The organism is Cupriavidus sp. PET2-C1 (genome assembly GCF_054515855.1).
Window position 1 is genome coordinate 2,265,381 of the sequence record NZ_CM137259.1, and the last position, 112,539, is coordinate 2,377,919.

Below are 112,539 nucleotides of genomic sequence, written 5' to 3' on the forward strand. Positions count from 1 at the left end.
CGAATTCGAGCAAAGCCTCGCCCGAATCCGCGCGCGCAATCTGATGTACTGGTCGGACCCATACCGCCGCCGCCCCGGCGAGGTCAGCACGGACGATGGCTGCCGCAGAATCTATTTCGAGGATCCGAGCAGGCATTTTCTGGAGATCTTCACGAAGGGATAAGAGATGTGCGCATCGAGAGGAAGAGGCACGGCGACTATTGGCAGTGGCCAGCAGTCGACAGCATGATTTTCGGCGCATCGGCCGCGCCTTTTTGCTCACATTCCGCGGCGAATCCCCCAAACGCCGCCATCTTCACTCCCAACGATCCCAGTCCCTCTACGGCGTTGGGAAAATGCCTCATGGCCCTTGCGACGTCGGTCGGCTACCAATTCAAATGCACGTTCCGCTCGCCCATCCGCAATTGGGTGTGCTTTTCCACACCGTTATAGGTTGCCACGACCTGATAAGTCGCCCTTGGCGCTTTGATCAGGCAGCGCGGCCCACTCGAGCGGAAGGATGCAACCTCGACTCCGTTGCGCGAAAGGGTGATTGCCACATCGGATAGATACTCACCGCGTGCGCCCTCGGTGAATAACAGTCCCATATCAAAATCCTTCGACTCCGACTTGATTGCCTGCTGCTCGTCCTCACCAACACCGCCGCAAACGTAGCTGACCGGGCCTATGGTCTGGCGCGCGAGATCGGTTGCGTGTGCGCCAGGGCTCGCCAACAACGCAACAAGTGCGCCGGCCGTAAGCGCGCAGAGGCCGCTCTGTTTGAGCGTAGGACTGCACATAGGGAACATGTGGCGCCATATATGACTAATTGATTGCATGGAGTTTCTCCAACTCTGTCCATGCAAATTCGACGGCTTAATATTGAATTTGTTCTTTATTATTTTAAATTAATTAATTCTATTAAGGACGCTCACTTATAGGCGATAATTATATTCATAAAACGTGCCTTAAAGGCATCAACAAAATAAATAATATTATGAATCTTACGATTAGTTACATCGAATATTCCCACCGAGTGCCGACAACTAGGTAGGACAGCGTCCGATGGCGAATTCTAGCCACCTCTTCTACGCTGTAGTTACGGGCTCCGGAGGCGTTGAAGAGGCATTATGGTTTGTGCCGTGCGAGCATCACGCTACGGTGTGGTGTGAATCTCGTCATCGAAGAATCGCACGGCATGTTGCAGTTCGCTCGCCCGGCTTTGGCGTTGGCGGCCTGACTGAAGTCCTGAAGTCCTGAAGTCCTGTAGGAGCCTTCCCCTCGTGGGCAGGTCCGCATGATCCTGCCACCGATTTCGCCCCGTCGTCTCGATCCTGCGTCGGCGGGGCGCTCTTCCCGCGAGTTGTGTCCCCGCGTGTTGTGCCCTGATGCCAGCGTCGGCTATTTCTGGGCTATTTCTGGCTATTTCTCGACCTCAAGGCCGTCCACCACGGATTGCACGCCCTCCACTGCACGGATAGCGTTCAAAGCTGTCAGCTTCTCCGAATCGTTTTGAACCTTGCCATCGAGATGCACAACACCGTTTTCGGTTCTCACTCGAATCCCCCCGGGTCGGAGTCCCTTCGTAGCAAGGAGCTCGGCTTTGACTTTCGTCGTGATCGCGTTGTCACTGAGCTTCGTCGCTAATTCGGTAGGCGGCGTCATGCTGCCAGATTCGGGACGCCCCGGCATTCCGGGCGGGCTGTTCATGGGCAGAGCACCATCCGTTGCGGCTAGTGTTCCTGCATCCGCCAAACTAGTAGCAGCCGCCGAAGCGGCAAGCAAGCCGACAACACTAGCAAGGCATATCCTTTGAATTGATTTCATCACTGTCTCCTGCTGGTATTCGCGCAGGCCGCGACACATATCCTCCGGGCAACGCGCCCCTGCAATGACTCCTTTACAGAAGGGACCATCCAGAAAAACAGTGAGTTCCGCAGTGACGTGGCTACGTTACACATGGAAATAGGTATTGCCATTCGGCCACAAATGAAGAAGCCACCCGGAGGTGGCTGGCAGACTGTGCCGCTCCGGCTATCTGCCGGTTTCCTCTTGAAACGCTACCTGCTGCACTGCGGCATACCCTAAGATCCTCACGCCATCGTTGTCAAGCTTCCTAGCCTGTTCAGGTAACTCTACCGCTGGCATATCCGGATACATTGCCGAGAGAATTTCATCTGCCTCATCTCTGGACTCAAATGGTCCGAAGTGAACAACTTGATGCCCGGTGATTGCTGCGAACAACCACTCCCCTGCCTCCAGCGGGTAAATTACCGCCAGTGAATGTGCTTGCCGGTACATAAATGACTCCAGATCTTGTTGTGTTCTCCAACACAACTAACGATGCTGACGAGCCCCGTCCTCGACGGAACGGGTGCCTCATGCCCTCTGTATGAGCTATTTTAGTAAACCCATCTGGTCTGACAGGGGTCGAGTCTTACCGTGCCGGATGCAGCCGCATCGCGCCAATGTCGATGCCGTCAATGTCTATGAAACAGCCAGCGCCGTTGCTACAGTCAAGCATCACCTCCGGGAGCGTGTTGCTTGCGCATCCTGTTCGCGCCATGTCTTGCACTGCTGGAAGAGTGTATCGGCCTCCAAGTTCTTCGGACAACACGGCGCGGGCCTTTTGCCACGGGCGGCTAAGATAAGACATAGGAGATATGCCAATGAAAACGCCACAAAACATCGACGTACTCTTCGTCGCCGGTTTTGGCCCGATCGTTAGCGACCCGGCCGCAAGCCGGAAATTCTATTCCGAGGCATTGGGACTGTCGTTCCAAGAAGAGGCCAACGGCTATCTGCATACGGGAGCGCTGGATGGCGTGAAGCATTTTGCCCTGTGGCCGTTGGCGCAGGCGGCCGAGTCCTGTTTTGGCACGGACCAATGGCCTGGCGATCTTCCCGTGCCACAAGCGTGGATCGAATTTGACGTGGCGGATATCGAAAAAGGCACCGCGGAACTGAAGTCGCAGGGCTACAAACTGCTGGTTGCGATGCGAGCGGAACCCTGGGGTCAGACCGTCACGCGGCTGCTGGGACCGGAAGGTCTGCTGGTGGGCATAACCCATACGCCCTCGATGCGGAAGTGAACTCGTGCACCCTCACTCTCCGATTCCATTCCGAAGCAGTCATGCCCGCGGTGCCATGTTGAGCGAACAGCACGCTTTTGGTGCGCTCTCATTGCGATTCCGCACGCTTGCTTCGATCATTGCAAGAGACCGCGCAGCCTGCATCCGGTGAATCGGTAGGCGCTCAAACCTGGGGCAATGCGGGCTCGACAATGACGAATGAGCGAATCCCACTCCCCCCTTGCCGGAGGACAGCAGAGTGGCGCAGAATCCTCCCTGCAATACCCATATCACGGCATGACGGGCTTGTACGAGGTTGATAGTGCCTCAACGGCATGTAACTTCGCGATGCCGGGACCCTGCGGGCTGTGGAAGACGGCTAAGGACTGGTGAACACTATGGAAAGCTTCCTGGTACGGCAGGCCACGCGCAAACAAGCAATGCTCGCCGGTATCACGGCGCTGCTTATCCTGTGCGTCTTCGCGATTGCAGTCCCACGGGCAACCCAGGTGCTACCAGCGGTCCCCCCCTTCATGCCGATGTGCGCGCTGACGGTATTCACCACCGCCTGTATCGCCAGCTTTTTGCTCGGCGCACAATTCACGGTGACCCGGCAGCCTATCCTTGGCGCACTGGGTGGGGCATACGCATTTACCGCATTGGCGGTGGCTTTGCAGCTGCTAACGTTTCCCGGCGTTTTCACCCCTGGGGGCCTCTTTGGCGCCGGTCCAAATAGCGCCACGTGGATGTGGGTCTTCTGGCATGGCGGCTTTCCGTTTTTTGTGATTCTCGCAGTGGCGGCGCGCAGTTTATCCATGAAAGATCTGATCCGCCCCAAGCATGTCAGCCTATGGGCATGGGGGCTGGTCGGTGGGCCCGCCGCGATTGGCGTGGTGCTCTGTGGGTTCGCCATCTACGGTGATCTGCCATCCGCCCTGAACGCTGCGGGAGACTCCGGAGCCTACGAGAAGAATGCAACCGCGCTGGCGATATGGTCGCTCAATGTCGTTGCGATTGCTTTCGTGCTGCTGAGCGGCCGCTTGCGGGCCGTACTTGACATATGGCTATCGATTGCCTTGCTCGCTTGCCTCATCGATACCAGCTTGAACCTGCTGAGTGCCGCCAGGTTCAGCGTGGGCTGGTATCTCGCCAGGATATTCAGCATGTTTGCCCCGGGTGTCCTGGTGTGCGTTCTAGTGTGGGAGGTCACCGTTCTGTACCAGCGCTTATTTGCGGCCCATGCCCGCCTGCTGCAAACATCTGTCCATGACGCGTTGACGGGGATCTATAACCGGAGCTATTTCAAAGAGCACTTCAGCAAGGAATTCGACCGTGCGAAGCGTAAGAATTTGCCACTATCGCTAATCATGATCGATGTCGATCATTTCAAGCTGTACAACGACACCCTGGGCCACCTGAAAGGGGATGCTTGCCTTGTCGCAGTGGCGACTGCGCTGGCCGGGGTCGTTCGCCGGCCGTCGGACCTTGTCTGCCGTTACGGCGGAGAGGAATTTGTGATAGTTCTCCCGGATACAGACCGTCGTGGCGCTTCCGAAGTCGCGGCGCAAGCGCTCCAGATGGTGACGCAGTTAAAGCTCGACGCTCCGACTCCCCTTGGCTATGTCACAGTCAGCGCCGGCTGCGCAACCCTTAAGCAAGAACGCTTCCCCGACGAGCTTGTCGAGGCGGCCGATGCAGCGCTGTACAGAGCGAAAGGCGCTGGGCGAAATTGCGTTTATCTCGCGAAGACGGAATGAAAGTACCTTCGTGCTCTGTCGCGTTGGTCGCTTCACTTTGATGGATGAATGCGTTTAGGCGCAGCCTCTAAATACGCGTCACGCGCGGCATCTGCACAACCCCGCCTCCCCGTTCGGGGGGATTGTTTGCCGACGATAAAACGCTACCATAGGAGGATCACAACAACGCCAACATCATCTTGCATGCCGGCATGACAAGGATTTCTTTCAGATCGCGACGCATTGCACGGTGGGTTGCCGCGAGCATCGCGATTGTTGTCGTGGGCGTTATCAATGACCGAAATGCTGTCGATATTCACGCAGGTACCTCTGACGATGAACAACCAAACTCCATTGGCGACCTCTGGCATCTGACCGTCACGAAGGCAGAGTCGAGTGACCCGGCAGCGCGTAAATATTTTTCCTTTACTAGCCAGCACGAGTGCGAGAAGCTTCGGCGAGAACTGCAGCTAGAGAATGCCGGCATGGTATCGGTATGTCGGATCAGTACCATGCGGAATATTTAGCAGAATTTCTAGCCGGCCACGCTTGTCCAATGAGCGACGACGTGGCCTTGGCGTCTCGTAAGGCTATCGCGCGGCTAACAACCCGCGCAGCAGCAAATCCAGAGCCACCATACCTCGCGCCAGTCGCGCACTGCCGTCCTCGCTGTCCGCGATCCAGAACGCCGCTTCGGCCAAGCTGCCGTATATCAGCGATGCCAGTGCCTGCGGGTCGGCTTCGTCCACGACGCCTTGCCGGATGAGGTTGTCGATCAGCCGTTGCATTGACTCGACGCAATGGCGTTGCGATTCGGACGAAGTGCCGCCCAGCACCGCCCTGGCATCGCGCAGCACGATGCGCTGGATTTCTGGTTCCAGCGCCATTTCCAGATAGGCGCGGCAGCGACTACGGAAGCCTTCCCAAGCATTCTCGGCAGTGTCGGAGATGACTTGCAGGCGCGCATCCATCTCGGCGTCGATCTGCTCCACCACAGCGGCCAGCAATCCCTTCTTGTCGCCGAAGTGGTGATAGAGCGCGCCACGGGTCAAGCCCGCCTGCGCGGTGAGGTCATCCATTGAGGTGTCGGCGTAGCCGTGCTCGCTGAAGACCTTGCGGGCGGTCGCCAACAACGTGGCGCGGGTTTCCTCCATCTCGACGCGAGTGCGACGAACCATCCGCCTTCTCCTTACATACGATCTGCATGATTATTTACATACGCAGTGTATGAATATACGATCTTATTCATACGCTGCGTATGTATTGTCGCCGCACCGTCATACGCTGGCAAGCGGAGGCAACCTGGAGAACGAGATGGACAACCCTTACCGAGAACTTTTCGCTGCGCCCGCCACCAAGGGCTTTGCCTTGGCTGGCCTGTTGGCGCGGATGCCGCTGCCGATGACCGGCATTGGCATCATCACCATGCTGTCGCAACTGCGCGGCAGCTATGCGCTGGCCGGAGCCATATCCGCCACCTTCGTGCTGACCTACGCGCTGCTGTCGCCGCAGATATCTCGCCTGGTGGATCGCCATGGGCAGCGCCGGGTGCTGCCAGCGGCAACGGCCATCAGCGTCATCGGCGTGCTGCTCTTGCTCGCCAGTTCCTGGTGGCTGGCACCCGACTGGACTTTGTTTGCAGGCGCTTTACTGGCCGGCTTCATGCCCAGCATGTCAGCGATGGTGCGCGCGCGCTGGACAGAGATCTACCGGGGCCAGCCATGCTTGCAGACGGCCTATTCGTTGGAAACGGTGCTCGATGAAGTCAGCTTCATCGCTGGACCTCCGCTGTCGGTAGGGCTGTCCGTAGCGGTGTTCCCCCAGGCCGGACCGTTGGCAGCGGCGCTGTTGCTGATGCTGGGTGTGTTCGCCCTGGTCGCGCAGCGCGGTAGCGAACCACCGGTCGAGGCGCAGGACGCTGCCATGGATCGCTCGGGATCGGTGATCCACCTGGCGAACGTGCGCTTGCTGACGCTGCTGATGGTGGCGATGGGCGTCATCGTCGGCACCGTGGATATCGTCAGCGTGGCCTTTGCCGAGCAACTTGGCCGGCCGGCTGCGGCTAGCCTGGTGCTGTCGGCCTATGCCGTGGGCTCCTGCTTAGCCGGACTGCTGTTTGGCGCACTCAAGCTGCAAACCCCCTTGCACCGCTTGCTGTTACTGGGCGGGCTGGCGACGGCCGCTACCACGCTGCCGCTGCTGCTGGTCGAAAGCATTCCCGCGCTGGCGACCGCCGTGCTGGTGGCGGGGCTGTTCTTCGCGCCCACCATGATCGTGGCGATGTCGCTGGTCGAGCGCCTGGTGCCCGAGCGCCGCCTGACGGAAGGCATGACCTGGCTGCTGGCGGGGCTCAATGTCGGCGTGGCGCTGGGCGCAGCGGCATCCGGCCATATAGTGGATGACGGTGGCGCACGGGCCGGATTCACGGTCGCGCTGTGCGCGGGCGTCTTGGTGTCGCTGGTGTCGCTGTGGGGGTATCACCGCCTGCGTGCCCATGGCTCGCCCGTACCCGATGCGGCGTGATAACCACTCAACCTGTTTCTCCATTTCAAGGACTTAAGTGCCCCTCATTTCCACGGGCTTCAGGCTCCAGTTATTGAGTCAGCACCTCGCATACTTGGCGGACCTTCCGACGCGGCCTCCTCTTCGGCTAGCGTACAATTTGCGCTCGCGCGCGTGGCCGTTCAACGACCCAAGAAGCATCCCGATGGCCTTGGCCTACGACAGATAAGTGACGTTAAAGTACCCCAACCTTTTCATGACAGCCAGCGTTGGCCTTGCGATGGCCATCGCCGCCATTGGAGCCGGAGCGCTCGTTGAGATGCGCCAGGACGCTTTTGCGCGCGCGCAGGAAGCATCCTCCAACCTCTCACTCATCCTTGAGCGAGATATTGCCCGCAACCTGGAGATCTTTGAGCTGTCGATGCACTCCGTGATCGACGGCGTCAAGGATCCGGAAATTCTCCGGTTGAATCCCGCCATCCGCCAATTGGTGCTGTTTGACCGCTCCACGAACGCAACCGACTTGGGCTCCCTGTTGGTGACGGACGAGCAAGGCAATCTCGTTCTCGATTCACGCTCCACCCCTCCCCGCCCCGTCAATGTCGCTGACCGCGACTACTTCAAAGTGCATCACGATTCGGCAACGGCTGGGTTGTTTATCAGCCAGCCGTTCCAGCCTCGCTTGACGGAGCAAGCCCAATCGATCGGCCTGAGCCGGCGGTTGTCGCATGCGGACGGTAGCTTTGCCGGCATCGTCGTCGGCACGCTGCGCCTCAACTATTTCAGGAGGCTCTTCGAGGGGACTAAGCTCGGGCCCGGGGGCACCATCACATTGCTGCGTGACGATGGCATCGTGTTGATGCGTCGTCCTTATGACCCGGCCACCGTCGGCCGTAGCATTGCCGCCAGCGCATCCTTCGCGCCGCTTGTGCAGGCACCGGAAGGCTCGTTTGTCGGCATTGCCGCGCTGGACGGTAGCGAACGGTTATACGATTTCCGCCACATTGCCGGTTTCCCCCTCGTGGTTGTTATTGGCCTGTCGACCGACGATATCTACGCGGAATGGCGAAAAAGGGCATGGCTGCTCGGCGGACTGATCCTGACGCTAGACCTCGCGATCCTGATCCTCTCCATCCTGATTTCCCGGCAGTTCAAGCGCAGGCAAGCAATGGAAGAGCACCTTCAGCTGATGGTCAACACGGACGGGCTGACAGGCATCGGAAGCCGGCGTGCACTGGACGAGGCCGCGGACATCGAATGGCGCCGGGCATGGCGCAACCAGCAGCCCTTGTCGTTGCTGATGATCGACGTGGATCATTTCAAGAATTTCAATGACCATTACGGGCACGCGGGCGGAGATGATGCGCTGGCTGCTGTCGCCCGATGCATTGCCAGCAACATCCGCAGGCCCGGCGACTATGCGGCCCGCTACGGTGGCGAGGAGTTTGCTGTGCTGCTGCCCAACACGGGTCTGGACGGAGCCATTGCGGTTGCCGAGAAAATCCGGTCGGCCGTCCAGGATCTGGCTATCCCGAATGCGGGAAGCGTTAACCGGATACTCACGGTCAGTATGGGCGTGGCTTGTGCGGATGGCCGTGCACGTTTCCCTAGCCTGCGGTTTTTCTTCAATGCCAGTGACGAGGCGCTGTACAAGGCAAAATCATCCGGACGCAACCGGGTAGCCGTCGCGGAAACGCGGCCGGAGATTCAAGCCCGCAGCGAGATCCCGGAGCACTAGAGCCACGGGAAACCACGCGGTCCGCTGGGCGGCCTCGGACAACCGAATCAGCGCCTGGTTGTTCTGTTCGGCGCCGTCGGCCTGGGCCTGCATGCTCTCCTTGCTATTTGCACTCCCGGAGCCAGCAACTGCACCTGGCCGATGAGCACGGGCTGCTCGTAGGGGTGCAGGCGGCAGCGCCATCGGCATCATGATGGCGCTGCCCTACCTCGGCGATCCGCGCGATCAGAGCGATCAGAGCGCCGCCGTATCGTATCGGCTCGCGGCGATCATCTCCTCTTCGGACAGCGCGTCCTGGAGCACAAAGTCGAAACGCACGTGCGTAAACGGACCTGTTACGCCAAGCGACGCATACTCCGTCGAGCCCTCCACCTTCGTGAGCGCCACCACCAGGCCGTCGCGGGTGGCGAAGGCGAAGTCGTCATCCAGGAAGGTGTCTCCCGGGATGTTGACCTGCGTGGTCAGCGCGCGCTTGCCGCCACCCGATACCAGGAAGTGAATGTGGGCCGGCCGGTTGCCGTGCCGCCCAAGCAGGTCGAACAGCTCGGAAACCGGGCTGCCCGGCGGAATCGCGTAGCCAGGCGGCAGGAAGCTGCGGAAGCGATAGTTGCCCTCGGCGTCGGTCTCGATCCGGCGGCGCAGATTATAGGCGGGCTGATCAGGATCGAAATGCGAGTAGCGTCCGAGTTCGTTGCAGTGCCACACATCGACACTGGCGTGCGGCACTGGCTTGCCGTCGAGGCCCAGCACGCGGCCTTCCATTACCAGCACTTCGCCTTTTCCTTCGTTGCCTTCGTCCAGGCGGACCTCGCGCATGGCCAGCGGCGCGCCGGCCACGTACAGCGGCCCTTCGATGGCGCGCGGCGTGCCCTTCTCGCGCGCTTCGGCCTGGTCTGCTTCTTCTGCCAGGATATCCAGCAGGCGGTCGAAACCCAGGCCCGCGGTGATCAGGCCGACCATATTGGCTTCGCCCAGGCGGTTCAGCCATTTCATGGCCGACCAGAATTCGTTGGGAGTGACCTTGAATTCCTCAATGGTATGGAACAGATCGGTGACGATACGCGCGGTGACGGCACGCACGCGCTCGTCGCCAGCGCTGACCTGGCTGCCATTGACCAGCGCCAGAAGTTGGGAGGTGGTGTACTCGGCCATGAGGCATGGTCTCCTTAGATTTTAGAGTTTGTGGGGGGGGTGAGAAAGATTGACAATCACGTCAGCGCCGGCAACGTTGCCTTGCTCCGTGGCCACCGACGCCGATCGCGCGTGGTTGATGATCAGCACGGCGGCTGCCGCGACGACGCCTGGCACCGCGATGGACATGAAGTTCTGCTCCAGCGGCAGCCCGAAACCGACCAGCATGCCGATCACGATCGGCGCCAGGATGGCGCCGCCACGGCCGACGCCCAGGGTCCAGCCAATTCCCGTGGCACGGATGGCAATGGGATAGAACTGCCCCGCATAGGCGCAGCCGACAATTTGCGTACCAATGGTCGACGCGCCTGCAAGTCCGACGAGTACGTACAGCAAGCCGACTGGTACCTGGTGGCCCAGCATGGTGATCGATACGGCAGCCAACAGGTACATGCCCATCAGGACGTACTTGATGTGGAACCTGTCGGCCAGCCATCCGCCGCCAATCGCGCCGATCATGCCGCCGAGGTTGAGCACCAGCACGAATGTCAAGGCGGAACCGAGGCTGTAGCCTGCGCTCGCCATCAGCTTGGCCAGCCACGAACTGAGCGCGTAGACCATGAACAGGCACATGAAGCACGACAGCCAGAACATCAGCGTGCTCGAAGCGCGTCCCTCGCTGAAGAGCTGGCGGAAAGGCGCGCCTGCGGCTACGTCCGTGCCGGTAATCACGAAGTGGTCGTCGGTCCGCGGGGCGTAGCCAGGGTCGATCTGCCCGGCCAGCCGCTTCAACTCGTCACCGCGGCCGCGCCGGATCAGGAATGCCACCGATTCCGGCATCGACTTGAGGATCAGCGGGATCAGCAGCACGGGGAGTCCCGCGGCGATGAATACGGATTGCCATCCGTAGGTCTCGATCAGACCCTTGCCTAGCAGGGCCGCGAGCATGCCCCCGATGGAGTAGCCGCTGAACATCAACGTCACCATCGTGCTGCGCACGCGCTGCGGTGCGTACTCGGTCATCTGCGCGATCACGTTTGGCATGACGCCGCCGATGCCAAGCCCGGCCAGCAGGCGCGCCGCGCCGAACGAGAGCGGGTCTGTACAAAGCCCCGCGACGGCGGTGAAGACGCTGAACAGCGCGATGCAGATCGCGATCGCCCAACGCCTGCCGATCCTGTCGGCGATGGTGCCGAGGAAGATGTTGCCGAACATCATGCCGAACAGCGCCGAGCTGACCAGCAGGCCGGCCTGCGTGGGATCGATCGCCATCTGCTTCATGATCGACGGCAAAGCGATGCCGACCACGGCCAGATCATAGCCATCGAACACGATAATCAATGCGCACCAGATCAGCACGCTGTAATGGAAGGTGTTGAGCCTGGCGTCACCCGCCAGTTTTTGTATATCGATTTTCCGCATAGTCTCCTCTCTGTTTTTCTGTTTTTCTATCTTTCTATCTTTCTATCTCTGGATGACTGTCAAAGCTTGGCCAGTGACACGCTTTCGTCAGCCAGGCTTTCCGGACTGACAGGAGTGCGTCTCTCGATCAGGCGGCGCGCAAAGCGCAGGTCGCGGGCGGCGTTGCCGCCCAGTGCGGCTACCACCCGTTCGCCTTCCAGGTAGAAGAAAATGAAGCCACCCGCCGCTGGCAGGTCGCGTACGACCACTTGATGGGATGGCGACGGCACGCCGTAGATCTGCAGGTTCAGGCCGTATTGGTCAGACCAGAACCACGGCAAAGGCTCGTAGTGCACGGCAACGCCGAGCACCGACTTTGCCGCCGCGATCCCCTGCTCCTGAGCGTTCTGCCACGACTCGAGCCGCACGTTGCGCCCGGCCCAGCCGTTGCGCGCGACCGCGAGGTCTCCGGCAGCGAACACGTCGGGATCGCTGGTCCGGCACTGTGCGTCGACCAGCACGCCGCCGTCGCAATGCAGTCCAGCCGCACGGGCCAGCTCGTCGTTGGGAACCAGGCCGATGCCCACCACCGCGACGTCGCAGACGATCTCGCGGCCATCGATCAGCTTGACCATGAGCGCGCCGTCCGCCATGCGCGCGAAGCTGGCGACAGTGGCCTCCAGCAGTACGTTGGTACCGTGTGCCGTGTGCAGGTCAAGCAGCCGCTCCGACAGCGCGGCCGGTACGCTACGCTCGCATAGCCGGCGCATCGCCTCGATCACAGTCGCTTGCGCGCCGCGCTGACGCGCGGTAGCGGCCACCTCCAGGCCGATCCAGCCACCGCCCACGACGGCAACGCGGGCGCCGGGGCGCAGCGCGGGCGCCAGGCGCAGGGCGTCGTCAATCGTGCGCAACACATGCACGCCCGGCAGGCTCGCGCCGGGAACGTCGAGCGCGCGGGCACGGCCTCCGGTACACAGCACAAGCCTGCTGTAGTCGATGGTCTGCCCGTCAGTGAGCATGATCCGCTTTGCCGCGCGCTCCAGCCGGGCAACGCGTGTGCTCGCCAGCCATTCGATCGATAGCGCGGCCATCGTCTCGGCGCTCAGCAGATGCACGCTTTCCGGTATTGCCTCGCCCGAAAGTACCGCCTTGGACAGTGGCGGGCGCTCATAGGGAGGATGCGCCTCGTCACCGATCAGCACGACCCTGCCCTCGAAGCCTTCGTCGCGCAGCGTGCGCGACGCCCAGCTTCCGGCCTGGCCGGCACCGATGACAACGATTGTGGTGAGGTTCGAATTCATGGCACTCCAGGCGCTCAGGTGGCCGCTACGACTTGGGGCAAGACCTGGATCTGCACCCGGCCGTCCGCTACACGCAAAGGAAAGGTCTGGACCGGCTTCACGCACGGCGCCTTGCGCGCTTCGCCGGTACGGAGGTCGAACAAGCCCTGATGAAGCGGGCACTCGACGCAGCCGTCTTCGACAAAGCCTTCCGACAATGGCACACGCTCGTGCGTGCACAGGTCGTGCAGCGCGAAGAGCTCCTCGCCCACCCGGAACACAGCGACGGGCAAGCCCGCCGCCTCGACCGCGCGCGGCTCATCCTCGATGAATTCGTCGGCCGCGCCGACGTCATGCCATGTACTCATGGGACCCGCTCCTAGATCGGCGTAGCCAGAAGGGTCTGGACACGCGAGGTGTCATAGATGACCCGTTTTTCCTTGTAGCGCCACTGGCCGTCCCGCTTGACGACGGTGTCGCGATAGCAGCCCGCCTGGTACACGACGCTCTCGCCGGCCGCGCCGGTATTGACGACGATATAGCTCGAGAGCGTGCGCACTTCCTCGTCACTCATCGACTCGATCACCAGGCCGCCTAGTGCGTGGCGATAGGCGTGTGCTTCAAAAATGTTTGCGTGGCGCAGCGCGACGATGCGGTCTCGCATCATCATCTGGTTGCGGCAGTGGATCACCGGCGCCGGCAGGCCGCGGTCGGCGTTCTCGCGCGAGATGATGGTGTACGTGCCATCCTCCGTGAAGAAGCCTGGCCAAGCCTCGAGCAGGTTGTTGTCGATCGCGTGAACGTAGCGGCTTTGCAGCTCGCTCAACTCACACCAGATCTGCAGGTTCTTTTCCATCTCAGTACCCCATCGCCTGCTGATACCCCGCCCAGAAGCGGCGAATCAGGTTTTCGGTGATATTGCTGTTGGTCTGTTCGGGCGCATCCAGGCCCATGCCCATATAGGAAGTCTTGTCGCCATCCCGGACGGTGCCACGCTGCACCAGTTCGGTGGCCTCGGTATCCTCCATCGAGATAAAGCCCGCCGGCCCGACGAGGTTGGCTTGCAGGAGCCGCAGCTCGCGCAGCTCCGGGGTGTCGTCCTCGTAGCCGAAGAAGTGAAACACCAGCTCGAAGTTGCTCGGACCCTTCGGCAACAACTGGCGCGCAACCAGCGTGTTGTGGATCTGCTGGATGACCAGCTGCGGGAAGAGCGGCTGGATATGGTTGGTGCAGTCTTCTTCGAACTCGGAGATCTGCCCCAGCACGTAGGGATCCTCGAGCGCGAAGCCGTCCTGCATGGAGCGGATCTTCTGGTCGGTGTACGCCGCCGCGGTATTGGTGTCGACCTTCGGCTTGGTCACCGTGATCAGGCTGTGCAGGCCGTGCGTCGCATCCGGAATGGAGCGCGCGCTCATGCCAACACGGAAAATGTTGAACGTGGTGTGGAAGAGATGCAGCAGGCTCGCGTGATACGGATCCTTCACGTTCTCCAGATAGAGCTTCCAGTTCGACTTCGAATACTGGCGCGTACAACCCAGGTACACGATCGGCTTGTGGAAGACGCGATCCACCCAGGGACGCATCTCGGCGCCCAGGTATTCGGGCAGTGGCGACGTCTCGTCGCTAAAGGTGGCGAAGAGCAAGCCCTTGTACTCCTCGACGCGCAGCTTCTGCAGCCCATGTGCCTTAGGGTCGAAGGCCTTCGCCATGCCGACGAGCGTGACCGCGCCTTGCTTCTGGCCGCGGCGGAACGGCACCCCTTGCAGGTCGCCCTCGCACGAGTAGTTCCACTGGTGATAGACACAGGTATGCGATTCCGCATTCCCATATTTCTCGCGACATACCATGGCGCCGCGATGCGCGCAGCGATTGACCCAGCAAGCGAACCCGTTGGCGGTGCGCGTTACCACCACCGGTGTATCGCCGACAAAGGTACTCTTGAAGTCATTGAGGGCGGGAATCTCGCAGGCCAGAGCAACGAAGCTCCAGTACGGCCCGCGATAGATACGTTCCTGCTCCCGGTCGTAGACCTCCTGTGAGCTGAAGACGCTGTAGGGGACGCAAGAGCCGTCCGTCTGTGGGAAGAACACCTGCCGGCTGGCGGCGCTCTGCGCGATCTGTGGAGAATCTGACATCGCTGTCTCCGTGAAGTTATGTGTGTTATCGGATGGAGACAGTGTAGAAATCGGCCATGCCGCGGACTATCCGGAAATGGTGAACTTGTGGCGCGGGCAAGTCCGTTTCTTGCGATTCGCGGCGGGACTATCCGAAAACGGCAGCGACGCTGCCGGCGCCTATCCGATTCCGGCAAAGCTGCGTTGCAGCCTCGCACGGGCACTACTTCCGCTGCGGGCGCTGTGGCAAGATAAGACGCATAAGAGGGGCGACCGACCCCTAGTCAATGAATCTGGGTCTTTATGTAGCGGTTCCAGGATGAAAGGCGCTCCGGTCCTCGCGTACGCGACTTGGCGATACAGCGAATGCGACAAGGCGGCGCCGCGGCGCTAGCGTCTTACGCGTCGCATGGAAGCTGCCATAAAGTCAGAATGGGGACAAAAGATGCCACTCTCGCCGCGGACCCCCGCCCTGTCGGCCTTGTACAGGAATCCACTCTTCCGCTCGGATGTGCACGTCGAGGCGCACGAGCAGGTCGCCCACGAACTCGCAGACCATGTCCTGCGCTGGAAACCTGGCGCGCCGGATGCCGCGATGTTCAAGGGCGAACTCTACCGCCTGAAAACCTACGCGCTACGCTATGGCGCCGAAGTCGAAGTCTCGGCACGCCCGTTCGATGATTTCGTATTGGTCCATACCTCCCTGCACGGCGGCGCCGAGATCCAATGCGACGGGCATCGCCTCTGGGTTGCCGAGGGGCGCACGGCGGTGCTCGCACCGAAGGAACGCATTCGCCTGCGCTGGAGCCCTGGCAACCAGCAGATGATCGTGCGGGTTCCACACAGCCTGCTGCGCGCGGCCATGGGATGCGAAGAAGACGAACGCATTGACCTGGTGCCGGGCTTCCTGCTGCCGCGAGCGTTCGAAACGCACTGGGAACTGCTCGCGCATTCGATGCTGAACCTGCTCCCGCCCGCCAGCGATGAAGCCGCGCATGCCAAGTGGGTAGAGCACTTTGAACGGCACCTGGCATTGTTCCTCCTGCTGCACCAACCGGCGGAAGTCGCCTCGCTGACCGCCTCTCGCAGCCACATCATGCTGCCAAGCGAGACAGTCGATGCTACCGCGAGCCGGGGTACCCGCCAGATGGACGCCGTCATTGCGTACATCGAGTCCCACCTCTGCGCGCCGGTTTCGCTTGAGGATCTGGCCAGCGTTGCCAGAGTGAGTTGCCGCACGCTGAATACCCTATGCCATCGCTACACCGGCATTGCACCGATGGAACTGTTGCGCAACGCACGCCTGGACGCCGTGCGCACGCGCTTGCTACTCGACCCCGGCGCCAGCATCACCGAGACCGCGCTGGCGTATGGGTTCGGGCATCTAGGTCGCTTCGCAGCCTACTACGCGGCCCGCTTCAATGAACTGCCGAGCGACACCCAGAAGCGCCGAGACTAGGACAGCCAAGGGCACCCGGCAGACGCCGTTCCTCACTACGGGTGTCAATATTTTTTCTCTATTTTTCTCCAGTATTTCGTAAGCTCGGTGATGGTCGGTAGATACGAAATTCGAATATGTCCTTGATCGCCTAAGAATAAGAATAAGAACAAGACATCAAAAGATGATCGGATTGGTATCGACGTGGACAACGTCACTTCGCGCCATATCCTCAGACACCTGAGTTCCTGAAGCGATCGCCTGACACGGAATTCGCCCACCTTCCGGCGGTTACGCGATTTTTGCCAATACATTTTAAATATCAAATATTCATATCTAAATCATACAAAAGAACATCCTCGCAAGACCCGGACACGATTCGGGATTCCGGCGAGTACGTCACGGCACCTCGGCCAAATCCATGGCACGGCGCCGTCACCACAAATCATCGAAAACATTAAATCTCGTCTTGGGGAATCAGGGTGAAGAATCACCATCGTCTCGTTAGTACTGCCACACTGCTTGGCTCGATCATTGGCGCTGCGTCATCTTCGGCAGAAGCACAAAGCAAGTACGAAATTACCGGCCTTCTTGACGCCGGAGTCGGCTACGTCAGCAATGTAGGCGGCAATAGCAGCTATCGCGCCAATCCTGGAATCTTTCGACCCAACGCGCTGATCTTCCGGGGTGAAGAAGATCTTGGCGGCGGCAACAAGGCGCTGTTCTATCTCGGCTCTCTGTTCAGCATCCAGAGCGGCAGTGTCTTTGGAGGACCGGGCAGCCTCTTCTCGCGAGAATCCTATGTCGGCCTGTCCAATCAGTATGGCAAGCTGACGATCGGGAATCAGCGAGACTTCATGTTCGACACCCTGACGCTGAACAAGTACCCTGGCAGCTTCGTTGCCGGCTCGTATGCGGCGCACCAGGGCCCGTTCCCGACCTTCGCGGTTCCATATTCGTCACAGCCCGCCTTTGACTTCGACCGTGTGAATGGCGAGGCCATCGCCAACACCATCAAGTTCAAGAGTGCCGACTTCAATGGCTTGACGTTTGGTGCGATGTACGGTTTCGGTGAAACCACTGGCAGCTTTGGAAAATCGAATTCGACCAGCTTCGGCGTCAACTACGACGTCGGACCGGTGGGCATCGGTGCGGCCTATACGATGTCGAAGGCGCCATCCATCAACAACGGCAATGACGGCATCCGAAACATCGGTATCGGCGCGCGCTACGAGTCAGACAAGCTACTGATTTCGGGGCTGACGACGCTATCGCGCAATACGGCGACGGGCGCCCTCATCAATGCCAACGATATCAGCGTGGGATATAGCTTCACGTCGGCCTGGACCCTCTCCACTATCTATACGTACATGCGCGGCAACGAGCGACTTAACAGCGTTCACGCCAATCAGGTGACGTCGATGCTCAGCTACCGCTTCTCCAGGCGAACCATGGCGTACGTGGACGCCGCGTGGCAGTTGGCCTCGGGCCGCGGTGCCTTCGCTCAGGTCAATGCCTCGCCAGGCGCCTCGAATGGCGTACGGCAGTTCATCAGCACCTTCAGCATCCAGCACACGTTCTAACACGCCCCCCTCCGGAAAGGACCGCCGGCGTCGCCCCCCCCCCGGGAAGACATCCTGGCGCGTCTGCATCCGGCGATGCCGGCCCCGTGCCACTGCGTTGGTGCGGGGCGGCTCGACGCGAAACTCAACACCGTCACGCACTCACGCGCCGCCATTTCAAGAAAAGGACTCTACATGCAACACCTGCCCCCTCCCTCACGCCGTACCTTCCTGAAAGCATGCGCGGCGATAGCCGGTTGCGCCTCGGTGCCGGCCGTCTTCGCCAGCCCCGCCAGCGCGCGCACCACTGCCATGGGCGGCCTTCCCGAGCAAGGTGAATACATTTTTCGCGGCGGCTACATCCTGACCATGGATCCCACGCTCGGCGAGTACCCTACTGGCGATGTGCATGTGAAGCATGGCGAAATCGTCGCCGTCGGCGCTTCGGTCGATGCGCCCGGTGCAACGGTCATCGACGCGCGAAACAACATTGTCTTGCCGGGCTTCGTCGATACCCATCAGCACCTTTGGACAAGCCTACTGCGCGGCTCCATCCGTGGAGACGATTCCAGGTTCGGTTACTTTCCGAGCAAGGCACGTGCCGGCGCTGTGATGACGGTCGAAGACATCTATCACTCCGTCCGCCTCGGCGTGGCGGAAAGCCTAGGCTCCGGCATCACGACCATTCACGACTTCTGCCACAACGTGCCATCGCCCGCTCATGCGGCCGCCGACCTGAAGGCGCTGGACGACCTCGGCGTGCGAGCCAGGTTCTCCTATGGAAGGTTTGGCGAACCATCGGCAACGCCCACGGACTGGCAGGACGTCGCGCGGGTAAAGAACGAGGTGCTGCCCAAGAGCCCACGCCTGTCGCTAGGTGTGATCGTGGCGCCAACCCTGGAAAAAGACGGCACAATGCGCGCTGGCGTACTCGACGATCTGCGCACGTCGATCGCGAACGCGCGCGCGCTCGAGCTGCCTTACACACTCCACTATGGCAACCTGACACACGGCCTGATCGACATCATGGCCAGGAACGGATGGCTCACGCGGGAGCTTCTGCTGGTGCATCCGCAAGGCTTCACTGCGCCCGAGCGCCAGTTGCTGGTTGCCAACCAGGTTGGGATCAGCATCGCGCCCGCCATCGAAATCCAATACTCGACGGTCCGCAGCGGCTACACGCAATTCGCCGAAATGGAAGCGCTCGGCGCCCAGATGGGGCTCTCCGTAGATTCTGCCGCGGCATCGGCGAATGCCAACTTCTTCAATGAAATGCGCGCGCTACTCTGGGCCCACCGCACGCGCAGCGACACCAAGGTCAAACTGACGCCGCGTCGACTCGTGGAATTGGCAACCATCGACGGTGCCAAGACACTCGGCCTGGCCGACCGCGTGGGATCGCTGATCCCTGGCAAGCGCGCCGATATCATCCTCGTGCGCACCGGCGACATCAACATTGCCCCGGTGATTGACCCTTTCAATTCGCTTGTCTATTCCGCGCAGCCGAGCAATGTGGATACCGTGATGGTCGACGGCCGCATACTGCGCAGCGGCGGCAAGTTCACGGCGCTGGACATGGAAGGGGTGATCCGCGACGCCACGCGATCCGCGCTGCGCCTGCGCAGTGAGGCCGGACTGGCATAGTGTGGCGCCGCCGCGGACTCCTCGCGGTGGCGCCTACATTCGCATCGGCGGGAACACGCGATGACGCCGCGGCGCTAGGCCACCCGTCTCATTCCGCCGGGTGTACCGCACTGCGGCGGCTAGGAAGCAGGATGCGCACGCAGCTCCGTGATGAAGCCATTCAGTTCAGCTTCGCCGGCATCGGTAATCGCCCAGTAATTCATCCCCGCGGCACTCCAGTGGGCAAGGTGATAGCCCTGCTGCGCGTAGATGCGGGGCGTGGCGCCCGCGTCGTTGCCCGGCCACACATAAAGATTGATCGGGTGCAGCTTGTAGCGATAGACCATCACGGCTACCGCCCGCCCCTTCAGGTAATCCAGGCGCCCGCCGATCAGCGGATACCCCTGCTGCACAAGATCGACCACAGGCGGCGCAAAGTCCAGCTTGCCGTCAAACCACGGCTTGACCGTATGCCGGTCGGTTGAAATCACATCGGAGAGGTGATTGACCTGCAGCGAGCGAATATGGTTATCCACGAGTTCCTGGGTCAGGCGCGTCTCGCTCGATGGCACGGATAGGTACAGCCCCACGCTCCAGGTCAACGCCACCACACTCATCAACATCGCACCAGCCGGCGCCCAGGCCAGCGACCCGCCGCCGCCCCACCGCCCAAATCGCTCACCCAGCCGCTGCCAGAGCGTGCGGCGCACCGGCAGCGCAGCCTTGATGCGTTTCACGAGTTCCTGCGGCGCCGCAACGCGTAAATCCGCCTGGCGCAGCTGCGCACTCACCTCGCGGTGTTGTGCATAGGCCTGTTGGCACTGCTCGCAGTCAGCAAGATGGCGCTCGAATTCGAGCGCTTCGGACAGGCTCAACTCCTGGTCGAGATAGCCCGGCAGTAATGCAAACGCTTGGTTGTGATCCATCACGCCTCCTGATCCGTCGGGGCGAGCAGCGCCGCGAGTTGCTGGCGGCCTCGGCCCAGGCGAGACATCACCGTGCCGATCGGGATGCCCACGATGGTGGCGATTTCCTTGTACGACAAGTCCTCCAGCTCCCGCAGCACGACCACCTCCCGGTATTCCAGCCGCAAGCCCAGCAACGCCTTGTGCACCCGCTTCTGGCTCTGGCTACGTATGAGCATGGCCTCAGGACTGTCGTCATGGTCGGCGACACTCGTCTCAAGGCTATGCATGTCTTCTTCGAACATCATGGTTTGTGCTGCATGTCCCCGGTTCTGCTGATGCCAGGTGTAGAAGGTGTTGCGCACAATGCTCAATAGCCATGCACGGGCATCCTCGCCGCGGAATCCGCCAATGAACCGGAACGCGCGCAGGTACGCCTCCTGCACCACGTCCTGGGCATCCTGGTCGTTATGCGTCAACCATCGCGCAACATTGAAGGCCGAGGTCATATGCGGCATTACAAGTGTCTCGAAGCGCTGTGCGGTGTCTGGATCGGCCATTGTGAAGTGTCTGCTGTAACCGCAATCCGTGACCGGCAGTGAGTTAATAGCAAGACCGCCGGCATGCCCTTTTTATTCCCGGAACCGCCGCCTGAATTGGATCCCGTGTTCGGATCCCGTGTTGATTCGGCATGGTAAGCACCGATAATGTGACAAGTGCGCCACCCATGGTCATCATCTTCACGGGCAACCGTGCGCTGCAGGCAGATGAGTGAGCGTGGGAGCGGGAATATCTGGCAACGTATCGGCGTCTACGCATTGCATATTAGAGAAGATGGCCTGCGTCCGACTGCCGGGTTAGCCGCTCGGCGGCTGCTGTGCCAGAAGTTCTCTCCATGATGAGCATCAAGGGGGAAGGAAAGTGCAACCAGTTATGCGCCGCTTGCAACTCGGATCGGGTGTGGTGCTGCTGATCTACCTCTTTCTCCACCTGGTCAATCATGCACTCGGGATCTGGTCGCTGGATCTTGCCGGGCGCGGTCTTACGCTGGCTCTGCGGCTCTGGCATAGCGTGCCCGGAACGATCTTGCTGTATGGTTCGGCCTCGCTGCATTTCGCACTGGCGCTGCGCACAGTCTACGGGCGCCACCACTGGGTGCTGTCTCCCACCGAATGGATCCGCCTCTGGGCGGGACTCAGCCTCCCTCTATTGCTTATCCGCCATGCGGTGGCGACCCGGCTTGCCGCCTCCCTCTACGGCTTCGAGCCGAACTATGAGCGGATCGTGATCATGCTGATCACGAGCGGCACGCAGGGCCTGCAGGTTGCATTGCTCGCCCCGGGCTGGGTACACGGTTGCCTGGGACTGTGGCTCCGCTTGCGCCACTATGCGATGGTGCGCCGCGCCAAGCCTGCACTGCTTGCTCTGCTCGTGTTCATGCCACTCCTGTCGGCGGCCGGGCTTGTCCGGATGACCCAAGCCGTCGTGGCGAGTCGAGCTAGCCTCCCGGCGCCCGATCCGAAACTGGCTGCGCACCAGCTCGCTCTCGATGCGTGGCGTCACAATCTCCTAATCCTCTACCTGCTGCTGATCATCAGCGCTTTTGTGGCCGGCCAGCTGCGCAATCGGCTTGCGCGTCGAAGGATCGCGCAAAACGTCGCTGAACGCTTGACTCGCAGCCCCGAAGAAAATGCACATACAGCCGAATGATAGGCACTATGCCCCCCCCTAAATCAGCTTCCGTGGGCATTGGTTCACCGATGGGCAGTAAAAGAGAAGACCGATGGGTATGGGTTATCGTGCGATTGCCTGGCTCCTTCCAGGCAATCGCATGCTCAACCGGCAGCCATCTGATCGTTAAACGTGTTGACCCAGGCGTGCTCGTTTGGTCCCGGATTGGCACGCATGTCCACGGCGGGGCCTACCAGTATTTCGTTGGCATCTGTACCCAGTTGCTCGATCGCGCCCGCGATGAATGCTTCGAGAGGCATCGCGCGCTCCTCCTCGCTGCTGTTCATCAGCTCGGTGCGGACCCAGGGTGGCGCGATCTCGATGACCGAGACCTTGCTGTCCCGAAGCAGGTAACGTTGGGAGAGCGTGTAGGAATGCAAGGCCGCCTTGGTCGCGCTGTACACGGCCGCGATGGCCATGGGCACGAAGCCGAGTACCGAAGTGACATTGACCACAACGGCACCCTCTCGCGCCTTCAGGTGCTCGATTAGCGCCGAGGTCATGCGTATCGGCCCCAGCAGATTCGTCTCGACGGTGGAGGTCAGCAGGTCGTCGCCGACCGGGCCGCCAGCGCCATCAGGCAGCATGATGCCGGCGTTGTTGATCAGCACGTTGAGCCCGGGATAGTCGGCAATCAACCTGGCAGCGACCTTTGCGACATCCGCCGGATCGGTGATGTCGAGCGATACCGCCTGCATGCCGGGGTTCGCATCGATCGTCGCTTGCAGACGCTCCGCGCGTCGGCCGGAGATGATGACCTGGTTGCCGAGCTTGTGGAGCGCTTGGGCGAGACCGCGGCCGATGCCCGAACCACCGCCGGTGATGAATATGGTGTTACCTGTGAGTTTCATGATGTCTCCGATGGAGATGACGGTTGGAGTCAGCGCGGAAAGCCGTTCCCGAACATGGGCAGGCCGCTTTTCGACTCGGCCTCGGTTGCCTCGTCCTGCAGCACGTCCCAATGCTCGGCGAGTACGCCATCGGCAATCCGCAGGATGTCGGCGGCAATCCAGGCGACAGGACGGCCAGTGCCGGAAAAGCGCCCATGAATCATCACGTAATCGCCATCCGCCACGATCGCGCCGGGTTCGTGTCGCAATGTTGGCGGCAGGGTCTTGATCAGGTTGAACAGACCGTCGCGGCCCGGTTCGATATGGGCGCTGTGCTGGATATAGTCGGGCGACCAGAATCGTTCGGCGGTGGCGTAGTCGCGTTGATTGAAGAGCGTGTCGAACGCTTCGAGCACGAGGGCCTTGTTGGCGGCTTCGGTGGTAGTGGTCAAGTTGATTCTCCTGAGGGGTGGGTGCCGTGGCGGCGCCATGGCGATGCGGTTTTGCAACTCCGGGTCTCCGAGGCGGATCGGCTTGAGCAAGCGTTGGTGACTTTCGATTTGCATGGCTATCTCCTATGAGATGGACCCGCTCAAACACGATGGTGACTGACATTGAGTTTTGTTGAGCGAGCCAAGAAAGTCAAGGTCAATCACCATTGTCTTTCTCGAGGACGGCTATACTTGAGGCGACAACCGCACAGAGGAGCATTGAGCAATGGGTGTCTCAAAACAGCAGGCGGCAGAGAACCGCAAAACCATCATTGCGGCGTCGGAGAAGCTATTCCGCGAGCACGGAATCGATGGTGTCGGCCTGAGCGCACTGATGAAGGCCGCAGGCTTTACCCAGGGTGGCTTCTACAACCACTTCGAATCGAAGGAGGCGCTAGCGGCCGAAGTCGTGGCGACTGCGATGGACAAAGCCAACCACGATCTGAAGGAAGCCATCGCAGCGCCGATTGCACCGGGCGGCAACCGTTTGAGGCGACAGGTCGACTTCTATCTGTCTGGCACGCATTGCACTGATATCGAGCAGGGTTGCGCGGTAGCCGGCCTCACCGCGGACGTCCGCCGGCTAGGCCACGAGGCGCAAGCGCGCTTTGCGAATGGCTTGCAGGAGATGATCGAAACCTTGACGGGGCTCGTCGCGGAGCAGCGCGCCGAAGGCAGAGACAGCCAGGAAGCGCGCCGGGAGGCCATCGCGTTCTACAGCGAGATGGTAGGCGCGCTCATCCTGTCGCGCGCGGTAGCCGGCGCCGATCCCAGGCTCGGGCAGGAAATACTGAACGCAAGCCGGCAGATGCTTCTCAGGGATTTCGCACTGGAGGTGGCGCAGGGCAAGCGGTAAAGCCAGGGAACGCTCACGGCTGTCCGGCAATGCCTGCGCGCTGATTGGCTCGGCTGTCGTTCCACTTACCTATCGTTCGGGTAACGCTGAAACACAAACGCAGGTGCGTAAGGAGTGGGAAGCTGTGCCAACGGAGTTGGCGCGCATACGATCCGCCCGACGGCATCGGGCGGATCACGGCACGGGTCAGACCAGATGCAGTTCAACGTGGACGTTGCCGCGCGTGGCTTTCGAATACGGACAGATCTGATGCGCCGCTTCAACCACCGCTTGCGCCACCTCCGGGTCGAGGCCCGGCAGGCTGACGTTCAGGCGGGCCTGCAGGAAAAAGGCGCCATCGGTAGTGCCGAGGTCCACCTCGGTATCCAGTGCAAGGTCCGCTGGCAGCTTGATCTTCATCTGGCTGGCGGCGCGGCCCATGGCCCCGATAAAGCAAGCCGACCACCCCGCGGCAAACAGTTGCTCAGGGTTTGTGCCGGCGCCGCTGCTGCCCGGTGAGGACAGCTTCAGATCCAGCCGGCCATCGTTGCTATGGGCTTGGCCATCGCGGCCGCCGGTGACGTGGACCTTGCCTGTGTACAGGACGTTCTCGATGCGGTTCATGATCAATTTCCTTGAGATGGATTTGCGCTGGGCATTGCGCGGCCTGAGATCGCTTCGCAGGTGCTAGGCATCGGGCCACGGAACGTATTAAAGGCGGTCGACGTATCAGGCACGTAGCACGTCGGGCCCTGTTCTGTCTGGATACGTATCCCGGTGGCCGCGTGATACAGACGCATACAAAAACCTGTGAAAAGTGGCCCGGACGCGACACTGGACCGCGATCTGTGATGCGGTATTTGTATCGCTCTGTATCCGGCGGCCTGCCGGATACGCAACGTTTCAAATCGAAGGGTTCGGGAAACAGGCGCGATACGTCGGTCGCCGATGCTTCCCATCAGCATCAGTCCCAATGGAGAGAACCATGTCCGAACCGATCAATCAAAAACGGCGCCGCCTGTTTGGCTCGGCCGCGCTCACGCTGGCCGCCGCGCCATTTGGCTTATCTGACCTGGCGCACGCGGAATCCAGCCAGACGGCAGCACGCCCGCCGGCCGCACGGCCGGGTACGCATGCCCAATTCACGACGATCAAGCAGGTGACTGCCGGCGAACTCAATATCGGCTATGCCGAGGAAGGTCCTGCCGATGGCCCTCCCGTCATCCTCCTGCATGGCTGGCCGTATGACATTCACAGCTTTGTCGACGTCGCACCGGCGCTGGCGGCGGCGGGGTACCGCGTGATCGTGCCGTACGCACGCGGCTACGGCAGCACGCGCTTCATGTCGGCCGAGACGGTTCGCAATGGCGAGCAGGTGGCGCTCGCGCTCGACACCCTCGCCCTGATGGACGCGCTGGGCATCGGCAAGGCGATCCTCGCCGGCTACGATTGGGGCGCGCGGACGGCATGCATCATCGCGGCGCTCTGGCCGGAGCGATGCAAGGCGCTGGTTTCCGTCAGCGGTTACCTGATCGGCAGTGTCGAGGGCAACCGAAAGCCGCTTGCGCCGCAGGCCGAGCTCCAATGGTGGTATCAGTACTATTTCGCCACCGAGCGCGGGCGGGACGGCTATGCGCAGCACCGGCACGCGTTCACGAAGCTGATCTGGCAACTCGCCTCGCCGACATGGCACTTCGACGACCGCACGTTCGATCGCAGCGCGGCGGCTTTCGACAACCCGGACCATGTGAGCATCGTGATCCACAACTACCGCTGGCGGCTCGGCCTTGCCGAGGGCGAAGCCCGATACGCCGATCTGGAACGGCGGCTTGCTGCGTTTCCGAGCATCGGCGTGCCCACCATCACGATGGAAGGCGACGCCAATGGCGCGCCGCACCCGGAACCGAGTGCCTATGCCAGCAAGTTCTCAGGCAAGTATCAGCATCGGCTCATCACGGGCGGCATTGGCCACAACTTGCCGCAGGAAGCGCCGCAGGACTTTGCCAGAGCCGTGATCGACGCAGACCAACTCTGACGGCGGGTTGCCTGGTCAGGCTCGTCGCAGCGAGCGTGACCAGGCTTCGACGTGGACAGCGGCGCATTGAAACCGTGGCCCCGCCGAACAACCAAGCAGGCCTGCCCCCTCCCCTTTGATCAGCCTAGCCTGACGATCGCTGCCAGCCCGCCCCCTTCACGGTTGCGCAGCTTGAGCGAGCCGCCGATGGCCACCGCAAGCTGCTGTGCAATCGCGAGGCCCAGGCCGGAGCCGCCGGTCTCGCGGCTGCGCGAGCCCTCGAGCCGCACGAACGGCTGCAGCACGGCTTCGAGCTTGTCTTCCGGGATGCCCGTGCCGCGATCGAGCACCTCGATGATCACGGTGTCGCGCTCGCGGTCCACGCGCAGTTCCGCCGCGCCGCCGAACTTGATTGCGTTGTCGATCAGGTTGGTCAGGATCCGGCGCAGCGCATGAGGGCGCGTCACGATGGCGCCGCCGACGTTCTGCTCGATGGTCACTGCCTTACCGGTATCCTGATAATCGTAGGCCAGGCTCTCGATGAACGATCCGAGGTCGATTCGCGATGGCTTCTCGCCATCGCCATGCGTGGCGCGCGCGTACGCCAGCCCTTCCTGCACGAGCCTTTCGATCTCGGCCAGGTCCTGCACCATCTTGCGCTTCTCCTCGGAGTCCTCTGCCAGCTCGGCGCGCAGTTTCATGCGCGTGATCGGCGTCTGCAGATCGTGCGAGATGGCCGCCAGGATCTGCACGCGCTCCTCGATGAACTGGGCGATGCGCTCGCGCATGGCATTGAACGCCCGCGCGGCGCGCGTCAGCTCGGTGGGGCCTGTTTCGGCCAGCGGCGGCGTCTTCCTGTTGGGATTGAGCGTATCAGCGGCATCGGCCAGTGCCACCAGCGGCCGGATCGACACGCGTACGGCGTACCAGCAGCACACGACCAGCAACAGCAGTTGGATCACCAGCACATAAGGCAGCCACTGCGCGATCGGGATCATGCGCGGATGCACGTCGATGGTCAGGGGGCTGCCGTCGCTCAGCGTCAGGTGCGCCTGCAACTGCTTGCCGTCGCCCGGGATCGACTCCACCGTGACCGGAAAGCGGCCTTCGCTGGCTTGGGTGATCCGCGCGGCAATATCCTTGCCGCGTGGCGTCATCTCGGGCACGCCCGGCGAGCCCGGCCCCAATATGTATTGATAGTTGCCGCGATTCACGCGCGGCAGCCATTGCGCTCGCTCGGCGGCGGGAACGCGGTCGAGGATGGCGACCGAGGTGGCCACGTCGGTTTCCAGCGTGCCGAGCATGACTTCGCGCGCTGTCATGTAGCGCTCGGAGAACAGCACGCCAAACGACAAGCCATGCGCGATCACCAGCCCGGCAAGCAAGATCAGGAACAGGCGCGAACCCAGCGAGCGCGGCCAGGGCCAGAGGCGCGCGCTCAGTGTGCTCATCGTGCTCGTTGTGCTCGTTGTGCTCGTTGTGCTCATTGGCGGGCCTCCTTGATCTCCACCGGCGTCGCAAGCACGTAGCCCTCGCTACGCACGGTCTTGATGTAGCTGGGTTCGCGTGCGTCGTCTCTCAGGCGCTGGCGCAGGCGGCTGACCAGCAGGTCGATGGAGCGCTCGAACATGTCCGCCTCGCGGCCCTGCGTGAGGTTGAGGAGCTGGTCGCGGTTGAGCACGCGCTGCGGATGGTCGACGAACACGCGCAGCAGCCGGTACTCCGCGCCGCTCAGCGTGACGATGGTGCCTTCGCTGTCGATCAGGTGGCGCGCGGTGGTATCCAATCGCCAGTGGCCAAACGCGAGCATCTGCCCTGCTTCGGTGATCTGCAGATTGGGCGGCAGCATCCTGGTGCGGCGGAGCACGGCCTTGATGCGCGCCAGCAGCTCGCGCGCGGCAAAGGGCTTGGCAAGGTAATCATCCGCGCCCATTTCGAGGCCGATGATGCGATCCGTTTCATCGTCGCGCGCGGTCAGCATCAGCACGGGCGTGGCCTTTTGCTTTCCGGACCGCAATTCGCGGCACAGCACCAGGCCGTCATCGCCGGGCAACATCAGATCGAGCACGATCAGGTCGACGGTATTGGCCTCCAGGAACGACCGCATGTGGCGGCCATCCGGCGCCACCGTCACGCGCAGGCCGTTCTTGGTGAGATAGGTCGAAACGAGTTCACGGATTTCCCGGTCGTCATCGACGATCAGGATATGGTCGACGTGCGCGTCCATCGGGTTCACCTCGGCAGGATTGGAAGGGTTCGGCCAGTCAGCTTCGCCGCCATTGTATGGCGGCCTTCGGCCCCGCGTGTATCGCAATGTATCCCGCCGTCGCACAGCCACAGAGAGGTACATATCCGCTTGTTTGCGACACATCCAGGCGACGTCCGTGGTGCCTGATGGAGGGCAGCCCAGCCGCGCCAACAGACCCGCCCCCCCCCCCCCGCAGCCGGTTGCTTACCTGGGCTGCTTGCGAATCTCGGTGGTCGTCCGGCCCCCGAAACCCCAGTTGTCGGTATCCACCTCTTCGATGGCGATATGCGTCCATTCGGGCGGTTTGTGCAGCACGCGCTCCAGGGTCTCGGTGACTTCCTTGATGACCTGGGCTTTCTGCTCGGCGGTGGTTCCCTCGCGGGTAATGCGAATGCTGACGAAAGGCATGGCGGCCTCCTGCATGGATTGACGTTTCGAGATGAGAGCGATGGATTCCGGGCCGCGGCAGGACACGTGTCCGGCCGCGGCTGCCGGCTTCAACGGCCTGCGCTGAAGCCGCCGTCCACCGGCAGCACGGTGCCGGAGACAAAGTCGGCCTTGGCCAGGTAGAGCACGGCGTCGCTGATCTCGGCGATGTTGGCGATGCGGCCCAGCGGGTGCAGGCTGCCGAGTGCCGCATGGGTTTCGGCGGCATGCATCGGGGTGTCCACGACGCCCGGGGCGACCGCGTTGACCGTCACGCCGTGCGGCGCCAGTTCCAGCGCAAGCGCGCGCGTGGCCTGGTTGATGCCGCCCTTCAGGGCCACGGCCAGCAGCGCAGGCACACCGCCGTGCGGCTGAAGCGCCAGCGACGCGGTGATGTTGATGATCTTGCCGCGCTTGCGTTCGCTCATGTGCCTGGCCGCTTCCTGCGACGGATACAGCACGCCCTTCAGGTTGGTGGAGATCTGCTCCTCCACTTCGTCCGGCGTGAACTGCACGAACGGCTTGGCCGTGAAGATGCCCGCGTTGTTCACCAGCACATCGACCTTGCCGTACTTGGCAATGGCCTGCGCGAAGACCTGGCGCGCCGATTCGGGCTTACCGACGTCGCCCGCCACGCCCAGGAAGCGCTCGCCGGCATTCAGCCGTTCGGCGGTGGCTTGCAGGCGCTCGGTGGAACGGCCGGTGCCGACGACGTTGTAGCCCGCCTTGAGGAAAGCTTCGGCCAAGCCCAGGCCGATGCCGCTGGTGGCGCCGGTGATGACGACGGTGTTGTCGGTGTTGTCGATATTGTCGGTGTTGCGCATGATGGTCCTCCGATGGATCCAGATTCAGATTCAGGGTCCGGTGCCGGACTCCAAAGCCGTCACCGGTGTGGAGGGACTATATTGCTGCTGTCGAGCGCAATAAACGGGGTTTGCTACACTTGTCCTATTACATGGCGTAAAGAATATGCACCGGCAATTCGACGATATCCTGCTCGGCAGCATCGAGCTCTTTTGCCTGGCCGCCGAGGCCGGCAGCTTCACGGCGGCCGCCAATACCGCAGGCGTCACGCCTGCCGCCGTCAGCCGCTCGATCTCGCGCCTGGAAAAGCGCCTCGGCGTGCGCTTGTTCGTGCGCTCCACGCGCAGCATCCGGTTGACTGAAGGTGGCAAGGATTACTTCGAGCAATGCCGCGCCGCGCTCAATCAGCTGGTCGAAGCCGAGCGCAAGGTCACCGGCGAGCAGGTGCAGCCCTCGGGCACGATCCGCATCAGCGCGCCAACCACCTACGGGCACCATCGCCTGTTGCCGCTCCTGCCCGCGTTTCGCGCCAAGTACCCGCAAATCAAGGTGGAAGCCCACATCAGCAACCGCAACGTCGATTTCCATGAGGAAAACTTCGACGTGGCGATCCGCTTCCGTGCGCAGCCGGACTCGATGATGGTCTCCCGGCACCTTGAAGACGCGGCACTGGTGGTGGTCGCGAGCCCCGCCTACCTGAAGCGCGCAGGGGTACCCAGAACGCTGTCGGACCTGGACCAGCACGAGTGCATCCAGTTCGATCTACCGAGCAGCGGGCGGCAGATCTCGTGGCTGTTCAAGGAAGGGGGGCACGAGAAGGAGATCTTCTCGACGGGCAACTACATGTGCGCGGAAGACGTGCTGGCCGGCGTGACGCTGGCCAGAGCGGGCGCGGGACTGTTCCAGACCTACCAATTCGTCGTCGAGCGGGACCTCGCGCAAGGCGAGCTGGTCGAGGTCCTGCAAGCTTTTGCCGGGCGCATGCGCCCCGTCAGCCTGATGTATCCGCACGGCCGCCTGCTGCCATCGCGCGTGCGTGCGTTCGTCGAGTTCATGATGGAACAGGTGCGTCCGCCAGTTGCTGCCTAAGATGGGGTACGACGACGTTGACAATCGTATTGCCCGCACAGACTCGTACTAGCACTTGAAGATAGCAAAGCCTTGGATTGTCAACGGCGCACTGGTGAAATGCCTGCAGGGCCAATGCGCCGGAGGGCGGTAGGTAGTGCGACCACCTTACTGCTTCCCGCACTCCCACCGCGCCACCACCGCAAACGCGGCGTCTTCCACCTCCGGCAGCAACGCCAGCGCTGCCTGCGCGGTCTCGTCGTTGATCATCTTCGCCGCCTCATCATCGGGTTCCGGCAAGGCATCGGCGAGCACGCGCTCCAGTCCGGCCCTCATCGCCTCGGGCAGATCCCCCCCCAAGGCCTCGATGTTCGCTGCCACGCACTGTACCGCCTCGGCGGGGCTGTAATCGTCGTCGAGCAGATGCGAGAAGTCCGCCGCGCTGCGCACCAGGGCCTCATAGACGAAGGCCGCGAATGACGCGGCTTCGATCCGGCTTTTGCCGCGGTCGTGCCAGACCAGCGCCACGCCGATGTCGCCATTGGCTAGCGGCGTCAAGCAGTAGGCGTCGCCCGCCCCGGTCTGTGCGAACGGCAGGAAGCGCCGGCCGTGCTGGAAGGCCGGATTGAGCCATTCGGCGATGAACTCGCCAGCCTGCTTCGCGTCGATCCACTCCAGATCATAGGCGCAGGAAAGCACCGGCTGCGCGGCCAGCGTGCGAGCCTTCCAGTCGGTGCGCCAGGCCTCGATGTCGGCGCCGTAGCCGGTGCGGCCTGCGTCGATCAGTTGCCTCAGCATGGCTGGCAAGGGGATGCCGCTGGCGTCCGCCAGCGCTGAAAAAGCGTCCATCCGTGTTCTCTCCGTGAGATGCTGCCGGTCAGTGCCGATCTGGCCAGATCTGTGCTGGGGGATGCACGGCGTCAGCGCATCCAGCCATGGCTCGTCAACCTAACTGGCAGTAGCCGCCACATTGGCCCGCGCCTTATGCAATTTCTTGTAGCTGTCGATCAGGCGGTGGTGCCTATCGAGACCCTCCAGTTTCATGCTCGTTGGCGCTAACCCGAAGAAGCGCACGCTGCCGTCCACTGACCCCATTACCGCATCCATCCGAGCGTTGCCAAACATCCGACGGAAGTTGACCGCGTAGTCGTCTAGTTCCAGGTCGTCGTCGAGCAGCACCTCCAGCACCACATTCAGGGCCTGGTAAAACAATCCGCGCTCGACCGTGTTGTCGTTGTACTGCAGGAAGGCGCCCACCAGCTCTTGCGCCTCCTCAAATTGCTGCAAGGCGAGGTGAATCTGCAGCTTCAACTCGAGAACGGTCAGCTTCCCCCAGTCCGTATTCTCGTCAAATTCGATGCCGATCAACGTGGCAATATCGGAGTACTCATCCAGCTCACTGTTATCCAACCGCTCAAGCAGAGCTGCCAGGCCGGCATCGTCCAGGCGATGCAAGTTCAAAATATCGGCGCGGAACAACAGCGCCTTGTTTGTGTTATCCCAGATCAAATCCTCTACCGGGTAAACTTCCGAATAACCGGGCACTAAAATCCGGCAGGCTACGGCGCCCAACTGGTCATACACTGCCATGTACACCTCTTTGCCCATGTCTTCGAGAATGCCGAACAACGTTGCGGCTTCTTCGGCATTGGAGTTTTCACCTTGGCCAGAAAAATCCCACTCAACAAACTCGAAATCCGCCTTGGCGCTGAAAAAGCGCCACGACACCACACCGCTGGAATCAATGAAATGCTCAACAAAGTTATTTGATTCAGTCACGGCGTTACTGACGAAGGTGGGCTGAGGCAAATCGTTCAGGCCTTCAAAACTGCGCCCCTGCAGCAATTCCGTCAGACTCCGTTCCAGCGCCACCTCGAAGCTTGGGTGCGCGCCAAACGAGGCAAAGACACCGCCTGTCCGCGGGTTCATCAAGGTGACGCACATCACCGGATAGGTCCCACCCAGCGACGCGTCCTTGACCAGCACCGGAAAGCCCTGCTCTTCCAAGCCCTGAATCCCGGCCAGAATGCCAGGGTATTTCGCCAGCACTTCGTGCGGCACATCAGGCAATGCAAGTTCACCTTCCAGAATTTCGCGCTTTACCGCCCGTTCGAAAATCTCGGACAGGCATTGCACCTGCGCTTCGGCCAGCGTATTACCGGCACTCATGCCATTGCTGACGAACAGGTTTTCGATCAGGTTGGACGGAAAATACACCACCTCGCCGTCCGACTGCCGCACATACGGCAGCGAACAGATACCGCGCTGTACATTGCCGGAGTTAGTGTCGTACAGATGCGAGCCATACAACTCGCCATCGGCATTATAAATTTCCAGGCAGTACGCATCCAGAATTTCGGCCGGCAGCGCATCCTCAGGGCCAGGCTTGAACCAGCGCTCGTTCGGGTAATGAACAAACGCCGCATTGGCGACGTCTTCGCCCCAGAACGTACCGCCATAAAAATGGTTGCAATTCAGGCGCTCGATAAACTCTCCCAACGCCGATGCCAACGCGCTTTCTTTGGTCGCTCCCTTGCCATTGGTAAAACACATCGGCGAGTGCGCATCGCGGATATGCAGCGACCACACATTGGGAACGATATTGCGCCACGAAGCGATTTCAATCTTCATGCCCAAATCTGCCAAAACGCCCGACATATTGGTGATGGTCTGCTCCAACGGCAGATCCTTGCCCACAATATAGGTGCTGGCGTCAGATGCCGGCTTCAACGTCAGCAACGACTGAGCATCGGCATCCAGGTTCTCTACCTCTTCAATGACAAACTCGGGTCCGGCTTGCACCACTTTTTTCACCGTGCAACGCTCGATCGAGCGCAAAATACCTCGGCGGTCTATTTCCGAGATATCCGACGGCAACTCAACCTGAATCTTGAAAATCTGCTGGTAACGGTTTTCCGGATCGACAATGTTATTCTGCGACAGGCGGATATTTTCGGTAGGAATATTTCGGCTTACGCAGTACAACTTCACAAAGTAAGCGGCACACAAGGCCGATGAGGCCAGAAAATAATCGAACGGACCAGGCGCCGAGCCATCGCCCTTATAACGGATGGGCTGGTCGGCCACTACCGTGAAGTCATCGAATTTGGCCTCAAGGCGTAGCTTATCGAGAAAGTTGACTTTAATTTCCATGGGGAATTCTAAAAATGATGCTCAAAATGATGTAGCCACTATTATCCGCCGCCGCGCAGGTGCCGTGCAATGCATCGATGCTTTTCACAAACGCGGCCGCATGCGGATAATTTGACAGGCGAACGCCATGGCGCAGGACATGGCCGGAACCGGACGATCTTCCATGCGCCATGGCATTATCCAAAAATTCGATAACTACCAGGCGATAATCCGAAATATAAAGCCCTGTAAAAACAGGGCTTTAATAATCAATCAACTAGCGAACAATGCTTCCCAACGGGAAACTTACTCCCACTCCATGATTAACAGGCCGCCACAAACCCGCGTGGTTAATGGGATCGGCTGTGATCGACTTGGGGCCTTACCGTCGCTCTTACCGACAAGCGCGCAGAGCATTTTCTCGCGCGGGAGATGGAGCGATTTGCGGGACGACGGCTCTGGCGGCACCATGGTCAAACGGGTTTAAGGATACAGAAAAAGGCCCTTCCGCGAAAGGACGCCGCGGGCCATGTGGTCGCGGCGCCGTTTCTTGCCGTGCACTGCGATCGACGCCGCGCCCTCCCCGTTGCAGCTATGCAGGAAACTGCACACCATCTGGTAGAAGCCTACCGTGAGGACCGGCCTCGATCCAACCGACTGGCCCGAGCTTCCTCGCGGTAGTATGGCAAGCCCCACACAAGGCGCGGTTTCGCGGAGCCTGGATGACGTCGCCCCTGCCCCCCGTTTTCCTGCTGGACGCCCTTCTGCGCGGCATGCTGCTGGCGCTGCTAGGCTTGCTTGCCTGGGCGTTTGGGCGTGACCGGCCGGCCCTGCCGGCCGTGCGGGCGGGCGTGGCGCTGGCCGTTGGACTGGCCGTGCAGACTGCAGGGGCGATGCCGTGGTTCGAGCAGGCGGCGCCACGGCTGCTCCAGGCGCCAATCGTTGCCGTATCGGTGGGCAATGCCGTGCTGTTCTGGATTTTCGTGCAGGCGTTGTTCGACGACGCTTTTAGCTTCAGGCCGATTCACGCGCTGGCGTGGGGTGCGGCCGCCGGGCTCGGCGGGCTGAACTGCGCGGTATTCGCGCACAGCGGCACGGTAATCGCGCCATTCACGATGGGCTTGCAGCGCGCGGTACCGCTGCTGTTCGCCCTGTTGACCGTGCAAGCTGCGGTGGCGGGCTGGCGTGTCGATCTGGTTGAAGGCCGTCGGCGCTTGCGCGGCTTCATCGTGGTCGCCGGCGTTGCCTATACGCTGCTGCAGCTCGCCGCGCGGCTCGCCGCAAGTGGCGGCCGCCTATCGGAGGCGGGCGCCACGCTCGATACAGCGATGCTGCTGTGCATTGTCGCGCCGCTGGCATTCTCGATGCTGCGTATGACCCGCTCGGAGCTGTTCCCTTCACCCCGCCCAACGCCCGCCCGCTCGCCTGCCGGCTCCGATGTGCCTGCCCCGCCCGTTCGTCCCCGGGGTGCAGTGGCCGACGCCGCGCAGCCGTGCGTCGCGGATGAGCCTGAGCAGGCGCTGGTGGACGCCCTGCTGCGCCTGATGTCCGACGAACGCGCCTATCGCCGGGAAAATCTCAGCATCGCAAGCCTGGCTGCCCAGCTTGCCGTTCCCGAATACCGGCTACGGCGCTTGATCAACCAGCGGTTGGGGCACCGCAATTTCAATGCCTTCGTCAACGGCTTCCGGCTGGACGAAGCACGCGCTGCGCTCAGCGATCCAGCATGCCGCACGCTGCCCGTCTTGACGATCGCCCTGGAGGCCGGCTTCCAGTCAATCGGCCCCTTCAATCGCGCCTTCAAGGCGGCCACGGGCTCCACGCCCACCGAATATCGCCGGGAAAAGCTGGCCGATTTCTGAAATCGGCTGGCCGAAGGCCATCGCCGTTCACTTTCGGCGAGACGCCAGGCGCGCCACCGCACATGCTTCGGACACCGGGAGATGGTCTCCTGCCAATGACGAGGGTTCCGATGCGTATGTTTCGTTGGGCCGGCCTGGCGCTGGCATTGCTGTGTGGTGTTGCTCGCGCCTCGATGGGCTTGAGCGAGTTGCCGGCCACCACCGAGGACGGTCCGGTAACCGTGTATTACCCATCGAGCGACGCGAGCCAACCCCAGCGGCGTGGACGATTCCTGCTGGACGTTGCGGCGGAAGGCCGCGCCGTGCCGGGCAACGGGAGGCTGGTTGTCATCTCGCACGGATCGGGCGGCTCACCCTGGGTGCATGCCGACCTGGCACGCGACCTGGTTGAGGCCGGATTCATCATTGCCATGCCGCAGCACCGGGCCGACAACTACCTGGATGACAGCGACCCCGGCCCCGATAGCTGGACGATCCGGCCCGCGGAGGTGTCGCGCGCGATCGACGCGATGGGACGCGATCCGCGTTTCGCCCCCATGCTCCGCCTCGACAAGGTGGGCGTGTTCGGCATGTCCGCGGGTGGCCACACCGTGCTGAGCCTGGCCGGTGGCAGGTGGTCGCCGGCCCGCTTCATGCAGCATTGCGATGAGCATATTGCGGAAGACTTCCAGTCCTGCGTCGGATTGATCACAAGATTGACCGGTGGCCCGCTGGACGGGCCGAAGAAGTGGGTGGCCCTGCGCGTGATCCATCACCGCTTCGATGACGATACCCCGCGCGCCGCGGCCGACCCCCGTATTGCCGCAGCGGTAGCCGGTGTGCCTGCCGCCGCCGATTTCGACATGAGCTCGCTGGCCCGGCCAGCCGTGCCGCTTGGCCTGGTCACGGCCGAGCAGGACCGCTGGCTGATCCCGCGCTTTCACGCAGACCGCGTGCTCGCGGCTTGCCAGACCTGCGAGCATATCGCCGACCTGCCCGCGGGCGGGCATGGCGCGCTTTTATCGCCGCACCCACCCGGCCTCGACGGGCTCGTGGGAGACCTGCTCAACGATCCGCCGGGATTTGACCGCGCCGACGTCACCGAGGCCAACCGCAAGATTGCCGCGTTCTTCGAGAGGCATCTGCTGCCTTGATCATCGGCCTGCCTTACGAGCAGATCGATATCGAGCCGCACAGTGGCAGCCTGCATACGCCGGAATTTCTTGCGCGGAGTCCTTTCGGGGAGGGCCCCGCCATAGATGCCGCCATATATGCTGCGATCAGTGCCTGATCAAGATGGATGGGCCTCTGACCGGCTTCCAGTCCGCGACGACACTTCACCGGCTGACGTCAGTTCCGCAGTTCGCGGCGCAACACCTTGCCGACGGTGGACTTGGGCAGGCTGTCGACAAATTCGATCAGCTTCGGCACCTTGTATGCCGTCAGCCGCTCGCGACAGTACGCGGCAAGCGTGTCGGCATCCAGCGCTGCATTCGCGGTCTTCACCACGTAGATCTTGACGGCCTCGCCGGTCTTGCCGTCGACGACCCCGACGCAGGCGCAGTCCGCCACGCCGTCGCACGATCAGCTCCAGGCCTTCGTGGAGCGCTACCTCGTCGCGGCGGCGCCTCGGGCAAAGGCTTCGCTGATCGACCAGGTGCTCCAGATCTTGCGCACCCAGATGAGGCTGGGACCGGTCAACCTCGTGGTCGTCGCGCGCGTGCTGCACCTGCATCCGCGCACCCTGCAACGACCGCTCCGGGAGGACGGGCAGACCTTCGAGATACTCAAGGACGCGGCGCGGCGCGAACTCGCCGGCCAACTGCTCGCGCAAGCCGACATCGGGCTTTCGCAGGTGGCGCAGTTGCTGGACTTCGCGGACCAGTCCGTGCTGACCCGAGCCTGTCAGCGCTGGTTCGGGAAGCCACCGTCGGTTGTTCGCCGGGAGTCGCTGGCACGCAGCGCGGATCGCTGAGGCGCCCTTCGGGACAAGCCGTCTTCCCGAAAGGCGGATGGCGTGACAAATCTGCTGCGCATGAGCGGCGCTCGGTCAGCGCAACAGCAATCCGGCCAGCAGCAACAGCAGCACATCCAGCCCCAGCAGGCTGCGTGGCCGTATCCTCCCTTGCAGCAGGGCGCCCAGACCAGCCAGACCGGCAATCAGCAACAGTGCCAACCCCCACAGCAGGCCGCGCCCCATCTGATCGCTTTGCCACAGATAGCCGGCACTTGCCGCCATCAGCAGCGCGAACTGCAGCAGGGCCGCTGGCGCGGCGCCGGCCACCAGCGGCGGATCGAAGCGCTGGCGTGCACGCTGCAGGTCAAAGGGCGCACTATCGTCGCTCACGCCGGGTGGCAGCCAGCCCGGCGCCTTGAACCACACCTTGAGCTTGTCCTGCCAGCGTGGCGCACGGCGCGCCAGCTGCCACAGCGGCACATAGCCGGAAGCCACAGCCCATAGCGGACTCCAGCTATTGAGCGGGCTGCGAGTACCATACACCGGCTTCTCCCCTTCCTCGGCAAACGTGCCGAACAGCCGGTCCCAGATGATCAGCATCCCGCCGTAGTTCTTGTCCAGGTACTGGTCGTTGACCGCATGATGCACACGATGGTTGGACGGCGAGGAAAACACGCGGTCAAACCAGCCCAGCTTGCCGATGTGCTCGGTATGGATCCAGAACTGGTATAGCAGCACGATGAGGCCGGCCAGCGCAAACTGCTGCGGGGCAACCCCGGCCAACGCCATCGGCAAGTAAAACGGCCATCCCAGGAAGGCAACCGTGCTCTCCTGCCGCAGTGCGGTGGACAGATTGAAATCCTGGCTCTGGTGATGCACGGCATGGGCGGCCCAGAACACAGCACTTTCATGCCCGACCCGATGTAGCCAGTAGTCGCAGAAATCGAACATCACGATCGCCAGCAGCCAACCCCAGACACTGCCCCACAGGCCGGCATGTGGAAACAGTGCCACCCGGCGCCACGTCAAGATATACAGGCCGATCTGAAAGAGCTGGCTGACACTGGCCACCAGCTGGCTTAGCAAGCCCTGGCTCAGATTGCTGAGGGCATCATTCAGGCGATAGGTATTGCGACCGACGAACAGGCCGTAGGCCAGTTCCGCCAGCATCAAGAGCAGGAATACCGGGAAAGCGTAGACGGTGATTTGTTCTTCCATGCGCCACTCAAAAAAGTGCCTTACGACTAACAGACGATTGACCGATCCCTTGCGGGATCTGGTCAGAAACGGTCGCTATTATGGCAATAAACGGGGGTCTGGACAAAAAGTACGATCACCCCGAAAGCGAGACTGGGAGTCACACGCGACAGCCCGCCCTCGGCGTGAGCTCAGACCGAGGGCAACGCCTTGACAAGGTGCCGCAGAAGGGTGCCAGCTACCGGCGACAACGGCCGCCCGGCTCGCGTGACGACGTGGATGCGGCTGTTATTGAGGATCGGATTCGCCAGCGGCAGCGATATCAGATCGGCAAACTGAGCGCCCTTCAGCGCCACCGAGCGCGGCGTCATGATGTAGCCCAGCCCCATCGCCGCGAATTCCCACAAGACCTTGAACGAGTTGGTGACCAGCATGGGCTTCAGCGTGACGTGCTCGTCCAGCTCCGCCGCCTGTACGTGCTTGCGCACGCCGAAGGACTCGACCAGCGCCGCTCCCTGGTGCGGCGCCAGGTCCGCCAGTGTCAGCGCATTGCGGCGCCGCGCCAGCGGATGGTCCTTGCGAACGTGTAGGCGGATTGGTGCCAGCCGCGAGTAGTGCGAGCGCAGGCGCTCGTCGTTGGGCGGCTGGAACACCAGGCCGATGTGCGCGACGTCTTCCAGGATGCAGCGTACCGTTTCTTCGGTGCCCGCCACCCGGATGTTGTAGGTCACGTCGGGATGTGCGACCAGGAACTCGCGCAGCACCGGCTCGAACACCAGGTCGATGAAGCCCTCGCCGAAGACCACTTCGATGTGCCCGCGCTGGGCGTTCTTCAGGTTGTTGACCTCGGCCAGGAACGTGTCGTGCAGGTCCTGCTGGCGGCGGGCGAAGAGCGCGATCATGCGGCCGGCGTCGGTGACGACCACGCCTCGCCCGCGCCGCTCCAGCAACGTCAAGCCCGTGTCCTCCTCGAGCTTGGCCACCGCGCGGCTCACCACCGAGGGGTCCAGCTCCAGCACCTCCGCCGCGCCCCGCACGGAGCCCGTCTCGATGATCTGCAGCAGGCACAGCGCCCGCTTCCGATCCAGCATGTCTTCCATCCGCTATCCCTGACTCGTCGTCTGATTGTTGTCTGACTGTTGTCGTTTATACAACGATTTGCCCTCAGAGTTGTCATGGATACGACGGAAGCATCCGAAGATAATCGGGCAATTCACCTGATACCGACGAACCCATGAGCCCCTACCCCGCCGACCTGCGGCGCGCCATCAAGGCCATCGCGCCAGAGTTCGTGGCGATCCGCCACCAGATCCACGCGCATCCCGAACTGGCGTTCGAGGAGCATCGCACCGGTGACCTCGTCGCCGAACTGCTGGCGGGCTGGGGCTACGAAGTCCACCGCGGCCTGGGCACGACGGGCGTTGTCGGCACACTGAGGAAAGGGCGCGGCGAGCGGACCCTGGGCATTCGCGCCGACATGGACGCGCTGCCTATCCAGGAAAAGACGGGGCTGGACTACGCCAGCACCCTGCCCGGCAAGATGCACGCCTGCGGTCACGACGGGCACACGGCTATCCTGCTATGCGCGGCGCGGTATCTGGCCGAGTCCGTCGATTTCAATGGGACGCTGACCCTGATCTTCCAGCCGGCCGAGGAGAACGAAGGCGGCGCGTTGCGCATGCTGGAAGACGGCTTGTTCGAGCGATTTCCCTGTGATGAGGTTTATGCCCTGCACAACTCCCCGGGCTTGCCGGTCGGGCAGATCGGCCTCATCACAGGTCCGGCCATGGCCTCGTTCGACCGCGCCACGGTGACACTGACCGGGCGGTCGGCCCATGGCGCCATGCCGCATCACGGCATCGACGTGATGCAGGGTGCGGCCAGCATCGTGCTTGGCCTGCAGTCCATCGTCAGCCGCGAGATCGATGCACTGAAGTCGGCGGTCATTACCGTCGGCTCCATTCAGGCCGGCGCGACCTACAACATCGTCCCGGAAACCGCGACGATCAAGATTGGCGTGAGAACGCTCGACCCCAGCGTGCGCGCCCACATCGAAGCCCGCCTGCGGGATTTCGTGGTCACGCAGGCCCGCAGCTTCCAGCTCGACGCCGACGTGGTCTACGAGCGCAAGTATCCCGTCCTGGTCAATCACGACTGCCAGACCGAGCGTGCACGCGAGGTGGCGATCCGCCTGCTGGGCGAGGAGAACGTCGTGGCGCGAGCGCCGGTGATGGGCAGCGAGGACTTCGCCTACATGCTGGAACATCGGCCCGGCGCCTACGTCCGCCTGGGCAATGGCACCGGCGAAGACGGTGGCTGCATGGTCCACAACCCCATGTACGACTTCAACGACGAGGCCCTCCCGGTAGGCGCCGCATTCTGGGCAAGCCTCGCGCGCAGCTACCTCGCTTAAAAGAAATAAACGACAGGAGACAAACATGATTTCGCACACCCGCCGCCGCTTCCTGCAATACGCCAGCCTGACTGCCGGCTCCCCATTGCTCGCAACCCTGCCAGCCTTCGCGGCGGAGATCTTCCCGAGCCGGCCCCTCTCGCTGGTGGTGCCCTATCCGGCGGGCGGTGCCAGCGATACGTCTGCACGCATATTCGGGGAGTCCATCGGCAAGAGCGTGAAGCAACTGGTGGTCGTCGAAAACTATGGGGGCGGCACCGGGGTGATAGGCGCCAACAAGGTGCTGGCCGCGCCGGCCGACGGGTATACCTTCTTTCACGGCTCGATCAACGAGGTGTTTCTGTCCCCGTTGCTGAATCCCGCAGCCCGCTACAAGCCCCAGGACTTCATGCTGGCGGCCCCCATCAGCGACGCCAATATCGTCCTCCTCGTGCGCAGCGGCCTGCCTGCCGACACGCTGGACAAGTTCCTCGACCTGGCGAAGCAGAACAAGAGCAAACCGCTGACCTACGCCACGGTCGGCATCGACTCGATCTATCACCTGATGGGCGACGCCCTCGGCACCCGCATCGGCACGCCCTTCCTTCACGTGCCATATAAGGGCGCCGCCCCCGCGCTGCAGGGCGTTGCCGGCGGCGAGGTGGACTTCGCCATCCTGCCCTACCAGTCCGCGTTCGACAGCATGCAGGGACAGGGCCGCCTCAAGGTCCTGACGAGCTTTTCGAAGTCGTTGCCTGCGCCGCTCAGACACATCCCCCTGATCTCGCAAAGCCGGCAGGTGCCCGACTTCGAATACGTGATCAGCGGTGGTTACTTCGTCAAGCAGGGCACGCCCGCCGAACGGGTCGCCTTGCTGCGCGGTGCGATCGGGGACGCGCTAGCCAAACCGGAGATCCGGGCCAAGCTCGAAGCCGAAGGCCGCACCGTCGCGCGGCCCATCGACAGCCAGGCACAGGCCAACCAGTACTTCGACCAGTACATGGGGCGTGTCTCCCAGCTCATTCGCAGCGTCGGGCGCAAGCCGGTAGCCTGAACCCGGGTGCCACCACTTCTCCCCGATGAGCGGCAGGCCAGTCGACGCGGATATTGGCCTGCCGGATCAGCGCGGCGAGCCGCCGTCCGAGACCGGCTTCTTTTGCCTCTACCATGACCACGCTCCCGGCATAAGTGGGCCCTTCTCGGACGGACCCGGAAGACCGATCAATCATTTCGCAGCGCACAGAGCACGGAGCACGGAGCACGGAGCACAGAACATTAAGCGCCCGCATTGAGGAGGCTCATGTCGGCTTGATCATGTCACGCGCATACGCGAGGCCCGTGCCATACCCGCCACCATGCTCAACCACGATCGAGCGAGCCTTCTCATAGGTGTCATGACGAGTCCAGTCCCTCTGGAATTCGAGAAGAAGCTGGAGCCAGGAAGTCATGACTGCGCCGGCGGAAGCCATCCGTCTCAACGCAAGGTCATGGCTTGCTGGTGTCAGTCCACCGCAAGCATCGGCAACGACGACGACTTGATATCCCTCGGACAGCGCCGAAAGAACCGGGAAACTCACGCAGGCCTCCGTCAGCATGCCGGCGATGACCAGCGTGCGCTTTCCGGTAGCCGTAATCGCGTCGCGCACCGCATCGTCTTCCCAAAGGTTCATGTTGCGGCGTTCAATCGGCGTGACGTTTTGCAGCACGTCTCGAAAGGCCGGCATCAATGGGCCGCTGTACACCTTCGAGGCCGAGGTGGAGACCACAACCGGCAAGCCAAAAGCAACCGCCGTCTTCGCGACCGCAAGGCCATTGCTGCGCAGAATCTGGGGGTCTTGAGAACCCGCAGCGAACGCAAGGCCTGCCTGTTCATCAACGAGGATCAATGCACAATCGGCGGGTTCGAGCAAAGGTAGTTTGGACATGGGAGTTCCCTTTTTCATTTGAGATCGTGATCTAGCTTCAAGCCGCGACTGGACGCCCTATGAAGCGTCCAGCCCGCGAATGCAGAATTAGCGCTCGATCACCTGCGCATGGACCGGCGCCAGCGACTCGTGCTTCGTGGCGGTGCGCTGCTCGGCCTTGTGGACCATCGTGTAGGCGTAGTCGACGCCCATGCCATAGGCGCCCGAGTGCTCCTTGGCCACGGCCATCACATCGTCGTACGTCTCGCGGTTCTTCCAGTCACGTTGCCACTCCAGCATGACCTGTTGCCAGGTCACGGGCACCACGCCGGCCTGAACCATGCGCTGCATGGCGTAGTCATGCGCTTCCTTGGTCGTGCCGCCCGAAGCATCGGCCACCATATAGATCTCGTAGTCACCTTCCAGCATCGCGCACAGCGCAAAGGTGGTGTTGCAGACCTCGGTCCACAGGCCGGCCACCACCACTTTCTTGCGGCCATTGGCGGCCAGCGCGTCGCGCACCTTCTGGTCGTCCCAGGAGTTCATCGAGGTACGCTCCAGCGTTTTCTTGCCGGGGAAGACGTCGAGCAGTTCGGGGTAGGTGTAGCCGGAGAACGAATCGCTTTCGACCGTGGTGATGGTGGTCGGCACATCGAAGATCTTCGCCGCCTTGGCCAGGCCCACGACGTTGTTCTTCATGGTCTGGCGGTCCATCGACTGCACGCCAAAAGCCATCTGGGGCTGGTGGTCGATGATGATCAGTTGGCTGTTGCGCGGGGTCAGGACTTCAAGTTTGGCGTTCGACATGTGATATCTCCGATGAAATTTATTCAATGAATTTGGGTTCTTGCATGGCGGCGCCTTGTTCGCCCTGTTGCGTATTCGCGCCGTCCATGTGAAGAACTATAGCGAAGGAAAGTGCGCGAACAGCCAATCGGTATTGTCAATGTTGTTCAAAAATTTTGATATCACCTGGGATCGCACGAGATGACGGGGATCGATGCGCGAACCAACCGTGCGCAAGTGAAAGGAGCGGCCACGGCCCGAAACCATGAGCGCAGCCTTAGGGGATTGGCGTCGCGAGGAAATTGAGCGGGATCCAGACGTGAAGGCCACGGGGATCGCCGGCCGATTCGAACATCCTGTGATGCCTTCGAGCCAATCGGCCATACCAAAGGTTGATTGGTATATCAGACGCTTTGCGAAGATACTCGAGGACAACCAGTATGACGAAGACGTTGAAATCCGGGTTGCCGATCGAAACTCGCCTCGCGTGACGCTGCGCTGGTTCACGCCAACCACCGCCAAACTTCCCGAAGCTGACGGTTCTGGCGATGAATCCACCGGACTCCGCTCTCGCGAGGAGCAGGCTCATATGATGCAGCAGCATGCAGACGGTGCCGGAGAGCGCAGGCACCAGATATACCCCGTCCTGACACCGATCCAGGTTGAGGCGGCGCGCCGGTTCGCGAGCGGTCCGCCGCGGTATTTTGGGGCGGGTGAGATTGTCTTCGCCACGGGAGAAAGGAATGTGCCCGTGTGGCTCGTGCTGGATGGCTCGATCGATGTTCTGCGCCGGGATGGCCTTGACGAGAAAACGCCAATCACCACCCATCGCGCAGGGCAGTTCACGGGAGAAGTCAGCCAGATTGACGGCCGCGCATCGCTCGCCTCGGCGCGAGCCGGTCGGCACGGCGCTACCCTGCTTCCGTTCGATCCGCCGCATTTGCGAGCCCTGATGATCGGATCAGCGGAGGTCGGCGAGATCGTCATGCGTGCGCTGATCTTGCGCCGCGTCAGATTGATCGAACACGGCGGCTCGGGCACGATCCTGATTGGTGCGCCAGACGATGCGCACCTTCTGCGCCTCCAAGGTTTCCTGACCCGCAGCGGCTATCCCAACCAAGTCATGGACCCCAAAGTCGATGGCGGGGGCCGCAGCTTTATTGAGCGGATGGCGCTTCTCCCCACCGACCTGCCGCTGGTGGTCTGCCCTAGCGGCAATTTGCTGAAACGGCCCAATGAGCGGGAGCTGGCGGCCTGTCTCGGCATCATCCGTAAAATCGATCAGCAGAAGACCTACGACGTCGCCATCGTCGGCGCGGGACCGGCTGGGTTAGCCGCGGCGGTCTACGGCGCTTCGGAAGGCCTCTCGGTGATCGTTCTGGACGAGCGTGCTATGGGCGGCCAAGCCGGCGCGTCGGCGCGAATCGAAAATTATCTAGGTTTTCCTACAGGCATCTCGGGACAGGCGCTCGCTGGCCGCGCATTCAACCAGGCCCTCAAATTCGGGGCTGAGGTGGCCATCCCTGTGAGCGTGGGGCAGCTCGATCGCAACGCGGATCGGCTGACGCTCAAGCTCTCCGACGACTCGACAGTGGCAGCGCGTGCTGTCGTGATTGCCTCGGGCGCCGCCTACCGACAACCCGACATTGCCGGTCTCGCGCATTTCGAGGGCTCCGGGGTTTCCTATTGGGCGTCCCCAATCGAAGCCCGCTTGTGTGCCGGAAAGGAAATCGCTCTTGTCGGCGGCGGCAACTCGGCGGGCCAGGCCATCGTGTTTCTCGCGCCACACGTGAAGCGGCTTCACGTGTTCGTCCGGCGAGACCTGTCGGAGACGATGTCACGCTACCTCATCGACCGCATCTCGGCGCTGTCCAACGTGGAGATCCATGTCGGTACGGATCTGACCGAACTCGCCCCCAATGGCGACACGCTCGCCAGCGCCACTGTTCGCGATCGCGCCAGCGGAATCTCGACGCACTACGATATCTGCCACCTGTTCCTGTTCATCGGCGCGACGCCGCATACCTGCTGGCTCAACGATTCAATTGCGACGGATGACAAGGGCTTCATTCTGACTGGCGCATCGACCTCATCGCTCGAGACCAGCATGGCCGGAGTCTTTGCGATCGGCGACGTCCGCGCTGGCTCGACCAAGCGCGTTGCCGCCGCAGTCGGCGATGGAGCCGCTGCCATTTCCCAGATCCACAGTTACCTCAGCAGACTGCCAAAGGAGGTGGAATGAAGACCTGTGACCATACGAATACGATCCGCGATGTCGTGCCAAGCGCTCTGGGTTGCGAAGAATGCCTCAAAGTGGGCAGTCCGTGGGTGCATCTTCGCTTGTGCCGATCCTGCGGTCACGTTGGCTGCTGCGATAGCTCTCCCCTCAAGCATGCACGCGCGCATTTCGAGAAAACCGGACATCCAATCATTGAGGGGTATGACCCGCCTGAGGGTTGGGGGTGGTGCTACATCGACCGGAAAGAGATCGCGCTCCCGGACCAGACGCCGCAACGCGGGCCCATCCCACGGTTCGTCTGACGGGACGCCCATCGGGCTTGTATGAGCGCGTGGGGCAAACCGACGTCTATCTCACGACCGCGTGGGCGCATAACGGCAGCCTGGCCAATGATGGCCCCTTCACCGGCTACCTGTTCAACTGCGCACAGGCGCCCGGACAGAAGAACATGATTGGCGCGCAGGTCGGCATCCGCCACGTCTTCTGAGCGCCAGGCCCGCCGGGGCTAGCCGGAGCGAGGCGGCTCAATGAGCGCCCCCCCCCCCCGAAAGACACTAGACTTCGATACACCGGCCGAACGATGCCATCAATCCGTTGCATCGACAGGTTGAATCCGCAGCAGACGAGCGACGGTTCGTCGGCCCGGCCGCAGTTATACTTCGGTTTGCGCTGCCATTCCGAGCGCGTCGTCCACTTCGATACCAAAGTGGGCGTCGCTAACCGGCTCCGCGGCGAGTCACTGTGCATGCGCGATTTGGGCTGCGGCAAATCCCAATCGCGCCAGTCATCTTTGTGAAAAAGTGCTTCTTCGATAATTCGTGTATGGGAACCGAAGGGGCTATATGCACCCGACTTTCGATGTGGGCACCATTATTCTTCTGCACAACACCTCGTTGATTGCAGGCGCTGCGGCGATCTTGCATAGCCGCAAGCGTTCGTCCCGGCCCACGGGTTTAGGGCGTCTCGCCGTTGCTTTGATTGCCTTGGCAATTGGTGCAGTGCTGGCTGCGTTTGGGGAGCGGGCCGCCTTACCGCTTTGGCTGTGGACGCATTTGAGTCTTCTTTTAGGGACGATCGCCTATCCGCTGCTCTGGGACGGCATACGGCGCCTGAGTGGCCGCCGCCGGAGCCTTTACTGGATTGTCGTACTCGTGCCGGCAGTATGGTTCCTATTTGGCATCGTGTCGGGATTCCCGCTTGTGAATTCTCAGCGGGCGAGCGTCTTTCACTTGACTGCGGTAATGTCACTGGCAGCTTCGGCAGTCGAGATATGGCTGGACCGACATAGCGAGCCACTGCCTGCGCGTCGTCCGTTGGCTGCGTGCCTGCTCGTGAGTGCGCTGATCTATGCTGTGCGCCTCGTTTGCATCGTTCTCGATATTCCATCGGAATTTGACTTTTCGACTGCCTTTTTTCTTCAGATATTCTTCAATTTCTGGATTGCACTGCTGGTTGTGACGCTCGTCAGGGAGCGGCGCGAAGCGGGTCTTCAGCTTGCAGCGGACACCGATGCGCTGACCGGCGTCGGTAACCGCCGATGGTTCCTGGGGCGCCTTCCTCCAGCGCCGCTCGCAAACAGCGCTCTCGCGATCCTGGATGTGGACCACTTCAAGCAGATCAACGACAGGTTCGGACATCCTGTGGGGGACCTCGTTCTGGCGTCGGTTGCTACAGCTGTCCGAGATGGATTGCGGGAGGGGGACGTCCTTGCGCGATACGGAGGCGAGGAGTTCGCGCTCTTTCTTCCGAACGTCGACGAGCAAGCTGCCAGAGCGGTCGCTGAACGGCTTCGCAAGCGAATCGAAGCGATGTCCATTGTGATCGACGGCGGGCGCGTTAGCGTTACCGCGAGCATCGGTGTGGCCTGGAGCGACCGGAATGGCGGGGCGTGGGATGCCTGGATAAAGACAGCGGACAGTGCTTGTTATGCGGCGAAGGGCGGCGGGCGCAATCTTGTGAAGACGAGCGTCGTGTAGATCCAGCCATTCCAAGCTGAGGTCTGGAGCGGCATCGAGACGTCTTGACGACGCCACTCACCACTCATCGCGAGATGCAATGCGCGATCTTGCCGTCCGGATGCGTGATATCGACAATGTAGTCGAGTCCGATGAATGCAGTGTTTGTCATGGCCTGGATCGAGCCGTTGCGGTAAGGTGGCCAGCATGATCTGGCCACCTGAGATGTCAAAGCGGCTCTTCTACGGCCAAAACCCAGGGACGCGCCTCACGCAGCGCCGCCTGGTACGCCTCGATCTCGGCCCGGCGCTTCAAAGTCAGGCCAATGGCATCGAGCCCTTCGAGCAGCAGGGTGCGTTCGCTCGGGGGGACGATGAACGGCAAGCAGCGGCCCCGCGGGTGCCGCACCGTGCAGGACTCAAGATCGACGATCAGCTCCAGCACCTCCCGCTCGGCTTCGGCAGCCAGCACGGCAATTTCATTCGCGGGCAGCACCACCGGCAGCACGCCATTGCGGTAGCAGTTGCTCTGGAAGATCGCGCCGAACGACGGCGCGATGACGCAGCGAAGGCCAAACTGCCGCACCGCCCAGACGGCGGCCTCGCGCGAGGATCCGCTGCCGAAGTTCTCGCCGGCCAGCAGGATCGTCGCCCGGCGGTAGGGTTCGCGATTGAGCACAAAGTCGGGGCGCTCGACACGCTGTCCGTTCCCGCTCCCGCTGGCTTCATAGCGCCAAGGCGCGAGCAGCTTCTCACCATAGCCATCTCGCCCGGGTGAGTTGATCTCGCGCGAGGGAATGAGAAGGTCAGTATCGATGTTGGCTCGCATCAGCGGCGCGGCGATTCCCTTCAGTTGGATGAACTGTTCCATGTGATGCTCCCTAGCGCAGCAGCGGGCGTGGATCGGCGATGCAGCCGGCGACGGCTGAGGCCGCCACCGTTGCCGGGCTGGCCAGGTGAGAGCGCACACCCGGGCCCTGCCTGCCCTCGAAGTTGCGGTTGGTGCTGGTGATCACGCGGCGCCCGGGCTTGCCAGGCTGGTCGAAGTGATCGCCGCCGGCGAAGAAGCACAACGAGCAGCCGCTTTCGCGCCACTCGAAGCCTGCTTCCGTGAACACGCGATCCAGGCCCTCACTTTCTGCGGCATGCTTCACACTGGTCGATCCGGGCACCACGATGGCCTTTACGCCAGGGCGCACGCGTCGTCCTCGCACCACCTGCGCGGCGGCGCGCAGGTCGGGCAGGCGGCTATTGGTGCAGGAGCCGATGAAGGCCGCGTCGATGGGAATCCCCAGCATCGGCTGCCCGGGGTGCAGCGCCATATAGCGGAGCGCGCGCTCGGCATCCGCGTCAGCGGGAGGCGGCACTGCGCCGGTGATGCCCACGACCTGGCCGGGATGGGTTCCCCAGCTCACTTGGGGAGCGAGCTCCGCGCAGTCCAACTCCAGCTCCTTGTCCCAGTGCGCGTCGTCGTCCGAGCGCAGCGCGAGCCAATCCGAAACCGCTGCATCCCAGGCGGCACCTGAAGGGGCAAAGGGCCGCCCCGCCAGCCATTCGACGGTACGCGCGTCTGGCGCCACCAGACCAGTCCAGGCGCCGAACTCGACGGCCATATTACATAGGGTCAGCCGCCCCTCCACATCCAGCGTCCGCACTGCCTCGCCCGAAAATTCGATGGCATGCCCGTCGCCACCGCTGACGCCGAACCTGCCGATCAAGGCCAGCACCATGTCCTTGGCCGACACCGCCGGCCCGAGGCTGCCATGGAACGACACCCGCATGGTCCGTGGCTTGCTTCGCACCAGGCACTGCGTGGCGACAGCGTGCTCGCCTTCGGTAGTGCCGATGCCCCATGCCAGCGCGCCAATGCCCCCAACCGTGCAGGTATGGCTGTCGCAGCAGACCAGGGTGGTGCCCGGCAAGGCGATGCCCAGCTCCGGCGAGATCACGTGCGCGATGCCCTGACGTGGAGTGCCCAGGTCGAACAGGCGGATGCCCGAGCGCTGCGTGGCGGCGCGAAAGGCCTCAATGAAGCTGCGCCCGCCCCGAACCAGCGTGTCGTCGCCCCGGCCCGGCTGAGTGTCGACGATGTGGTCCATGGTGCCGAACACAAGGCTCGGATGCGCTACGCGATGCCCCCCCTCCTCCAGGCCGGCCAGCACGCGCGGCCCGGCGCGGTCGTGCAGGAAGACCCGGTCGACATGTAGCAGCGCCTGCTCGCCATCCAGCTGCGCCACAACGTGCTGGTCCCAGATTTTCTCGATGATATTGCGCGGTGATGCATACATAGTGCCCACCTCACTGTGCGGTGCCGGGATGCTGCAGCCCGGCCAAATAGCGCTGCTCCAGCGCGAACACCTCCTTGAAGCCGACCAGCTCGAGCTGCTCGCGAAAGTCCGCCAACCGCGCGCCGGGGCCACCGGCGTAGCCGTTGGCGCGCAGCGCCGCCAGCGCGTCGCGCATGCCCTGGATGGCAGCCAGCATCAGCGTGGCGGGCAGGCTCACGCGCGCAATGCCGATGCGCTGCATCTCCTCGAACGTGAAGGCCTCGGGTGACTTGCCGCCTTCCACCACATTGATCGCCACTGGGCCGCGAATTCCCTGCACGGCCTGCCGCGCCAGCTCCTTGGACGTCATGCCGTCCACGAAGATCATGGTCGCCCCGGCCTCCAGGTAGGCATTGCCGCGACGGATCACTTCCTCGATGCCGCCTACCGCAAGCGCGTCGGTGCGCGCGTTGATCACGAAATCCGGATCCGTGCGCGCCTCGGCGCAAGCGCGAATCTTCTGCACCGCTTCGTCCAGCGGCACGATGGACTTGCCCTCCAGGTGGCCGCAGCGCTTGGGCATGACCTGGTCCTCGATATTGACGCCCGCGCAGCCAATGCGCTCAAAGGCCTTGACCGCATACCAAGCGTTGACGGCATTGCCAAAGCCGGTATCGCCGTCGGCCATGACCGGCAGGTCGATGGCGTCGACTATCTGCTGCGTGGCCGCGACCATATCGGACAGCGAGAGGAAGCTGTAGTCCGGCAGTCCCAGCCGGCTCACGGAAATGCCGAAGCCGGAGCACTGCACGGCGGGAAAACCCGCCTCCTGCGCGATGCGGGCGGACAGAGGGTCAAAGGCACCCGGCATGACAAGAAGTTCCGGTGCGTGGATCAGTTTCTGGAGCAAGGCAGTCTTTCGCATGATGAGTCAGGCTGGTCGTGGTTCGAGCAGTATGTATGCATGTTTTCATTTTTTCAAGAAATAAAGTATTCTTAAAGCATTCAATACGCCATCATGCATACATGAAGAAAACAGGAGACCTGCACATGCCTACCCTGAAATCCCTCTACCGGACTCGGCCCGTCCTGCTGCTCGCGCTCGTCGGCACCGTCTGCACCGCCTCCTGGGCGCACGCCGAAACGAGCGTTGCGTGGCCCGCGCGACCGCTCTCGCTGGTCGTGCCATTCCCTGCTGGCGGGACCACCGACACGATCGCCCGCCTGCTGTCGAAGAACCTGTCCCGGCAGTTAGGCCAATCCGTGGTGGTGGAGAACAAGAGCGGCGCCAGCGGCACGCTGGGTGCCGCGCAGGTCTTGCGCGCGCCGGCGGACGGCTATTCCCTGCTGCTGGGGACGCCCGCCGAGCAGATCAACGCGCCATTGATGATGGCGCGCCCGCCCTACGATCCGGCCCGCGACTTCACGCCGGTCGGCTGCGTCAGCCGCGGCCCGAACGTGCTCGTCGTCAATTCGGCATCGAAGGCGAAGACCTTGGCAGACCTGCTGCGCATGGCACGGGCGCAGCCCGGGCAGATCAACTTCGGCAGCGCGGGCAATGGCAACACTTCCCACCTGTCTGGCGAACTGTTCGCGCAGGCGACCGGCGTCGTGCTCACGCACATCCCCTATCGCGGCAATGCGCCGGCCATCGCAGACACCATCGGCGGCCAGGTGCAGATGATGTTTTCCAATCCTGCCACCGTGCTGCCCCATATCCGCAGCGGCACGCTGCGGCCGCTCGCGGTGACATCGCGCGCGCGGATCGCGTCGCTGCCGGACGTGCCCACGCTGAAGGAATCGGGCATCCCGGTAGAGATCTATAGCTGGACCTGCCTGTTTACGCGGGCCGAAACGCCGAAGGAGATTGTCGGCAAGCTGCATGGCGCCCTCGCGCAGGCGCTCGATGACGGGCAGCTCGCCCAGGCGATCGAGGCCAGCGGAGCAGAGAAATTCCCCTCGACGCCCGAGCAGACCAGCCGGTTCCTTGCCGGCGAGCGGACAATGTGGGGTAATCTCATCCGCAGCCGACACATCCACACCGACTGAATCCTCAAACCAGAAAGATGTCTTCTCCCGAAACTTCCCGGACCCGCGCGCTATCAGTCGCGGATATCCTGCGCAACCGCATCTTCGACGGCGAGATTCCGCCCGGGTCCCACTTGATGGAGGTCACACTGGCCCAGGAGTTGGGCGTCTCCCGCACGCCGGTGCGCGATGCGCTGGCCCGGCTCGCCGACGAGGGCCTGCTGGTCTACCAGCCCAATCGCGGCTTCCTGGTCCGCCGCTTCCAGCCCAAGGACATCAAGGACGCCTTCACCGTGCGGGCCACGCTCGAGGGCTTGGGCTGCCGGCTGATCGGCGAGCGCGGCCTGATGCACGCCGAACAGGAGCACCTGGGCGGCCTCCTGGCGGCTCAGCGGCGGGTGCTGCACGAGGAAGAGTGGAACGACCAGCAGGCCCTGCTGTGGCAGAACATGAATCTCGACTTTCACTACGCGCTGCTGGAGTTGGCGGACAACAGCTGGCTGACCGACGCCGTGCGCCGCGCGCGGCAGTTGCCCATCATCTTCGACAGCAAATCGCATCCCCACGACCATGACGCCCTGATGCTGCTGTACCAGCGCGACCACAGCCGGCAAGCGCTGGCGGAGCACTACCGCATCGTGGACGCGCTGGCGCTGCGCGAGGTCGGCCGCGCCGAGGCACTGATGCGCGAGCACATCCTTACCAATCGTGACGTGCTGATCCGCGCCCTAGCGACGAACAGGCTGGGCGCAGCGGCGCAGGTGCCCGGCAGCGGCGGCCAACTGCTTTCCTACTAGAGCGGCGGCGTTTCCCCCGGCTCGTGCTCGTGCTCGTGCTTGGCGAGCTAGCGCAGGTGGCAATTTCGATCGATATGGTGGAGTAGATGACGAAATTTTGGGAGGCGCGGGATCCAGTGTTGTATCGTTTCCGCAAACGCGAATTTCCGTAAAGGCACGGATACGGTGAAATTCAATGCAGCACAGCCGTGCTGATGAGCCAGACCGAAGGCCTGCTCGCAGCGGCCCAGCCGTAGGCTCTGGCCCGGCCGATCCGGCGCACGCCGGTTTGGCGGCATCAAGGGGCGCCAAGCCATGCGCAGCGGGGATAGCCCGCAGGGCTTTCCCCCGGAGGCAAGCCCGCAGGCGCGAAGGCATGAGGGATTGGAGCCGAATGGCCATGACGGCGAAGTTGGCACGGGGCGCAACCCGCAAAGCCCGGCGGTGCAAGGCATCGACACGTCATCACTCCGAATGCGCATGGCAACAGGAAGTTCAGAAAGCGGCTTAAAGTAGAGAAGAAAACAAGCTCCGCCAGCGCGGCTGGCCGACTACAAGGTCTTCAAGCGGCAATAATCTGCTAAAAGAAGGATCGTGGGTAGCAACAGGGAAAGGACACAATGCCTAATCCATTTATGGATCATTTCAGGCTACGGCCGATTTCAGAACCTGATATTGACCAAGTTGTTGAAAATTCCGGGGGGAAACGAGCACACCCAGATGCTGACCGCCGAGAGCAAATTGGAGCGGACTATGTGCTGGGCAACTGCGTTATAGAGTTAAAGGCGCTCGATGATGAGGGCTTAGCCAAACCAGAGCGACAGGCCAAACTTGCCGCGCTATTCCGCCCCCTTAACTCCAGTAAACCAGTCGTCGTTTTGGATCGTGACTCTTTGCCTCCGCCTGAGCAGAGAAATTTTGATCGGATTTTGGAAGGTCCAATCAAGACGGCAATCAGCAAAGCAAAAAAACAACTCAAACAGTCCAGGCTTGAACATGAAGGCACAACGACTTCAATTATTTGGTTTATCAATAATGGCTACACCGCACTCGATCACGATGCATTACTCAAGCTAATCGCTCACAGGGTACGAAATGACACCAATGAGGTTGATGGGGTCATTGTTTCTGGCTGCTACTTTCACAGCGATTCCTTCGACAGCTTTTTCCTGTGGCCCTTTGAATACGTCCCCATAAATCTGGAAAAACCTTTTCCAGAGTACGATGACTTGCACCGGGCCTGGAACGATCTCGCCACAAAGGGAATGACTGCTATCATGCAACAGGCTCCGGGAAAGCAGGAAGTAAAAGGGCCAGTGGTAGATACCCAATTCGACATTGATAACGTCACCTACGTCAAACCGGCGCCGCCAATCGGAGGGAAATCAAACTTCTTCAGTAACGGCCGCCCAAGGTTGAATAGTACAGGGATAACGACATCCCCTTCAGTAGGGTTGGTTTTTGGTGATCTGTCGCTTGAACAGTGGACAAAATTTCGTGAAAACCTGCCGGATGCGCAATGGATTCTGGCGAACTATGAAGACTGGAATCTAACAAGAGCAGATGCTATCAAACAAGCGACAAACAGAAGGGTTTTTATCTCAATCCACGTGACCTGGGATGCTTGGTTAGACTGGGATGGGCAGTCAGCAGATCATCAGAATTTGACAACACATCATTATGCGACCCATATCTTTCAAGAGAAAATATCCAAACTTCTAAACGAAGCAAAAGATATAGATGGGGAAAAAATATTGCCCAACAGGTACATGCTTATCGTTACCGAAGAAATTGGACAAGACCAAGGCAACGACATCTCCCACGCAGCCATTGTTGTAGAGAATCCGGACGGAACCCAAGATTTTGAAGAGGTCTTTTCCGACCAAAGGCTGTTCCATGAATATGCAATGACGCTGGGCTGCGCACATGCGATTGCCCGAGGCGTTGAAGTGGTCAGATGGCGTAAGAACAGGGCTTTCGCATGGCGCTAACCAGACGGTGGGGTGAGCACTGCGCCCCGCCGCATGGTCCGGGCGCTGGCGGCCATCAGGCCGCCTGGGGCTTATTGCGCGACCAGATCAGCTTATGCGTGCCGTCCTCTTCCTCGATCAACCGGGCGTAGACCGTTGCTGGGAACGAAGGGGCGTCGAGGATCACGGAGATATAGAGGTGCTCGGCCTTGCTGACTTTCTTCCACGCCGCGCCAATGTCGAAGCCCGCCGCCTGCACGCGGTAATCGGGGGCGCTTTCGTTGTCGCCCTTGTCGTTGGGAGCCAGCTTGACCTTGACGTTGAGCGTCAGGGTGCGAAGCGTGCCGGTGTAGCCGGCTTTGTCTGCGGTGAAACTGCCGATGTTGGCCATAATGGATCTCCTTTTGGTGGAACAAGGTTCGCGCCCATCTCGTCCTTGTTGTGATCCGGCCGGCGAGGGACGGGCTGGCTGCACCGCTTGCGGTCGCAACGCAGTGGAGAGCCGGGAGGCGAAGAGAATTTGTCCCGCGAGGAATGCGCCGAACGCAATGACAACGCAGGGGAAATTGTTTTCGCCGGACGGTTGCAGCCATGAAGCCCGAGGCGCAGCCGCACCACCGCCAGGATTCACAACAACACAAGGACGCCTTGGGCCGAACCGCTCCGAAAGGAGACGGGGCCGCTTTGGCTTCCGCGCGCAACGACTGCACCGGCTCGCTCCCGGACGCGGGCTAGGTCAGTACCTCGACGACTGGCAGGAACGCCCCCGCCGTACCCTGCGGCGGCGCCAGTCTTGAGGCGTGGCGTGGAAGTTCCAGAGCAATGCCGGGCGGGATGTCCGTGAACCGTCCTTCGTGCCGTGATGGGCGAGAACCGCCAGCGTTGAGGACGGCACGCATCTGCACAACCTTCCGCAGCAAGCCCCGGCTTACCCGCCCCAGCCCCGCCCATGAGGCGGGGCGCTGGCCTGGCCGATCCGGCCTAGTCGGTTCGGCGGTATCGAGGGGCGCCAAGCTCGCGCGGCGGGGATAGCCCGCATGGATTTCCTCCGGAGGTAAACGTAGCGCCGCAGGCGCGAAGGCGTGAGGGATCGAAGCCGAATGGCCGAGACGGCGAAGTCGGCACGGGGCGCGGCGGCGCTTTGCGCCGACACGCTGCACACATCCCGCCTCATCAACACCCACGATGGCAAAGCACAGCGTCCGTGGGAAAGCCATGGCATTATGGAAAATCAGCGCATAACCAAGGTGGGCCGCACAAGCACAGCGTCCATGGCAATTCAAACAGAAGGGGCGAAATGCCCGCTGCACGGAGCGCAGAGAAAACAAAAAATGAAAGGGAAGAAATCTTGATGGAGCAGGAGAACATCGTCCGCTACTGGCATGCAGTCGAATTGCTGCAGCCGCAATCGGCGCCCAAGCTCAAAAAGCGCAGCAGCACCTATGGGGCATTCTTTCATGACACGCCCAGCACGCGCCCCATCCCTCCCTGGGCACCCGGGAGTATCGTTAGCAAGCAAGCGCTTCCCGACAAGCGCGAATGGAGTCACACGCTCTATGCCCACCTGTACGACAGCCGGCTCGTCGCCGCTGCGCTCAAGGAGCTGTACGGTGCCGACCAGGGCTACCGCGAGCCGCAACACCGAGAGTCGGCGCTGTTTGCCGCGAAGTTCACCATGGCCGGGCAACTGGTAGAGAACAGTTTCGTGCTCTCCAGCGAAGCCTGGTTCCTCGGGCGGGCGCTGGCCGGACGGGATTGGACGCGCGGATTCGAGGACGATCAACGGGCCGCAGCCGAACAAGCACAAACGCAACTCCAGGGGCAGGTTTCCGGCGATGCCCTGCGAGACCTCACCCAGTGGGTGCTGCAGTTCCTCGGCGTGGCGGACTTCTTTCCAGCCGAGGGGCATCCGCCGCTGCGATTCCGCTCCCAGCCCGTCAAACCCGACAAGCCCGCTTCGGAGGACGATCCGCTCAACAGCTTCCTGCTCGAAGACCTGGCAGTTGTCGCCGACAGCATCCGCAAGGGCGTCACAAGCGAAGCGCTAAACCAATACCTGCGCCGCCACGATCCGCAGCCACGCCTGCACATCGACGCCGACGTTGCCTCCCAGTCACTGATCGAACGGCTGATGCCACAGGCCTATGCCGACAGTTGCTGGCCTTCCGAGCGGCACCTGGGGCTTGTGCATTCCCAGCAACTGGCTGTGAACACCGTTCTGTCCACGCTTGCTGGCGGACAGGGGCTGCTGGGAATCAATGGCCCACCGGGCACGGGCAAGACGACCCTGCTGCGCGACTTGATCGCCGCCATCATCACCAGCCGAGCCGACGTGCTTGCCACGCTGCGCCGTGCATCCGACGGCTTCGCCAGCAACGCGCGCGAAGCCAGCAACGATGGCGGCAAGGAGCAGGTAGCCTACAAGCTCAATCCTTCGCTGTACGGTTTCGAGATTGTGGTCGCTTCGTCCAACAACGGCGCCGTGGAGAACGTCACCCTCGAACTGCCCCAGCGCGACAAGATTGACGAGAGCTGGCTGCCCGAGGCCGAGCATTTCGCTGACTTGGGCGAGTTGATCACCGGCAAGCCGGCCTGGGGATTGATCTCTGGTGCACTGGGCAGCAAGGCGCGGCGTAAGACGTTCGTGGATCGCTACTTCTACGGCCAGCGTCCGTCGGCCAGCCAAAACAGGGTGGACAACAACGAGGAAGCCAGCGACGACACTGACGATGAGATTGTCGCCAAGGCCTTGTTTGCTGGCCCTGCTACTGTGGCCGAGACCGATGGTGAGCAAGCGGCTTCGCAACAAAAGAAAGTGCCGCAAGGCCTGATGGCATGGCTGGGCACGCACAGCCAGCGCAACAAAGAGCGTGGACCGGAACAACGCCAGGCACTGTGGCAGCAAGCTGTCGCGGAGTACGAGGCGGCTAAAGCGCAGGTTCGCGCCGCAAGCGCCGATGCTTGCCGCATCCGCGCACTGATCCAGGTCTTGCAATCGACAAGGAAGAAGATTGCCGAGGCAACCGCCACTGTGCAGGCGCTCGAACAGCGCCTGGCGCGCACGGCAGAACAGCTAGCGCGCTTGGATGCCGAGGAAGGCCGCCCCGCCAATGCGGCATTCAAACATGCACTGGAAGCGCTCGCACGGCACCAGGCCAGCAAGCCTGGGTTCTGGGCAAACCTACGCAGCCTGTGGGGAGCGTCACGCGCCTGGAACGCTGCGCTGACGCTGCTACAAGACCAACGTGACCACGCCAAGGCCGAGTCTGATCGGGTCGCACGGCTCGCTAAGCAGTTCGAGTCCTCCAGCCAGCAACTGGAACGGCAGATCGCCGCTGCACGGCAGGCGTTGCGGCAATGGCAAGCGGAGGATCAATCCCTGACGAAACAAGCCAGCGATTTGGCCACCGCCTGCCGAGCCGACCATCTGCTGGCATGGCTACGCAGTGGCGTCATCGGTCGCGGCGACGCCACCGAACTGGCCGAGCCCTGGAACATCGAGGGCTGGCGACAGGCCCGTGCGCGCGTCTTCATCCAAGCACTGAAGCTGCATCGGACGTTCTTTGAGCTGGAGGCCGCGCGGATTCGCTCCAACCTGTTCCTGATCAACGCGCTGTTGACCGGCCCGCGCCTGCAGGGGCTCTCGCGCGATGCGATCCGCTCGGCCTGGGCTTCGCTGTTTATGGTCGTGCCGGTACTCAGCAGCACCTTTGCCTCGTTCGCACGCTCGTTCTGCTCGCTGGGTCCTGAGGAAATCGGCTGGCTGCTGGTGGATGAGGCCGGACAGGCGACCCCGCAAGCGGCGGTGGGCGCACTGTGGCGCTCCCGGCGCGCGCTGCTGGTGGGCGACCCCCTGCAACTCAAGCCCATCGTTACCGTGTCCGACGCGGTGCTGGAACACATGCGCACGCGCTACCGCGTCGATGCACATTGGCTCCCCAACAGACAGTCTGCACAGACCTTGGCGGACCAGGCTACGGCGTGGGGCCGCATGGCGGGACCGGCCGACAGCAAGACATGGGTGGGGTTGCCACTGGTCGTGCACCGACGCTGCGACAAGCCGATGCACGGGCTGGCTAACCGCATCGCCTACGACGGCGCCATGGTGTACGGCACCATCGCACCGCGAGCCGACAAGGAAACCCGCGCCCGACTGCCTACGGGATGGATCCACGCCAGTGGAACATCCGACGGGAACTGGGTGCCGGCCGAAGGAAAGGCCCTTCGGGCACTGCTCGCATTGCTGCGCGAGGACGGCGTGAATGCTGCCGACATCTCGGTCATAACGCCCTTCAAGGCTGTCCAGGAGAACCTCAAACGCCTGCTTGGCGACACGATGGTTTCCGGCACCATCCACACCATGCAGGGCAAGGAAGCGCCGGTTGTCATCATGGTGTTGGGCGGGAATACAGAAGGTCCCAGCGCACGCGACTGGGCAGTCTCGGAGCCCAACCTGCTGAACGTGGCGGCAACGCGGGCGAAGCGGCGCTTCTACGTGATCGGCGACCGCAACGACTGGCAAAACCGCTCTCTGTTTTGCGATGTCATGGATCTCTTGCCGCTCCAGCACCTTCCCGAGTGCGAAGCAGTAGTGATGGCCCAATCGCAGTAATCCTGCCGGGCTGGGATCAGTCCGCGCGCGGGCCGTACACCGTCCGGTGAAGGCAAGCCCAAGGTATTCAGCGCATAGATCAATGTGAAATCGTGAACCATCATCATCGCTCCATCCGCTTGGCTTCCCACCGCATCAGCGCGCCATGATGCGTGCCAGCGCCTCCGCCAACTGACCTCGATCTGCCTCGCGCTTGGCCGCTGTGCGCAGCGCTAGGTTGTGCAGCTTGCGCCGAACGCCCGGCAGATCGGCCGCATGGGCAAGCCCGATCAAGCTGAAATCCGGCTGCTCATCTTCGACGGATTGCAGAAAGGCGCGCGACGGCTCATCCAGCCACGCTGCCACGCGCTCCAACAGGCGCTCGCGGCTCTGCAGCAGGGCCTCGACCTCGATGGGCTCGGTCGTCATGCCCTTGAAATGGGCCTCGAAGGTGGCCTCGAAATCCGCAGGCACGCGAGGCACCAGCATCTCCCAGGCCGGCTTGGGGCTGCACGTCAGGTACACGAGAAAGGTGCGCCAAAGCACTTCGTCCGCTCGCTCGTCCTGCAGCAACAAGCCCACGTCGAAGAGATCGCGTGGATGCTGCCGCGACAGCGCCGCCGCCAGCTTGCCGGCATACAGGTCAGCAAAATCCAGCACCTGCACCTCGGCGAAGCCGAACGCATCCTCCACCCTCGGACGCACAACCATGCTGCGCACTGGATGCACCGTGCCACGCATGACCGGCGTTGTCTCGATCTGCACGCGCGCGCGGCCGCGGCTAGCCACCAGCCGCGTGACCGTCCCTGCGCCCTCGCCCGCCGAGGTCTGCACCTGCAGTTGCAACGGGCGAGCGCGCAGTACATCTGCCAATTGTCCAAGGGCTTCGGCAATCAGCTTCGCATCCTCGGCATAGTCGTGAACCGGCAGCCAGGCCAGATCGATATCCACCGACAAGCGCGGCAGGTCGTGCTCGAAGAGGTTGATGGCCGTGCCGCCCTTGAGCGCGAAGCGCGGCTCCTGCGCGAGCACCGGCAGGATCTCGACCAGCAGCCGCACCCGATCGGTGTAGCGCCGGTCCCAATGGTCAAGCCAGGTGCTCATCGAGGTCTCCCGGCAGGGTGATCTGGTAAGTCGGATGCAAACGCCCGCCGGGTACCAGCGCGCGCTTGCCCCGGCCCAGCTCGACCCCATCGAGGGGCACATGTGACAGCCACGCATGCTTGTGGCGTTCGGCCAGGGCCAGGAACAGCCGCTTCGCCTTGATGCTGCGGCAGCGGCGCAGCATCAGGCCGACACGCTGCGGCCGCAGCGTCGTCATCGCCTGCATCAGCGCATCAGCCTCATAGACCAGCGCCGCATCCGACACGCCATCGCACAGCTCCAGCATGGCCCGCTCAGGCGTGGAGCACACCAGCGCCGACTCGGCACCCGAGTCCATCCGATGCCACGCCAGCCCCTGCCCGGCCAGCACGGACTCGGACACCTCGGCCGTGAACGGCACGGCAGGCAGATCGAACGGCCCCTTTCCCAGGAACGCGAAGCGCTCCTGCAATGGCAGCTTGCCCACCCAGCCCGGCGGCCGCTCCGGCCCATAGAGGGTAATCGTCCCGGCATCGCCGAGGCGCAGGTAGTGCTCGTGCCCTTGCAGGGTCAGCGCGAAGCGCCCCCCCGCATGCAGCGGCATCCCCTCCCCGGCTTGCAGGCTTCGCACCACTCCATCCCACTGCAGACGCCCGCCCTGGCGCATGTACACGCCACGGGCCGGCGACACCAACCAGCCACTGCCGACATAGCGTGCGACGAGGCTGTTCGAGTAGCCGTGCGCCCGCAGCCAGCGGCTGGAAACCAGGCGCGTATCGCCCAGTTCGGCCAGCAGACGGTTCAGTTTTCCTGTATTTTGTTCACCCATAGTGCTCAAAATACAGTTTTCTCGAACACTTGCCAAGACTCGATGGTTCGACAGATGAGAAATTCGATCACTTACAGTGATCTTTTTGCGACAACGGCAAACCACCCGTCGCCCATCGGCAGCACGCACAAGGATCCTCATGCCATCCTCCTCTCACGCGGTCGCACTCAGCACCGGCACCACCACGTTCTCCGGCATCAGCTTCGGCACGTAGGTCTGGCCGTCGATCCATGCATCGACCATGTTGGCCCACTCCTGCAGCATGTGGCGCCGCTGCTCGGCGTACTCGGTCTTGTTGGTTCTGGAAGGCCGGCAGGATGTCCCGATCGACGATGCTCTTGCGCATCGCCTTGGTGCCGTCGGCCATTCGGGCATCCGCCAGCCACTTGTCGGCCACGTCGCCAAAGGTCTTGGCGGCGGTCAGTCAGCGCTTTTCGCGCTGCTTCTCAAGTGCGGGGGACTTGCCCTGGGTGACGGCCTTCTTGGCGTCAATCAGCTTCTCACGCGCCAGGGCGAGCGAGACGCCGGCCGGCCCATAGCGGCCGATGGTCAGCGTCTCGCGGCGGCCGTTGAGACGGTAATCGTAGCGGAAGGTGACGGTACCGACGGGCGATACCGTCACGTACATGCCATCGCGGTCAAAAGCCTTATAAGTCTTGGACTTAGGCTTGAGGTTGCGCAGTGCGGTGTCGGTAAACATCGAGGTTTTTCCTCCTGTTCATGACGGCTTTTACCGTCAGGGGCCAGGAGACCTGCTGATGCCGGGAAAGCCGCATAAAGCCAGCTTTCCCGAAGAGTGTTTTACCGTCAAAGACCGGTTTGGTCCGGATAGTAAACGGGAGGGTCTTAATCCGGCCTCCGGTTCCTACCGTCACTTCTACCGCCAATCCGTTTCGCTGCCCGGTGATAGTCACCGATAGCTACCGCGACGTATTTTCTTTAAAATCAACACGTTACGGCGGATTTTCAATAGGTTTCGATAGTCCCCGAAGAACCTGATTTCACTCCCACTCGATCGTCGCCGGCGGCTTGCCCGACACGTCGTACACCACGCGATTCAAACCACGCACCTCATTGATGATGCGGTTCGAGCAGCGGCCCAGCAACGCGTACGGCAAATGCGCCCAGTGCGCCGTCATGAAGTCGGTGGTCTGCACCGCGCGCAGCGCGACCACGTAGTCATAGGTGCGGCCGTCGCCCATCACGCCAACCGACTTGACCGGCAGGAACACCGCAAAGGCTTGGCTGGTCAGGTCGTACCAGCTCTTGCCGACTTGCGAAGGCTCGCACATGCCGGCAGCGGCATCCTGCTCGGTAGCAACCGTGCCACGCAGCTCTTCGATGAAGATTGCGTCGGCGCGGCGCAGCAGTTCGGCGTAGTCACGCTTGACCTCGCCCAGGATACGCACACCCAGGCCCGGGCCCGGGAACGGGTGGCGGTAGACCATCTCCGGCGGCAGGCCGAGCGCCACACCGAGCTCGCGGACTTCGTCCTTGAACAGGTCGCGCAGCGGTTCGAGCAGCTTCAGGCCGAGCGTCTCCGGCAGGCCGCCCACATTGTGGTGGCTCTTGATGGTGGTGGCCTTCTTGGTTTTGGTGCCGCCGGACTCCACCACGTCGGGGTAGATCGTGCCTTGGGCCAGCCACTTCGCGTTGGTCAGCTTCTTGGCCTCGGCCTGGAACACTTCGACGAACTCGCGGCCGATGATCTTGCGCTTTTGCTCCGGATCGGTCACGCCGGCCAGGTGGCCAAGGAACTGCTCGGATGCGTCGATGGCGATGACCTTGGCGTGCAGGCGGCCGGCGAACATGTCCATCACCATCTTGCCTTCGTTCAGGCGCAGCAGGCCGTGGTCGACGAACACGCAGGTGAGCTGGTCGCCGATGGCGCGGTGGATCAGGGCTGCGGCCACCGAGGAATCGACGCCACCGGACAGGCCGAGGATCACTTCTTCGTCGCCCACCTGTTCGCGGATCTTGGCGACGGCTTCAGTGATGTGGTCATGCATGACCCAGTCAGGCTTGGCGCCCGCGATCTTCAGCACGAAGCGCTCCAGGATGTCGCGGCCCTTGGCGGTATGCGTGACTTCCGGGTGGAACTGCACGGCGTAGTAGCCGCGCGCTTCGTCGGCCATGGCGGCGATCGGGCAGCTGGGCGTGGACGCCATCAGCTTGAAGCCCGGCGGCAGCTCGGCGACCTTGTCGCCGTGGCTCATCCAGACCTTGAGCATGCCGTGGCCTTCGGCCGTGGAGAAATCTTCCAGGTCCTTGAGCAGCGCGGTGTGGCCATGCGCGCGCATCTCGGCGTAGCCGAACTCGCGATGGTCGCTCCACTCCACCTTGCCGCCCAGTTGCACGGCCATGGTCTGCATGCCGTAGCAGATGCCCAGCACCGGCACGCCGAGGTCCCACACGGCCTGCGGCGCGCGCAGCTGGTGGTCTTCGTAGGTACTGGCGTGGCTGCCGGACAGGATGATGCCCTTGGGCGCGAACTCGCGCACGAATTCGTCCGTGACGTCGTTCGGGTGGATTTCGCAGTAGACGTGCGCTTCGCGCACGCGGCGGGCGATCAGCTGCGTGACTTGCGAGCCGAAATCAAGGATGAGGACTTTGTCGTGCATGATGGGCGGATGGCGTTTCGTCCGGTGCGGGCTCGGTCATCACTTCGGTGCCCGGACCATAGCCGGGCGGCGGCGTGACACTCGGCTCGCGCCGGTATTCGGGTGATTGCGGCCGGCGTGCCACGGGGACTGTGCCGGCATCCTTGTTTTGCGTCTCTTTTTGCAGCTCGCGTTGTTCACGCTGCTCGCGTTCGCGCACGCGTACGCGCTTGGCGGCCGGGATCTGCACCGCGGCGAAGAAGGCCAGGACCGCGGCCAGCACCGGCAGCCAGATCTTTCCGGCGCCCTGCACCGGCAGGTCGAACATAAGCATCCACGCCACGATCAGCACCGCGCTGGCGAGGTTGACCTGCCCGACTGTTCGCGCCACCGCCACCGTGAGCTGCCCGTTGACGGTTGCCTGCCACAGCAGCAAGGCCAGGCCGGTCAGGGCCACGCCGAGTAACTGCCCGTACATCGCGGGCTGCGGCTGCGGCAGTTGCAGCGCGCTATAAAGGGTCGTGAAAGGCGACAGCAGCATGACGATGCCGAGCAGCAGATTCAGCAACGCGTCCAGAAACAGCACGGCACGCAGCAATACTTTCATGAGAACTCCTTCGGCCAGGCGCTCGGCCTGGCTTGGGGGCGGCGCCGGTTGGCGCGGCCGGCGCGCGGCTGCGCGGGATCCGGGAATCCCGCACAGCCGCCAGTTCATAAAGACCTGCCGGGTCGACTCACTGACACCAACTTAGTCGATGTAGTAGTTCGGCGCTTCCTTGGTGATCTGCACGTCGTGCACATGCGACTCGCGCATGCCCGCGGCGGTGATCTGCACGAACTCGGACGTCTCGTGCCAGTCGGCGATCGAGCTGCTGCCGCAGTAGCCCATGGAGGCACGCACGCCGCCGCACATCTGGTGGATGATGGCGGTGACCGAGCCCTTGTAGGCCACGCGACCTTCAATGCCTTCGGGGACCAGCTTGTCGACGTTGGCGGTGTTGTCTTCCTGGAAGTAGCGATCTGCCGCGCCGTCCTTCATCGCGCCGACCGAACCCATGCCGCGGTAGCTCTTGAAGGAACGACCCTGGTACAGGAACACTTCACCCGGTGCCTCTTCGGTGCCGGAGAACATGCCGCCCATCATGACCACATGCGCGCCGGCAGCCAGTGCCTTGGCGATGTCGCCCGAGTAGCGGATGCCGCCGTCGGCCACCAGCGGCACGCCGGTGCCCTTGAGGGCTTCGGCCACGTTGGAGACCGCAGTGATCTGCGGCACGCCCACGCCAGCGACGATGCGGGTGGTGCAGATCGAGCCCGGGCCGATGCCGACCTTGACGCCGTCGGCGCCATGATCGACCAGCGCGCGCGCGGCAGCACCGGTGGCGATGTTGCCGCCGATCACCTGCACTTGCGGGTAGTTCTGCTTGACCCAGCGCACGCGGTCCAGCACGCCCTGGCTGTGGCCGTGGGCGGTATCGACCACGATCACGTCCACGCCGGCCTTGACCAGCAGGTCCACGCGCTCGTCGTTGTCAGGGCCCACGCCGACTGCGGCACCGACCCGCAGCTGTCCGCGGTCATCCTTGCTGGCCAGCGGATGTTCCACTGCCTTCTGGATGTCCTTGACGGTGATCAGGCCGTTGAGCTCAAAGTCCTTGTTGACCACCAGCACGCGCTCGAGGCGGTGGCGGTTCATCAGGCGCTTGGCGTCTTCCAGCGATGCGTCTTCGCCCACCGTGACGAGCTTTTCGCGCGGCGTCATCTTGGCGCGCGCAGGCGCATCCAGTTCTTCCTCGAAACGCAGGTCGCGATTGGTGATGATGCCGACCACGGTCTTGCCTTCCACCACCGGGAAACCGGAGATGCCGTATTGATGTGATAGTGCAATCACATCGCGGATCTTCATGTCGGGGGGAATGGTGATCGGGTCACGCAGCACGCCGGATTCGTAGCGCTTCACGCGCGCCACTTCCCGGGCCTGGTCAGCCGGCTTCAGGTTCTTGTGGACAATGCCGATACCACCGGCCTGCGCCATGGCAATTGCCAGGCGGGCTTCCGTGACGGTATCCATGGCGGCGGATACCAGCGGAATGTTCAATTCGATCGAACGGGTCAGGCGGGTACGGAGCGAAACATCCCGGGGCAGTACCGACGAATAGGCCGGCACGAGGAGCACGTCATCGAATGTGAGTGCTTTCTGGACAAGACGCATAGCAATTCCTCTAGGCGCAAAACCGAATTATACAGGAATGGCACGTTTCTTGACGCGCCTGCGAGTGCCCTTGTTCAAGTCTGCTATGCTCTTTGTCTTTTTTTCAGGGATAGGCAAGCCACAATGGGTATTGGCGTACTGTGCGGCCTGCTGGCCGGCGCCTTCTGGGGCATGGTGTTTATCGCCCCCAAGCTGCTGCCCGTATTCTCCCCCTGGGAACTCGCGATCGGCCGCTACCTGGCCTATGGGCTGGTTGCCTTCATCGCCGCGCTGCCGCTGATGAAGCGCATTGCGCGCAAGCTCACGCGCGCGGACTGCCTTGCGCTGCTGCGCCAGGCCTTCACCGGCAACCTGCTCTACTACGTGCTGCTGGCGTTCGGCGTGCAGCTGGCCGGCGTGGGCCCCACCTCGCTGATCATCGGCATCCTGCCCATCTCCGTCACCATCATGGGCCGGCGCGACCATGGCGCCGTGCCGCTGTCGCGCCTGATCTGGCCGTTGCTGGTGGTGGCCGCCGGCATCGCCTGCATCAATATCGACCTGTTCGCCGGCGGCGGACACGCGCACGGCGCTGCCGCGGGTGAGGTGGTGCGCACTGTCTGGCAACGGCTGGCCGGCGTGATGTGCGCGGCTGGCGCGCTGGTGTGCTGGACGCTCTACGCGGTCGACAACGCACGCTACCTGCAGCGCAACCCGCAGTACAGCGGCAATGAATGGTCCGCGCTATATGGCATCTCCACCGGCGTGGTGTCGGTGGTGCTCGCGCTGCTGGCACTGCTGGGCTGGCTGGTGGCCGGCGACAGCCTGGATGCGGCCAGCGGCGGCCGCGACTGGCAGTGGTTCTGGATGGTCAACGCGGCCGTGGCGCTTGGTGCGTCGCTGATCGGCAACAACCTCTGGAATATCTCCAGCCGCCGCCTGCCGCTTACGCTGTCGGGGCAAATGATCGTATTCGAGACGCTGTTCGCGCTGGCGTACGGCTTTGTCTTCGATCACCGCCTGCCGCGCCCGCTGGAGATCGCGGCCATCGCGTTGCTGATGATTGGCGTGGCCTGGTCGGTACGCTTGCACGCCGTCGACAAGTCTGCCTAAACTAGCGGCCAATCCCGGCAGCCAAGGGCGCGCGCGTCACTCGCACAGCGGGGCTCCAGCCCTGCGCGCCCTGCTGCCGCATTCACTATCACCGCAGGCTGCCCCAACACGCTAAGCCATGAAACGATCGACCGCGCACATCAAGCTCGCCACGCTGGCCGCCCTCGCCTGCCTGTGCCAGGCAGCCACCGCCCAGGTGGATTCGCCATGGCAGTGGCGCGACGGCAGCGGTCACATGGTCTACAGCGACGTGCCGCCGCCGCCCTCGGTGCCGGCCGCCCGCGTGATCAAGGCACCCGGCCGCTTTGCCGGCAGCTTGCGCCCGGTCGAGCCGCCGGGCGGCTCGCCAGCCGCGGCAACCGCGGCAGCCAGCCCCGCAGGCGTTGCCGCCGCCACCCAGACTGCGCCGGCGCCGGGCGCAAAGGGCAATGGCAACGTGAAAGCAGAGTCCATGGCAAATGCCGAGGAAGCCTTCGAGAAACGCCGCGCCGCGCAGGCGAAGGCCGAGGCGGATCAGGCTGCCAAGGACCTGGCCGCGCAGGAACGCCAGGTGCGCTGCGCGCAATCGCGCAACTATGCGACGTCCTTGCAGCAGAACCGCCGCATTGCCGTGTCAGCGCCCGATGGCTCGCCGCAGCAACTGAACGATGACGAGCGGCAGGCCGAATTGCAACGCATCAACACCACGCTCGCGCAAAACTGCACCTGAGCACCCGAGCACCTGCGCGCCGGGGCCTGTCAGCCGCCACGCAGCCATTTCTGCCCTTCGCGGGTGCCGCCCTTGCGGGTCTTTTGCACGCGCCGGTTGCGCGCCGACTGGGGATCGGCGACCAGCGGGCGATAGACCTCGACGCGGTCGCCGGCCCGCACCAGGGTATCCGGCGTCTTGAGCTTGCTGAAGATGCCGACCCGCATGGTGGCGGGATCCACTTCCGGACAAGCCTGCAGCAGGCCCGAAGCTGCGATCGCGGCGACAATGCTGGTGCCGGCGGGCACCTCGACCTCCTTCAGGAAGGCGTCGCCTGGGCGGGCATAGCAAACCGAGATGCGCACCGGGGCCGCGGTGCCGGCGTCGTGCTCAGCCATTGCCGTAGACCATTTCGGCACGCTTGACGAACGCATCGACAAACGTATTGGCGATCATGCTGAACACCGGCCCGATGATTTTCTCCAGCAGGAAGCTGGAAAACTCGTAGTGCAGGTGGAATTCGATCTTGCAGGCATCCTCGCGCAGCGGCGTGAAGCGCCAGGAACCGCTGAAGGTCTTGAAGGGGCCGTCCTCGAACACCATATCGATCTTGGTAGGCCGCTCCTGCGTATTGCGGGTGTGGAAATACTGCTTGATGCCGTTGAAGTGGATGTAGATCTTGGCGTCGAGCATCGTCTCGGTCTGCTCGAACACCTCCACGCCACCGCACCAGGGGAGGAACTTGGGATAGTCCTCGACTTGCGTGACCAGGTTGTACATCTGCTCGGCGGAATGGCCGAGCAGCACGGATTTATGGACGTCTGCCATGTAGTGGGGAATCATGGCCCGCGCGGGCGCCGCCAGCGCCATGACGCACTGCGGAATCCACCGGAGCGGGCCGGTTTGCTAGAATCGTGATTTTAGCCCACGCGCGCGCCGACGGCACCCGGGACGCGCACGATAGCGCCCAAACCGTGGCCTGAAGGCCTTGCACGGCCCTGCAGCGCCTTTCCCCTTCGTTTTTTGGTGTTTGTTTTACTTATCTCCATTTCCACTATCCGGACCGCATGACCATCGCAGACAACAAGAAAGCCTTTTTCGACTACTTCATCGAAGAGCGATATGAGGCGGGGATCGTGCTCGAGGGCTGGGAAGTCAAGGCGATCCGCGCGGGACGCGTGCAGATCAAGGAAGGCTACGTGGTCATTCGCGATGCCGAGCTGTTCCTGATCGGCGCCCATATCAGCGCGCTGAACAGCGCCTCCACCCACATCTCGCCCGACGCGGTGCGCACCCGCAAGCTGCTGCTCAAGGCAGAAGAGATCAAGCGCCTGATCGGCAAGGTGGAGCAGCGCGGCTTCACGATCGTGCCGCTCAACCTGCACTACACGCGCGGACGCGTCAAATGCGAGATCGGCCTGGCCAAGGGCAAGAAGATGTTCGACAAGCGCGAAACCGAGAAGGACCGCGACTGGCAGCGGGAGAAGGCGCGCATCATGAAGGGCGCGGGCAAGGAGTAAAAGACCGAGGCAGCCCGGCGGCACGCCGCAAGACTGCCTGCTCTGCGCAAGCCCGCTTCTTCAAGCCCCCTCGCTTCAAGCCCCCTTCTGCTGGCCTTTGACGATCTGCAGCGCCGACGCAATCATGGTGCTCATGTCGCCAAGGTTGCCCGGCACGATCAGCGTGTTGCCCTGCTTGGCCAGGTTGCCGAAGGCGCTCACGTACTCCTCCGCCACCTTCAGGTTCACCGCCTCCATGCCGCCGTCCGTGCGGATGGCATGCCCGATCTTCTCGATGGCCTGCGCGTTGGCCTCGGCCACCGCCAGGATCGCCGAGGCCTCGCCCTGCGCCCGGTTGATGGCCGCCTGCCGCTCGCCTTCGGACTTCTGGATGGCGGCCTCGCGCGCGCCCGTGGCCAGGTTGATCTGCTCCTGGCGCTTGCCCTCCGACGCGGCGATCAGCGCGCGCTTTTCACGCTCGGCGGTAATCTGCGCCTGCATCGCATGCAGGATTTCCTTGGGCGGCGTGAGATCCTTGATCTCGTAGCGCAGCACCTTCACGCCCCAGCTCGCGGCGGCCTCGTCCAGCGCATTGACCACGCTGTGGTTGATGTACTCGCGCTCCTCGAAGGTCTTGTCCAGCTCCAGCTTGCCGATCACCGAGCGCAGCGTGGTCTGCGACAACTGGGTGATAGCCACCACGAAATTGCTGGACCCGTAGGATGCCTTCATCGGGTCGGTCACCTGGAAATACAGCACGCCGTCCACCTGCAATTGCGTGTTGTCCCTGGTGATGCAGATCTGGCTCGGCACATCGAGCGGGATTTCCTTCAGGACATGCTTGTAGGCCACGCGATCGATGAAGGGCAGCACGACGGTCAGCCCCGGCGTCAGCGTGGCGCGGTACTTGCCGAGGCGTTCCAGCACCCAGGCATGTTGCTGCGGCACGATCTTGAAGCTTTGCGCCACCAGCACGATGACGGCGACCAGGATCAGCAGGGGCAGCAGGCTGCCGAAGAATTCGAACATGGGACCTCCGTGACGGGGTTGAGAAAAGCGAACAGCAGAAAACGGGGAAAACGGGGTAAAAACCGGGGGCGCGCCCTGCCTTGCTCTATCGCGGGCTGACGAAGAGCGTGTTGCCGCGCACCTCGACGATGCGAAAACGCCCAGGCGCTGCCGGGCCGGCCGCCTGGAGTTCCACGTCCCAGTCGGTGCCGCGGTAACGCACGCGTGCCCGCCCGGCCTCACCCCAGGCTGGTACCTCGAGTTCCTGGCCGATGTCCGGGTTGACGTTGGGATCGCGCTCTGCCGCGTCGCGCCTCACGCGCCCATAGCGGGAGCGCCGCAGCGCGACGAAGCCGGCTAGCGCCACCAGCGCCGCCACCAGGGTCTGGGCGGCTGCGCCAAGCCCGGCCAGCGCACCCAGGCCACCTGCCGCGGCGCCAAGCGCCACCATCAGCAAATACAAGGTGCCGAGCCCCAGTTCCGCGATCACCAGCACCGCGGCCAGCGCAAACCAGATGTAGTACGGCGCCATCTTTGCCTCCTTGCTTACCTGCTTACCTACGTTTGTCCTGGCCACGGCCAAAACAAAAAACCCCCGCAGCGCCAGAGCGCCTGCGGGGGTTCGGAACACCTGGCGCAGGGCCGGTGTACCGCTATTGTGACGTCAAATGCCTCAGGAAGCCAGTTGCTTCCAGGTATCGACCACCGAATCCGGATTCAGCGAGATCGACTTGATGCCTTCCTTGGCCAGCCACAGTGCAAAGTCCGGGTGGTCCGAGGGGCCCTGGCCGCAGATGCCAACGTACTTGTCCAGGCGCAGCGCGGTAGAGATAGCGCGCGACAGCATGAACTTGACGGCCGGGTCGCGTTCGTCGAAGTCCTTGGCCAGCAGCTCCATGCCGGAGTCGCGGTCCAGGCCCAGCGTGAGCTGGGTCAGGTCGTTCGAGCCGATCGAGAAGCCGTCGAAGTACTGCAGGAACTCTTCAGCCAGGATGGCGTTGGACGGCACTTCGCACATCATGATGACGCGCAGGCCATTCTCGCCGCGCTTCAGGCCGTGCTTGGCCAGCAGGCCGATGACCTTCTCGGCCTGGCCGAGCGTGCGCACGAACGGCACCATGATCTCGACGTTGGTCAGGCCCATGTCGTCGCGCACGCGCTTCATGGCCTTGCATTCCATCTCGAAGGCTTCGGCAAAGTCCTCGGAGATGTAGCGCGAGGCGCCACGGAAACCCAGCATGGGGTTTTCTTCGTCCGGCTCGTAGCGCGAACCACCGATCAGCTTCTTGTACTCGTTGGACTTGAAATCCGACAGGCGCACGATGACGGGCTTCGGGTAGAACGCCGCCCCGATGGTGGCGATGCCTTCGGCCAGCTTGTCCACGTAGAACGCACGCGGGCTGGCATGGCCGCGGGCCACGCTTTCCACGGCCTTCTTCAGGTCGGCATCGACTTGCGGGTAGTCGAGGATGGCCTTCGGGTGGACACCGATGTTGTTGTTGATGATGAACTCGAGGCGGGCCAGGCCAACACCCTGGTTCGGGATCTGGCAGAAGTCGAAGGCCAGTTGCGGGTTGCCGACGTTCATCATGATCTTGACGTCGATCTCCGGCATTTCGCCGCGCAGCACTTCGGTGACCTCGGTTTCCAGCAGGCCATCGTAGACGCGGCCTTCATCGCCCTCGGCGCAAGACACCGTCACCAGCGTGCCGTCCTTGAGCAGGTCGGTGGCGTCGCCGCAGCCGACCACGGCGGGCACGCCCAGCTCGCGCGCGATGATGGCCGCGTGGCAGGTACGGCCACCGCGGTTGGTCACGATGGCGGCGGCGCGCTTCATCACCGGTTCCCAGTTGGGATCGGTCATGTCGGCGACCAGCACGTCGCCGGGCTGCACGCGTTCCATTTCGGACGGGTCATTGATCACACGGACGCGGCCGGTGCCGATCTTCTGGCCAATGGCGCGGCCGCTGGTGAGCACGGGCGCGGTGCCCTTGAGCTTGAAGCGCTGCTCTGCCTTGCCGGCGGACTGGCTCTTCACCGTTTCCGGGCGGGCCTGCAGGATGTAGATCTTGCCGTCGCGGCCGTCCTTGCCCCACTCGATGTCCATCGGGCGGCCGTAGTGCTTCTCGATGATCATCGCGTACTTGGCCAGCTCCGACACATCGGCGTCGGTGATGGAGTAGCGGTTGCGCAGTTCGATGGGTACGTCGACGGTCTTGACGCGGCCGGCTTCGCCCGGCGCGGTGAATTCCATCTTGATCAGCTTGGAGCCGATCGAGCGGCGGATGATGGGGTACTTGCCCGCTTGCAGCGTGGGCTTGAAGACGTAGAACTCGTCCGGGTTGACCGCGCCCTGCACCACCGTTTCGCCCAGGCCGTAGCTGGAGGTGATGAAGACGACATCGGGGAAGCCGGATTCGGTGTCGATCGTGAACATCACGCCTGCGGCGCCCACATCCGAGCGTACCATGCGCTGCACGCCGGCGGACAGCGCGACGATGTCGTGCGCGAAGCCCTTGTGCACGCGATAGGAAATGGCGCGGTCGTTGTACAGCGAGGCGAACACGTGGCGGATCTTGTCCAGCACATCGTCAATGCCGCTGACGTTGAGGTACGACTCCTGCTGGCCGGCGAACGATGCATCCGGCAGGTCTTCGGCGGTAGCCGACGAGCGCACGGCGAACGAAGCCTCGGCGCCTTCGCGCTCTTCGGCACGCGCGTAGAACTCGCGGATTTCCTTTTCCAGGCGGGGCTGGAACGGCGCTTCGACGACCCAGTTGCGGATTTCGGCACCGGCTTCGGCCAGGGCCTTGACGTCGTCGACGTTGAGGGCCTTCAGGCGATCGGAAATGCGTTGGGTCAGGTTGCTGTAGGCGAGGAAGTCGCGGAAAGCCAGCGAAGTGGTGGCAAAGCCGCCGGGCACACGCACGCCAGCCTCGGCCAGCTGCGAGATCATCTCGCCGAGCGACGAATTCTTGCCGCCCACGGTTTCCACATCTTCCTTGCGCAACTGCTCGAACGGCAGCAGGTATGCGCCGTCAATTGCCGGGTTGTTCATAAAAGCCTCAAAACAAAGTAAGAAACCTGTTGCTGACGCCCGGAATATTGTTGGAGTTCTGCTACCGGACGGATCGCTTGGCTAAACAGCCCCAGCGGCTCACAATCGGTGTGCGATCGTGATTGCTGCAGCGCACATTGTTGACAATTCGTGGCCGAATCGTTGTGCCAACAGCGCTGGCGGAATTGCTTAGCGAAAAGATCGCCGCTATTCTACCGTGCCGCACCGCACTTTCGCGGAACGCGGATTCAAAAATAATTGTCCATACATGTCCTTCCCCGACGCTCCCCAGCCCGACGCTCCCGCCGCGCCAATTGCGCCGCAGCAACCCCAGGAACCGCGTAAGGAGGAGGAGCGCCCCGCCATCCGCACAGTCTTTATCGTCTCCGATGGCACCGGCATTACCGCCGAAACCTTCAGCCACTCGATCCTGGCCCAGTTCGAGATGCGTTTCCGCAAGGTGCGCATGCCGTTCGTCGACACGCCCGAAAAAGCGCACATCGCGGTAGGCAAGATCAACGAGGCCTTCTACGCGGAAGGCGTGCAGCCCATCGTCTTCACCACCCTGGTCAACCAGGAGTCGAACAAGGCGATCCGCCGCGCCAAGGCCATGATCCTGGACATGTTCCAGACCTTCATCGAGCCGCTGGAGAAGGAGCTCGGCCTGAAGTCCACCCATGCGATCGGCCGTTTTCACCAGAATGCGGACACCGAGGCGTACCAGAACCGCATCGAGGCGATCAACTTCTCGCTCGCGCATGACGATGGCCAGTCGCACAAGAACCTGGCCGAGGCCGACATCATCCTGGTGGGCGTGTCGCGCAGCGGCAAGACCCCGACCAGCCTGTACCTTGCCATGCAGTACGGACTGAAGGCGGCCAACTACCCGCTGATTCCCGACGACTTCGAGCGCGGCAAGCTGCCCACCGCGCTCTACGCGTTCAAGAGCAAGATCTTCGGGTTGTCGATCAATCCGCAGCGCCTGGCCGAGATCCGCAACGAGCGGCGTCCGGGCAGCAAGTACGCCGCGCCGGAAAACTGCCGCTACGAGGTCAACGAGGCCGAGGCCATGATGCGCCGCGAGGGCATCAAGTGGCTGTCGTCCACCCACAAGTCGATCGAAGAGATCGCCACCACGATCCTGCAGGAGATCAAGGTGGACCGCGACAGCAACTATTGAGTCAGGCTGACGCCGCACGGCGGGCGCGCGGGCCCGTCAGTACGGCGAAGTGGTGGCAGGCTTAGCCAGGGCGGCGCTGCCGCACCGCCTCGAACAGGCAGATCGCCGTCGCGGCCGCCACATTCAGCGACTCCAGCCCGCCCGGCTGGGGAATGCCCACCGTGCGGCTGACCTTGGCCATCCATTCCGGGCTCACGCCCGCACCTTCATTGCCGACCACCCAGCCTACCGGTGCGCGCAGGTCGGTGTCGAACACGGCTGCCTGCGCGTGCGAGGACGTGGCCAGCAGCGGCACCGCCAGGCGCGGCGCCAGCATGTCGAGCGTGCAGTGCTCGACAATGTTCAGGTGAAAATTGGCGCCCATGGCGGCGCGCAGGGTCTTGGTGGACCAGGCGAAGGCGCTGCCCGTGACGAGGAAGGCGTGCTGGATGCCTGCGGCCGCGGCGCTGCGCAGGATAGAGCCGACGTTGCCGGCATCCTGGACGCCGTCCAGGATGATGCAATCGGTGTCGATATGCGACGGCAGGTGGCCGGAGGGCGTTTCGATGACCAGCATCAGGTCGATGCCATTGACCACGCCGGCGATCAGATCGAACAAGGCATCCGCCAGCAGGACCACGCGCTCGGGCTCGATCTGCCTGAGCAGCTGCGCCACCTCGGCATGATCGTAGTGCCGCTCCGACACCACGCACTGCACCGGCTGGCCCAGCGCATCCAGGTAGGCTTGCGCCAGGTGCACGCCATCGAGCACCGACTGCCCTGCCTTGCGGCGCGCGTGCGTGGAACCAGTCAGTGCCTTGAGGTGCTTGAACAGCGCGTTTTCGCGCGACGTGACGTGTTTCACAGTAGCGGCTCCGGGAGTGCTGGCGCCGGGATGGCGGCCACGGGCGCGATCCGCCCCATCGCGATGGCTTCGCGCACGGGCGCGAATGAGCGCCGGTGGTGCGGCGTGGCGCCGAATTCGGCAAGCGCGGCCAAGTGCTGCGGCGTGCCGTAACCGGCGTGGGCATCGAAGCCGTACTGTGGGTACGTGGCGTGCAGCACCAGCAGCTCGCGGTCGCGCGCCACCTTGGCCAGGATGGAAGCCGCCGAGATGGCCTGCACCTTGGCATCGCCTTTGACGATGGCCTCGACCGCAAAGCGCACCTGCGGGCAGCGGTTGCCGTCGACCTGCACCAGGTCCGGCTCCAGGCCGGAATCGGCCAGGCCATGCACGGCACGCTGCATGGCCAGCATGGTGGCATGCAGGATGTTGATCGTGTCGATTTCTTCCACCGAAGCCTGGGCGATATGCCAGCCCAGGGCGCGCTCGCGAATCTCGTCGAACAGCGCTTCGCGACGGCGCGCGGTCAGCACCTTGGAGTCCGCCAGGCCCTGGATCGGGCGAGCCGGATCCAGCACCACGGCGGCGGCATAGACCGGGCCGGCCAGCGGGCCCCTGCCCGCTTCGTCCACGCCGCACAAGTGGCGTACCTGCGCGGCGGTGCCGGCAAGGTCAAAGCCGAGCTGGGCCGAATCGCCCTTGGCGGTGGCTGTGGGTCGGCGCGCCATTACACGCCCCTCCGCTGCCGGATCAGGTCGGCGACCACAGCCGAAGCGATCTCGGCGGTATTGCGTTTAAGCGTCTGGTGCATCTGGGTGAAATGGTCCCGCAGGAACGCGGTATTGCCTTCGTCGTTCAACTGCAGCAGCGTCTCGCGCGCCAATGCCTCGGGCGTGGCGTCATCCTGCAACAATTCGGGCACGACAAAACGCCCCGACAGGATGTTGGGCAAGCCCACATACGGCAGGTAACCCTGCCGCTTCATGATCTGCGCGGTCAGCCAGGGCACCTTGTACGAAATCACCATGGGCTTCTTGTACAACGCGGCCTCCAGCGTGGCGGTACCGCTCGCCAGCAGGATCACGTCGGCGGCTTCCATGGCCAGGTGAGACTGCCCGTCGATGACGGTCAGCGGGATCTGCGGATACTGCTGGTGCAGGCCCGCGACGATCTCTCGCAGCGGCGCGCTGGCAATCGGCAGCACAAAGGCGAGATTGCCGTCCATGCTGTGCATGCGCGCCATGGCCGCGAAGAACGTCGCGCCCAGGTTGCGCACCTCGGATTGCCGGCTACCGGGCAGCACGGCCACCACGCGTGGCCCGGCTGGCAGGCCAAGCTTCTCGCGGGCACCCTGCGTGTCCGGCACCATCGGGATCACGTCGGCCAGCGGATGGCCCACATAAGTGGCGGGAATGCCGGCACGGGCGTAGATCTCCGGCTCGAACGGGAACAGGCACAGGATGTGGTCGACCGCGCGCGCGATGGTGCGGATGCGCCCGCCGCGCCAGGCCCAGATCGATGGGCTGACAAAGTGCACCACCGGAATGCCGGCACGGCGCAGCGGCACTTCGAGCCCGAAGTTGAAATCTGGCGCGTCCACGCCGATAAAGCACAGTGGCGGCTGCGCCAGCAGCTTTTCCTTGATGGCGCGGCGCGTGGCGAGAATCTCGCGCAGCGAGCCCAGCACCTCCACGTAGCCGTTGACCGAGAGGGTGTCCATCGGCCATTGCGACTCGAACCCCTGCGCCATCATGCGGGGGCCGCCAATGCCGGCGTAGCTCACTTCACCGAGGCGGGCCTTGAGCCCACCCATCAGCAGGGAGGCAAGCAGGTCGCCAGAGTTCTCGCCAGCCACCATGGCAATGGTGCCGCGATTGCCCGCGCCCGCCGCAACCGGCGTGGCCTCCATGGCCGGTAGGACACCTTCGACCATGGCTGTATCCGGCTTCAGCGCACAATGCCGCGCTGCGTGGCGGCAATGAAGTCGAGGAAATCCTGCAACGGAGCCGTGGCGGTGCCTTCGGCCTGCGCAATGAGTTGCGCGATCTCGTTGCGGGCGGCTTCAAAGCTCAGGTCGGACTTGTACAGCACCTTGTAAGCCTGGCGCAGGGCCGCGATCTGTGCGGCGTCAAAACCACGGCGGCGCATGCCTTCCACGTTGATGCCGTGCGGCGTGGCCTTGTTGCCGCCCTTGTCGCCAGCGGCGATCACGAACGGCGGCAGGTCCTGCACCAGGGCCGAGGCGCCGCCCAGCATGGCGTGCGCGCCGATGCGCACGAACTGGTGCACCCCGCTCATCCCGCCAAGAATGGCCCAGTCGCCCACCTGCACGTGGCCGGCGATCTGCGCGTTGCTGGAGAACACCGTGTGGTTGCCCACCTGGCAATCGTGCGCGATGTGCACGTAGGCCATGATCCAGTTGTCGTCGCCGATGCTGGTCACGCCCCGGTCCTGCACCGTGCCGGTGTGGATGGTGGTGAATTCGCGAATGGTATTGCGGTCCCCGATCACAAGCCGGGTCGGCTCGTTGCGGTACTTCATGTCCTGCGGCGTGCCGCCCACCGAAGCGTAAGGCCCGATGCGGTTATCCGCGCCAACAGTGGTATGCCCTTCGATGGTGGTATGCGCGCCCACCTGGGTACCGCTGCCAAGGCGCACGTGCGGACCCACGATGGAAAACGGCCCGACGGTCACGTCGGCTGCAAGCTCGGCCTTCGGGTCAACCAGTGCGCTGGGATGGATTTGCGTCATGCGTCCTGTCCTATGGTCTGAGATGAAAAGATTGAACGGTCAACACAGTGAGCCAAATACGTCCAAGTCCTGCCTTCAGGACGTAGCCCTGAGGGAGCCCTGAAGGCAGGTTTCTTAGTCGGCTTGTTTGACGGTGCACATCAACTCAGCTTCACAAGCCACCTTGTCGTCGACGGTGGCAAATGCCTTGAACTTCCAGATGCCGCGGATATAGCGTTCTACGGATACCGTCATGTGCAGCTGGTCGCCCGGCGTCACGACCTGCTTGAAGCGCGCGCCGTCGATGCCGACGAAGTAATACAGCGAGTTTTCCTTGCGCTCCATGTCGGCGCCGAAGGTCAGCAAGCCGGCCGACTGCGCCAGCGCTTCGAGGATCATCACGCCCGGCATCACGGGGTGACCCGGGAAATGGCCCTGGAAGTACGGTTCGTTCATGGTGACGTTCTTCAGCGTTTTGATACGCTTTTGCGGCTCCAGTTCAAGCACGCGGTCTACCATCAGGAACGGGTAACGATGCGGCAGCAGCTTGAGGATCTTGCGGATGTCGATATCGACGGCGTTCATGATTTTTTCTCTTCGGTATGCTGGATAGATTTGCCGGCGTCCTGCCCTTGCAAGCGCTTCTCGAGCTGGATCACGCGATCGCGCAATTTGCTCAGGCCTCGCAAGGTGGCTGCAGTGCGTTCCCACTCGCCATGCGGCTGGACCGGGAACACGCTTGTGAAATGCCCGCCGGGCTTGGAAATGGATTTAGTGATCGAAGTGCCACCGGATACCGTGGTGCGGTCGGCAATGTTCAGGTGGCCGGCAAAGTTGGCCGAACCCCCGATCACGCAGAAGCGCCCGACCTTGGTACTGCCGGCAATCGCCGCGCATCCCGCGATCACAGTATGCGCGCCCACCCGCACGTTATGCGCGATCTGTACCTGGTTGTCGAGCTTGCAGCCGTCCTCGATGACCGTGTCGGCCATGGCGCCGCGGTCGATCGCGGTATTGGCGCCGACCTCGACGTCATTGCCCAGCACGGCGCGGCCGGTCTGGGGAATCTTGACGTATTCGACGCCAGCCGGGCCGATGTCCGGGGCAAAGCCGAAGCCATCCGCACCCAGCACCACACCGCTGTGCAGTATGCATCTCATACCCACCACGCATTGGTGGTAGACCGAGACATTGGCGTAGATCAGCGTGTCATCGCCGATCTGCGCCCCGGCGCCGACAAAGCCGTTGGCCAGGATGCGCACCCGCTCGCCGAGCCGGGCCCCGCTCTCGATCACCACGTTGGGGCCGATGAAGCAGGACGCCGGCACCACGGCATCGGGCGCCACGCTGGCGCGCGGGTCGATGCCGGTACGGTGGTCGGTATTGGCGCGGCGATCGAACCCCTGCGCGATACGCGCAAAGCACACGTAAGGATTGCGTGCCACCAGCCAGTTGCGGCCGTCGGCCTGCCCTTCGGCGCGAATGCGCTCCAGGTCGGCCGCCGACACGATCACGGCGCCGGCGCCAGAGGCCAGCGCCTGCGGCAGGTACAGGGGATTCGAGAGAAACGAGAGCTGGTCGGGACCGGCCTGGTCGAGCGGCGCGAGGCCGCGCACGGCGAGGTCGGGATCACCCACAACCTGCGCGCCGGTATCGGTGGCGAGCTGACCCAGTGTGGGTGTTTGCATGGCAGTACTTCCTTGGACGGCGAAAACTGGCAGCTTACTTGCTGCCGGCATTCAACGCTTTCATCACATCGTCGGTAATGTCGATGCGAGGATTGACATACACGGCCTCTTGCACGATCAGGTCGTACTTGCGCTGCTCCGCAAGCTGGCGGATCACGCGGTTGGCGCGCTCGAGCACCTGGGCCAGTTCCTCGTTGCGGCGCTGGTTCAGGTCCTCGCGGAATTCACGTTGCTTGCGCTGGAATTCGCGATCGAGATCGGCCACTTCGCGTTGACGGCGCTGGCGGTCGGCATCGGCCAGCACGGCGGTGTCCTTGTCGAGCTTGTCGGCCATGCCCTTGATCTTCTGGGCCATGTCCTGCAACTCGCGGTCACGCTTGGAGAACTCCTGCTCCAGCTTGACCTGGGCCTGCTTGGCAGGCACCGAATCACGCAGGATACGCTCGGAATTGACCGCGGCGATGCGCGCTTCCTGTGCCATGGCGGGCGCGGCTGCCAGCAGCGCGCCAACCGTCAGCGCAGCCGCCGTGAGGCTTTTGATCAGTGGAAATGTTGTTTTCATGAATCCGTTCCTCAATCTTCTATCTTCTATGCCCGATCAGAACGCAGTACCGATCTGGAACTGGAAGCGCTGTACCTTGTCGGTCTCGTCCTTCTTCAGCGGGAAGCCCACGCTGATCTTGAGCGGGCCGATCGGCGACAGCCAGGACATGCCCAGGCCCGTCGAATACTTGAGCTGGCTGAACAGTATCGGGGCCCCTTCCTCGTACACGTTACCAAAGTCGAAGAAGGTGAACAGGCGCAGGGTCCGGTCCACGCCCGAGCCCGGCAGCGGGAAGATGAATTCGACGTTGCCGATCATCTTGGAGGCGCCGCCAATCGGGTTGCCGTTCTGGTCCTTCTTGCCCAGCGTGCTGGTCTGGTAGCCGCGAACCGAACCGATACCACCGGCGTAGAAGTTCTTGAACACCGGGAACGGCGTGTTGCCATAGCCGTGACCGTAAGCCACTTCACCGTTGAAGGCCAGCGTGAAGGCCTTGGACAGCGGATAGAAATACTGCTGCTGGGCACTGGCGCGATAGTACTGCGTATCGCCGCCGGGCACGCCCACTTCAAGGTTGACCTGCGTGTAGGGTCCCTTGGTCGGGACCAGCGCGCTGTCGCGACGGTCACGGGCCCAGCCGATCGTGAACGGGAAGTTGTTGATCGGATCGCCGCTCGACTTGCCGATCTTGTTCAGCCACTGGCCGTACTGGATCGGCGTGTTCGGCGAGATGGTCACCTGGGTGCGCTCGTAGCCGATACCGAAGAACACGGTATCGGTTTCCGTAAACGGCACGCCGAACTTGACGTTGCCGCCTTCCGATACGATCTTGTAGTCCTGGTCGCCGGTGTAGTACAGCGGCCGCGACGTACGGTAGTAGATATCGGTCGAGCGGCTGATGCCGTCCACCGTGAAGTACGGATCGTACTGCGTCAGCGAAATGGTACGGAAGGACTTCGCCGTGTTCACGTCCAGGCCCAGGCTGGTACCCGACCCGAACACGTTGTCCTGGCGCAGGCCGGCTTGCAGCACCAGCTTGTCCGTGGAGGAGAAGCCTAGGCCCAGGCTGATCTGCCCGGTCGGCTTCTCGGTCACGTTGACGTTCACATCGACCTGGTCGGGCGCGCCCGGCACGTCCTCGGTGGTGATGTTGGTGTCGGTGAAGTAGCCGGTACGGTTGATACGGGCCTGCGATTGCGTCAGCTTTTCGCTGTCGAACCACGAGCTTTCCATCTGGCGCATTTCGCGGCGCACGACTTCGTCGCGCGTCTTGCTGTTGCCCACCACGTTGACGCGGCGCACGTAGACGCGACGGCCCGGATCGACCATCAGGGTCAGCGCGACTTCACGCTTTTCCTTGTCGATCTGCGGCTGCGGGTTGATGGTGGTGAACGCGTAGCCGTAGGTGCCCAGCAGGTCGGTAATGGCCTTGGTGCTCTGGGTCAGCTTCTCGGACGAGAAGACCTCGCCCTTCTGCAGCTTGAGCAGTTTTTCCATCTCGGCCTGCTTGCCGAGCAGTTCGCCCGCCAGACGGATGTCCGACACCTTGTACTGGTCGCCTTCCTTGATGTTCAGCGTCAGGAAGATGTCTTTCTTGTCCGGCGTGATCGACACCTGTGTCGATTCGATGGAGAACTCGAGGTAGCCGCGGTTCAGATAGTACGAACGCAGTGCTTCCAGGTCGGCGGTGAGCTTTTGCTTGGAATACAGGTCGTTCTTGGTGTACCAGGACAGCCAGTTCGGGGTCGACAGCTGCATTTCATCGCGCAGCGTGCTTTCCTTGAAGGCCTTGTTGCCGACGATATTGATCTGGCGGATCTTGGCCACCGGACCTTCGTCGACATTGAACACCACCGACACGCGGTTGCGGTCGACCGGGGTGATCGTGGTCTGGACGTCGGCAGCATAGTAGCCGCGCGCCACGTACTGGCGCTTGAGCTCCTGCTCTGCCTTGTCGATCAGGGCCTTGTCGTAGTACCGGGCCTCGGCCACGCCCACCGCGCGCAACGAGCGGCGCAGGGTGTCCTTGTCGAATTCCTTGATGCCGACGAATTCGAGCTGGGAAATGGCGGGACGTTCTTCCACCTGGACCACCAGCACGCCGTCCTCGGAACGGATCTGGACGTCCTTGAAGAACCCGGTGTTATACAGGGCACGAATGGCGTCCGCGCCCTTGTCGTCGCTGAAGGTTTCGCCGACCTTGACCGGCAGGTAGCCGAACACCGTACCCGGCTCGACCCGCTGCAGGCCTTCGACACGAATGTCCTTGACGACGAATGGCTCCGCGGCCCAACTCACTGGGGTCCAGGCCGCGATGATGGCACTCGCCAGCACGCCCAGCGAGATGCGCTTATGTCTGATCAATCTTGATCCCCTCTTTGATTCCATGCAGGATTGGGCTCCGATGCTTCACGGGGCTGCGCCTTGGCTCGGCATCCGGCGCGGGGTGTCAGTGACACCCGCACGCCGCAGCCGGCAACCTATGTCTAGCCGCGCGCTAAGAACAGCCGGCTGACATCGTTGAACAAGGCGAGCGAAGTCAGGAGCAAGACGCAGGCGATGCCGACCTTCTGCAGCACAGCCTGCCAGTGGTCTGGTACGGGCCTGCCAGTCAAAAATTCAACGCAATAATACAGCAAATGCCCCCCATCCAATACCGGAATAGGTAACAAATTCAATACACCGAGGCTAACACTGACCAACGCCAGGAAGCCGACAAAGGGCTGCCAGCCGAGGTGGGCGGCGCGCCCCGCGTAGTCCGCCACGGTCAGCGGGCCACTCAGGTTCTGCAGCGAAGCCTGCCCCACCAGCATCTTTCCGAGCAGCTTGAGCGAGAGCGCGCTGGTGCTCCAGACCTGCCCGACCGCACGGCTAAGCGCCTCGACCGGCTGGTAGCGCACGGTTTCCATCTCGACCGCCTGGCTCAGCGCGGCGCCCAGCTTGCCGGTGGCGCCGGCTGCCGCGCTGGCGCCCTGCGCCGCGGCAACCGTATCGAGCTTCACGGGCACATCCAGGCGCCGGCCCTCCCGCTCGATGCCAAGCGTGACCTCGGCGCCGGGCTGCGCCCTGACCCCGCGGATCAGTTCGCCAGCCTGGGTCAGCGGGCGTCCTTGCCAGGCCACCACGCGATCGCCCTGACGCAGGCCGGCGCGTTGCGCGGCGGAGTCCGGCAGGACTTCGGTGATCGTCACCGGCCCGCCCTTGAGGGCCAGCCCCAGCGTGGCAAGCGGGTCTTGCTCGGGATTGCCGCCGGTATTCGGCAGCCGCGGCAGCTTCACATCGCGCTCGGCGCCATCGGGGGCGCGCACGTGCAGCACCGCGCTGGCGTCGCCAAAGCCCTGGGCGAACACGGCCATGCGCAGGTCGTTCCAGGAACGAACCTGCTCGGTCTCGCCGTTGGCCTGCAGCGCCAGCACGCGGTCGCCCTCGCGCAAGCCCGCCGCCGCCGCGGGGGTGCCGGCAGGCGGCGCCGCGACGATGGGCGCGGCCTCGCGCATGCCGCCGGCAAACAGCACGAAATACAGCACGATGGCCAGGGCAAAGTTGGCCAGCGGCCCGGCTGCCACGATCGCGAAGCGCTTGGCCACCGGTTGCCGGTTGAAGGCGCGTGGCAGGTCCGCGGGATCGACCGGCGCATCATGGCCCGGATCGCTCTCCCGCTCATCGAGCATCTTGACGTAGCCGCCGAGCGGAATCGCGGCGATGGTCCACTCGGTGCGGTCCCGCCCCTTGGACACCCAGCGCACCAGCGGCCGCCCGAAGCCGATCGAGAAGCGCAGCACCTTGACCCCGCACAGGCGCGCGGCCAGGTAATGACCCATTTCATGGAAATAGATCAGGATGCAAAGGGCGGCGACGAAAGCAATTACGGTTTGCATGGCAGGCAGCTTGTCGTCAGGGGCCGGAATGCCCCGATGGCACAAAGTAGACGCCGGGCACGAGACCCGGCAACCGGTGCGCCGGCATGGGCCGGTGCGCCGCTATTGTCGCCGATCCCGGCCGCGCCGCCACCGGCGTCAGCACGAACGCGCGCTTTCCAGCAGGGCGCCGGCGCGGCGGCGCGCATCCTGGTCGATGTCCATCACGCCTTCCAGCGTGTCGACACTGCCCGGCGAGTCCTGCGCCAGCACCTGCGCCACGATGCGCGCGATGTCGGTAAAACGGATCCGGCCTTGCAGGAACGCCTCGACGGCAACCTCGTTGGCGGCGTTCAGGATGGCCGGGGCCACCCCGCCCGCCCGCAAGGCGTCGAACGCCAGGCCCAGGCAGGGAAAACGCGCCAGATCCGGGGTTTCGAAGGTCAGCGCGCCCGCACGGGTAAGGTCCAGCGGGGAAACGCCCGCGTGCATGCGTTCGGGATAGGCGAGCCCATAGGCGATCGGCGTACGCATGTCCGGGTTGCCGAGCTGGGCCAGCACCGAGCCGTCCGCGTAGGACACCATCGAATGCACGATGCTCTGCGGGTGGATCAGCACCTCGATGCGGTCCGCCGGCGCGGCGAACAGCCAGTGCGCCTCGATCACCTCCAGCCCCTTGTTCATCATGGTGGCGGAGTCGACCGAGATCTTGCGGCCCATCACCCAGTTCGGGTGGGCACAGGCCTCGTCCGGCGAGATATCGTGCAAGGTGGCCGGGTCCCGAGTCCGGAACGGGCCGCCGGAAGCCGTCAGCAGGATCTTGGAGACGCCCGCGCTCAGGCGCGGATCGTCCGCCGGCAGGCACTGGAAAATGGCATTGTGCTCGCTGTCGATCGGCAGCAGCGTGGCGCCGTGCTCGCGCACGGCATCCATGAAGAGCCGGCCCGACATCACCAGCGCTTCCTTGTTGGCCAGCAGCACGCGCTTGCCCGCCCGCGCCGCGGCCAGCGTGGGACGCAACCCGGCGGCGCCGACGATGGCGGCCATCACCGAATCGGCCGCGGGATCGACCGCCACCGCTTCCAGGGCCGCTTCGCCATAGCCCACCTCGGTTTTGATGCCGTCGGCACGCAGCAGCGCCTGCAGCTCGCTTGCGGCCTGGGCGGTGCCTACCACGGCGTGCGCCGGGCGGAACTCGCGGCACTGCGCCGCCAGCTTGTCGACCTGCCGGTGCGCCGTCAGCGCATGGACGGCATAGCGCTCGGGGTGGCGCTTGACCACATCAAGCGTACTTTCCCCGATCGAGCCGGTGGCACCCAGGACGGTAATACGACGCATATCAGATCAACTCAAAGATAGATGGCCAGCAAGGCGGCCAGCGGAAACACGGGCAACAGCGCATCGATCCGGTCGAGCACGCCGCCATGGCCGGGCAACAGCCGGCTGCTGTCTTTCATGCCAACCTGGCGCTTGAGCAACGACTCGAAGAGATCGCCGACCACGCTGGCAACCACCAGCAGGGTCGACAGCAGCGCCACGACGGCCAGGCCGTTATGGTCGGCCATACGAGAGAACCAGGTCGGGGAAAAAGCTTGGGTAGCGGCCAGCCCGAGTGCGATCAGCAGCACCACCAGCCAGCCGCCGATGGCGCCTTCCCAGGACTTGCCCGGGCTGATGGTGGGGGCCAGCTTGCGCCGCCCGATGGCCTTGCCGACGAAATAGGCGCCGATATCGGCCGCCCAGACCAGCACCGCTACCGACAGCAGCACCCCGATGCCCAGCTCGCGCAGGATCAAGGTGGCGTGGCCGAACGCGGGCAGCATGAACAGGCCGAGAATGGCGCCCAGCAAGGTAAAGGACGGGCTCGCCTGGCGTACGCCGCGCGCCAGCAGCACCACGGCGACACCCCAGCAGGCCACGCCGATCTGCAGCAGGCGCGTCAGCGCCTGGCGGTCGGCGGCGTCATGCCAGCCGATCAGGGCGACCAGGCAGGCCACCGCGTAGACATAGGGCCAGAAGCCGCGCAGCCCGATCAGGCGGCCGAATTCCCAGCCTGCCAGGATGACGATCACCGCCACCAGGCCGGCCAGCGCCGACGGAGGTGCCAGAAACAGGATCGGCAGGATCAGCAGCAACAGGCATACGGCGGTGATGACACGGGTAAGAAGCATGCGCTGCGGGATTCCGGTGAAAAAATGGAAAACGGGCTTCAGGCGGTGCCGGAAAGGCCGGGTGGCGCGACCACTTGCGCGCTGGTACGGCCGAAGCGGCGCTCGCGCTGCCGGTACGAGGCAAACGCCTTGTCAAGCTCCGCCGCGCTGAAATCCGGCCAGAACACGTCGGTGAAATAGAGCTCGGAGTAAGCCAGCTGCCACAGCAGGAAATTGCTGATGCGCTGCTCGCCGCCAGTGCGGATGAACAGGTCCGGCTCCGGCGCGTAGGCCATGGCCAGGTGCGGCGCGAGCACGGATTCGTCCACGGATTCCGGATCGAGCATGGGCGAGCGCGCCAGCATCTTGCGCATGGCCTGGAGCAGGTCCCAGCGGCCGCCGTAATTGGCGGCGATGGTCACCGTCAGGCCGGTGTTGCCGTCCGTGCGGGCCTCGGCGTCGGCGATCAGCTGCTGGATCCGCGGGCTGAAGCGGCTCAGGTCGCCAACCACCCGCACGCGGATGTTGTTGGCGTGCATCTTGATCACCTCACGGCGCAGCGCGGTCATGAACAGCCGCATCAGGAACGAGACTTCGTCCGCCGGGCGGCGCCAGTTCTCGGAACTGAACGCGAACAGGGTCAGGTACTGCACGCCACGCGCGGCACAGGCCTCCACCACGGCCCGGACGGCATCCAGGCCACGGCTGTGGCCGGCTACGCGTGGCAAGTGCCGCTGGGTCGCCCAGCGGCCGTTGCCATCCATGATGATGGCGACGTGGCGGGGCACATAGGTAGAGTCGGGGACGCTGAGCGTGGAACTGATGTGATGCATGATGGGAAACGGTACCGGACACAGCGGCGGCTGGCAAGCCGCCGCATCATGCGTCACACCGTCATGATCTCCTTGTCCTTCTCGGCGACCATCCTGTCGATCTCGGCAACGAACTTGTCGGTCAGCTTCTGGACATCGTCCTGGCCGCGGCGCTCGTCGTCCTCGGAAATGGCTTTGTCCTTGACCAGCTTCTTGAACTGCTCGTTGGCATCCCGGCGCAGGTTGCGCACGGCAATCTTGGCGCCCTCGGCCTCGCCCTTGACGACCTTGGCGAGTTCCTTGCGGCGCTCTTCGGTCAGCATGGGCATGGGCACGCGGATGGTCTCGCCCATGGTCGACGGGTTCAGGCCCAGGTCCGCGTCGCGGATGGCCTTCTCGATGGCGCTGACCATCTTCTTTTCCCAAGGCTGCACGCTGATGGTGCGCGAATCGGCCAGGCCGACGTTGGCCACCTGGCTGATCGGCACGGGGGAGCCGTAGTAATCCACTTGCACGTGGTCGAGCAGACCGGTGTGTGCACGACCAGTGCGAATCTTGGCCAGGTCGGCCTTGAACGCTTCAATGGTCTTTTGCATTTTCTGCTCGACGCTCTTCTTGGTGTCGGCGACGCTCATCTTTACCTCCGAAAACGGGTAATCATGATCCCGGACGGCGGGATCGAAAATGAATCATTCTACTCTTTGCCAGCACGCGCGCCACCTTCGGCGGCAGCGTGCCAGCGCCTGGTGCAGCACTTATACATGCACCAGCGTACCTTCGTCTTCGCCCAGGATCACACGTTTGAGCGCGCCCGGCTTGACGATGGAGAACACCTTGATCGGCAGCTTCTGGTCGCGGCACAGGGCGAATGCCGTAGCATCCATCACCTGCAGGTTGCGCGAGATCGCCTCATCAAAGGAGATCGTGGTGTAACGCGTGGCGCTGGGGTCCTTCTTGGGGTCGGCAGTATAGACGCCGTCCACCTTGGTCGCCTTGAGCACGATCTCCGCACCGATTTCCGCGCCGCGCAGGGCCGCCGCGGTATCGGTGGTGAAGAACGGGTTGCCGGTGCCGGCGGCGAAGATCACCACCTTGCCCTCCTCCAGCTGGCGGATGGCGCGCGGGCGGATGTAAGGCTCGACCACTTGGTCCATGCGCAGGGCCGACTGCACGCGGCCCACGATGTCGGCGTGGCGCATGGCGTCCTGCAGGGCCAGCGCATTCATCATGGTGGCCAGCATGCCCATGTAGTCGGCCGTGGCGCGGTCCATGCCCGCTGCCCCGCCGGCCACGCCGCGGAAAATATTGCCGCCGCCAATCACCACCGCGACCTGGACGCCCAGCCTTACGATCTCGGCGATGTCATTGACCATGCTTTCGATGGTGGAGCGGTTGATGCCGAAGGCATCATCGCCCATCAGGGCTTCGCCGGACAATTTCAGTAGGACGCGCTTATAGGCTGGCATATTGATCCCCGGAGCTGGTTCGGCTCGTTCTGTTGAGCCGCAAATTTGAAGGCAGGCGGCACGGATCGGCGTGCCGCCGCTATAAAAGCCGGTTTTCGCGGTGGCCTGGTTCCGGCACGGCAACAGCGCAATAGCACACGAAAACTCGCGTACAAAGCGCCCCTGAAGCACGGCTGGTCAGACGACTGCGGAAACGGGCTACCAAGCCCGCGCCGCACGGGTAAGCGCGGCGCGGTCATTTGTGCCGAGGGGCACCTTGCGGTGCCCCTCGGCATTATACGGCGACCGGTAGGGCACCCTACCGGGCACCCTGGCCGCCAGGACTTCAGGCCTTTTGGGCAGCTGCCACCTGGGCGGCCACTTCAGCGGCGAAGTCGTCCTGCTTCTTCTCGATGCCTTCACCGACCACGTACAGGGTGAAACCCTTGACCGTGGTGTTGGCGGCCTTGAGCATCTGCTCGACGGTCTGCTTGTCGTTCTTCACGAAGGTCTGGTTGAACAGCGACACTTCCTTCAGGTACTTCTGCACCGAGCCGTCGACCATCTTGGCGACGATTTCGGCCGGCTTGCCCGATTCGGCAGCCTTTTGCTCGGCGATGCTGCGTTCCTTGGCGATCAGGTCGGCGGGCACGTCGGCGGACGACAGCGACACCGGCTTCATCGCGGCAACGTGCATGGCCACGTCCTTGGCGGCGGTTTCGTCGCCGTCGAACTCGACCATCACGCCGATGCGGGTGCCGTGCAGGTAAGCAGCCAGCTTGCCGCCATTGGCGTAGCGGGCAAAGCGGCGGATCGCCAGGTTTTCGCCGATCTTGCCGATCAGGGCGGTACGGGTGGCTTCCACGGTCACGCCGTCGATTTCCAGCGCCGACAGCGCAGCCACGTCGGCCGGGTTCTGCTTGGCGACCAGTTCGGCGACCTTGTTCGAGAACGCCATGAAGTCATCGTTCTTCGACACGAAGTCGGTTTCGCAGTTCAGTTCCACCAGCGCGCCGGTGGTACCTTCGATGAAGGACACGACCACGCCTTCGGCGGTCACGCGCGAAGCGGCCTTGCTGGCCTTGTTGCCCAGCTTGACGCGCAGCAGCTCTTCAGCCTTTTCCAGGTTGCCTTCGGCCTCGGTCAGGGCCTTCTTGCATTCCATCATCGGCGCGTCGGTCTTCGCGCGCAGTTCTGCCACCATGCTTGCGGTAATTGCCGCCATTTGTCACTCCTTGAATGGTTCGCCCCGCCCTACCCCGCCGTCGATGTGGCGCGATCCGGGATCGGAGGTAAGTTCAACTTCACCCGCGCCAGATCATGCCAGGGGCGGATGACAACAATTCGAAAAAAGGGGGCGTAAGATTCGCCCCCTCGGTTGCCGGAAAGCCCCCGGCTGCGCGCAGCACCCCGGCCCAGGGGCCGGTTGGCTAGCGATGATGTGTCAGCTTGCGATGCGCGCGGTACGGGGTCCTCTCGGCAGCAAGCCTTAGGCTTCTTCGACTTCGACGAAATCGTCGCCGCCGCGTGCGGCTTCAACCACGTCCTGCACGGCGTTTGCACGGCCTTCCAGGATCGCGTCGGCCACGCCGCGCACGTACAGGGCAACTGCCTTGCTCGAGTCGTCGTTGCCCGGGATCACGTAGTCGATGCCTTCCGGCGAGTGGTTGGTATCGACCACACCGATGACGGGCACGCCCAGCTTCTTGGCTTCGGTGACGGCAATCTTGTGGTAGCCGACGTCGACCACGAAGATGGCGTCAGGCACGCCGCCCATGTCCTTGATGCCGCCGATGGACTTTTGCAGCTTGTCCATTTCGCGCTCGAACATCAGCGCTTCCTTCTTGCTCATGGTTTCCAGCGCGCCAGCTTCCTTGGCGGCTTCCATGTCCTTCAGGCGCTTGATCGAGATCTTGACGGTCTTGAAGTTGGTCATCATGCCGCCGAGCCAGCGGGCATCGACGTAAGGCATGCCGGCGCGGCCTGCTTCTTCAGCCAGGATTTCGCGCGATTGACGCTTGGTGCCCACGAACAGCACGGTGCCGCGGTTTGCTGCCAGCTGACGCACGTACTTCAGCGCGTCCTGGAACATCGGCAACGTCTTTTCGAGGTTGATAATATGGATCTTGTTGCGATGGCCGAAGATGTACGGAGCCATCTTGGGGTTCCAGAAGCGGGTTTGGTGGCCGAAGTGGCAACCGGCTTCCAGCATTTCGCGCATGGTAACGGACATGAAAAATCTCCAAAAGGGTTAGGTCTGAAGTCCGCCCCGACATTCCTGAAAAGGAACACCCCGGATGGACGGACTCGCAATTTCAAGCAATTTCAAAAACTTTGTATTTAATAGGCGCAAGGCGCCTGCCAAATACCGCAGCACAGTAGTGACTGCCCCAGCCCGCGAGCCGCTGCCGGCAAGTCACATCGACCTGCCAGGTAGCCGCAAGAAGGCTAGCCAGAGATTGTAGCAACAAAACTGGACTTCGCTCAAGGGGCCACTCGCCATGGAAAGCAGGCGCCCGTCGCCGGCGAAGCCCGTTTTCGGCTGCGGTTGGTGCCCGATGGTGCGATAATCCCACTTTCAGATTCAATTTGAGGCGCAGCCCGTGGCTTCGCCGCCACTTTTGCGAGCAGCATGAGCATCCATATCAAGAACGCCGACGATATCGCCCAAATGCGGGTGGCCTGCCGGCTGGCCTCCGAGGTCCTCGACTACATCACGCCCTTCGTCAAGCCGGGGGTCACCACCGGCGAACTCGACCGGCTGTGCCACGCCTATATGCGCGATGTGCAGGGCACGGTACCCGCGCCCCTGAATTATGCGCCGCCCGGCTACCCCCCCTTCCCCGGCGCCATCTGCACGTCGGTCAACGACGTGATTTGCCATGGCATCCCGGGCGAACGCGTGCTGAAGTCCGGCGACGCGGTGAACCTCGACATCACCGTGATCACCAAGGAAGGCTACTACGGCGACACCAGCCGCATGTTCATTGCCGGTGAGGGCTCGATCCTGGCCAAGCGCCTGGCGCAGATCACCTTCGAATGCATGTGGAAGGGCATTGCCCAGGTGCGCCCCGGCGCCCGCCTCGGCGATATCGGCCATGTGATCCAGGTCCATGCGGAAGCGGCGGGCTACACCGTGGTGCGCGAGTACTGCGGCCATGGCATCGGCAAGAACTTCCACGAGGACCCGCAGATCCTGCACTACGGCCGCCCCGGCACCGGCATGGAAATCCAGGCCGGCATGATCTTCACGATCGAGCCGATGGTCAACGCTGGCAAGCGCGATATCCGCACCATGCCCGACCACTGGACCGTCAAGACGCGTGACCGCAGCCTGTCCGCGCAGTGGGAGCACACCATCCTGGTGACCGAGACCGGCTACGACGTGCTTACCGTCTCCGCGGGCACGCAGGCGCCGCCGTCGTTCATCACTGATTCTGTTGCAGCCTGACGCTACGGGCGCCAAAGTTGGCGCCCTTCTTGTTTCAGCCGTCCCTTCGATGCCCCAAGCCCTAGCCATGGACGCCACGCCGGAAATCATCCTCGCCACCCGTGTTCGCGATCAGCTGAAAGCCGACAAGCAAGCCGTGTTCGCGGACTTCAACGCGCACGGCCATGTCGGGCACCTGCTGACGCGCCTGCGGCGCGCGGTCGATGCCGCGCTGGTCGAAGCCTGGCGCGGCCTGGGCCTGCCGGACGACAGCGCGCTGGTGGCGGTGGGCGGCTATGGGCGCGGCGAGCTGTTCCCGTTTTCCGACGTGGATGTGCTGCTGCTGCTGCCCGCGGAACCCGACGAGGACACCACCTGCAGGCTGGAGAAGTTCATTGGCCTGTGCTGGGACCTGGGCCTTGAAATCGGCTCCGCCGTGCGCACCGTGGACGACTGCATCCGCGAATCGCGCCAGGACGTGACCATCCAGACGTCCTTGCTGGAAGCGCGCCTGCTTACCGGCAACCGCAAGCTGTTTGCCGAGCTGCAGACGCGCTACCAGGCCGACCTGGACCCGCGCGCCTTCTTCCAGGCCAAGCTGCTGGAAATGCGCCAGCGCCACGCCAAGTACCAGGACACGCCCTACTCGCTCGAGCCCAACAGCAAGGAAAGCCCCGGCGGCCTGCGCGACCTGCAGGTGATCCTGTGGATGACCAAGGCCGCCGGGCTGGGCGACAGCTGGAAGGAACTGTTCGAGCGCGGGCTGCTGAGCGAGCGCGAAGCGCAGGAACTCGCCCGCAACGAGCGCCTGCTCAAGACCATCCGCGCGCGCCTGCACCTGGTGGCCGGGCGCCGCCAGGACGTGCTGGTGTTCGACCTGCAGACCGCGCTGGCCGAGGCCTTCGGCTACCGCCAGAACAACAACAAGCGCGCCAGCGAGCAGCTGATGCGCCGCTACTACTGGGCAGCCAAGGCGGTCACGCAGCTCAATATCGTGCTGCTGCTCAATATCGAGGCCATGCTGTTCCCGAGCGAATCCAAGGTGACGCGCGTCATCAACGAGCGCTTCGTGGAACGCCAGGGCATGCTCGAGATCACCAGCGACGATCTCTACGAGCGTGAGCCCCACGCCATCCTGGAGACCTTCCTGGTGTACGAGCGCACGCCGGGCGTCAAGGGCTTGTCGCCACGCACGCTGCGCGGCCTGTACAACGCCCGCACGGTGATGGACGCGAGCTGGCGCAACGATCCGGTGAACCGCCGCCTGTTCCTCGCCATCGTGCAAGAGCCGCAGGGCATCACCCACGCGCTGCGCCTGATGAACCAGACCAGCGTGCTGGGCCGCTACCTGATCAACTTCCGCCGCATCGTCGGGCAGATGCAGCACGACCTGTTCCACGTCTACACGGTGGACCAGCACATCCTGATGGTGGTGCGCAACATGCGCCGCTTCGCCATCGTCGAGCACACGCACGAATTCCCCTTCTGCAGCCAGCTGATGGCCACCTTCGACCGCCCCTGGGTGCTGTGGGTGGCGGCGCTGTTCCACGACATCGCCAAGGGCCGCGGCGGCGATCACTCCAAGCTCGGCACGGCGGATGCGCGGCGCTTTTGCAAGCAGCACGGTATCGAGCGCGAAGATACCGATCTGATCGCCTGGCTGGTCGAGCATCACCTGACCATGAGCCATGTCGCGCAAAAGCAAGACCTGACCGATGCGGACGTGGTCCACGCCTTCGCCCGCGTGGTCGGCACCGAACGCTACCTGACCGCGCTCTACCTGCTGACCGTGGCCGATATCCGCGGCACCAGCCCCAAGGTGTGGAACGCGTGGAAGGGCAAGCTGCTGGAAGACCTCTACCGCATCACGCTGCGCGTGCTGGGCGGCGCGCGCGTGGACCCGCACTCGCTGTGGGCGCAGCGCAAGGACGACACCGTCGCGCAACTGCGGCTCAAGGCGTTCGACCCGGAACTGGGCAAGCCATTGTGGGCCCAGCTCGACGTGGCCTTCTTCCTGCGCCACGACGCACGCGACATCGCCTGGCTCACGCGGCACCTGTACAACAAGGTGGACAGCCCGGTGCCGGTGGTCAAGGCGCGCCTGTCGCCCGCGGGCGAAGGCCTGCAGGTGGCGGTCTACGTCAAGGACCAGCCCGACGTGTTCGCGCGCATCTGCGGCTATTTCGAGCGCAAGAGCTTCTCCATCCAGGAAGCCAAGATCCACACTACGCGCCACGGCTATGCGCTGGATACGTTCCAGGTGACCGACCCGGGCATCCGCAGCGATGCCAGCGGCAACTACCGCGACATCATCGCGCTGGTGGAGCACGAACTGGCCGAGCGCCTGCAGCAGCAAGGCACGCTGCCGGAACCCGCCCAGGGGCGGCTGTCGCGCCAGTCGCGCAGCTTCCCGATCAAGCCGCGCGTGGACCTGCGCCCCGACGAACGCGGCCAGTACTACCTGCTTTCCTTGTCGGCCAACGACCGCACCGGCCTGCTGTACGCGATTTCCCGCGTACTGGCCAAACATCGCACCTCGGTGCATACCGCCCGCATCAATACGCTCGGCGAGCGGGTGGAAGACGTTTTCCTGGTCGATGGCAGCCGCCTCGCCTCGGATAACAAACTGCAGTTACAGCTTGAACAGGACCTGCTGGCGGCGCTGGCCATCTAGGCCGGACGCCCCACATAGAAGATATGACCGATAGCAATTCGCCCAAGCGCAAGACGCTGGGCATCAAGACCGCCGCGCCCGAGGGCAATGCCCGCAAACCCGCCGCCACCCGGCCGGTGCGGGTGTCCGACCTGAACCGCGGACGCGTGCGCGCCGTGGTCGACGGCATCAAGCAGGCACAGGAACGCGCCGGTGGCCGCAAGAAAGCGGAAGACGCTGGCCAGCGCCCGCCGCGCGGCCCGCGCACGGGCGACGGCCAGGACCGGCCGCGCCGCTTTGGACCGGGCGAAGGCCAGGATCGGCCCCGCCGCTTCGGCGGCGACAGCAACGACCGCCCGCGCAACTTCGGCTCCGGCGAAGGCCAAGACCGGCCGCGCCGCTTTGGCCCGGGCGAAGGCCAAGACCGGCCGCGCCGCTTTGGCCCGGGCGAAGGCCAGGACCGGCCGCGCCGTTTCACCCCGGGTGAAGGCCAGGATCGGCCCCGCCGCTTTGGCGGCGACAGCAACGACCGCCCGCGCAACTTTGGCTCCGGCGAAGGCCAGGACCGTCCGCGCCGTTTTACCCCGGGCGAAGGCCAGGATCGGCCCCGCCGCTTTGGCGGCGACAGCAACGACCGCCCGCGCAACTTTGGCTCCGGCGAAGGCCAGGACCGGCCGCGCCGTTTCACCCCGGGTGAAGGCCAGGATCGGCCCCGCCGCTTTGGCGGCGACAGCAACGACCGCCCGCGCAACTTTGGCTCCGGCGAAGGCCAGGACCGGCCGCGCCGTTTCACCCCGGGTGAAGGCCAGGATCGGCCTCGCCGCTTTGCTGGCGAAGGCAATGACCGTCCGCGTCGTTTCGCCCCAGGCGAAGGCCAGGATCGGCCCCGCCGCTTTGCCGGTGAAGGCAATGATCGTCCGCGCAATTTCGGCCCGGGCGAAGGCAACGATCGTCCGCGCCGCTTCAGCCCCGGCGAAGGCCAGGACCGGCCGCGCCGCTTTGCGGGCCAGGGCGACGACCGCCCTCGCCGTCCCGCTCACGCTGGCGACAATGACCGTCCGCGCCGCTCCGGCGATGCCGGCCAACGCGACTACCAGGGCGGCGCCCGCGCGGAGCGTACGGAACGTGCCGCCCCCGTGCAGAACGCGCCCCAGCCTAGCTCCGATGGCCTGGTGCGCCTGTCCAAGCGGATGTCGGAACTTGGCCTGTGCTCGCGCCGCGAAGCCGATGAATGGATTCCGCGCGGCTGGGTATTGGTCGACGGGCAGCCCGTTACCGAACTGGGCTCGCGCATCAGCCCGGACGCCAATATCGAGATCCACCAGGCCGCACGCTCCGAGCAAGGCGAACGCGTGACCGTGCTGCTGCACAAGCCGGTCGGTTACGTGTCGGGCCAGGCCGAAGATGGCTACGAGCCCGCCGCCGTGCTGTTCGCGCCGGAAAACCAGTGGGAGCTGGACCCCACCCGCAAGCGCTTTGCCCCGTGGCAGCGCAAGAGCCTGGCGCCTGCCGGCCGGCTCGACATCGACTCCACCGGCCTGCTGGTGCTGACCCAGGACGGCCGCGTTGCGCGCCACCTGATCGGCGAGGACTCGACCGTCGAGAAGGAATACCTGGTGCGGGTGAGCTGGGATTCGCCGGAAGGCCTGGTCGAGCGCGACATCTCGCACGTGTTCCCGGTGGAACTGATCGAGAAGCTGCGCCACGGCCTGTCGCTGGATGGCGAAGCGCTCAAGCCGGCCAAGGTGAGCTGGCAGAACGAGGAGCAATTGCGCTTCGTCCTGCGCGAGGGCAAGAAACGCCAGATCCGCCGCATGTGCGAGCAGGTTGGCCTGCGGGTCGTGGGCCTGAAGCGCGTGCGCATGGGCCGTATCGTGCTGGGCGACCTGCCGGTGGGCCAGTGGCGCTTCCTCGGCGCCTTCGAGAAGTTCTGAGCGCCAGGCAAAAAGGCAAGCTGGCGGCCGCCATGGCCACCAGCGCGCATCTGCCGAGCCGCGTACCCACCGGCTCGTAGCATGCCCAATGTCTCAAGCCATGCCTCAAGCGCGCGCCCTGCCCTGCGCCAATCGCTTCACAGCTGCGGCGCACGGCAAGCCGCGCCGTCCGCATTGGCCGTCTCCGCCAGCCCGAACACCGCCTTGGCGCCGCATTGCGAGCCAAGCATCCGGTGCTGGTTGTGCCCGACACCAACCACCTCGAACGCCTGGTGGCGCACCGGCGGAAGCTGGCTGCCCATCGGCGTGGCAAGGTACCGCGCGTAGCGCAGGTAGCCACGCGCGCGCTCCAGCCGGGTCGGGCCTTCGGCCTCGGCGCCGCAGGCCTTGTCGAGCACGCGGTGGTTGGGGTCGTTATCTTCCGAGCCCACGAGGTAGGTCACCTGGCGCTGGAGATAGCGGCGGAACAGCGCATCGCCGCTCGCGCCGCGCGCATAGGGCACCATGTCGCGCATGCCGTAGCGGTATTTGTCATAGTCCGCGCAAATGGCCGTGTCATAGGGCGCAAAGCGCGTTCCGCGTGGGCGCTCCGGCGTGAAATACAGATACGACGAAGGATTCGCCACCACGTAGCGCAGATCGATGCCGCCCGTGCGGATACGCTCGTCGACATTGTTCAGCACCGCATAGCGATGCACCAGTTGCGCGCCACCCGAATGGCCGGCCACGGTCACGCGGGTCACCGCGGGAAAGCGGGCCTTGTTGGTCACCATGCCGACGAGGTCGTCCAGCACCTGCAGCGAGCTGACCGAGAACGGCGGGTTGACCGCATCCTCCCCGCTCATCCAGCCCTGCACGCTCCATATCGGCATGCCGTCGAAATGCTTGCCCTTGGCCGCATCCGGCGTGCCGGGGAAGTTCGGCGCGATGAGCAGCACCTCGTCGGGATTGCGCCCGGTTTGCTTGAGCAGTGCCGCGCCGGCTGCGAAGTAGTCGTCGCCGTTACGCTGCAGCCCGTGCTGGACGAAGATCACCTCGCGGATAGCGCGCAGGTCTGCGTCCAGCGGATGGTTGGCATAGACCGGAAATTCGTAGGCGCTCGCGCCCGTGCCGAGCCTGACCCGCTGCCATTGGGGCGCTGCAGCTTGCTGCGCCGTGCCGGGCGCCGGTGCAGCCTGCTTCGCGCTCGCGGCACTGTCCGCGCCTGGGGCGGCGCAGCCAGATTGGGCCGCCGCGGCTAGCGCAACTAGTGCGATCGAGGCGATCGATGCGCAGCGCGCAAGGCAAAGTGTCTTCATATCCTGTCTCCCGGTGCTCGATGCGGCGCGCCGCCTGGCACGCGCGCCCGTATTTTCGTTCGTAAGGCCGCACCATCCTAGGCCGCCGCGACCTCGATGTAAAATATATGCCACAGTGGAAATACATATCGAAAAGATATGCTTGCTGCGGCGCCCGGCCCGGAAAGACACCATGGAACTGAGACACCTTCGTTACTTTCTCGCGGTAGCCGAAACCGGCCACATCACGCGCGCCGCCGAGCAGCTCGGCATCCAGCAGCCTCCGCTGTCGCAACAGTTGAAGGCGCTCGAGGCGGAGCTGGGCGTGATGCTGTTCGAGCGCCAGCCGCGCGGTGTGGCGCTCACCGCCGCCGGACACGCGCTGCGCACTGACGCGCTGGACATCTTCGCGCGCCTGGACCAGACGCGCCAGCGCATGCGCCGCATGGCACGCGGCGAAGAAGGCATGCTATCGGTCGGATTCACCAGCTCGGCAGCCGCGCATAGGCTGACGCCCGAGGTCCTGCGCGCCTGCCGCCGCCGCTTTCCCGGCATCGCGCTCAAGCTCAGCGAGAACAACGCCGCCGAGGTCATCGAGCAACTCACCGCAGGCACGATCGATGTCGCACTGCTGCGCGCGCCGGTGGGGCGCCCCGAAGGCCTGCGTTTCGAGTTGCTGCTGGAAGAGGAAATGGTGATCGCGCTGCCGCTGGACCATCCGCTTTTGCGCAAGCGCGGCGCGCCGGCCCACGCAGCGGCCCAGGAAGCCATCTCGCTGCGCGCGCTGGCAGACGATGCCTTCATCCTGGTGCGGCGCCCGGGCGCGCCGGGCATGTATGGCGATCTGCTGAAGGTGTGCGAGCGGCTGGGCTTCACGCCGCGCGTGGGCGCGGAAGTCGAGCGCATGCTGAGCAACTTGAACCTGGTAGCCGCCGGCGCCGGCGTAACCGTGGTGCCAGCCTCGATGGCCGGGCTCAATCCGCACGGCGTGGCCTATCGCCGCATGGAAGAAGCCGACCAGCTGCGCGCGCCGCTGACCCTGGCGTACCGGGAGCGCGACGACAATCCCGCCTGCGCGGCGCTGGTCGCCCTGACCCACCGCATCGCGGCACGCCATCGCCGCCAGGGCAATCGCTGATCAGTCGTCGCCGGTCAGTCGTCGCCAGTCAGTCGTCGCTATTTGGAGGCAGCTCGGGGAACAGCACATCGGTAAAGCCGAAGCGCGTGAAGTCCCTCACCCGCATGGGATAGAGGATGCCCTGCAGGTGGTCGCATTCATGCTGCACCACGCGCGCGTGGAAATCCTCTGCAACGCGCTCGATGCGCCCGCCCATCACGTCAAAGCCGGTGTACTTCAGGCGCGTGAAACGCGGCACCACCCCGCGCAGCCCCGGCACCGACAGGCAGCCTTCCCAGGCTTCATCCTGTTCCTCGCCAAGCGGCGTCAGCTCGGGATTGATCAGCACGGTCTTGGGCACGGTCGGCGCGTCGGGATAGCGCGGATTGCGGTCAAAGCCGAAAATCACCACCTGCAGGTCCACGCCGATCTGCGGCGCGGCCAGGCCAGCGCCGTTGGCGTGATCCATGGTGTCGAACATATCGTCGATCAGGATGCGCAGCTCGGGCGTGTTGAAGCGCGTGACAGGGCGCGCTACCTGCAGCAGGCGCGGGTCGCCCATCTTGAGAATGTCACGGATCATGCTTGATCTCCGGTATTAAGCTCGGCCAGCAAAGCCAGCAAGGCGGCCTCGTCCAGCACGGGCACGCCGAGCGCCTCGGCCTTTTCCAGTTTGCTGCCGGCTTCCGCGCCAGCCACCACATAGTCGGTCTTCTTCGACACCGAGCCGGCCACCTTGGCGCCGGCCGCTTCCAGCTTTTCCTTGGCGTCTTCGCGCGACAGCGTGGGCAGCGTGCCAGTCAGCACGAACGTCTTGCCGCTCAGCGGCGCGGGCGCAGCGCGCTCCGCCGGCTCGCTTTCCGGCCAGTGCACGCCGGCGGCGCGCAGTTGCTCGATGACTTCCACATTGTGCGGCTCGGCCAGGAAGTTGGCGATGGACTGCGCCACCACCGGCCCCACGTCGTTGACCTCCAGCAAGGCGGCCTCGTCGGCGGCCAGCAGCCCATCGAGCTTGCCGAAATGCTTGGCCAGGTCCTTGGCCGTCGCTTCGCCCACATGGCGGATGCCAAGCGAGAAGATAAAGCGGTTGAGCGTGGTCTCGCGCGACGCCTCGATGGCCGCCACCAGGTTGGTGGCCGACTTGTCGGCCATCCGGTCCAGCGCGGCCAGCTTGGCAACGCCGAGCTTGTAGAGATCGGCCGGCGTGTGCACGATCGCCATGTCGACCAGCTGCTCGACCACTTTGTCGCCCAGGCCTTCGATATCCATGGCGCGGCGCTGCGCGAAATGCAGCAGCGCCTGCTTGCGCTGGGCCGCGCAGATCAATCCGCCGGTGCAGCGCGCGATCACCTCGCCTTCCAGCTTCTCGATGTGCGATCCGCACACCGGGCATGCGGTGGGCATGACGAAGGCGCGTGCGTCGGCGGGCCGGCGCTCCGGCACCACCGCCACCACTTCGGGAATCACGTCGCCGGCGCGCCGCACGATCACGGTATCGCCGATATGCACGTCCTTGCGGCGGATCTCGTCCTCGTTGTGCAGCGTGGCATTGGTCACCGTCACGCCGCCCACGAACACCGGCGCCAGCCGCGCCACCGGCGTGATGGCGCCGGTGCGGCCAACCTGCACCTCGATGTCCTCGACCACCGTGGTCATTTCCTGGGCTGGGAACTTGTGCGCCAGCGCGAAGCGCGGCGCGCGCGACACGAAGCCGAGGCGCTCCTGCTCGGCCAGCGCGTTGACCTTGTACACCACGCCGTCGATGTCGTAAGGCAATGCCGCGCGCCGCTCGCCCACTCCGCGATAGAAGCTCAGCAAACCGTCCGCGCCCCGCACGACTTCGCGCTCCGCGCAGACTGGCATGCCGAGCCCGGCGAACCAGTCGAGCATGGCGCTGTGCGTCTCGGGACGCGCCACGCCTTGCAGTTCGCCCAGCCCGTAGGCAAAGAACGACAACGGGCGCTTGGCGGTGATGCGCGGATCCAGCTGGCGCAGGCTGCCGGCGGCAGCATTGCGCGGATTGACGAAGGTCTTCTCCCCGGCCTCGGCCTGCCGCGCATTGAGCTTGTCGAACTCGCGGCGATACATGAAGACTTCCCCGCGCACTTCCAGCACCGCCGGCAAGGCCTCAGCCTCCCCGCGCAAGCGCAGCGGAATCGCCTTGATGGTGCGCACGTTGACGGTCACGTCCTCGCCGGTCTCGCCGTCGCCGCGGGTGGCGGCCTGCACCAGCCGGCCGGCCTCGTAGCGCAAGGACATGGCCAGGCCATCGAACTTCAGCTCGCAGGCATACTCCACCGCCTCGGCGGCGCTGAACAGGTCGGCCGTGCCCTCGGCGGGGGCGGCACGCCCCAGCCCCTGTGCGCAACGGCGGTCGAAGGCCAGCACATCCTCATCCTCGAAGCCGTTGTTGAGCGACAGCATCGGGATGGCGTGGCGCACCGTATCGAAGGCCGACAGCGGCTGGCCGCCCACGCGCTGCGTGGGCGACTCAGGTGTCAGCAATTCGGGATGCTTGGCCTCGATGTCCTGCAATTCGCGGAACAGCGCGTCGTACTCGGCATCGGGCACCGAAGGCGCATCGAGGACGTAGTACTGATAATTGTGGCGCTCCAGCTCGGCGCGCAGCCAGTCGGCGCGCGCGGCGGGAGAATCGCTGACAGGCGCGGGGGCTTGCGCCGCCGCACCTTCTGGTTTGGTGCTCATGCTGAAGGACTGAATCCGTTGTCGTCGTTATCGTCGATGCCGAACTGGCGTATCAGAGACTGAACAAACGTAGCGTCACCGGCGAGCCCGCGGGCATGCCGCGGGCTTCCAGCTTGTCGTAGAGTGTTTGAAGCTGGCCGAAGATGGCGACGAAGGACGATTCGCTCAACGGCCGCATATTGTCGTCGACCAGTTGCGCGCCCATGCGCTGCGCCAGGCTGTAGCCGTACTCGCACACGGTCTTGAACGGCTTGGTCGCCTGCGCCGCGGACGGCACATCGAGCAGCAGCGTGATCTGGCGGCCGGCCTTGGCCGTGAGGTCATCGCGCAGGAAGTTGGTATCGCCGAACTGCAGCGTGAACAGCGCCCGCTGCACGCCCTCGGCGTTGGCCTGATAGCGCGTGAAACGAGTGCCGTCGCGCGACAGGACCAGCCCGTCCTGGGTCGCCACCGTCTGCACATAGGCTGCCGACCACGGCGCGCCGTCGGAGATCACGTTGACGCCAAGCTGCACATCGCAGCTGGCGGCAAACGCATCCAGCTCGCGGCCGTTGGCGACCGTCTCGGTCATGTCGGGCAGATCGGCCGAGGCGTCGAGCGCTTCTGCCAGCGCTTCCACCGCATTGACGAACTCCGAAAACTCGAGCGCATTGAGCGCGCCGCCGCGGTTGGCAAGCTGCACCGCCACCTGCAGGTCTTCATACTGATGGCCAGCGGTGACCGCCTCCCAGGCATTGGCTTCGCTGCGCAGGCCTTCGATGTGCACCTGCTTGGTCCCCGCACGGCGCAGGCGGCCGGTGAGCGGCAGGATGCGATCCCCCGAGCTTTTGCGCTCCAGGTGCAGCGGCACGATGCAGTCGATCAGCGGATCGATGACGGCCGGCGTGGGCTGGCCATCGAGCGCAACGGGCTCCGGCTGCGCTGCCTGGGCAGGCGCGGCCTCTTGCTTGGGCTTTTGCTGTTCAGTGCGTTCCCCGTGGTCCGCGTGTTCTTCGTGGTCCGCAGCGCCGTGCGATTTGGCGGGCCCGGCAGACTCTCCGGCCTCCTCGGCATGCCCGGGCTTGCCGGCAGCCGCATGGGGCGCATGGGCCGACGACGGCGCCGCGGCAACGGCGACTTCATCCGCCAGGGCGTCGTCGGCATCGGCCGAGCTGGCGGCCATGCCAGCCGCCACGGCGGCGGCGTCCAGCGGCGAAGCCGACAACGTGGGCTCGCGCCGCTCGACCTGATGCTCGGGCAATGGCTCATGCAGCTTGGCGCTGACTTCCGGCTTGACCACCGGGCTCACCACCGGCTCGCGCATCGGCGGCAGGTCGTCATCGGGCTGTAGGGCGCGCGGGCGGCGCGCCTTGCGGATCTGCCACTGGTTGTAGGCGACTACCAGCAGCAGCAGGACAATGCCTGCAACGATCAGGGCGGTCTGGAGCGTCATGCTGCCTCCGCCATCGAGAGCGCTGCGTCCATATCCACGGCGACGATACGCGATACACCTTGCTCTTGCATCGTCACGCCAATCAACTGGTGTGCCATTTCCATTGCGATTTTATTGTGGGAAATGAAGACGAACTGGGTCTTGTCCGACATGCGCGCCACCATATTGGCGTAGCGCTCCGTATTGGCATCGTCCAGCGGCGCGTCCACCTCGTCCAGCAGGCAGAACGGCGCCGGGTTGAGCTGGAACATGGCGAACACCAGCGCGATGGCCGTCAGGGCCTTCTCGCCGCCCGACAGCAGGTGGATGGTCGAGTTCTTCTTGCCCGGCGGCTGCGCCATCACCTGCACGCCGGCGTCGAGGATTTCGTCGCCGGTCATGATCAGCTTGGCTTGCCCGCCACCGAACAGCGACGGGAACAGCTCGCCGAAGTGATGGTTGACCTGGTCGAAAGTCCCTTGCAGCATCGCGCGGGTTTCCTGGTCGATCTTGTGGATCGCGTCTTCCAGCGTGGTGATGGCGTCGATCAGGTCGGCCGACTGCGCATCGAGGAAAGTCTTGCGCTCGCGCGCCGCCGCCAGTTCGTCCAGCGCGGCCATGTTCACCGGCCCGAGCGCATTGATGGCGTTGTTCAGGCGCGTGACCTCGCCCTGCAGGTAGGAGGGCTTGAGATCGGGTGTGAGCTTCTCGGCCAGCGCAGCCTCGTCCACCTCGGCGGTCGTCAGCTGCTCGCTGAACTGCTCCTGGTTCAGGCGCGCGGCCTGCTCCTTCAACTGGTACTCGGTGATGCGGTCGCGCAGCGGCTGCAGGCTACGTTCGGCGGCCAGGCGCTGGTCGTCGTACTGGCGCAATTGCGCCGACAGCGCATCGAGCTCGGTGCGGGCGAGCTGGAGCTTTTCTTCCTTCTCGGCACGGCGCTCCAGCGCATCCTGCAGGCCGGTGTGGGCGGTCTGCTCATTGATGGTTTCCAGCTCGACGCGGGCATCTTCCAGCGACTGGGCAAGACGCTCCGACTGGTCGCCCGCGGTCTGGATATTGCGGCGCAGCTCGTCGATGCGGTTAGCCAGGTTGCGCTCGGCGAACAGCGCTTCCTGCGCCGCGCGCTCGAAGTCGCGCAGCTGGTGCCGCGCCGACGACAGCTTGCTGTCCAGCGCCTCGAAGGCCATCTGGTGGTCTTCGTGCGTGGACTGCATCTCCGCCAGCGCGGCGTCGTGCTGCTCGAAGCTGGCTTCGGACTCGGCGCGGATGGCGCGCTGCTCTTCGATCTGCGCGGCGATTTCGGCCAGTTCCTCACGGATCTGGCCGCTGCGCGCGGCGTAGCGCTCCATGGCCTGCGACAGCTTGAGCACATCCATCTGCAGCGCGTGCACGCGGCGTGTGGCCTGCTCGCTGCGTCCGCGAGCCTCGGTGAGCGCAGCGCTGGCCTGGGTGTAGGCTGCCTCGGCCCGGACCGCCTGGCTTTTGGCTTCGTCGGACAGCAGCAGCTGGGCGCGCGCCTGCTTTTGCAGGTTTTCGATTTCCTGCTCGCGGGCCAGCATGCCGGCCTGTTCGGAATCGGCCGCATAGAGGTGGACCGAGCTGCGGCCCACCAGATGGCCCTCGGCCACGACGAACGACGCGCCTTCGGGCAGCGTGGCACGCTGGGCCAGCGCCGACGCCATGTCGGTGGCGGTGTAGATATCGGCCAGCCAGTCCTGCATCACGGCCCGGATGCCGGGCTCGGTGATCTGCACCAGCGCCATCAGCGGACGCATGCCGGCGGGGGTTTCCTGCGGGCGCGCGGCCGGCGGCGGCGAGTAGAAGGCCAGCTTGGCGGGCGGCGCGTCGGACAGGAAGGACTTGATCCAGTCCAGGTTGGAGACTTCGAGCGCGCCGAGCTTTTCGCGCAGCACGGATTCCAGCGCGCTCTCCCAGCCCGGCTCGATATGGAGCTTCTTCCACAGGCGCGGCAGATCGGCCAGGCCGTGCTTGGCCAGCCAGGGCTGCACCTTGCCTTCGGTCTGCACGTTTTCCTGCAGCTGCTTTAGCGCGGTCAGGCGCGCTTCCAGCGACCCGATCGCGGCGGCCTCGCGCTGCACGCGCTCCTGCGCGCTGCGGCGCTCGCCATCCAGGCGCGGCACGCTGTCGGCGGAGTCGGCCAGGATGGCCTGCGCCTCTTCCAGCACGGCTTCCTGCTCGGCCAGCTCGGCGCGTTGCTCTTCCAGGCGGGTTTCATCGGGGCGGTCCAGCCCCTTTTCTTCCCCGGACAGGCGCTCGCGGCGTTGCTCCAGCTGCTGCTGCATCTGGTCGGCGCTGCGCTGCTGCGCGGCCTCCAGCTTAAGCGCCTGCTCAGCCTGCATGATGCTGGCGCGCTGCTCGTTGGACAGCACCTGGGCATCGCGCCACTGGGCTTCCAGCGTGGGCAGCTCATCGGTCTTGTGCGCGACGGCCTCCTGGGCTTCGATGGTGCGGCCTTCGGCCACCGCCAGCTCTTCCTCGGCCTGCGCCAGGGCATCGGTAGCCTGCTCGGCCTTGCCCTGCCACTGCTCGCGCTGCGCCGTCAGTGCTGCGATCTGCGCCTGCACGCGGTTGCGCGACTCCACCACATAGCGGATCTCGGCCTCGAGCTTGCTGACCTCGGCATTGGCTTCGTACAGGCCGCCCTGCGCGGTGTGCATATTGTCCGAGGCGGCGTAATGCGCGGCGCGCATGGTCTCGAGCTCGGCCTCGACGTGGCGCAGTTGCGCGGTTTGCGCTTCCAGGTCGATCTGTGCCTGCTCGATGGCGCGCGTGTGCCGCTCCTGCTCGGCCTGGGCCTCGCGCTTGCGCAGCAGCCACAGCAGGTGCTGCTTTTCCTCGCCGTCGGACTGCAAGGTCTTGAAGCGCTGGGCCACTTCGGCCTGCCCTTCGAGCTTGTCCAGGTTGGTGCCGAGCTCGCGCAGGATGTCTTCCACGCGGGTCAGGTTCTCGCGCGTGTCGGACAGGCGGTTTTCGGTTTCGCGGCGGCGTTCCTTGTACTTGGACACCCCTGCGGCTTCTTCCAGGAAGATCCGCATGTCGTCGGGCTTGGCCTCGATGATGCGCGAGATCATGCCCTGCCCGATGATGGCGTAGGCGCGCGGCCCCAGGCCGGTGCCCAGGAAGATGTCCTGGATATCCCGGCGGCGCACGGCCTGGTTGTTGATGTAGTAGGAGGACGTGCCGTCGCGGGTCAGCACCCGCTTGACGGCGATCTCGGCGTATTGGCTCCATTGCCCGCCGGCGCGCCCCTCAGGGTTGTCGAACACCAGTTCGACGCTGGCGCGGCCAGCTTGTTTGCGCGCGGTGGAGCCATTGAAGATCACGTCCTGCATGGACTCGCCGCGCAGCTCGGAGGCACGCGACTCGCCCAGCACCCAGCGCACCGCGTCGATGATGTTCGATTTGCCGCAGCCGTTGGGACCGACAATGCCGACCAGTTGGCCGGGCACTTGAAAATTGGTGGGATCGACGAAGGACTTGAAGCCCGCCAGCTTGATCGAGGACAGTCGCACGGTTGGTCGTGGGGTATCTAGCGTAATGCAGCGTTCAGGAGAGCCGGGCTCCAACGAGAAGCGGGGCCGACGCGTGCCGGTTGCGCCCCATGCCTTCTCTCTTGTGCCCGATAGATGGCGCTAATCATACCATCGCGCCTTCGGCGTCCGGGCGCTTTCCGGGCTAAGCGCAAGCCATTTCCCCAGGGGATTTGGGCCGCTTCCGATACACCTTGTGCGGTTCAAGCCTCACACTTGCGACGATGCTGCCATGCGACAAAAGACACCACCCTGCACGGAAAGTCCTCGCATCTCTTGGCACCGGCGGGAAACTTCCAAGGGTTAGTGCTAGTCTCTTTATTGTCAGCGTGATCCTTGAGGCCTATTGCACCTGCCGCCCCGTATCCGGCGCAATGGCTGCCTCCGGCCAACACGGAACCCGGCTTCGCGACCCTTCTGGGAGTGTCCAGCATGACCGCCTTCTCACCGGCGATATCAGACAGCAGCTTACCCGGCCAAGATGCCGGGAATGTGGCTAAAACGCCACCATGGTCCTTGAGCGACATCGATTTCCAGGCCATCGACACCGCCCTTGTCCGGCCCGATCGAGAGTTGTTCTACCTGCTGGTGTCGGCATCCTTTGTCGAAAGCGGCTCGGACACATACGCCGGCAACCTGGCCGACTACTACGCCACCAATCCCGAGGCCTCCAGCTGGCTGTCCGAACACTGGGAGGCGGAGGAACTGCAGCACGGCCTGGCCCTGCGGCGCTACGTGGAACATGTCTGGCCCGAATTCGACTGGGAGCGCGGCTATGCGCGGTTCTTCGACGAATACCGCCATACCTGCTCGATCGACAATTTCGAGCCCACGAAAGCCCTTGAGATGGCCGCGCGCTGCGTGGTCGAGACTGGCACCGCGGCGCTCTACCGCTCTCTGGAGCAAGCCAGCGATGAGCCGGTGCTGCGCAACCTGACGCGGCGCATCGCTGACGACGAGGTGCGCCACTACAAGCACTTCTACCGCTACTTCAACACCTTCGACGGCGTGGAACAGCTCGGCCGCCTGCGCGTACTGGGCGCCTTGGTGCGCCGCTTGCTGGAAATCAAGAACGAAGACGCGGAGATCGCGCTGCGCAACGTGCTGCGCATCGAGCGCGGCACCGAGGATATCCCGCAAAGGGACGTGCGCAGGCTCAACTCCCGGGTGAGCGCCGTGATCCGGCGCAACCTGCCGATCGAGATGACGGTCAAGATGCTGCTCCGCCCGCTGCACCTGCATGCCGGCGTGGAACGCGCCATCCGCAAGCCGCTGGTGGCGGTGGTGTCGCGGGCGATGCTTTATTGAGGCGCGGCGCCAGCTATTGCGGCTGCAGCGCCTGGTCCGCCACACCGGCGGCATTGCCGGCGCGGCGCGCCTTGGTGCGGTGCACCAGCCCCGACAAGGCGCCAGCCGCCACGATGCACAGGCCGCCGGCGGCCTCCTTCCAGCTCAGCGTCTCGGTCGCCAGCCACCACGACGACACCGCCGCGATCACGATCTCGAACAGCATCAGCAGCGATACCCGGTTGGCCGGCAGGCGCTGCAGTCCGTACTGGACCACCGAATTGCTCAGCACCAGCGTGGCGGCAAGACCCAGCATCAGCGCCACGCCAGCCCAGCCGATAACCGGCGACAGCACCACGCCGCCCGGCTCCAGCAACAGCGCGCACGGCACGCCGACCGCGGTGCAGCCCACGTAGACCATCACGGTGCGCAGGCGCGCATCCATCTCCGGGTAAAGCTGCCCGGCCCGGCGCGACAGCACGTTGTTGACGGCAAACCCCATGCCGCCGATCAGGCCGGACCATTCCGCCGCGCGTGTGGGCAGCGGCAGGCCCACTTCCGGCGTCCATAGCATCAGCCCTGCGCCAAACAGCGCCAGCACCACCAGCAGCAAGCCGGAGGCAGACAGCTTCTCGCCCAGGAAGACGCGGGCAAACAAGGCCGTCCATACCGGCGTCAGGTAAAACAGCAGCAACACCCGCATCACATGGCCGTTGACGCTGCCCCATACAAAGCCGGCGTTGGTCACGCCCGCCGCCAGCCCGATCGCCACGAACAGCCACGACCAGCGCAGGCCGCCCAGGTGGCGGGCGAAGGCCACCAGGGCAATCAGCGCGGCCATGGCGCTTACCAGCGCGGCTGCCGTCATGCCGCCCAGCCCCCAGCCGGCGAGGACCCGGTAGGGGAACCAGGCGATGCCCCAGACCGAGGCACCCAGCAGGATGGACAAGGTGGATTTGAAGGCATGCGGGTCGGCCGGGGCCGAAGCGGTGGAAGTGACGGGCAAATTACTCATGGGAAAACGGTTAGGGCTGCCGCTTGGGCAGCCATTCAGTATTCGGTGTCGAAAAATCACCGCGGCGCGACCGGGGCCGGTCGCGGACGGCCAGGGATAGCCAGGGACAAGCCGGCGCGGGGCGCCGCCAAGGCCTTGCCGGCACGCGGGAATGCCCGGCAATCCTTTATAATGACCGGCTTTGAGCTTGGCCCTACCGGCCTGAACCCGATCGTGAATCCCCGCCTCGACCTGCTCCAGCCCTATCCGTTCGAGAAACTGCGCGCGCTGCTGGCTGACGTCAAACCAAACGGCGCGCTGTCCGCGATCAGCTTCGGCATCGGCGAACCCAAGCACCCCACGCCCGAATTCATCAAGACGGCGCTGTCGAACGCGCTGCAAGGGCTGGCGAATTATCCCACAACGGCCGGATCCGATGCACTACGACAGTGCATGGCCGCGTGGATCCAGCGCCGCTACAACCTGCCGGCGGTCAATGCCGCCACCCAGGTGCTGCCGGTCACCGGCTCGCGCGAGGCGTTGTTCGCTTTCGCCCAGACCGTGGTCGACGCCAGCCAGCCCGGCGCGCTGGTGCTGTGCCCCAACCCGTTCTATCAGATCTATGAAGGCGCGGCCCTGCTGGCCGGCGCCACGCCGGTATTTGCAAACAGCGATCCGGCGCGCAACTTCGCGCCCGCTTTCGACCGCATCCGCGACGAAACCTGGGCCAAGGTGCAACTGGTCTTTGTGTGCTCTCCGGGCAACCCGACCGGCGCCGTGCTGTCGCTGGAAGACTGGCGCGAGCTGTTCGCGCTGTCCGACCGCCATGGCTTCGTGATCGCCTCGGACGAGTGCTACTCCGAGATCTACTTCAAGGAAGGCGAGCCGCCGCTGGGCGCGCTGGAAGCGGCGCACAAGCTGGGCCGCGCCGAAGGCGCACATCCCTTCGAGCGCCTGGTGATGTTCTCCAGCCTGTCCAAGCGCTCCAACGTACCGGGCCTGCGCTCGGGCTTCGTGGCCGGCGATGCCGCCCTGCTGAAGAAATTCCTGCTATACCGTACCTATCACGGCGGCGCCATGAACCCGGCGGTGCAGACCGCCAGCGTGGCGGCCTGGAACGACGAGGCCCATGTGCGCGACAATCGCGCCGCCTACGTGCGCAAGTTTGCCCAGGTCACGCCGATGCTGGCCGAGGTGCTGGACGTGGCCTTGCCCGATGCCGGTTTCTACCTGTGGGCGGATGTCTCGCGCACCGGCCTGTCCGACACCGAGTTTGCCGCGCGCCTGCTGGCCGAGCAGAACGTCACCGTGCTGCCGGGCAGCTACCTGGCACGCGAGGCCGACGGCATCAACCCGGGCGCCAACCGCGTGCGCATGGCGCTGGTGGCCACGCCCGAGGAATGCCTGGAAGGCGCGCGCCGCATCGTCGCCTTCTGCAAGTCGCTGGGCTGAAGCCAGCGGGTGCGGGCAAAGTGCACCGCACCGCACACACCGTATTTTGTTGTAGACAACGATCAACCACTGAAAACACGCATATGACGCAAGCACTGCAAGCCCTGATCGACCAGGCATGGGAAGACCGCGCAAGCCTCTCGCCCAAGTCCGCCCCCAACGACATCCGCGAAGCCGTGGCCAACGTGATCGGCCAGCTCGACACCGGCGCCCTGCGCGTGGCCGAGAAGCAAGGCAAGGAATGGATCGTCAACCAGTGGATCAAGAAGGCCGTGCTGCTGTCGTTCCGCCTGGAAGACAACGCGCCGATGTCCGCTGGCGGCTTCGCCCAGTTCTACGACAAGGTGCCGACCAAGTTCGCCAACTGGACCGCTGACGACTTCGCCAAGGGCGGCTTCCGCGTGGTGCCCCCGGCGGTCGCACGCCGTGGCTCGTTCATCGCCAAGAACGCCGTGCTGATGCCCTCGTACGTCAACATCGGCGCCTACGTCGATGAAGGCACCATGGTCGACACCTGGGCCACCGTCGGCTCGTGCGCCCAGATCGGCAAGAACGTCCACCTGTCCGGCGGCGTCGGCATCGGCGGCGTGCTCGAGCCGCTGCAGGCCAACCCGGTCATCATCGAAGACAACTGCTTCATCGGCGCGCGCTCGGAAGTGGTCGAAGGCGTGATCGTGGAAGAAAACTCGGTGATCTCGATGGGCGTGTACCTCGGCCAGTCGACCAAGATCTATGACCGCGAAACCGGCGAGATCCACTACGGCCGCGTGCCGGCTGGCTCGGTGGTGGTGGCGGGCAACCTGCCCTCCAAGGATGGCAAGTACAGCCTGTACTGCGCCGTGATCGTCAAGAAGGTGGACGCGCAAACCCGCGCCAAGACCAGCCTGAACGACCTGCTGCGCGGCGACTGATCTCGCCCGCTGCATCGAGGGGAGCGCCCCTGGCCCGGAACCGCGCGCGTGCGCGGCCGGTCTGAATCGGAATGCCGGATCAGAACGCTAACGCTCCCCTCGCCCCGTTTCTCGTTTCCCGCTTCCTTTTCCCGATTCCTGTTTCCCGCTCTCCAACGGTTCCCGCTCAATGGATACCGCCGCCGGCCGCCGCTGGCCCGCCCTTCGCAAGCGAATCATGGCCCTGGACCCGACCACTGTCACCACCGTTCTCTCGCTGCTGCCCACGATCCTCGAACAGGCCAACAAGACCATCGAGAAGATCAAGAAGGGCAAGCGCCGCGATGGCGGCGCCGACGACATGCCTGGCCCGGACGCGCGCGACCCTGCCGCGCGCATTGCGGAGCTGGAAAACGCCGCCATGCAGCAGGCCGAGGCCGTCAAGCTGCTGGCCGAGCAACATGCCATCACCATCGAGGCCCTGCGCCGCGAAGCCGCGCGGCTGGATCGCCGCCTGCGCCTGATGACCGGCGTGGCCATGGCCGGCTTTGCGCTCGGGCTTGCCGGCCTGGTGG

General features: G+C 63.7%; 100 protein-coding genes and 2 pseudogenes (2 of these 102 running past the window's edge). 38 read left to right on the plus strand and 64 right to left on the minus strand.

The genetic code is table 11. The annotated features are described in order from the left end of the window. Positions 1–163, plus strand: partial view of a VOC family protein gene (locus tag ACX12D_RS10250; protein ID WP_459371038.1) — the 3' end only. 206 nt of this gene lie to the left of the window's left edge; only the last 163 of its 369 coding nucleotides appear in the window; its start codon lies off the left edge, out of view; it ends in the stop codon at positions 161–163. A gap of 202 nt (positions 164–365) precedes the next feature. Here the strand turns inward: ACX12D_RS10250 and ACX12D_RS10255 are convergent, their stop codons facing one another. From ACX12D_RS10255 to ACX12D_RS10265, 3 genes are all read right to left on the minus strand, one after another. Beyond that, positions 366–818 (minus strand): hypothetical protein, encoded by a 453-nt coding sequence (locus ACX12D_RS10255; RefSeq protein WP_459371039.1) that lies wholly within the window; start codon positions 816–818, stop codon positions 366–368. Between the two features lie 583 nt (positions 819–1,401). After that, complete coding sequence (locus ACX12D_RS10260) at positions 1,402–1,806, minus strand: BON domain-containing protein (protein WP_459371040.1); 405 nt, start codon at positions 1,804–1,806, stop codon at positions 1,402–1,404. A gap of 207 nt (positions 1,807–2,013) precedes the next feature. Further along, positions 2,014–2,280, minus strand: a complete 267-nt coding sequence (locus ACX12D_RS10265) for a hypothetical protein (protein ID WP_459371041.1) — start codon at positions 2,278–2,280, stop codon at positions 2,014–2,016. Between the two features lie 368 nt (positions 2,281–2,648). Between ACX12D_RS10265 and ACX12D_RS10270 the strand changes: the two genes are divergently transcribed. Together ACX12D_RS10270 and ACX12D_RS10275 are read left to right on the plus strand one after the other, a co-directional pair. Beyond that, a complete protein-coding gene (locus ACX12D_RS10270; protein ID WP_459371042.1) occupies positions 2,649–3,071 on the plus strand; it encodes a VOC family protein in 423 nt (140 codons plus the stop codon). 377 nt (positions 3,072–3,448) lie between these two features. Next, positions 3,449–4,807: a sensor domain-containing diguanylate cyclase gene (locus ACX12D_RS10275; protein WP_459371044.1), complete on the plus strand. Its 1,359-nt coding sequence runs from the start codon at positions 3,449–3,451 to the stop codon at positions 4,805–4,807. A 569-nt stretch (positions 4,808–5,376) separates the two neighbouring features. Here the strand turns inward: ACX12D_RS10275 and ACX12D_RS10280 are convergent. After that, positions 5,377–5,964 (minus strand): TetR/AcrR family transcriptional regulator, encoded by a 588-nt coding sequence (locus ACX12D_RS10280; protein ID WP_459371045.1) that lies wholly within the window; start codon positions 5,962–5,964, stop codon positions 5,377–5,379. A gap of 136 nt (positions 5,965–6,100) precedes the next feature. On the opposite strand from ACX12D_RS10280, the gene ACX12D_RS10285 reads away from it, so the two are divergent. Both ACX12D_RS10285 and ACX12D_RS10290 read left to right on the plus strand, forming a co-directional pair. Beyond that, positions 6,101–7,309, plus strand: coding sequence for an MFS transporter (locus ACX12D_RS10285; RefSeq protein ID WP_459371046.1), 1,209 nt, complete (start codon positions 6,101–6,103; stop codon positions 7,307–7,309). A gap of 235 nt (positions 7,310–7,544) precedes the next feature. Further along, complete coding sequence (locus tag ACX12D_RS10290; protein ID WP_459371048.1) at positions 7,545–9,026, plus strand: sensor domain-containing diguanylate cyclase; 1,482 nt, start codon at positions 7,545–7,547, stop codon at positions 9,024–9,026. A gap of 234 nt (positions 9,027–9,260) precedes the next feature. On the opposite strand, the gene ACX12D_RS10295 is transcribed toward ACX12D_RS10290, so the two are convergent. Genes ACX12D_RS10295 through andAc form a run of 6 tightly spaced genes read right to left on the minus strand, consistent with a single transcriptional unit; the run spans position 9,261 to position 14,976 of the window. Continuing rightward, entirely contained in the window at positions 9,261–10,178 is a 918-nt protein-coding gene (locus ACX12D_RS10295; RefSeq protein WP_459371049.1) for a dioxygenase family protein, read from the minus strand. Positions 10,179–10,199: 21 nt separating this feature from the next. Further along, the gene (locus tag ACX12D_RS10300; RefSeq protein WP_459371050.1) at positions 10,200–11,579 is read right to left on the minus strand and encodes an MFS transporter; all 1,380 of its coding nucleotides are present in this window, start codon (positions 11,577–11,579) and stop codon (positions 10,200–10,202) included. A 59-nt stretch (positions 11,580–11,638) separates the two neighbouring features. After that, complete coding sequence (locus tag ACX12D_RS10305) at positions 11,639–12,862, minus strand: NAD(P)/FAD-dependent oxidoreductase (protein ID WP_459371051.1); 1,224 nt, start codon at positions 12,860–12,862, stop codon at positions 11,639–11,641. A gap of 14 nt (positions 12,863–12,876) precedes the next feature. Continuing rightward, complete coding sequence (gene andAb, locus ACX12D_RS10310; protein WP_459371052.1) at positions 12,877–13,209, minus strand: anthranilate 1,2-dioxygenase ferredoxin subunit AndAb; 333 nt, start codon at positions 13,207–13,209, stop codon at positions 12,877–12,879. A gap of 11 nt (positions 13,210–13,220) precedes the next feature. Next, positions 13,221–13,697 (minus strand): anthranilate 1,2-dioxygenase small subunit AndAd, encoded by a 477-nt coding sequence (gene andAd / locus ACX12D_RS10315; protein WP_459371053.1) that lies wholly within the window; start codon positions 13,695–13,697, stop codon positions 13,221–13,223. Position 13,698: 1 nt separating this feature from the next. Next, positions 13,699–14,976 (minus strand): anthranilate 1,2-dioxygenase large subunit AndAc, encoded by a 1,278-nt coding sequence (gene andAc / locus ACX12D_RS10320; protein ID WP_459371054.1) that lies wholly within the window; start codon positions 14,974–14,976, stop codon positions 13,699–13,701. Between the two features lie 424 nt (positions 14,977–15,400). Between andAc and ACX12D_RS10325 the strand changes: the two genes are divergently transcribed. The 3 genes from ACX12D_RS10325 (at position 15,401) to ACX12D_RS10335 (ending at position 19,599) form a co-directional block, all read left to right on the plus strand. Further along, on the plus strand, positions 15,401–16,414 hold the full coding sequence (locus ACX12D_RS10325; protein ID WP_459371055.1) for an AraC family transcriptional regulator: 1,014 nt from the start codon (positions 15,401–15,403) through the stop codon (positions 16,412–16,414). Positions 16,415–16,875: 461 nt separating this feature from the next. Next, complete coding sequence (locus ACX12D_RS10330) at positions 16,876–17,976, plus strand: porin (protein WP_459371056.1); 1,101 nt, start codon at positions 16,876–16,878, stop codon at positions 17,974–17,976. Positions 17,977–18,150: 174 nt separating this feature from the next. Then, positions 18,151–19,599: an amidohydrolase family protein gene (locus ACX12D_RS10335; protein WP_459371057.1), complete on the plus strand. Its 1,449-nt coding sequence runs from the start codon at positions 18,151–18,153 to the stop codon at positions 19,597–19,599. 119 nt (positions 19,600–19,718) lie between these two features. Here the strand turns inward: ACX12D_RS10335 and ACX12D_RS10340 are convergent, their stop codons facing one another. Both ACX12D_RS10340 and ACX12D_RS10345 read right to left on the minus strand, forming a co-directional pair. Then, positions 19,719–20,504, minus strand: a complete 786-nt coding sequence (locus tag ACX12D_RS10340; protein WP_459371058.1) for an anti-sigma factor family protein — start codon at positions 20,502–20,504, stop codon at positions 19,719–19,721. After that, positions 20,504–21,043 carry a sigma-70 family RNA polymerase sigma factor gene (locus ACX12D_RS10345; RefSeq protein WP_459371059.1) on the minus strand — a complete coding sequence of 180 codons (540 nt, stop codon included), beginning with the start codon at positions 21,041–21,043 and terminating at the stop codon, positions 20,504–20,506. The genes ACX12D_RS10340 and ACX12D_RS10345 overlap by 1 nt, the downstream gene beginning before the upstream one ends. A gap of 373 nt (positions 21,044–21,416) precedes the next feature. Here ACX12D_RS10345 and ACX12D_RS10350 point away from each other — a divergent pair, with 373 nt between their 5' ends. Beyond that, positions 21,417–22,193, plus strand: coding sequence for a hypothetical protein (locus tag ACX12D_RS10350; protein WP_459371060.1), 777 nt, complete (start codon positions 21,417–21,419; stop codon positions 22,191–22,193). Between the two features lie 125 nt (positions 22,194–22,318). Here ACX12D_RS10350 and ACX12D_RS10355 read toward each other — a convergent pair whose 3' ends face one another. Both ACX12D_RS10355 and ACX12D_RS10360 read right to left on the minus strand, forming a co-directional pair. Further along, positions 22,319–23,065: an SDR family oxidoreductase gene (locus ACX12D_RS10355; protein WP_459371061.1), complete on the minus strand. Its 747-nt coding sequence runs from the start codon at positions 23,063–23,065 to the stop codon at positions 22,319–22,321. Positions 23,066–23,094: 29 nt separating this feature from the next. After that, positions 23,095–23,610, minus strand: coding sequence for a nuclear transport factor 2 family protein (locus ACX12D_RS10360; protein WP_459371062.1), 516 nt, complete (start codon positions 23,608–23,610; stop codon positions 23,095–23,097). 151 nt (positions 23,611–23,761) lie between these two features. On the opposite strand from ACX12D_RS10360, the gene ACX12D_RS10365 reads away from it, so the two are divergent. Then, a complete protein-coding gene (locus tag ACX12D_RS10365; protein ID WP_459371063.1) occupies positions 23,762–24,391 on the plus strand; it encodes a TetR/AcrR family transcriptional regulator in 630 nt (209 codons plus the stop codon). A gap of 186 nt (positions 24,392–24,577) precedes the next feature. On the opposite strand, the gene ACX12D_RS10370 is transcribed toward ACX12D_RS10365, so the two are convergent. Next, on the minus strand, positions 24,578–24,994 hold the full coding sequence (locus ACX12D_RS10370) for an organic hydroperoxide resistance protein (protein WP_459371064.1): 417 nt from the start codon (positions 24,992–24,994) through the stop codon (positions 24,578–24,580). A gap of 361 nt (positions 24,995–25,355) precedes the next feature. On the opposite strand from ACX12D_RS10370, the gene ACX12D_RS10375 reads away from it, so the two are divergent. Beyond that, on the plus strand, positions 25,356–26,405 hold the full coding sequence (locus ACX12D_RS10375) for an alpha/beta fold hydrolase (RefSeq protein ID WP_459371065.1): 1,050 nt from the start codon (positions 25,356–25,358) through the stop codon (positions 26,403–26,405). 119 nt (positions 26,406–26,524) lie between these two features. Here ACX12D_RS10375 and ACX12D_RS10380 read toward each other — a convergent pair whose 3' ends face one another. The 4 genes from ACX12D_RS10380 to ACX12D_RS10395 form a co-directional block, all read right to left on the minus strand. Then, positions 26,525–27,835 carry a sensor histidine kinase gene (locus tag ACX12D_RS10380; RefSeq protein WP_459371066.1) on the minus strand — a complete coding sequence of 437 codons (1,311 nt, stop codon included), beginning with the start codon at positions 27,833–27,835 and terminating at the stop codon, positions 26,525–26,527. A gap of 32 nt (positions 27,836–27,867) precedes the next feature. Beyond that, positions 27,868–28,611: a response regulator gene (locus ACX12D_RS10385; protein ID WP_459371067.1), complete on the minus strand. Its 744-nt coding sequence runs from the start codon at positions 28,609–28,611 to the stop codon at positions 27,868–27,870. A gap of 225 nt (positions 28,612–28,836) precedes the next feature. Further along, positions 28,837–29,040: a tautomerase family protein gene (locus ACX12D_RS10390; RefSeq protein WP_441630414.1), complete on the minus strand. Its 204-nt coding sequence runs from the start codon at positions 29,038–29,040 to the stop codon at positions 28,837–28,839. Positions 29,041–29,129: 89 nt separating this feature from the next. Then, positions 29,130–29,864: an SDR family NAD(P)-dependent oxidoreductase gene (locus ACX12D_RS10395; RefSeq protein ID WP_459373993.1), complete on the minus strand. Its 735-nt coding sequence runs from the start codon at positions 29,862–29,864 to the stop codon at positions 29,130–29,132. A 163-nt stretch (positions 29,865–30,027) separates the two neighbouring features. Here ACX12D_RS10395 and ACX12D_RS10400 point away from each other — a divergent pair, with 163 nt between their 5' ends. Then, complete coding sequence (locus ACX12D_RS10400) at positions 30,028–30,951, plus strand: LysR substrate-binding domain-containing protein (protein ID WP_459371068.1); 924 nt, start codon at positions 30,028–30,030, stop codon at positions 30,949–30,951. A gap of 147 nt (positions 30,952–31,098) precedes the next feature. Here ACX12D_RS10400 and ACX12D_RS10405 read toward each other — a convergent pair whose 3' ends face one another. The 3 genes from ACX12D_RS10405 to ACX12D_RS10415 all read right to left on the minus strand — a co-directional run bounded on the left by ACX12D_RS10405 (position 31,099) and on the right by ACX12D_RS10415 (position 34,255). Beyond that, positions 31,099–31,779 carry an SMI1/KNR4 family protein gene (locus tag ACX12D_RS10405; RefSeq protein WP_459371069.1) on the minus strand — a complete coding sequence of 227 codons (681 nt, stop codon included), beginning with the start codon at positions 31,777–31,779 and terminating at the stop codon, positions 31,099–31,101. Positions 31,780–31,878: 99 nt separating this feature from the next. Further along, positions 31,879–34,083, minus strand: a complete 2,205-nt coding sequence (locus ACX12D_RS10410; RefSeq protein WP_459371070.1) for an OsmC domain/YcaO domain-containing protein — start codon at positions 34,081–34,083, stop codon at positions 31,879–31,881. Beyond that, positions 34,073–34,255, minus strand: a complete 183-nt coding sequence (locus ACX12D_RS10415; protein WP_459371071.1) for a hypothetical protein — start codon at positions 34,253–34,255, stop codon at positions 34,073–34,075. The genes ACX12D_RS10410 and ACX12D_RS10415 overlap by 11 nt, the downstream gene beginning before the upstream one ends. A 529-nt stretch (positions 34,256–34,784) precedes the next feature. Between ACX12D_RS10415 and ACX12D_RS10420 the strand changes: the two genes are divergently transcribed. Together ACX12D_RS10420 and ACX12D_RS10425 are read left to right on the plus strand one after the other, a co-directional pair. Next, positions 34,785–35,924 carry an AraC family transcriptional regulator gene (locus ACX12D_RS10420; protein WP_459371072.1) on the plus strand — a complete coding sequence of 380 codons (1,140 nt, stop codon included), beginning with the start codon at positions 34,785–34,787 and terminating at the stop codon, positions 35,922–35,924. Between the two features lie 110 nt (positions 35,925–36,034). Continuing rightward, positions 36,035–37,057 carry an alpha/beta hydrolase family protein gene (locus tag ACX12D_RS10425; protein WP_459371073.1) on the plus strand — a complete coding sequence of 341 codons (1,023 nt, stop codon included), beginning with the start codon at positions 36,035–36,037 and terminating at the stop codon, positions 37,055–37,057. A 196-nt stretch (positions 37,058–37,253) separates the two neighbouring features. Here the strand turns inward: ACX12D_RS10425 and ACX12D_RS10430 are convergent. Further along, positions 37,254–37,478 (minus strand): annotated as a pseudogene (locus ACX12D_RS10430) (AMP-binding enzyme); the annotation flags it as partial. A gap of 25 nt (positions 37,479–37,503) precedes the next feature. Here ACX12D_RS10430 and ACX12D_RS10435 point away from each other — a divergent pair. Next, positions 37,504–37,878: a helix-turn-helix domain-containing protein gene (locus ACX12D_RS10435; protein WP_459371074.1), complete on the plus strand. Its 375-nt coding sequence runs from the start codon at positions 37,504–37,506 to the stop codon at positions 37,876–37,878. A 75-nt stretch (positions 37,879–37,953) separates the two neighbouring features. Here the strand turns inward: ACX12D_RS10435 and ACX12D_RS10440 are convergent, their stop codons facing one another. Both ACX12D_RS10440 and ACX12D_RS10445 read right to left on the minus strand, forming a co-directional pair. Then, on the minus strand, positions 37,954–39,078 hold the full coding sequence (locus tag ACX12D_RS10440; protein WP_459371075.1) for a sterol desaturase family protein: 1,125 nt from the start codon (positions 39,076–39,078) through the stop codon (positions 37,954–37,956). Positions 39,079–39,248: 170 nt separating this feature from the next. Beyond that, the gene (locus ACX12D_RS10445) at positions 39,249–40,157 is read right to left on the minus strand and encodes a LysR family transcriptional regulator (RefSeq protein WP_459371076.1); all 909 of its coding nucleotides are present in this window, start codon (positions 40,155–40,157) and stop codon (positions 39,249–39,251) included. 134 nt (positions 40,158–40,291) lie between these two features. Here ACX12D_RS10445 and ACX12D_RS10450 point away from each other — a divergent pair, with 134 nt between their 5' ends. After that, the gene (locus ACX12D_RS10450; RefSeq protein ID WP_459371077.1) at positions 40,292–41,470 is read left to right on the plus strand and encodes a M20 aminoacylase family protein; all 1,179 of its coding nucleotides are present in this window, start codon (positions 40,292–40,294) and stop codon (positions 41,468–41,470) included. A gap of 25 nt (positions 41,471–41,495) precedes the next feature. Beyond that, complete coding sequence (locus tag ACX12D_RS10455) at positions 41,496–42,503, plus strand: tripartite tricarboxylate transporter substrate binding protein (RefSeq protein WP_459371078.1); 1,008 nt, start codon at positions 41,496–41,498, stop codon at positions 42,501–42,503. A gap of 244 nt (positions 42,504–42,747) precedes the next feature. Here ACX12D_RS10455 and ACX12D_RS10460 read toward each other — a convergent pair whose 3' ends face one another. Together ACX12D_RS10460 and ACX12D_RS10465 are read right to left on the minus strand one after the other, a co-directional pair. Beyond that, complete coding sequence (locus tag ACX12D_RS10460; protein ID WP_459371079.1) at positions 42,748–43,374, minus strand: hydrolase; 627 nt, start codon at positions 43,372–43,374, stop codon at positions 42,748–42,750. An 87-nt stretch (positions 43,375–43,461) separates the two neighbouring features. Then, positions 43,462–44,160: a hydrolase gene (locus tag ACX12D_RS10465; RefSeq protein ID WP_459371080.1), complete on the minus strand. Its 699-nt coding sequence runs from the start codon at positions 44,158–44,160 to the stop codon at positions 43,462–43,464. Positions 44,161–44,404: 244 nt separating this feature from the next. Here ACX12D_RS10465 and ACX12D_RS10470 point away from each other — a divergent pair, with 244 nt between their 5' ends. From ACX12D_RS10470 to ACX12D_RS10485, 4 genes are all read left to right on the plus strand, one after another. After that, complete coding sequence (locus ACX12D_RS10470; protein WP_459371081.1) at positions 44,405–46,381, plus strand: FAD-dependent oxidoreductase; 1,977 nt, start codon at positions 44,405–44,407, stop codon at positions 46,379–46,381. Continuing rightward, positions 46,378–46,680, plus strand: coding sequence for a UBP-type zinc finger domain-containing protein (locus ACX12D_RS10475; protein ID WP_459371082.1), 303 nt, complete (start codon positions 46,378–46,380; stop codon positions 46,678–46,680). Before ACX12D_RS10470 ends, ACX12D_RS10475 begins: the two co-directional genes overlap by 4 nt. 29 nt (positions 46,681–46,709) lie before the next feature. Then, the gene (locus ACX12D_RS10480) at positions 46,710–46,865 is read left to right on the plus strand and encodes a hypothetical protein (protein ID WP_459371083.1); all 156 of its coding nucleotides are present in this window, start codon (positions 46,710–46,712) and stop codon (positions 46,863–46,865) included. 355 nt (positions 46,866–47,220) lie between these two features. Further along, positions 47,221–48,354, plus strand: coding sequence for a GGDEF domain-containing protein (locus ACX12D_RS10485; protein WP_459371084.1), 1,134 nt, complete (start codon positions 47,221–47,223; stop codon positions 48,352–48,354). A gap of 207 nt (positions 48,355–48,561) precedes the next feature. Here ACX12D_RS10485 and leuD read toward each other — a convergent pair whose 3' ends face one another. Genes leuD through ACX12D_RS10500 form a run of 3 tightly spaced genes read right to left on the minus strand, consistent with a single transcriptional unit; the run spans position 48,562 to position 51,524 of the window. Then, entirely contained in the window at positions 48,562–49,203 is a 642-nt protein-coding gene (gene leuD / locus ACX12D_RS10490; protein ID WP_459371085.1) for a 3-isopropylmalate dehydratase small subunit, read from the minus strand. Positions 49,204–49,213: 10 nt separating this feature from the next. Further along, positions 49,214–50,620, minus strand: coding sequence for a 3-isopropylmalate dehydratase large subunit (locus ACX12D_RS10495; protein WP_459371086.1), 1,407 nt, complete (start codon positions 50,618–50,620; stop codon positions 49,214–49,216). Between the two features lie 10 nt (positions 50,621–50,630). Continuing rightward, positions 50,631–51,524 (minus strand): isocitrate lyase/PEP mutase family protein, encoded by an 894-nt coding sequence (locus tag ACX12D_RS10500; protein ID WP_459371087.1) that lies wholly within the window; start codon positions 51,522–51,524, stop codon positions 50,631–50,633. A gap of 125 nt (positions 51,525–51,649) precedes the next feature. Between ACX12D_RS10500 and ACX12D_RS10505 the strand changes: the two genes are divergently transcribed. The 3 genes from ACX12D_RS10505 (at position 51,650) to ACX12D_RS10515 (ending at position 55,394) form a co-directional block, all read left to right on the plus strand. Further along, positions 51,650–52,648, plus strand: coding sequence for a Bug family tripartite tricarboxylate transporter substrate binding protein (locus tag ACX12D_RS10505; RefSeq protein WP_459371088.1), 999 nt, complete (start codon positions 51,650–51,652; stop codon positions 52,646–52,648). A gap of 17 nt (positions 52,649–52,665) precedes the next feature. Next, positions 52,666–53,424 carry a GntR family transcriptional regulator gene (locus tag ACX12D_RS10510; RefSeq protein WP_459371089.1) on the plus strand — a complete coding sequence of 253 codons (759 nt, stop codon included), beginning with the start codon at positions 52,666–52,668 and terminating at the stop codon, positions 53,422–53,424. A gap of 599 nt (positions 53,425–54,023) precedes the next feature. Then, positions 54,024–55,394 carry a hypothetical protein gene (locus ACX12D_RS10515; RefSeq protein WP_459371090.1) on the plus strand — a complete coding sequence of 457 codons (1,371 nt, stop codon included), beginning with the start codon at positions 54,024–54,026 and terminating at the stop codon, positions 55,392–55,394. Positions 55,395–55,449: 55 nt separating this feature from the next. On the opposite strand, the gene ACX12D_RS10520 is transcribed toward ACX12D_RS10515, so the two are convergent. Further along, entirely contained in the window at positions 55,450–55,764 is a 315-nt protein-coding gene (locus ACX12D_RS10520) for a DUF736 domain-containing protein (protein ID WP_459371091.1), read from the minus strand. 709 nt (positions 55,765–56,473) lie between these two features. On the opposite strand from ACX12D_RS10520, the gene ACX12D_RS10525 reads away from it, so the two are divergent. Together ACX12D_RS10525 and ACX12D_RS10530 are read left to right on the plus strand one after the other, a co-directional pair. Then, positions 56,474–56,725: a hypothetical protein gene (locus tag ACX12D_RS10525; protein WP_459371092.1), complete on the plus strand. Its 252-nt coding sequence runs from the start codon at positions 56,474–56,476 to the stop codon at positions 56,723–56,725. Next, positions 56,725–59,985 (plus strand): DEAD/DEAH box helicase, encoded by a 3,261-nt coding sequence (locus tag ACX12D_RS10530; protein ID WP_459371093.1) that lies wholly within the window; start codon positions 56,725–56,727, stop codon positions 59,983–59,985. Before ACX12D_RS10525 ends, ACX12D_RS10530 begins: the two co-directional genes overlap by 1 nt. Before the next feature lie 135 nt (positions 59,986–60,120). Here ACX12D_RS10530 and ACX12D_RS10535 read toward each other — a convergent pair whose 3' ends face one another. From ACX12D_RS10535 to guaB, 6 genes and pseudogenes are all read right to left on the minus strand, one after another. Further along, positions 60,121–61,068 carry a nucleotidyl transferase AbiEii/AbiGii toxin family protein gene (locus ACX12D_RS10535; protein ID WP_459371094.1) on the minus strand — a complete coding sequence of 316 codons (948 nt, stop codon included), beginning with the start codon at positions 61,066–61,068 and terminating at the stop codon, positions 60,121–60,123. Next, positions 61,052–61,876, minus strand: a complete 825-nt coding sequence (locus tag ACX12D_RS10540; RefSeq protein ID WP_459371095.1) for a type IV toxin-antitoxin system AbiEi family antitoxin domain-containing protein — start codon at positions 61,874–61,876, stop codon at positions 61,052–61,054. Before ACX12D_RS10540 ends, ACX12D_RS10535 begins: the two co-directional genes overlap by 17 nt. A 295-nt stretch (positions 61,877–62,171) precedes the next feature. Continuing rightward, positions 62,172–62,576, minus strand: a pseudogene (locus ACX12D_RS10545) (tyrosine-type recombinase/integrase); the annotation flags it as partial. A 301-nt stretch (positions 62,577–62,877) separates the two neighbouring features. After that, positions 62,878–64,497 (minus strand): glutamine-hydrolyzing GMP synthase, encoded by a 1,620-nt coding sequence (gene guaA / locus ACX12D_RS10550; protein ID WP_459371096.1) that lies wholly within the window; start codon positions 64,495–64,497, stop codon positions 62,878–62,880. After that, complete coding sequence (locus ACX12D_RS10555; protein WP_459371097.1) at positions 64,472–65,083, minus strand: hypothetical protein; 612 nt, start codon at positions 65,081–65,083, stop codon at positions 64,472–64,474. The genes guaA and ACX12D_RS10555 overlap by 26 nt, the downstream gene beginning before the upstream one ends. A gap of 141 nt (positions 65,084–65,224) precedes the next feature. Further along, a complete protein-coding gene (gene guaB, locus ACX12D_RS10560; RefSeq protein WP_006163509.1) occupies positions 65,225–66,688 on the minus strand; it encodes an IMP dehydrogenase in 1,464 nt (487 codons plus the stop codon). Positions 66,689–66,811: 123 nt separating this feature from the next. Between guaB and ACX12D_RS10565 the strand changes: the two genes are divergently transcribed. Together ACX12D_RS10565 and ACX12D_RS10570 are read left to right on the plus strand one after the other, a co-directional pair. Then, a complete protein-coding gene (locus ACX12D_RS10565) occupies positions 66,812–67,780 on the plus strand; it encodes a DMT family transporter (RefSeq protein ID WP_459371098.1) in 969 nt (322 codons plus the stop codon). 118 nt (positions 67,781–67,898) lie between these two features. Continuing rightward, positions 67,899–68,489 (plus strand): DUF4124 domain-containing protein, encoded by a 591-nt coding sequence (locus ACX12D_RS10570; RefSeq protein WP_459371099.1) that lies wholly within the window; start codon positions 67,899–67,901, stop codon positions 68,487–68,489. Between the two features lie 29 nt (positions 68,490–68,518). On the opposite strand, the gene ACX12D_RS10575 is transcribed toward ACX12D_RS10570, so the two are convergent. Beyond that, positions 68,519–68,866, minus strand: coding sequence for an RnfH family protein (locus ACX12D_RS10575; RefSeq protein ID WP_459371100.1), 348 nt, complete (start codon positions 68,864–68,866; stop codon positions 68,519–68,521). Next, a complete protein-coding gene (locus tag ACX12D_RS10580; protein ID WP_150983478.1) occupies positions 68,859–69,296 on the minus strand; it encodes a type II toxin-antitoxin system RatA family toxin in 438 nt (145 codons plus the stop codon). The genes ACX12D_RS10575 and ACX12D_RS10580 overlap by 8 nt, the downstream gene beginning before the upstream one ends. Before the next feature lie 239 nt (positions 69,297–69,535). Between ACX12D_RS10580 and smpB the strand changes: the two genes are divergently transcribed. Next, positions 69,536–69,988, plus strand: a complete 453-nt coding sequence (gene smpB / locus ACX12D_RS10585) for an SsrA-binding protein SmpB (RefSeq protein WP_006164727.1) — start codon at positions 69,536–69,538, stop codon at positions 69,986–69,988. Between the two features lie 75 nt (positions 69,989–70,063). Here the strand turns inward: smpB and ACX12D_RS10590 are convergent, their stop codons facing one another. The 3 genes from ACX12D_RS10590 to ppsA all read right to left on the minus strand — a co-directional run bounded on the left by ACX12D_RS10590 (position 70,064) and on the right by ppsA (position 74,033). After that, positions 70,064–70,996, minus strand: coding sequence for an SPFH domain-containing protein (locus ACX12D_RS10590; protein ID WP_459371101.1), 933 nt, complete (start codon positions 70,994–70,996; stop codon positions 70,064–70,066). Between the two features lie 85 nt (positions 70,997–71,081). Continuing rightward, positions 71,082–71,507 carry an NfeD family protein gene (locus tag ACX12D_RS10595; RefSeq protein WP_459371102.1) on the minus strand — a complete coding sequence of 142 codons (426 nt, stop codon included), beginning with the start codon at positions 71,505–71,507 and terminating at the stop codon, positions 71,082–71,084. A gap of 141 nt (positions 71,508–71,648) precedes the next feature. After that, positions 71,649–74,033 (minus strand): phosphoenolpyruvate synthase, encoded by a 2,385-nt coding sequence (gene ppsA / locus ACX12D_RS10600; protein ID WP_459371103.1) that lies wholly within the window; start codon positions 74,031–74,033, stop codon positions 71,649–71,651. Positions 74,034–74,301: 268 nt separating this feature from the next. Here ppsA and ppsR point away from each other — a divergent pair, with 268 nt between their 5' ends. Then, a complete protein-coding gene (gene ppsR, locus ACX12D_RS10605; protein ID WP_459371104.1) occupies positions 74,302–75,213 on the plus strand; it encodes a posphoenolpyruvate synthetase regulatory kinase/phosphorylase PpsR in 912 nt (303 codons plus the stop codon). Positions 75,214–75,274: 61 nt separating this feature from the next. On the opposite strand, the gene ACX12D_RS10610 is transcribed toward ppsR, so the two are convergent. The 16 genes from ACX12D_RS10610 to rpsB form a co-directional block, all read right to left on the minus strand. Next, positions 75,275–76,057, minus strand: a complete 783-nt coding sequence (locus ACX12D_RS10610) for a TrmH family RNA methyltransferase (protein ID WP_183031204.1) — start codon at positions 76,055–76,057, stop codon at positions 75,275–75,277. Continuing rightward, positions 76,054–76,764 carry a ribonuclease HII gene (rnhB, locus tag ACX12D_RS10615; RefSeq protein WP_441630353.1) on the minus strand — a complete coding sequence of 237 codons (711 nt, stop codon included), beginning with the start codon at positions 76,762–76,764 and terminating at the stop codon, positions 76,054–76,056. The genes ACX12D_RS10610 and rnhB overlap by 4 nt, the downstream gene beginning before the upstream one ends. Further along, on the minus strand, positions 76,764–77,969 hold the full coding sequence (gene lpxB, locus ACX12D_RS10620) for a lipid-A-disaccharide synthase (protein ID WP_459371105.1): 1,206 nt from the start codon (positions 77,967–77,969) through the stop codon (positions 76,764–76,766). Before lpxB ends, rnhB begins: the two co-directional genes overlap by 1 nt. Before the next feature lie 14 nt (positions 77,970–77,983). Continuing rightward, a complete protein-coding gene (lpxA, locus tag ACX12D_RS10625; protein WP_459371106.1) occupies positions 77,984–78,787 on the minus strand; it encodes an acyl-ACP--UDP-N-acetylglucosamine O-acyltransferase in 804 nt (267 codons plus the stop codon). 114 nt (positions 78,788–78,901) lie between these two features. After that, a complete protein-coding gene (gene fabZ, locus ACX12D_RS10630) occupies positions 78,902–79,351 on the minus strand; it encodes a 3-hydroxyacyl-ACP dehydratase FabZ (protein WP_043346934.1) in 450 nt (149 codons plus the stop codon). Continuing rightward, complete coding sequence (gene lpxD / locus ACX12D_RS10635; RefSeq protein ID WP_174425183.1) at positions 79,348–80,454, minus strand: UDP-3-O-(3-hydroxymyristoyl)glucosamine N-acyltransferase; 1,107 nt, start codon at positions 80,452–80,454, stop codon at positions 79,348–79,350. Before lpxD ends, fabZ begins: the two co-directional genes overlap by 4 nt. Before the next feature lie 34 nt (positions 80,455–80,488). After that, positions 80,489–81,016: an OmpH/Skp family outer membrane protein gene (locus ACX12D_RS10640; protein ID WP_150983488.1), complete on the minus strand. Its 528-nt coding sequence runs from the start codon at positions 81,014–81,016 to the stop codon at positions 80,489–80,491. Positions 81,017–81,052: 36 nt separating this feature from the next. Further along, positions 81,053–83,386, minus strand: a complete 2,334-nt coding sequence (bamA, locus tag ACX12D_RS10645) for an outer membrane protein assembly factor BamA (protein WP_459371107.1) — start codon at positions 83,384–83,386, stop codon at positions 81,053–81,055. 98 nt (positions 83,387–83,484) lie between these two features. After that, positions 83,485–84,876 carry an RIP metalloprotease RseP gene (gene rseP / locus ACX12D_RS10650; protein WP_459371109.1) on the minus strand — a complete coding sequence of 464 codons (1,392 nt, stop codon included), beginning with the start codon at positions 84,874–84,876 and terminating at the stop codon, positions 83,485–83,487. A gap of 138 nt (positions 84,877–85,014) precedes the next feature. Then, the gene (gene ispC, locus ACX12D_RS10655; protein WP_459371110.1) at positions 85,015–86,193 is read right to left on the minus strand and encodes a 1-deoxy-D-xylulose-5-phosphate reductoisomerase; all 1,179 of its coding nucleotides are present in this window, start codon (positions 86,191–86,193) and stop codon (positions 85,015–85,017) included. An 11-nt stretch (positions 86,194–86,204) separates the two neighbouring features. Then, positions 86,205–87,026, minus strand: a complete 822-nt coding sequence (locus tag ACX12D_RS10660) for a phosphatidate cytidylyltransferase (protein ID WP_459371111.1) — start codon at positions 87,024–87,026, stop codon at positions 86,205–86,207. Between the two features lie 38 nt (positions 87,027–87,064). Then, a complete protein-coding gene (locus ACX12D_RS10665) occupies positions 87,065–87,838 on the minus strand; it encodes an isoprenyl transferase (protein WP_174425188.1) in 774 nt (257 codons plus the stop codon). A 53-nt stretch (positions 87,839–87,891) separates the two neighbouring features. Further along, positions 87,892–88,452: a ribosome recycling factor gene (gene frr / locus ACX12D_RS10670; protein WP_043346946.1), complete on the minus strand. Its 561-nt coding sequence runs from the start codon at positions 88,450–88,452 to the stop codon at positions 87,892–87,894. A gap of 120 nt (positions 88,453–88,572) precedes the next feature. Beyond that, a complete protein-coding gene (pyrH, locus tag ACX12D_RS10675) occupies positions 88,573–89,283 on the minus strand; it encodes a UMP kinase (protein WP_043346948.1) in 711 nt (236 codons plus the stop codon). A gap of 325 nt (positions 89,284–89,608) precedes the next feature. After that, positions 89,609–90,487, minus strand: a complete 879-nt coding sequence (gene tsf / locus ACX12D_RS10680; protein ID WP_006163113.1) for a translation elongation factor Ts — start codon at positions 90,485–90,487, stop codon at positions 89,609–89,611. 264 nt (positions 90,488–90,751) lie between these two features. Continuing rightward, positions 90,752–91,495: a 30S ribosomal protein S2 gene (gene rpsB, locus ACX12D_RS10685; protein ID WP_043346950.1), complete on the minus strand. Its 744-nt coding sequence runs from the start codon at positions 91,493–91,495 to the stop codon at positions 90,752–90,754. A gap of 399 nt (positions 91,496–91,894) precedes the next feature. On the opposite strand from rpsB, the gene map reads away from it, so the two are divergent. The 3 genes from map to ACX12D_RS10700 all read left to right on the plus strand — a co-directional run bounded on the left by map (position 91,895) and on the right by ACX12D_RS10700 (position 97,279). Beyond that, positions 91,895–92,713 (plus strand): type I methionyl aminopeptidase, encoded by an 819-nt coding sequence (map, locus tag ACX12D_RS10690; protein WP_459371112.1) that lies wholly within the window; start codon positions 91,895–91,897, stop codon positions 92,711–92,713. Positions 92,714–92,780: 67 nt separating this feature from the next. Further along, positions 92,781–95,366, plus strand: coding sequence for a [protein-PII] uridylyltransferase (locus tag ACX12D_RS10695; RefSeq protein WP_459373994.1), 2,586 nt, complete (start codon positions 92,781–92,783; stop codon positions 95,364–95,366). A gap of 23 nt (positions 95,367–95,389) precedes the next feature. Beyond that, positions 95,390–97,279, plus strand: a complete 1,890-nt coding sequence (locus ACX12D_RS10700; RefSeq protein WP_459371113.1) for a pseudouridine synthase — start codon at positions 95,390–95,392, stop codon at positions 97,277–97,279. Positions 97,280–97,416: 137 nt separating this feature from the next. Here ACX12D_RS10700 and ACX12D_RS10705 read toward each other — a convergent pair whose 3' ends face one another. Then, entirely contained in the window at positions 97,417–98,577 is a 1,161-nt protein-coding gene (locus tag ACX12D_RS10705) for a hypothetical protein (RefSeq protein WP_459371114.1), read from the minus strand. A gap of 172 nt (positions 98,578–98,749) precedes the next feature. On the opposite strand from ACX12D_RS10705, the gene ACX12D_RS10710 reads away from it, so the two are divergent. Beyond that, the gene (locus ACX12D_RS10710; RefSeq protein ID WP_459371115.1) at positions 98,750–99,694 is read left to right on the plus strand and encodes a LysR family transcriptional regulator; all 945 of its coding nucleotides are present in this window, start codon (positions 98,750–98,752) and stop codon (positions 99,692–99,694) included. Positions 99,695–99,722: 28 nt separating this feature from the next. On the opposite strand, the gene def is transcribed toward ACX12D_RS10710, so the two are convergent. Genes def through smc form a run of 4 tightly spaced genes read right to left on the minus strand, consistent with a single transcriptional unit; the run spans position 99,723 to position 107,323 of the window. Beyond that, the gene (gene def, locus ACX12D_RS10715) at positions 99,723–100,256 is read right to left on the minus strand and encodes a peptide deformylase (RefSeq protein WP_416048786.1); all 534 of its coding nucleotides are present in this window, start codon (positions 100,254–100,256) and stop codon (positions 99,723–99,725) included. Continuing rightward, positions 100,253–102,379 (minus strand): NAD-dependent DNA ligase LigA, encoded by a 2,127-nt coding sequence (gene ligA, locus ACX12D_RS10720; RefSeq protein ID WP_459371116.1) that lies wholly within the window; start codon positions 102,377–102,379, stop codon positions 100,253–100,255. Before ligA ends, def begins: the two co-directional genes overlap by 4 nt. A 52-nt stretch (positions 102,380–102,431) precedes the next feature. Then, the gene (locus ACX12D_RS10725; protein WP_459371117.1) at positions 102,432–103,811 is read right to left on the minus strand and encodes a cell division protein ZipA C-terminal FtsZ-binding domain-containing protein; all 1,380 of its coding nucleotides are present in this window, start codon (positions 103,809–103,811) and stop codon (positions 102,432–102,434) included. Beyond that, positions 103,808–107,323 carry a chromosome segregation protein SMC gene (gene smc, locus ACX12D_RS10730; protein WP_459371118.1) on the minus strand — a complete coding sequence of 1,172 codons (3,516 nt, stop codon included), beginning with the start codon at positions 107,321–107,323 and terminating at the stop codon, positions 103,808–103,810. Before smc ends, ACX12D_RS10725 begins: the two co-directional genes overlap by 4 nt. A 534-nt stretch (positions 107,324–107,857) precedes the next feature. On the opposite strand from smc, the gene ACX12D_RS10735 reads away from it, so the two are divergent. After that, the gene (locus tag ACX12D_RS10735; protein WP_459371119.1) at positions 107,858–108,649 is read left to right on the plus strand and encodes a ferritin-like domain-containing protein; all 792 of its coding nucleotides are present in this window, start codon (positions 107,858–107,860) and stop codon (positions 108,647–108,649) included. A gap of 13 nt (positions 108,650–108,662) precedes the next feature. On the opposite strand, the gene ACX12D_RS10740 is transcribed toward ACX12D_RS10735, so the two are convergent. After that, positions 108,663–109,643, minus strand: coding sequence for a DMT family transporter (locus ACX12D_RS10740; RefSeq protein WP_459371120.1), 981 nt, complete (start codon positions 109,641–109,643; stop codon positions 108,663–108,665). A gap of 213 nt (positions 109,644–109,856) precedes the next feature. Between ACX12D_RS10740 and dapC the strand changes: the two genes are divergently transcribed. The 3 genes from dapC to ACX12D_RS10755 all read left to right on the plus strand — a co-directional run. Beyond that, complete coding sequence (dapC, locus tag ACX12D_RS10745; RefSeq protein ID WP_459373995.1) at positions 109,857–111,074, plus strand: succinyldiaminopimelate transaminase; 1,218 nt, start codon at positions 109,857–109,859, stop codon at positions 111,072–111,074. An 83-nt stretch (positions 111,075–111,157) separates the two neighbouring features. Continuing rightward, positions 111,158–111,985 (plus strand): 2,3,4,5-tetrahydropyridine-2,6-dicarboxylate N-succinyltransferase, encoded by an 828-nt coding sequence (gene dapD / locus ACX12D_RS10750; protein ID WP_043346976.1) that lies wholly within the window; start codon positions 111,158–111,160, stop codon positions 111,983–111,985. Between the two features lie 217 nt (positions 111,986–112,202). After that, positions 112,203–112,539: the 5' portion of a hypothetical protein gene (locus ACX12D_RS10755; protein ID WP_459371121.1), read on the plus strand. 26 nt of this gene lie beyond the right edge of the window; only the first 337 of its 363 coding nucleotides appear in the window; the start codon lies at positions 112,203–112,205; the stop codon falls past the right edge of the window.

What these genes read in the sequence shown, in the direction of transcription:
- ACX12D_RS10255 (WP_459371039.1), bottom strand. Translation starts at nt 818, where the DNA reads ATGCAATCAATTAGTCATATATGGCGCCACATGTTCCCTATGTGCAGT.
- ACX12D_RS10260 (WP_459371040.1), bottom strand. Translation starts at nt 1,806, where the DNA reads ATGAAATCAATTCAAAGGATATGCCTTGCTAGTGTTGTCGGCTTGCTT.
- ACX12D_RS10265 (WP_459371041.1), bottom strand. Translation starts at nt 2,280, where the DNA reads ATGTACCGGCAAGCACATTCACTGGCGGTAATTTACCCGCTGGAGGCA.
- ACX12D_RS10270 (WP_459371042.1), top strand. Translation starts at nt 2,649, where the DNA reads ATGAAAACGCCACAAAACATCGACGTACTCTTCGTCGCCGGTTTTGGC.
- ACX12D_RS10275 (WP_459371044.1), top strand. Translation starts at nt 3,449, where the DNA reads ATGGAAAGCTTCCTGGTACGGCAGGCCACGCGCAAACAAGCAATGCTC.
- ACX12D_RS10280 (WP_459371045.1), bottom strand. Translation starts at nt 5,964, where the DNA reads ATGGTTCGTCGCACTCGCGTCGAGATGGAGGAAACCCGCGCCACGTTG.
- ACX12D_RS10285 (WP_459371046.1), top strand. Translation starts at nt 6,101, where the DNA reads ATGGACAACCCTTACCGAGAACTTTTCGCTGCGCCCGCCACCAAGGGC.
- ACX12D_RS10290 (WP_459371048.1), top strand. Translation starts at nt 7,545, where the DNA reads ATGACAGCCAGCGTTGGCCTTGCGATGGCCATCGCCGCCATTGGAGCC.
- ACX12D_RS10295 (WP_459371049.1), bottom strand. Translation starts at nt 10,178, where the DNA reads ATGGCCGAGTACACCACCTCCCAACTTCTGGCGCTGGTCAATGGCAGC.
- ACX12D_RS10300 (WP_459371050.1), bottom strand. Translation starts at nt 11,579, where the DNA reads ATGCGGAAAATCGATATACAAAAACTGGCGGGTGACGCCAGGCTCAAC.
- ACX12D_RS10305 (WP_459371051.1), bottom strand. Translation starts at nt 12,862, where the DNA reads ATGAATTCGAACCTCACCACAATCGTTGTCATCGGTGCCGGCCAGGCC.
- andAb (WP_459371052.1), bottom strand. Translation starts at nt 13,209, where the DNA reads ATGAGTACATGGCATGACGTCGGCGCGGCCGACGAATTCATCGAGGAT.
- andAd (WP_459371053.1), bottom strand. Translation starts at nt 13,697, where the DNA reads ATGGAAAAGAACCTGCAGATCTGGTGTGAGTTGAGCGAGCTGCAAAGC.
- andAc (WP_459371054.1), bottom strand. Translation starts at nt 14,976, where the DNA reads ATGTCAGATTCTCCACAGATCGCGCAGAGCGCCGCCAGCCGGCAGGTG.
- ACX12D_RS10325 (WP_459371055.1), top strand. Translation starts at nt 15,401, where the DNA reads ATGCCACTCTCGCCGCGGACCCCCGCCCTGTCGGCCTTGTACAGGAAT.
- ACX12D_RS10335 (WP_459371057.1), top strand. Translation starts at nt 18,151, where the DNA reads ATGCAACACCTGCCCCCTCCCTCACGCCGTACCTTCCTGAAAGCATGC.
- ACX12D_RS10340 (WP_459371058.1), bottom strand. Translation starts at nt 20,504, where the DNA reads ATGGATCACAACCAAGCGTTTGCATTACTGCCGGGCTATCTCGACCAG.
- ACX12D_RS10345 (WP_459371059.1), bottom strand. Translation starts at nt 21,043, where the DNA reads ATGGCCGATCCAGACACCGCACAGCGCTTCGAGACACTTGTAATGCCG.
- ACX12D_RS10350 (WP_459371060.1), top strand. Translation starts at nt 21,417, where the DNA reads ATGCGCCGCTTGCAACTCGGATCGGGTGTGGTGCTGCTGATCTACCTC.
- ACX12D_RS10355 (WP_459371061.1), bottom strand. Translation starts at nt 23,065, where the DNA reads ATGAAACTCACAGGTAACACCATATTCATCACCGGCGGTGGTTCGGGC.
- ACX12D_RS10360 (WP_459371062.1), bottom strand. Translation starts at nt 23,610, where the DNA reads ATGCAAATCGAAAGTCACCAACGCTTGCTCAAGCCGATCCGCCTCGGA.
- ACX12D_RS10365 (WP_459371063.1), top strand. Translation starts at nt 23,762, where the DNA reads ATGGGTGTCTCAAAACAGCAGGCGGCAGAGAACCGCAAAACCATCATT.
- ACX12D_RS10370 (WP_459371064.1), bottom strand. Translation starts at nt 24,994, where the DNA reads ATGAACCGCATCGAGAACGTCCTGTACACAGGCAAGGTCCACGTCACC.
- ACX12D_RS10375 (WP_459371065.1), top strand. Translation starts at nt 25,356, where the DNA reads ATGTCCGAACCGATCAATCAAAAACGGCGCCGCCTGTTTGGCTCGGCC.
- ACX12D_RS10380 (WP_459371066.1), bottom strand. Translation starts at nt 27,835, where the DNA reads ATGAGCACACTGAGCGCGCGCCTCTGGCCCTGGCCGCGCTCGCTGGGT.
- ACX12D_RS10385 (WP_459371067.1), bottom strand. Translation starts at nt 28,611, where the DNA reads ATGGACGCGCACGTCGACCATATCCTGATCGTCGATGACGACCGGGAA.
- ACX12D_RS10390 (WP_441630414.1), bottom strand. Translation starts at nt 29,040, where the DNA reads ATGCCTTTCGTCAGCATTCGCATTACCCGCGAGGGAACCACCGCCGAG.
- ACX12D_RS10400 (WP_459371068.1), top strand. Translation starts at nt 30,028, where the DNA reads ATGCACCGGCAATTCGACGATATCCTGCTCGGCAGCATCGAGCTCTTT.
- ACX12D_RS10405 (WP_459371069.1), bottom strand. Translation starts at nt 31,779, where the DNA reads ATGGACGCTTTTTCAGCGCTGGCGGACGCCAGCGGCATCCCCTTGCCA.
- ACX12D_RS10410 (WP_459371070.1), bottom strand. Translation starts at nt 34,083, where the DNA reads ATGGAAATTAAAGTCAACTTTCTCGATAAGCTACGCCTTGAGGCCAAA.
- ACX12D_RS10415 (WP_459371071.1), bottom strand. Translation starts at nt 34,255, where the DNA reads ATGGCGCATGGAAGATCGTCCGGTTCCGGCCATGTCCTGCGCCATGGC.
- ACX12D_RS10420 (WP_459371072.1), top strand. Translation starts at nt 34,785, where the DNA reads ATGACGTCGCCCCTGCCCCCCGTTTTCCTGCTGGACGCCCTTCTGCGC.
- ACX12D_RS10425 (WP_459371073.1), top strand. Translation starts at nt 36,035, where the DNA reads ATGCGTATGTTTCGTTGGGCCGGCCTGGCGCTGGCATTGCTGTGTGGT.
- ACX12D_RS10440 (WP_459371075.1), bottom strand. Translation starts at nt 39,078, where the DNA reads ATGGAAGAACAAATCACCGTCTACGCTTTCCCGGTATTCCTGCTCTTG.
- ACX12D_RS10445 (WP_459371076.1), bottom strand. Translation starts at nt 40,157, where the DNA reads ATGGAAGACATGCTGGATCGGAAGCGGGCGCTGTGCCTGCTGCAGATC.
- ACX12D_RS10450 (WP_459371077.1), top strand. Translation starts at nt 40,292, where the DNA reads ATGAGCCCCTACCCCGCCGACCTGCGGCGCGCCATCAAGGCCATCGCG.
- ACX12D_RS10455 (WP_459371078.1), top strand. Translation starts at nt 41,496, where the DNA reads ATGATTTCGCACACCCGCCGCCGCTTCCTGCAATACGCCAGCCTGACT.
- ACX12D_RS10460 (WP_459371079.1), bottom strand. Translation starts at nt 43,374, where the DNA reads ATGTCCAAACTACCTTTGCTCGAACCCGCCGATTGTGCATTGATCCTC.
- ACX12D_RS10465 (WP_459371080.1), bottom strand. Translation starts at nt 44,160, where the DNA reads ATGTCGAACGCCAAACTTGAAGTCCTGACCCCGCGCAACAGCCAACTG.
- ACX12D_RS10470 (WP_459371081.1), top strand. Translation starts at nt 44,405, where the DNA reads ATGAGCGCAGCCTTAGGGGATTGGCGTCGCGAGGAAATTGAGCGGGAT.
- ACX12D_RS10475 (WP_459371082.1), top strand. Translation starts at nt 46,378, where the DNA reads ATGAAGACCTGTGACCATACGAATACGATCCGCGATGTCGTGCCAAGC.
- ACX12D_RS10485 (WP_459371084.1), top strand. Translation starts at nt 47,221, where the DNA reads ATGCACCCGACTTTCGATGTGGGCACCATTATTCTTCTGCACAACACC.
- leuD (WP_459371085.1), bottom strand. Translation starts at nt 49,203, where the DNA reads ATGGAACAGTTCATCCAACTGAAGGGAATCGCCGCGCCGCTGATGCGA.
- ACX12D_RS10495 (WP_459371086.1), bottom strand. Translation starts at nt 50,620, where the DNA reads ATGTATGCATCACCGCGCAATATCATCGAGAAAATCTGGGACCAGCAC.
- ACX12D_RS10500 (WP_459371087.1), bottom strand. Translation starts at nt 51,524, where the DNA reads ATGCGAAAGACTGCCTTGCTCCAGAAACTGATCCACGCACCGGAACTT.
- ACX12D_RS10505 (WP_459371088.1), top strand. Translation starts at nt 51,650, where the DNA reads ATGCCTACCCTGAAATCCCTCTACCGGACTCGGCCCGTCCTGCTGCTC.
- ACX12D_RS10510 (WP_459371089.1), top strand. Translation starts at nt 52,666, where the DNA reads ATGTCTTCTCCCGAAACTTCCCGGACCCGCGCGCTATCAGTCGCGGAT.
- ACX12D_RS10515 (WP_459371090.1), top strand. Translation starts at nt 54,024, where the DNA reads ATGCCTAATCCATTTATGGATCATTTCAGGCTACGGCCGATTTCAGAA.
- ACX12D_RS10520 (WP_459371091.1), bottom strand. Translation starts at nt 55,764, where the DNA reads ATGGCCAACATCGGCAGTTTCACCGCAGACAAAGCCGGCTACACCGGC.
- ACX12D_RS10525 (WP_459371092.1), top strand. Translation starts at nt 56,474, where the DNA reads ATGGCCGAGACGGCGAAGTCGGCACGGGGCGCGGCGGCGCTTTGCGCC.
- ACX12D_RS10530 (WP_459371093.1), top strand. Translation starts at nt 56,725, where the DNA reads ATGGAGCAGGAGAACATCGTCCGCTACTGGCATGCAGTCGAATTGCTG.
- ACX12D_RS10535 (WP_459371094.1), bottom strand. Translation starts at nt 61,068, where the DNA reads ATGAGCACCTGGCTTGACCATTGGGACCGGCGCTACACCGATCGGGTG.
- ACX12D_RS10540 (WP_459371095.1), bottom strand. Translation starts at nt 61,876, where the DNA reads ATGGGTGAACAAAATACAGGAAAACTGAACCGTCTGCTGGCCGAACTG.
- guaA (WP_459371096.1), bottom strand. Translation starts at nt 64,497, where the DNA reads ATGCACGACAAAGTCCTCATCCTTGATTTCGGCTCGCAAGTCACGCAG.
- ACX12D_RS10555 (WP_459371097.1), bottom strand. Translation starts at nt 65,083, where the DNA reads ATGAAAGTATTGCTGCGTGCCGTGCTGTTTCTGGACGCGTTGCTGAAT.
- guaB (WP_006163509.1), bottom strand. Translation starts at nt 66,688, where the DNA reads ATGCGTCTTGTCCAGAAAGCACTCACATTCGATGACGTGCTCCTCGTG.
- ACX12D_RS10565 (WP_459371098.1), top strand. Translation starts at nt 66,812, where the DNA reads ATGGGTATTGGCGTACTGTGCGGCCTGCTGGCCGGCGCCTTCTGGGGC.
- ACX12D_RS10570 (WP_459371099.1), top strand. Translation starts at nt 67,899, where the DNA reads ATGAAACGATCGACCGCGCACATCAAGCTCGCCACGCTGGCCGCCCTC.
- ACX12D_RS10575 (WP_459371100.1), bottom strand. Translation starts at nt 68,866, where the DNA reads ATGGCTGAGCACGACGCCGGCACCGCGGCCCCGGTGCGCATCTCGGTT.
- ACX12D_RS10580 (WP_150983478.1), bottom strand. Translation starts at nt 69,296, where the DNA reads ATGGCAGACGTCCATAAATCCGTGCTGCTCGGCCATTCCGCCGAGCAG.
- smpB (WP_006164727.1), top strand. Translation starts at nt 69,536, where the DNA reads ATGACCATCGCAGACAACAAGAAAGCCTTTTTCGACTACTTCATCGAA.
- ACX12D_RS10590 (WP_459371101.1), bottom strand. Translation starts at nt 70,996, where the DNA reads ATGTTCGAATTCTTCGGCAGCCTGCTGCCCCTGCTGATCCTGGTCGCC.
- ACX12D_RS10595 (WP_459371102.1), bottom strand. Translation starts at nt 71,507, where the DNA reads ATGGCGCCGTACTACATCTGGTTTGCGCTGGCCGCGGTGCTGGTGATC.
- ppsA (WP_459371103.1), bottom strand. Translation starts at nt 74,033, where the DNA reads ATGAACAACCCGGCAATTGACGGCGCATACCTGCTGCCGTTCGAGCAG.
- ppsR (WP_459371104.1), top strand. Translation starts at nt 74,302, where the DNA reads ATGTCCTTCCCCGACGCTCCCCAGCCCGACGCTCCCGCCGCGCCAATT.
- rnhB (WP_441630353.1), bottom strand. Translation starts at nt 76,764, where the DNA reads ATGGCGCGCCGACCCACAGCCACCGCCAAGGGCGATTCGGCCCAGCTC.
- lpxB (WP_459371105.1), bottom strand. Translation starts at nt 77,969, where the DNA reads ATGGTCGAAGGTGTCCTACCGGCCATGGAGGCCACGCCGGTTGCGGCG.
- lpxA (WP_459371106.1), bottom strand. Translation starts at nt 78,787, where the DNA reads ATGACGCAAATCCATCCCAGCGCACTGGTTGACCCGAAGGCCGAGCTT.
- fabZ (WP_043346934.1), bottom strand. Translation starts at nt 79,351, where the DNA reads ATGAACGCCGTCGATATCGACATCCGCAAGATCCTCAAGCTGCTGCCG.
- lpxD (WP_174425183.1), bottom strand. Translation starts at nt 80,454, where the DNA reads ATGCAAACACCCACACTGGGTCAGCTCGCCACCGATACCGGCGCGCAG.
- ACX12D_RS10640 (WP_150983488.1), bottom strand. Translation starts at nt 81,016, where the DNA reads ATGAAAACAACATTTCCACTGATCAAAAGCCTCACGGCGGCTGCGCTG.
- bamA (WP_459371107.1), bottom strand. Translation starts at nt 83,386, where the DNA reads ATGGAATCAAAGAGGGGATCAAGATTGATCAGACATAAGCGCATCTCG.
- rseP (WP_459371109.1), bottom strand. Translation starts at nt 84,876, where the DNA reads ATGCAAACCGTAATTGCTTTCGTCGCCGCCCTTTGCATCCTGATCTAT.
- ispC (WP_459371110.1), bottom strand. Translation starts at nt 86,193, where the DNA reads ATGCGTCGTATTACCGTCCTGGGTGCCACCGGCTCGATCGGGGAAAGT.
- ACX12D_RS10660 (WP_459371111.1), bottom strand. Translation starts at nt 87,026, where the DNA reads ATGCTTCTTACCCGTGTCATCACCGCCGTATGCCTGTTGCTGCTGATC.
- ACX12D_RS10665 (WP_174425188.1), bottom strand. Translation starts at nt 87,838, where the DNA reads ATGCATCACATCAGTTCCACGCTCAGCGTCCCCGACTCTACCTATGTG.
- frr (WP_043346946.1), bottom strand. Translation starts at nt 88,452, where the DNA reads ATGAGCGTCGCCGACACCAAGAAGAGCGTCGAGCAGAAAATGCAAAAG.
- pyrH (WP_043346948.1), bottom strand. Translation starts at nt 89,283, where the DNA reads ATGCCAGCCTATAAGCGCGTCCTACTGAAATTGTCCGGCGAAGCCCTG.
- tsf (WP_006163113.1), bottom strand. Translation starts at nt 90,487, where the DNA reads ATGGCGGCAATTACCGCAAGCATGGTGGCAGAACTGCGCGCGAAGACC.
- rpsB (WP_043346950.1), bottom strand. Translation starts at nt 91,495, where the DNA reads ATGTCCGTTACCATGCGCGAAATGCTGGAAGCCGGTTGCCACTTCGGC.
- map (WP_459371112.1), top strand. Translation starts at nt 91,895, where the DNA reads ATGAGCATCCATATCAAGAACGCCGACGATATCGCCCAAATGCGGGTG.
- ACX12D_RS10695 (WP_459373994.1), top strand. Translation starts at nt 92,781, where the DNA reads ATGGACGCCACGCCGGAAATCATCCTCGCCACCCGTGTTCGCGATCAG.
- ACX12D_RS10700 (WP_459371113.1), top strand. Translation starts at nt 95,390, where the DNA reads ATGACCGATAGCAATTCGCCCAAGCGCAAGACGCTGGGCATCAAGACC.
- ACX12D_RS10705 (WP_459371114.1), bottom strand. Translation starts at nt 98,577, where the DNA reads ATGAAGACACTTTGCCTTGCGCGCTGCGCATCGATCGCCTCGATCGCA.
- ACX12D_RS10710 (WP_459371115.1), top strand. Translation starts at nt 98,750, where the DNA reads ATGGAACTGAGACACCTTCGTTACTTTCTCGCGGTAGCCGAAACCGGC.
- def (WP_416048786.1), bottom strand. Translation starts at nt 100,256, where the DNA reads ATGATCCGTGACATTCTCAAGATGGGCGACCCGCGCCTGCTGCAGGTA.
- ligA (WP_459371116.1), bottom strand. Translation starts at nt 102,379, where the DNA reads ATGAGCACCAAACCAGAAGGTGCGGCGGCGCAAGCCCCCGCGCCTGTC.
- ACX12D_RS10725 (WP_459371117.1), bottom strand. Translation starts at nt 103,811, where the DNA reads ATGACGCTCCAGACCGCCCTGATCGTTGCAGGCATTGTCCTGCTGCTG.
- ACX12D_RS10740 (WP_459371120.1), bottom strand. Translation starts at nt 109,643, where the DNA reads ATGAGTAATTTGCCCGTCACTTCCACCGCTTCGGCCCCGGCCGACCCG.
- dapD (WP_043346976.1), top strand. Translation starts at nt 111,158, where the DNA reads ATGACGCAAGCACTGCAAGCCCTGATCGACCAGGCATGGGAAGACCGC.